109 protein-coding genes and 1 riboswitch (2 of these 110 running past the window's edge) are annotated in these 108700 nt (G+C 68.8%); of the genes, 61 read left to right on the top strand and 48 right to left on the bottom strand.

Features of this window, described 5'->3' with window-relative positions:
- Window positions 1-172, bottom strand: partial view of a DUF6880 family protein gene (locus ACP7CK_RS09215; protein ID WP_426025804.1) — the start only. It extends 1034 nt beyond the left edge of the window; only the first 172 of its 1206 coding nucleotides appear in the window; the start codon lies at window positions 170-172; its stop codon lies beyond the left edge, outside the window.
- Between the two features lie 119 nt (window positions 173-291).
- On the opposite strand from ACP7CK_RS09215, the gene ACP7CK_RS09210 reads away from it, so the two are divergent.
- A complete protein-coding gene (locus tag ACP7CK_RS09210; protein ID WP_292148382.1) occupies window positions 292-543 on the top strand; it encodes a hypothetical protein in 252 nt (83 codons plus the stop codon).
- A 3-nt stretch (window positions 544-546) separates the two neighbouring features.
- On the opposite strand, the gene ACP7CK_RS09205 is transcribed toward ACP7CK_RS09210, so the two are convergent.
- The 3 genes from ACP7CK_RS09205 to ACP7CK_RS09195 form a co-directional block, all read right to left on the bottom strand.
- Entirely contained in the window at window positions 547-1284 is a 738-nt protein-coding gene (locus tag ACP7CK_RS09205; RefSeq protein ID WP_426025803.1) for a HesA/MoeB/ThiF family protein, read from the bottom strand.
- Between the two features lie 38 nt (window positions 1285-1322).
- The gene (locus tag ACP7CK_RS09200) at window positions 1323-1733 is read right to left on the bottom strand and encodes a BLUF domain-containing protein (RefSeq protein ID WP_426025802.1); all 411 of its coding nucleotides are present in this window, start codon (window positions 1731-1733) and stop codon (window positions 1323-1325) included.
- 82 nt (window positions 1734-1815) lie between these two features.
- On the bottom strand, window positions 1816-2349 hold the full coding sequence (locus ACP7CK_RS09195) for a BLUF domain-containing protein (protein ID WP_426025801.1): 534 nt from the start codon (window positions 2347-2349) through the stop codon (window positions 1816-1818).
- A 9-nt stretch (window positions 2350-2358) separates the two neighbouring features.
- Here ACP7CK_RS09195 and hslV point away from each other — a divergent pair, with 9 nt between their 5' ends.
- Window positions 2359-2913, top strand: coding sequence for an ATP-dependent protease subunit HslV (gene hslV / locus ACP7CK_RS09190; protein ID WP_008259677.1), 555 nt, complete (start codon window positions 2359-2361; stop codon window positions 2911-2913).
- A 21-nt stretch (window positions 2914-2934) separates the two neighbouring features.
- Here hslV and ACP7CK_RS09185 read toward each other — a convergent pair whose 3' ends face one another.
- A complete protein-coding gene (locus tag ACP7CK_RS09185; protein ID WP_426025800.1) occupies window positions 2935-3168 on the bottom strand; it encodes a hypothetical protein in 234 nt (77 codons plus the stop codon).
- Between the two features lie 155 nt (window positions 3169-3323).
- On the opposite strand from ACP7CK_RS09185, the gene hisS reads away from it, so the two are divergent.
- Window positions 3324-4814: a histidine--tRNA ligase gene (hisS, locus tag ACP7CK_RS09180; RefSeq protein ID WP_426025799.1), complete on the top strand. Its 1491-nt coding sequence runs from the start codon at window positions 3324-3326 to the stop codon at window positions 4812-4814.
- Between the two features lie 373 nt (window positions 4815-5187).
- On the opposite strand, the gene ACP7CK_RS09175 is transcribed toward hisS, so the two are convergent.
- Complete coding sequence (locus ACP7CK_RS09175) at window positions 5188-7308, bottom strand: M13 family metallopeptidase (protein WP_426025798.1); 2121 nt, start codon at window positions 7306-7308, stop codon at window positions 5188-5190.
- Between the two features lie 155 nt (window positions 7309-7463).
- Between ACP7CK_RS09175 and ACP7CK_RS09170 the strand changes: the two genes are divergently transcribed.
- Together ACP7CK_RS09170 and ACP7CK_RS09165 are read left to right on the top strand one after the other, a co-directional pair.
- The gene (locus tag ACP7CK_RS09170) at window positions 7464-9299 is read left to right on the top strand and encodes a cation:proton antiporter (RefSeq protein WP_035310010.1); all 1836 of its coding nucleotides are present in this window, start codon (window positions 7464-7466) and stop codon (window positions 9297-9299) included.
- Between the two features lie 200 nt (window positions 9300-9499).
- On the top strand, window positions 9500-10141 hold the full coding sequence (locus ACP7CK_RS09165) for a TetR/AcrR family transcriptional regulator (RefSeq protein WP_008261977.1): 642 nt from the start codon (window positions 9500-9502) through the stop codon (window positions 10139-10141).
- A gap of 72 nt (window positions 10142-10213) precedes the next feature.
- Here ACP7CK_RS09165 and ACP7CK_RS09160 read toward each other — a convergent pair whose 3' ends face one another.
- Genes ACP7CK_RS09160 through ACP7CK_RS09150 form a run of 3 tightly spaced genes read right to left on the bottom strand, consistent with a single transcriptional unit; the run spans window position 10214 to window position 11729 of the window.
- A complete protein-coding gene (locus ACP7CK_RS09160) occupies window positions 10214-10813 on the bottom strand; it encodes a Smr/MutS family protein (RefSeq protein WP_008262312.1) in 600 nt (199 codons plus the stop codon).
- Complete coding sequence (locus tag ACP7CK_RS09155; RefSeq protein ID WP_008258757.1) at window positions 10810-11049, bottom strand: helix-turn-helix domain-containing protein; 240 nt, start codon at window positions 11047-11049, stop codon at window positions 10810-10812. The genes ACP7CK_RS09160 and ACP7CK_RS09155 overlap by 4 nt, the downstream gene beginning before the upstream one ends.
- Window positions 11050-11072: 23 nt before the next feature.
- Window positions 11073-11729 carry a DUF2975 domain-containing protein gene (locus ACP7CK_RS09150; RefSeq protein ID WP_426025797.1) on the bottom strand — a complete coding sequence of 219 codons (657 nt, stop codon included), beginning with the start codon at window positions 11727-11729 and terminating at the stop codon, window positions 11073-11075.
- Window positions 11730-12189: 460 nt separating this feature from the next.
- Here ACP7CK_RS09150 and rdgB point away from each other — a divergent pair, with 460 nt between their 5' ends.
- Together rdgB and hemW are read left to right on the top strand one after the other, a co-directional pair.
- Entirely contained in the window at window positions 12190-12792 is a 603-nt protein-coding gene (gene rdgB, locus ACP7CK_RS09145) for an RdgB/HAM1 family non-canonical purine NTP pyrophosphatase (RefSeq protein WP_426025796.1), read from the top strand.
- Window positions 12785-13945 (top strand): radical SAM family heme chaperone HemW, encoded by a 1161-nt coding sequence (gene hemW, locus ACP7CK_RS09140; protein WP_426025795.1) that lies wholly within the window; start codon window positions 12785-12787, stop codon window positions 13943-13945. The genes rdgB and hemW overlap by 8 nt, the downstream gene beginning before the upstream one ends.
- 59 nt (window positions 13946-14004) lie before the next feature.
- On the opposite strand, the gene secA is transcribed toward hemW, so the two are convergent.
- Window positions 14005-16854: a preprotein translocase subunit SecA gene (gene secA, locus ACP7CK_RS09135; RefSeq protein WP_426025794.1), complete on the bottom strand. Its 2850-nt coding sequence runs from the start codon at window positions 16852-16854 to the stop codon at window positions 14005-14007.
- 281 nt (window positions 16855-17135) lie between these two features.
- Between secA and ACP7CK_RS09130 the strand changes: the two genes are divergently transcribed.
- From ACP7CK_RS09130 to ACP7CK_RS09115, 4 genes are read left to right on the top strand one after another with little or no spacing between them, the layout of a single operon-like run.
- Window positions 17136-18065 (top strand): peptidylprolyl isomerase, encoded by a 930-nt coding sequence (locus ACP7CK_RS09130; RefSeq protein WP_426025793.1) that lies wholly within the window; start codon window positions 17136-17138, stop codon window positions 18063-18065.
- A 1-nt stretch (window position 18066) separates the two neighbouring features.
- Window positions 18067-19461 carry a bifunctional glutamate N-acetyltransferase/amino-acid acetyltransferase ArgJ gene (gene argJ, locus ACP7CK_RS09125; protein WP_008260229.1) on the top strand — a complete coding sequence of 465 codons (1395 nt, stop codon included), beginning with the start codon at window positions 18067-18069 and terminating at the stop codon, window positions 19459-19461.
- Window positions 19458-19871, top strand: a complete 414-nt coding sequence (locus tag ACP7CK_RS09120; RefSeq protein WP_426025792.1) for a (deoxy)nucleoside triphosphate pyrophosphohydrolase — start codon at window positions 19458-19460, stop codon at window positions 19869-19871. Before argJ ends, ACP7CK_RS09120 begins: the two co-directional genes overlap by 4 nt.
- A 24-nt stretch (window positions 19872-19895) precedes the next feature.
- Window positions 19896-20075 carry a Flp family type IVb pilin gene (locus ACP7CK_RS09115; protein ID WP_008263592.1) on the top strand — a complete coding sequence of 60 codons (180 nt, stop codon included), beginning with the start codon at window positions 19896-19898 and terminating at the stop codon, window positions 20073-20075.
- A 20-nt stretch (window positions 20076-20095) separates the two neighbouring features.
- On the opposite strand, the gene ACP7CK_RS09110 is transcribed toward ACP7CK_RS09115, so the two are convergent.
- Window positions 20096-21010, bottom strand: a complete 915-nt coding sequence (locus ACP7CK_RS09110) for a methyltransferase domain-containing protein (RefSeq protein ID WP_426025791.1) — start codon at window positions 21008-21010, stop codon at window positions 20096-20098.
- On the opposite strand from ACP7CK_RS09110, the gene ACP7CK_RS09105 reads away from it, so the two are divergent.
- From ACP7CK_RS09105 to ACP7CK_RS09085, 5 genes are all read left to right on the top strand, one after another.
- Window positions 21009-21803, top strand: coding sequence for a phosphoribosyltransferase family protein (locus tag ACP7CK_RS09105; RefSeq protein WP_426025790.1), 795 nt, complete (start codon window positions 21009-21011; stop codon window positions 21801-21803). The genes ACP7CK_RS09110 and ACP7CK_RS09105 overlap by 2 nt on opposite strands.
- Before the next feature lie 62 nt (window positions 21804-21865).
- Window positions 21866-22123, top strand: coding sequence for a glutaredoxin 3 (grxC, locus tag ACP7CK_RS09100; RefSeq protein WP_008262738.1), 258 nt, complete (start codon window positions 21866-21868; stop codon window positions 22121-22123).
- 4 nt (window positions 22124-22127) lie between these two features.
- Window positions 22128-22967 carry a carbon-nitrogen hydrolase family protein gene (locus tag ACP7CK_RS09095; RefSeq protein WP_426025789.1) on the top strand — a complete coding sequence of 280 codons (840 nt, stop codon included), beginning with the start codon at window positions 22128-22130 and terminating at the stop codon, window positions 22965-22967.
- On the top strand, window positions 22964-23398 hold the full coding sequence (locus ACP7CK_RS09090) for a DUF1178 family protein (RefSeq protein ID WP_292150196.1): 435 nt from the start codon (window positions 22964-22966) through the stop codon (window positions 23396-23398). The genes ACP7CK_RS09095 and ACP7CK_RS09090 overlap by 4 nt, the downstream gene beginning before the upstream one ends.
- Window positions 23398-23895 carry a GNAT family N-acetyltransferase gene (locus ACP7CK_RS09085; protein WP_426025788.1) on the top strand — a complete coding sequence of 166 codons (498 nt, stop codon included), beginning with the start codon at window positions 23398-23400 and terminating at the stop codon, window positions 23893-23895. Before ACP7CK_RS09090 ends, ACP7CK_RS09085 begins: the two co-directional genes overlap by 1 nt.
- Here ACP7CK_RS09085 and ACP7CK_RS09080 read toward each other — a convergent pair.
- Window positions 23892-24197, bottom strand: a complete 306-nt coding sequence (locus tag ACP7CK_RS09080; RefSeq protein WP_040349854.1) for a UrcA family protein — start codon at window positions 24195-24197, stop codon at window positions 23892-23894. The two genes, ACP7CK_RS09085 and ACP7CK_RS09080, sit on opposite strands and share 4 nt — an antisense overlap.
- Window positions 24198-24422: 225 nt before the next feature.
- On the opposite strand from ACP7CK_RS09080, the gene typA reads away from it, so the two are divergent.
- From typA to ACP7CK_RS09050, 6 genes are all read left to right on the top strand, one after another.
- Window positions 24423-26255 carry a translational GTPase TypA gene (gene typA / locus ACP7CK_RS09075; RefSeq protein WP_271165616.1) on the top strand — a complete coding sequence of 611 codons (1833 nt, stop codon included), beginning with the start codon at window positions 24423-24425 and terminating at the stop codon, window positions 26253-26255.
- A gap of 47 nt (window positions 26256-26302) precedes the next feature.
- Window positions 26303-29005: a [protein-PII] uridylyltransferase gene (gene glnD, locus ACP7CK_RS09070; protein WP_426025787.1), complete on the top strand. Its 2703-nt coding sequence runs from the start codon at window positions 26303-26305 to the stop codon at window positions 29003-29005.
- 36 nt (window positions 29006-29041) lie between these two features.
- The gene (murJ, locus tag ACP7CK_RS09065) at window positions 29042-30637 is read left to right on the top strand and encodes a murein biosynthesis integral membrane protein MurJ (protein WP_008259524.1); all 1596 of its coding nucleotides are present in this window, start codon (window positions 29042-29044) and stop codon (window positions 30635-30637) included.
- A gap of 135 nt (window positions 30638-30772) precedes the next feature.
- Window positions 30773-31813: a tryptophan--tRNA ligase gene (trpS, locus tag ACP7CK_RS09060; RefSeq protein WP_426025786.1), complete on the top strand. Its 1041-nt coding sequence runs from the start codon at window positions 30773-30775 to the stop codon at window positions 31811-31813.
- Window positions 31814-31888: 75 nt separating this feature from the next.
- Window positions 31889-32596, top strand: coding sequence for a GNAT family N-acetyltransferase (locus ACP7CK_RS09055; protein WP_035308042.1), 708 nt, complete (start codon window positions 31889-31891; stop codon window positions 32594-32596).
- Between the two features lie 14 nt (window positions 32597-32610).
- Window positions 32611-33075, top strand: coding sequence for an OsmC family protein (locus tag ACP7CK_RS09050; RefSeq protein ID WP_292150210.1), 465 nt, complete (start codon window positions 32611-32613; stop codon window positions 33073-33075).
- Here ACP7CK_RS09050 and ACP7CK_RS09045 read toward each other — a convergent pair.
- From ACP7CK_RS09045 to ACP7CK_RS09035, 3 genes are read right to left on the bottom strand one after another with little or no spacing between them, the layout of a single operon-like run.
- Window positions 33072-34019, bottom strand: a complete 948-nt coding sequence (locus ACP7CK_RS09045) for an NAD(P)/FAD-dependent oxidoreductase (protein WP_426025785.1) — start codon at window positions 34017-34019, stop codon at window positions 33072-33074. The genes ACP7CK_RS09050 and ACP7CK_RS09045 overlap by 4 nt on opposite strands.
- A complete protein-coding gene (locus ACP7CK_RS09040; RefSeq protein WP_426025784.1) occupies window positions 33988-34476 on the bottom strand; it encodes an Rrf2 family transcriptional regulator in 489 nt (162 codons plus the stop codon). The genes ACP7CK_RS09045 and ACP7CK_RS09040 overlap by 32 nt, the downstream gene beginning before the upstream one ends.
- A 56-nt stretch (window positions 34477-34532) precedes the next feature.
- Window positions 34533-35282: a dienelactone hydrolase family protein gene (locus ACP7CK_RS09035; protein ID WP_426025783.1), complete on the bottom strand. Its 750-nt coding sequence runs from the start codon at window positions 35280-35282 to the stop codon at window positions 34533-34535.
- 108 nt (window positions 35283-35390) lie between these two features.
- Between ACP7CK_RS09035 and ACP7CK_RS09030 the strand changes: the two genes are divergently transcribed.
- Both ACP7CK_RS09030 and ACP7CK_RS09025 read left to right on the top strand, forming a co-directional pair.
- On the top strand, window positions 35391-36044 hold the full coding sequence (locus ACP7CK_RS09030) for a PadR family transcriptional regulator (RefSeq protein ID WP_426025782.1): 654 nt from the start codon (window positions 35391-35393) through the stop codon (window positions 36042-36044).
- A complete protein-coding gene (locus ACP7CK_RS09025; RefSeq protein ID WP_426025781.1) occupies window positions 36041-36850 on the top strand; it encodes a siderophore-interacting protein in 810 nt (269 codons plus the stop codon). Before ACP7CK_RS09030 ends, ACP7CK_RS09025 begins: the two co-directional genes overlap by 4 nt.
- Here ACP7CK_RS09025 and ACP7CK_RS09020 read toward each other — a convergent pair.
- Window positions 36837-37466: an alpha-ketoglutarate-dependent dioxygenase AlkB gene (locus tag ACP7CK_RS09020; RefSeq protein WP_426025780.1), complete on the bottom strand. Its 630-nt coding sequence runs from the start codon at window positions 37464-37466 to the stop codon at window positions 36837-36839. The two genes, ACP7CK_RS09025 and ACP7CK_RS09020, sit on opposite strands and share 14 nt — an antisense overlap.
- A gap of 221 nt (window positions 37467-37687) precedes the next feature.
- Between ACP7CK_RS09020 and dnaK the strand changes: the two genes are divergently transcribed.
- The 3 genes from dnaK (at window position 37688) to dapB (ending at window position 41711) form a co-directional block, all read left to right on the top strand.
- Window positions 37688-39589, top strand: coding sequence for a molecular chaperone DnaK (dnaK, locus tag ACP7CK_RS09015; RefSeq protein ID WP_035308051.1), 1902 nt, complete (start codon window positions 37688-37690; stop codon window positions 39587-39589).
- Between the two features lie 173 nt (window positions 39590-39762).
- A complete protein-coding gene (gene dnaJ, locus ACP7CK_RS09010; protein WP_035308053.1) occupies window positions 39763-40965 on the top strand; it encodes a molecular chaperone DnaJ in 1203 nt (400 codons plus the stop codon).
- On the top strand, window positions 40962-41711 hold the full coding sequence (gene dapB, locus ACP7CK_RS09005; RefSeq protein ID WP_426025779.1) for a 4-hydroxy-tetrahydrodipicolinate reductase: 750 nt from the start codon (window positions 40962-40964) through the stop codon (window positions 41709-41711). Before dnaJ ends, dapB begins: the two co-directional genes overlap by 4 nt.
- 116 nt (window positions 41712-41827) lie before the next feature.
- Here dapB and ACP7CK_RS09000 read toward each other — a convergent pair whose 3' ends face one another.
- Entirely contained in the window at window positions 41828-42196 is a 369-nt protein-coding gene (locus tag ACP7CK_RS09000) for a hypothetical protein (RefSeq protein WP_292150368.1), read from the bottom strand.
- Between the two features lie 152 nt (window positions 42197-42348).
- Between ACP7CK_RS09000 and ACP7CK_RS08995 the strand changes: the two genes are divergently transcribed.
- Window positions 42349-43284: a DMT family transporter gene (locus ACP7CK_RS08995; protein ID WP_008263122.1), complete on the top strand. Its 936-nt coding sequence runs from the start codon at window positions 42349-42351 to the stop codon at window positions 43282-43284.
- A 10-nt stretch (window positions 43285-43294) separates the two neighbouring features.
- Here ACP7CK_RS08995 and dut read toward each other — a convergent pair whose 3' ends face one another.
- The gene (dut, locus tag ACP7CK_RS08990) at window positions 43295-43753 is read right to left on the bottom strand and encodes a dUTP diphosphatase (RefSeq protein WP_292150365.1); all 459 of its coding nucleotides are present in this window, start codon (window positions 43751-43753) and stop codon (window positions 43295-43297) included.
- Complete coding sequence (coaBC, locus tag ACP7CK_RS08985; RefSeq protein ID WP_426025778.1) at window positions 43750-44979, bottom strand: bifunctional phosphopantothenoylcysteine decarboxylase/phosphopantothenate--cysteine ligase CoaBC; 1230 nt, start codon at window positions 44977-44979, stop codon at window positions 43750-43752. The genes dut and coaBC overlap by 4 nt, the downstream gene beginning before the upstream one ends.
- Window positions 44980-45094: 115 nt before the next feature.
- On the opposite strand from coaBC, the gene ACP7CK_RS08980 reads away from it, so the two are divergent.
- Both ACP7CK_RS08980 and ACP7CK_RS08975 read left to right on the top strand, forming a co-directional pair.
- Complete coding sequence (locus ACP7CK_RS08980) at window positions 45095-45628, top strand: S-type pyocin family protein (RefSeq protein ID WP_292150362.1); 534 nt, start codon at window positions 45095-45097, stop codon at window positions 45626-45628.
- Between the two features lie 41 nt (window positions 45629-45669).
- On the top strand, window positions 45670-46533 hold the full coding sequence (locus ACP7CK_RS08975; RefSeq protein ID WP_035310513.1) for an HAD family hydrolase: 864 nt from the start codon (window positions 45670-45672) through the stop codon (window positions 46531-46533).
- 6 nt (window positions 46534-46539) lie between these two features.
- Here the strand turns inward: ACP7CK_RS08975 and ACP7CK_RS08970 are convergent, their stop codons facing one another.
- Window positions 46540-46887: a PilZ domain-containing protein gene (locus ACP7CK_RS08970; RefSeq protein ID WP_372704961.1), complete on the bottom strand. Its 348-nt coding sequence runs from the start codon at window positions 46885-46887 to the stop codon at window positions 46540-46542.
- 130 nt (window positions 46888-47017) lie between these two features.
- Entirely contained in the window at window positions 47018-47545 is a 528-nt protein-coding gene (locus ACP7CK_RS08965; protein ID WP_426025777.1) for a prolyl-tRNA synthetase associated domain-containing protein, read from the bottom strand.
- Window positions 47546-47583: 38 nt separating this feature from the next.
- On the opposite strand from ACP7CK_RS08965, the gene ACP7CK_RS08960 reads away from it, so the two are divergent.
- Entirely contained in the window at window positions 47584-48351 is a 768-nt protein-coding gene (locus ACP7CK_RS08960; RefSeq protein ID WP_008263111.1) for a DUF6065 family protein, read from the top strand.
- Window positions 48352-48368: 17 nt separating this feature from the next.
- Here the strand turns inward: ACP7CK_RS08960 and ACP7CK_RS08955 are convergent, their stop codons facing one another.
- The gene (locus ACP7CK_RS08955) at window positions 48369-48770 is read right to left on the bottom strand and encodes a Tat pathway signal sequence domain protein (protein ID WP_008259905.1); all 402 of its coding nucleotides are present in this window, start codon (window positions 48768-48770) and stop codon (window positions 48369-48371) included.
- Between the two features lie 146 nt (window positions 48771-48916).
- Between ACP7CK_RS08955 and ahcY the strand changes: the two genes are divergently transcribed.
- The 3 genes from ahcY (at window position 48917) to ACP7CK_RS08940 (ending at window position 52147) form a co-directional block, all read left to right on the top strand.
- On the top strand, window positions 48917-50308 hold the full coding sequence (gene ahcY / locus ACP7CK_RS08950) for an adenosylhomocysteinase (protein WP_008261797.1): 1392 nt from the start codon (window positions 48917-48919) through the stop codon (window positions 50306-50308).
- A gap of 33 nt (window positions 50309-50341) precedes the next feature.
- Window positions 50342-51550 (top strand): NAD(P)/FAD-dependent oxidoreductase, encoded by a 1209-nt coding sequence (locus tag ACP7CK_RS08945; RefSeq protein ID WP_426025776.1) that lies wholly within the window; start codon window positions 50342-50344, stop codon window positions 51548-51550.
- Window positions 51551-51784: 234 nt separating this feature from the next.
- On the top strand, window positions 51785-52147 hold the full coding sequence (locus tag ACP7CK_RS08940; RefSeq protein WP_426025775.1) for a zf-TFIIB domain-containing protein: 363 nt from the start codon (window positions 51785-51787) through the stop codon (window positions 52145-52147).
- A 3-nt stretch (window positions 52148-52150) separates the two neighbouring features.
- Here the strand turns inward: ACP7CK_RS08940 and ACP7CK_RS08935 are convergent, their stop codons facing one another.
- Window positions 52151-53869: a hypothetical protein gene (locus ACP7CK_RS08935; RefSeq protein WP_292150591.1), complete on the bottom strand. Its 1719-nt coding sequence runs from the start codon at window positions 53867-53869 to the stop codon at window positions 52151-52153.
- Between the two features lie 200 nt (window positions 53870-54069).
- On the opposite strand from ACP7CK_RS08935, the gene ACP7CK_RS08930 reads away from it, so the two are divergent.
- The 5 genes from ACP7CK_RS08930 (at window position 54070) to ACP7CK_RS08910 (ending at window position 57601) form a co-directional block, all read left to right on the top strand.
- Window positions 54070-54774 (top strand): response regulator transcription factor, encoded by a 705-nt coding sequence (locus ACP7CK_RS08930; protein ID WP_008261186.1) that lies wholly within the window; start codon window positions 54070-54072, stop codon window positions 54772-54774.
- A complete protein-coding gene (locus ACP7CK_RS08925) occupies window positions 54743-56383 on the top strand; it encodes a stimulus-sensing domain-containing protein (protein WP_292150593.1) in 1641 nt (546 codons plus the stop codon). Before ACP7CK_RS08930 ends, ACP7CK_RS08925 begins: the two co-directional genes overlap by 32 nt.
- Entirely contained in the window at window positions 56380-56808 is a 429-nt protein-coding gene (locus tag ACP7CK_RS08920) for an HPr kinase/phosphorylase (protein ID WP_008258830.1), read from the top strand. The genes ACP7CK_RS08925 and ACP7CK_RS08920 overlap by 4 nt, the downstream gene beginning before the upstream one ends.
- A 119-nt stretch (window positions 56809-56927) precedes the next feature.
- Window positions 56928-57332 carry a PTS sugar transporter subunit IIA gene (locus ACP7CK_RS08915; protein ID WP_008262883.1) on the top strand — a complete coding sequence of 135 codons (405 nt, stop codon included), beginning with the start codon at window positions 56928-56930 and terminating at the stop codon, window positions 57330-57332.
- On the top strand, window positions 57329-57601 hold the full coding sequence (locus tag ACP7CK_RS08910; protein ID WP_008262858.1) for an HPr family phosphocarrier protein: 273 nt from the start codon (window positions 57329-57331) through the stop codon (window positions 57599-57601). The genes ACP7CK_RS08915 and ACP7CK_RS08910 overlap by 4 nt, the downstream gene beginning before the upstream one ends.
- A gap of 18 nt (window positions 57602-57619) precedes the next feature.
- Here ACP7CK_RS08910 and ACP7CK_RS08905 read toward each other — a convergent pair whose 3' ends face one another.
- Window positions 57620-58726, bottom strand: a complete 1107-nt coding sequence (locus ACP7CK_RS08905) for a phytase (protein WP_426025774.1) — start codon at window positions 58724-58726, stop codon at window positions 57620-57622.
- Window positions 58727-58965: 239 nt separating this feature from the next.
- On the opposite strand from ACP7CK_RS08905, the gene ACP7CK_RS08900 reads away from it, so the two are divergent.
- The 3 genes from ACP7CK_RS08900 to lpdA all read left to right on the top strand — a co-directional run bounded on the left by ACP7CK_RS08900 (window position 58966) and on the right by lpdA (window position 64956).
- Complete coding sequence (locus ACP7CK_RS08900) at window positions 58966-61311, top strand: TonB-dependent receptor plug domain-containing protein (protein ID WP_426025773.1); 2346 nt, start codon at window positions 58966-58968, stop codon at window positions 61309-61311.
- Window positions 61312-61518: 207 nt separating this feature from the next.
- Window positions 61519-63411, top strand: a complete 1893-nt coding sequence (locus ACP7CK_RS08895; RefSeq protein WP_426025772.1) for a PAS domain-containing protein — start codon at window positions 61519-61521, stop codon at window positions 63409-63411.
- Window positions 63412-63534: 123 nt separating this feature from the next.
- The gene (gene lpdA / locus ACP7CK_RS08890) at window positions 63535-64956 is read left to right on the top strand and encodes a dihydrolipoyl dehydrogenase (RefSeq protein WP_426025771.1); all 1422 of its coding nucleotides are present in this window, start codon (window positions 63535-63537) and stop codon (window positions 64954-64956) included.
- A gap of 89 nt (window positions 64957-65045) precedes the next feature.
- Here the strand turns inward: lpdA and ACP7CK_RS08885 are convergent, their stop codons facing one another.
- Entirely contained in the window at window positions 65046-66872 is a 1827-nt protein-coding gene (locus ACP7CK_RS08885; RefSeq protein ID WP_426025770.1) for a methyl-accepting chemotaxis protein, read from the bottom strand.
- Between the two features lie 89 nt (window positions 66873-66961).
- Window positions 66962-69664 (bottom strand): DNA mismatch repair protein MutS, encoded by a 2703-nt coding sequence (gene mutS, locus ACP7CK_RS08880; protein ID WP_426025769.1) that lies wholly within the window; start codon window positions 69662-69664, stop codon window positions 66962-66964.
- Between the two features lie 74 nt (window positions 69665-69738).
- Window positions 69739-69922, top strand: a riboswitch (cobalamin riboswitch).
- A 151-nt stretch (window positions 69923-70073) separates the two neighbouring features.
- Between mutS and ACP7CK_RS08875 the strand changes: the two genes are divergently transcribed.
- Window positions 70074-71900: a TonB-dependent receptor plug domain-containing protein gene (locus ACP7CK_RS08875; RefSeq protein WP_426025768.1), complete on the top strand. Its 1827-nt coding sequence runs from the start codon at window positions 70074-70076 to the stop codon at window positions 71898-71900.
- Here the strand turns inward: ACP7CK_RS08875 and ACP7CK_RS08870 are convergent.
- The 3 genes from ACP7CK_RS08870 to ACP7CK_RS08860 all read right to left on the bottom strand — a co-directional run bounded on the left by ACP7CK_RS08870 (window position 71884) and on the right by ACP7CK_RS08860 (window position 74177).
- On the bottom strand, window positions 71884-72804 hold the full coding sequence (locus ACP7CK_RS08870) for an aldo/keto reductase (protein WP_035308685.1): 921 nt from the start codon (window positions 72802-72804) through the stop codon (window positions 71884-71886). The two genes, ACP7CK_RS08875 and ACP7CK_RS08870, sit on opposite strands and share 17 nt — an antisense overlap.
- Before the next feature lie 84 nt (window positions 72805-72888).
- Window positions 72889-73524, bottom strand: coding sequence for a maleylacetoacetate isomerase (gene maiA, locus ACP7CK_RS08865; RefSeq protein ID WP_426025767.1), 636 nt, complete (start codon window positions 73522-73524; stop codon window positions 72889-72891).
- The gene (locus ACP7CK_RS08860) at window positions 73524-74177 is read right to left on the bottom strand and encodes a fumarylacetoacetate hydrolase family protein (protein ID WP_426025766.1); all 654 of its coding nucleotides are present in this window, start codon (window positions 74175-74177) and stop codon (window positions 73524-73526) included. The genes maiA and ACP7CK_RS08860 overlap by 1 nt, the downstream gene beginning before the upstream one ends.
- Window positions 74178-74314: 137 nt before the next feature.
- Here ACP7CK_RS08860 and ACP7CK_RS08855 point away from each other — a divergent pair, with 137 nt between their 5' ends.
- From ACP7CK_RS08855 to ACP7CK_RS08845, 3 genes are all read left to right on the top strand, one after another.
- Window positions 74315-74659: a glycine zipper domain-containing protein gene (locus tag ACP7CK_RS08855; RefSeq protein ID WP_008260669.1), complete on the top strand. Its 345-nt coding sequence runs from the start codon at window positions 74315-74317 to the stop codon at window positions 74657-74659.
- On the top strand, window positions 74659-75072 hold the full coding sequence (locus ACP7CK_RS08850) for a hypothetical protein (protein ID WP_008262661.1): 414 nt from the start codon (window positions 74659-74661) through the stop codon (window positions 75070-75072). The genes ACP7CK_RS08855 and ACP7CK_RS08850 overlap by 1 nt, the downstream gene beginning before the upstream one ends.
- 110 nt (window positions 75073-75182) lie before the next feature.
- Entirely contained in the window at window positions 75183-75362 is a 180-nt protein-coding gene (locus tag ACP7CK_RS08845; RefSeq protein ID WP_008262305.1) for a DUF1328 domain-containing protein, read from the top strand.
- A 94-nt stretch (window positions 75363-75456) separates the two neighbouring features.
- On the opposite strand, the gene ACP7CK_RS08840 is transcribed toward ACP7CK_RS08845, so the two are convergent.
- The 3 genes from ACP7CK_RS08840 to ACP7CK_RS08830 are packed head-to-tail and all read right to left on the bottom strand — an operon-like array spanning window position 75457 to window position 77666.
- Complete coding sequence (locus ACP7CK_RS08840; RefSeq protein WP_292150606.1) at window positions 75457-76308, bottom strand: metallophosphoesterase family protein; 852 nt, start codon at window positions 76306-76308, stop codon at window positions 75457-75459.
- Window positions 76308-77270, bottom strand: a complete 963-nt coding sequence (locus ACP7CK_RS08835) for a diacylglycerol/lipid kinase family protein (protein WP_426025765.1) — start codon at window positions 77268-77270, stop codon at window positions 76308-76310. The genes ACP7CK_RS08840 and ACP7CK_RS08835 overlap by 1 nt, the downstream gene beginning before the upstream one ends.
- 45 nt (window positions 77271-77315) lie before the next feature.
- Window positions 77316-77666: a hypothetical protein gene (locus tag ACP7CK_RS08830; protein WP_426025764.1), complete on the bottom strand. Its 351-nt coding sequence runs from the start codon at window positions 77664-77666 to the stop codon at window positions 77316-77318.
- A 140-nt stretch (window positions 77667-77806) separates the two neighbouring features.
- Here ACP7CK_RS08830 and ACP7CK_RS08825 point away from each other — a divergent pair, with 140 nt between their 5' ends.
- The 3 genes from ACP7CK_RS08825 (at window position 77807) to ACP7CK_RS08815 (ending at window position 80986) form a co-directional block, all read left to right on the top strand.
- Window positions 77807-78148, top strand: a complete 342-nt coding sequence (locus tag ACP7CK_RS08825; RefSeq protein WP_008263428.1) for a YMGG-like glycine zipper-containing protein — start codon at window positions 77807-77809, stop codon at window positions 78146-78148.
- A 123-nt stretch (window positions 78149-78271) separates the two neighbouring features.
- Window positions 78272-78718, top strand: a complete 447-nt coding sequence (locus ACP7CK_RS08820; RefSeq protein ID WP_426025763.1) for an OmpA family protein — start codon at window positions 78272-78274, stop codon at window positions 78716-78718.
- 54 nt (window positions 78719-78772) lie between these two features.
- Window positions 78773-80986 (top strand): protein-disulfide reductase DsbD family protein, encoded by a 2214-nt coding sequence (locus ACP7CK_RS08815; protein ID WP_426025762.1) that lies wholly within the window; start codon window positions 78773-78775, stop codon window positions 80984-80986.
- A gap of 26 nt (window positions 80987-81012) precedes the next feature.
- On the opposite strand, the gene ACP7CK_RS08810 is transcribed toward ACP7CK_RS08815, so the two are convergent.
- Window positions 81013-81489 carry a hypothetical protein gene (locus tag ACP7CK_RS08810; RefSeq protein ID WP_426025761.1) on the bottom strand — a complete coding sequence of 159 codons (477 nt, stop codon included), beginning with the start codon at window positions 81487-81489 and terminating at the stop codon, window positions 81013-81015.
- A 101-nt stretch (window positions 81490-81590) separates the two neighbouring features.
- Between ACP7CK_RS08810 and pgi the strand changes: the two genes are divergently transcribed.
- Window positions 81591-83198, top strand: a complete 1608-nt coding sequence (gene pgi / locus ACP7CK_RS08805; protein ID WP_426025760.1) for a glucose-6-phosphate isomerase — start codon at window positions 81591-81593, stop codon at window positions 83196-83198.
- Between the two features lie 60 nt (window positions 83199-83258).
- Here the strand turns inward: pgi and ACP7CK_RS08800 are convergent, their stop codons facing one another.
- Window positions 83259-83693 (bottom strand): hypothetical protein, encoded by a 435-nt coding sequence (locus ACP7CK_RS08800; RefSeq protein ID WP_008261117.1) that lies wholly within the window; start codon window positions 83691-83693, stop codon window positions 83259-83261.
- Between the two features lie 303 nt (window positions 83694-83996).
- Between ACP7CK_RS08800 and groES the strand changes: the two genes are divergently transcribed.
- The gene (gene groES, locus ACP7CK_RS08795; protein ID WP_123288102.1) at window positions 83997-84284 is read left to right on the top strand and encodes a co-chaperone GroES; all 288 of its coding nucleotides are present in this window, start codon (window positions 83997-83999) and stop codon (window positions 84282-84284) included.
- A gap of 115 nt (window positions 84285-84399) precedes the next feature.
- Complete coding sequence (groL, locus tag ACP7CK_RS08790) at window positions 84400-86046, top strand: chaperonin GroEL (protein WP_426025759.1); 1647 nt, start codon at window positions 84400-84402, stop codon at window positions 86044-86046.
- 701 nt (window positions 86047-86747) lie between these two features.
- On the opposite strand, the gene ACP7CK_RS08785 is transcribed toward groL, so the two are convergent.
- Window positions 86748-87485, bottom strand: coding sequence for a glycosyltransferase family 2 protein (locus tag ACP7CK_RS08785; RefSeq protein WP_426025758.1), 738 nt, complete (start codon window positions 87483-87485; stop codon window positions 86748-86750).
- 76 nt (window positions 87486-87561) lie between these two features.
- Here ACP7CK_RS08785 and ACP7CK_RS08780 point away from each other — a divergent pair, with 76 nt between their 5' ends.
- The 3 genes from ACP7CK_RS08780 to ACP7CK_RS08770 all read left to right on the top strand — a co-directional run bounded on the left by ACP7CK_RS08780 (window position 87562) and on the right by ACP7CK_RS08770 (window position 90684).
- Window positions 87562-89262, top strand: coding sequence for an ArnT family glycosyltransferase (locus ACP7CK_RS08780; RefSeq protein ID WP_426025757.1), 1701 nt, complete (start codon window positions 87562-87564; stop codon window positions 89260-89262).
- Window positions 89259-90173, top strand: coding sequence for a hydroxymethylglutaryl-CoA lyase (locus tag ACP7CK_RS08775; RefSeq protein ID WP_426025756.1), 915 nt, complete (start codon window positions 89259-89261; stop codon window positions 90171-90173). Before ACP7CK_RS08780 ends, ACP7CK_RS08775 begins: the two co-directional genes overlap by 4 nt.
- Before the next feature lie 88 nt (window positions 90174-90261).
- Entirely contained in the window at window positions 90262-90684 is a 423-nt protein-coding gene (locus ACP7CK_RS08770; RefSeq protein WP_008259054.1) for a hypothetical protein, read from the top strand.
- A 224-nt stretch (window positions 90685-90908) separates the two neighbouring features.
- Here the strand turns inward: ACP7CK_RS08770 and ACP7CK_RS08765 are convergent, their stop codons facing one another.
- The 3 genes from ACP7CK_RS08765 to trhA form a co-directional block, all read right to left on the bottom strand.
- Window positions 90909-91268 carry a hypothetical protein gene (locus ACP7CK_RS08765; RefSeq protein ID WP_292147637.1) on the bottom strand — a complete coding sequence of 120 codons (360 nt, stop codon included), beginning with the start codon at window positions 91266-91268 and terminating at the stop codon, window positions 90909-90911.
- Entirely contained in the window at window positions 91265-91900 is a 636-nt protein-coding gene (gene phaR, locus ACP7CK_RS08760; RefSeq protein WP_426025755.1) for a polyhydroxyalkanoate synthesis repressor PhaR, read from the bottom strand. The genes ACP7CK_RS08765 and phaR overlap by 4 nt, the downstream gene beginning before the upstream one ends.
- A 103-nt stretch (window positions 91901-92003) precedes the next feature.
- Window positions 92004-92717 (bottom strand): PAQR family membrane homeostasis protein TrhA, encoded by a 714-nt coding sequence (gene trhA, locus ACP7CK_RS08755; protein ID WP_426025754.1) that lies wholly within the window; start codon window positions 92715-92717, stop codon window positions 92004-92006.
- 157 nt (window positions 92718-92874) lie between these two features.
- Between trhA and ACP7CK_RS08750 the strand changes: the two genes are divergently transcribed.
- Window positions 92875-94050, top strand: a complete 1176-nt coding sequence (locus ACP7CK_RS08750) for an acetyl-CoA C-acetyltransferase (protein WP_426025753.1) — start codon at window positions 92875-92877, stop codon at window positions 94048-94050.
- 50 nt (window positions 94051-94100) lie between these two features.
- On the opposite strand, the gene ACP7CK_RS08745 is transcribed toward ACP7CK_RS08750, so the two are convergent.
- Both ACP7CK_RS08745 and htpX read right to left on the bottom strand, forming a co-directional pair.
- A complete protein-coding gene (locus ACP7CK_RS08745) occupies window positions 94101-95705 on the bottom strand; it encodes a M20/M25/M40 family metallo-hydrolase (protein WP_426025752.1) in 1605 nt (534 codons plus the stop codon).
- An 84-nt stretch (window positions 95706-95789) separates the two neighbouring features.
- Window positions 95790-96761 (bottom strand): zinc metalloprotease HtpX, encoded by a 972-nt coding sequence (gene htpX, locus ACP7CK_RS08740; protein WP_426025751.1) that lies wholly within the window; start codon window positions 96759-96761, stop codon window positions 95790-95792.
- Window positions 96762-96855: 94 nt separating this feature from the next.
- Between htpX and ACP7CK_RS08735 the strand changes: the two genes are divergently transcribed.
- Both ACP7CK_RS08735 and ACP7CK_RS08730 read left to right on the top strand, forming a co-directional pair.
- Window positions 96856-97113, top strand: a complete 258-nt coding sequence (locus ACP7CK_RS08735; protein WP_008263466.1) for a DUF1674 domain-containing protein — start codon at window positions 96856-96858, stop codon at window positions 97111-97113.
- A 64-nt stretch (window positions 97114-97177) separates the two neighbouring features.
- Window positions 97178-98086, top strand: a complete 909-nt coding sequence (locus ACP7CK_RS08730) for a hypothetical protein (RefSeq protein WP_426025750.1) — start codon at window positions 97178-97180, stop codon at window positions 98084-98086.
- On the opposite strand, the gene pyrF is transcribed toward ACP7CK_RS08730, so the two are convergent.
- A complete protein-coding gene (gene pyrF / locus ACP7CK_RS08725; RefSeq protein WP_426025749.1) occupies window positions 98087-98818 on the bottom strand; it encodes an orotidine-5'-phosphate decarboxylase in 732 nt (243 codons plus the stop codon).
- An 88-nt stretch (window positions 98819-98906) separates the two neighbouring features.
- Between pyrF and ACP7CK_RS08720 the strand changes: the two genes are divergently transcribed.
- Window positions 98907-99602 carry a MarC family protein gene (locus ACP7CK_RS08720; RefSeq protein WP_035310495.1) on the top strand — a complete coding sequence of 232 codons (696 nt, stop codon included), beginning with the start codon at window positions 98907-98909 and terminating at the stop codon, window positions 99600-99602.
- A 4-nt stretch (window positions 99603-99606) separates the two neighbouring features.
- Here ACP7CK_RS08720 and ACP7CK_RS08715 read toward each other — a convergent pair whose 3' ends face one another.
- The gene (locus ACP7CK_RS08715) at window positions 99607-100017 is read right to left on the bottom strand and encodes a metallopeptidase family protein (protein ID WP_008263498.1); all 411 of its coding nucleotides are present in this window, start codon (window positions 100015-100017) and stop codon (window positions 99607-99609) included.
- Window positions 100018-100144: 127 nt separating this feature from the next.
- Here ACP7CK_RS08715 and ACP7CK_RS08710 point away from each other — a divergent pair, with 127 nt between their 5' ends.
- Entirely contained in the window at window positions 100145-102493 is a 2349-nt protein-coding gene (locus ACP7CK_RS08710) for an ATP-binding protein (protein WP_426025748.1), read from the top strand.
- On the opposite strand, the gene ACP7CK_RS08705 is transcribed toward ACP7CK_RS08710, so the two are convergent.
- Entirely contained in the window at window positions 102490-104139 is a 1650-nt protein-coding gene (locus ACP7CK_RS08705) for a M28 family metallopeptidase (RefSeq protein ID WP_426025747.1), read from the bottom strand. The genes ACP7CK_RS08710 and ACP7CK_RS08705 overlap by 4 nt on opposite strands.
- Before the next feature lie 38 nt (window positions 104140-104177).
- Window positions 104178-105392, bottom strand: coding sequence for a TIGR03862 family flavoprotein (locus ACP7CK_RS08700; protein ID WP_426025746.1), 1215 nt, complete (start codon window positions 105390-105392; stop codon window positions 104178-104180).
- A 63-nt stretch (window positions 105393-105455) separates the two neighbouring features.
- Here ACP7CK_RS08700 and greA point away from each other — a divergent pair, with 63 nt between their 5' ends.
- Window positions 105456-105935: a transcription elongation factor GreA gene (gene greA, locus ACP7CK_RS08695; RefSeq protein ID WP_426025745.1), complete on the top strand. Its 480-nt coding sequence runs from the start codon at window positions 105456-105458 to the stop codon at window positions 105933-105935.
- 6 nt (window positions 105936-105941) lie between these two features.
- On the opposite strand, the gene ACP7CK_RS08690 is transcribed toward greA, so the two are convergent.
- The 4 genes in view from ACP7CK_RS08690 to ACP7CK_RS08675 are tightly spaced (at most 20 nt apart) and all read right to left on the bottom strand, a layout consistent with a single transcriptional unit that may run on beyond the window.
- Window positions 105942-106355 (bottom strand): helix-turn-helix domain-containing protein, encoded by a 414-nt coding sequence (locus ACP7CK_RS08690; protein ID WP_035310355.1) that lies wholly within the window; start codon window positions 106353-106355, stop codon window positions 105942-105944.
- A 20-nt stretch (window positions 106356-106375) separates the two neighbouring features.
- On the bottom strand, window positions 106376-108007 hold the full coding sequence (gene lnt / locus ACP7CK_RS08685; RefSeq protein WP_291754819.1) for an apolipoprotein N-acyltransferase: 1632 nt from the start codon (window positions 108005-108007) through the stop codon (window positions 106376-106378).
- A gap of 2 nt (window positions 108008-108009) precedes the next feature.
- Entirely contained in the window at window positions 108010-108474 is a 465-nt protein-coding gene (gene ybeY / locus ACP7CK_RS08680) for an rRNA maturation RNase YbeY (RefSeq protein ID WP_426025744.1), read from the bottom strand.
- On the bottom strand, window positions 108471-108700 hold the end of the coding sequence (locus ACP7CK_RS08675) for a PhoH family protein (RefSeq protein ID WP_008264329.1). 757 nt of this gene lie beyond the right edge of the window; only the last 230 of its 987 coding nucleotides appear in the window; its start codon lies beyond the right edge, outside the window; the stop codon is at window positions 108471-108473. Before ACP7CK_RS08675 ends, ybeY begins: the two co-directional genes overlap by 4 nt.

The following is a 108700-nucleotide window of genomic DNA, read 5'->3' as shown; positions in this document are numbered from 1 at the left end:
CAACCGTCAGGGGCTCGACCCCCGCCTCGGCCGCCAGCACCAGCCGCAGCCGCCGCTTCAGCAAGGCGTCGCCGTCCGCCGCCTGCATCAACAGCTCGCCCAGCCGATCCGCCCCCAGGGACGCCAGACTGGCGGCGTTCAGACGTTTGGGCGAAGCGGGACGTCGGGCCATCGGGTCTCCTTTTCACAAGTCTGTCGAACCGGACTCACACGGCTGTCGAAAACCACGGGCAGGGGAGGAACCGCCGCGAGCGAGCTTCGTTTCCGGCGACCAGTCTGAGGAAGCGTGCGTTGGACTCCTACTATTGTATCGTCAACCTGCCGGGCGTTCCGGTGCGTGACATCTGTGTTCTGGGCGCGAGCGACGACACGGCGGCGAATCAGGCTCTGGCCGAGCTCGCCCGGACCTGGGTCGGGTTCGAGACCCTTTATCTGTATTGCGGCGAGCGGCTGGTGACGGTGCTCAGCAACCCCGCCCTGGGCTTCGCCCCGCCCATCCCGGATCTGGATCTGGCGGACGTCCGTTTCGCCACGGCCGCCTGAGGCTCAGCCGCCGCAAACCGGGCAATGGGGGTCGGCCGTCACCCGCACCGTCCGCGCCGTTCCCGCCAGGCCGTCATACAGCATCAGCCGCCCGGCCAGGGCCTCGCCCGCCCCGGTGATCAGCTTGATGGTCTCCAGCGCCGCCATCGATCCGACCACGCCCGCCAGGGCGCCGACCACGCCGACACGGGCGCAGGTCTCGGCGTCCGGCGGGATCTCGGGCACCAGGCACTGGTAACAGGGCCGACCGGCGAACACCCCCACCTGGCCGCTCCATCTCCCCAGCGCGCCCGAGACCAGAGGCTTGTCGGCCGCCACGCAGGCGGCGTTGACGATCAGCCGGGTCTCGAAATCATCGGTCCCGTCCAGCACGATGTCGAAACCGTCGATCCGATCGGCGGCGTTGTCCGGCGTCAGCCGTTCGGCGAAGGTCTGGGTCGTCACATGCGGGTTCAGCCCGCCCAGGCGTTCGGCGGCCGCTTCGACCTTGGGCCGGCCCACCTCGGGCGTGGAAAAGGCGATCTGGCGCTGCAGGTTCGACAAACCCACCACGTCGTCGTCGATCAGACCCAACGTCCCGACGCCGGCTGCGGCCAGATAGAGGGCCGCCGGCGCGCCCACGCCGCCGGCCCCGACGATCAGCACCCGCGCGCGCTTCAGGGCCTGCTGGCCCGGCCCCCCGATCTCGGACAGGACCAGATGGCGGGCGTAGCGTTCGACTTCGTCTTCAGAGAAAACCATGCCCTTCTCTAGCGAGCGGCAGGCTTGGGCGCGAGGCCTCAGGAGACGGCGGCCAGGCTCCGGCTCGCCTCCGACACGATCCTGTCGGCGCTCGCGCTCACGCTCGGATGATCCAGCCCCTCGGCCAGCAGGCGCTCCAGCCCCGGCGACGCGTCCGTCTGGGCCATGGCCCAACCCGGGAACAGGCGCTGATCGATCACAAGCTCGGCGAGGATGCGGATATTGGTGTGGCGTCGATCGGCGCGCAGCCGGCCCATCAACCGATCCAGGTCGACCCGCGCGCCCTCAATGGCCTGAAAGAACCGGCCGTCGTGGCGCATCAGCACCCCGGTCACATGATCCCGGCGATTGTTCCGGTCCGACGCGCCGATGATGTCGATCAGGGGCAGCAGGCCCACGCCCGCGTCGCCCACGGCGTCGCTGACATAGACAACACGGAACAAACTCATTGATTACTCTTACGCTTTTACAATTTACAGCCACAAGGACCGAAGTAAGGCCATAGAGTTAACGAAACACGCAGGAAAGGCGTCAGACCGCACAGCTCGAGACACGCAATCCGTCGCAGGACAACAGCCGCTCCAGCACCGAGGCGGCGAGCTGGTCCAGTCGGCGACCGCCCAGATATTCGCCCGCCTGATGAGGCGACATGGCGTTGAGCTTGACCGGCTCGGCCACACGACGGTGCACGATGGGGCGATCCTCGACGATCTTGAGATTTCGGTGACGACCGTCCGAAAGAAGGCGCGCGATCAACCGATCGAGGTCCGCGCGCATGCCTTCCAGCATCATGGCGGCCTGACCCTCATGAAACATCATGGCGCTGCCGATCATGTCGCGACGGTTGTTGCGTTCAGACGCGCCGAGAATGTCAGCCAGCATCGAGGGCGAGCGTTCAACCGCCGCGACTGTTTCACTCACGAGAAGCACACGATAGAGCAATTTTCGATCTCCCATGTCGGATCTTCCGGTCAAGGATGGCGCGTTATAAGAGAAACATGGGTATAAATATGACTGCGTTATCCAGCGTCGCGCGCTCTTGATCGATGAGGCCCGTCGCGCCATCTGCGGATCATGACTCAATCGAATTTTCCCGACTGGCACGGCACCACCATTCTGGCGGTGCGCAAGAACGGCCGCACCGTCATCGCGGGCGACGGTCAGGTCTCCATGGGGCCCACCATCGTCAAGGGCGCGGCGCGCAAGGTGCGGACCCTGGCGGGCGGCAAGGTGCTGGCCGGCTTCGCGGGCGCCACAGCCGACGCCTTCACCCTGATCGAACGGCTGGAGGCCAAGCTGGAGCAGTATCCGGACCAGTTGGCGCGGGCCTGCGTCGACCTGGCCAAGGACTGGCGCACCGACCGCTATCTGCGCCGGCTGGAGGCCATGCTTCTGGTCGCGGACAAGTCGTCGATCTTCACCGTCACCGGCGTCGGCGACGTGCTGGAGCCTGAACACGGGGTCGCCGCCGTCGGCTCGGGCGGCAACTACGCCCTGTCGGCCGCCCGCGCCCTGATCGAGGAGACCGACCTCGACGCAGAGGCCGTCGCCCGCAAGGCCATGAAGATCGCCGCCGAGATCTGCGTCTATACGAACGGCAATCTGACGGTGGAGACGCTGGAGCCCTGATCGGCCCGCGACGGGCTCAGATCACGTCGGCGACGAGGCCCAAGGCCTTGACGTCCGCGCCCCGGGTAAAGACGCCTCCTCGACCGGATAGCCCTGGGACGACGCCCAGGACCGGGCTTCGCCGATGGAGAAGAAGGCCTGTTCGCGGATGCGTCGGGCGCCGTCTTCATCGACCAATTCGCATTCCCACCACCGGATGGTCCGGCGATCGGAGGTGATGCAGGTCTTGGAGACGAGGACGGCGTGTGGGGTCATGGCGCGAAACAACGGACAGCGTTTCGCCTTTGTTCCTTCGCGATCCGGTTTTCTTTGCAGGAACAACAGACTGCCTGCGATTCACAGGCGTATGCGCCCTGCATGGCCGCCAGCGATACGTTGCGATCATCTCCCCCTTGGCTTAAGCGCGCGCCATGACCGATGACGCCCCCCTTCGACCCCTCGCCCGAAATCCGCGCGGTTTCGCCGACAAGCGCGGCCGCGACCTGATCGCAGAGCGCCGCATCGTCGCGCGCGTGTCCGAGGTCTATGAGCGCTGGGGCTTCGAGCCGCTGGAGACCCCGGCCTTCGAATACGCCGACGCCCTGGGCAAATTCCTGCCCGACGCCGACCGGCCGAACGAGGGGGTCTTCGCGCTCCAGGACGACGCCGGCTCGGACGAGCCGGGCGAGTGGATGGCGCTGCGCTACGACCACACCGCCCCTCTGGCCCGGTTCGCGGCCCAGACCTGGGAGACCCTGCCCAAGCCGTTCCGCCGCTACGCCTATGGGCCGGTGTGGCGCAACGAAAAGCCCGGCCCCGGCCGGTTCCGCGAGTTCTGGCAGTGCGACGCCGACACCGTGGGTTCGGACCGGCCCGAGGCCGACGCCGAGATCATCGCCATGGCCTGCGAGGGTCTGGGCGCCGCCGGCCTTGATGCGGGCCAGGCCCAGATCCGCGTCTCGAACCGCAAGCTGTTCGACGGTCTGTTCGACGCCGGCGGCGTGACCGAGGCGGGCCAGCGGCTGACGGCCCTGCGCGCCATCGACAAGTTCGACCGGCTGGGCTGGGACGGCGTGGTCCAACTGTTGGGCGAAGGCCGGCTGGACGATTCCGGCGACTACACCAAGGGCGCAAGCCTGCCGGCCAGGGTGACGGGCGCCATTGAGGCCTTCCTGGCCTCGGCCAATACGCCGGGTCTGTCACGGGCCGAGACCCTGGACGCCGTCGCCCGTTCGGGCGACCTGGGCGCGGCGGGCGAGGCGGCGCTGAACGAACTGGCCGCCATCGACCGGGCGCTGGGCGCCATGCGGGTCGGCCAGGAGGCGGTGAAGTTCGATCCCACCATCGTGCGTGGGCTGGAATATTACACCGGCGCCGTGTTCGAGGCCGAACTGCTGCTGGAGACCACGGACGACAAGGGCCGTCCGGTCCGGTTCGGCTCCATCGGCGGCGGCGGGCGGTATGACGATCTGGTCGCCCGCTTCACCGGCCAGAGCGTGCCCGCCACCGGCTTCTCCTTCGGCGTCTCGCGCCTGGCCTCGGCCCTGCGCGCCGCCGGCCGCGGGGCGGAAGACGCCGTGCGCGGCCCCGTCGTCGTCATCGTCTTTTCCGACGACGATATGGCTCATTATCTGGCCGCAGTCGCCGAACTGCGCGCCGCCGGGATCGCCGCCGAGCTCTATCTGGGCCGTGCGGGCATGAAGGCCCAGATGAAATACGCCGACCGTCGCGGCTCTCCGGCCGTCGTCATCCTGGGCGGCGATGAGATTGCGGCGGGCGAGGTCACCATCAAGGACCTGGACGCCGGCCGCGCCGCCGCCGCCGGCATCACCGACAACGACGCCTGGAAGGCCGAACGTCCGGGCCAGATGAAGATTCCTCGGGAGGGCCTGATCGCTGCGATCAAAGCCATTATCGAATAAGCTTCGATAATATCTTGCGCGAAATATGACTTATCAATGATAAGTCGAAGAAAGTTCGACTCCGCCCGATACGTGCGTTGACGCCGCAGGGTCCGATAGGCCAAATGAACTCACTCGAGGGCAAGCGTTGCTCAAGCGCGCAGCACTCGAAGGCGTTTCGGGGAGGAAACGTCCGCTCTTCAAAGAGCGCGAAAGCCCGCTGCGATGTATCCCCCGCAGCGGGCTTTTTCGCGCCTGGAGCCGCCCGCGTCATGGACAATATGTAGACAATTTCGATGTGGTCTCGAGGTTTCCGGGGCGATTTGTCGAGGCGTCCGCCCATGAAAAAGGCCGGGGCGAACCCCGGCCTTTTCCGTTCTCGAATGGGCGCCGCCTACCAGATGCGGACGCGCTCTTCCGGCGTCAGATAGTATTTGGTCCCCGGCTCGACGTCGAAGGCGTCGTACCAGGCGTCGACGTTGCGCAGCGGGCCGATGACCCGGAACTGGGCGGCCGAGTGCGGATCGGTGGCGACCTGCTGCTTCAGGGCCTCGTCGCGATATTTCGACTGCCAGACCTGGGCCCAGCCGTAGAAGAAGCGCTGGTCGCCGGTCGTTCCATCCAGCACCGGGGCGGGCTTTCCGGCCAGCGACAGATGATAGGCCTCAAGACCCACGGCCACGCCCGAGGCGTCGCCGATGTTCTCGCCCATCGTCAGACCGGGGTTGATGGTGTAGCCGGCGATCGGTTCGTAGGTGGCGTATTGCGCGCCCAGACGGGCGGTCAGGGCCTCGAAATTGGCCTTGTCCGCAGGCGTCCACCAGTTGCGAAGCACGCCGTCGCCGTCGGACTTGGAGCCCTGGTCGTCGAAGCCGTGGCCGATCTCGTGGCCGATCACGCCGCCGATGCCGCCGTAGTTGACCGCCGGGTCGCCGTTCGGATCGAAGAAGGGCGGTTGCAGGATGGCGGCCGGGAAGACGATCTCGTTATTGGCCGAGTTGTAATAGGCGTTCACCGTCTGCGGCGTCATGCCCCATTCGGTCTTGTCGACCGGGTCGTTCAGACGGGCGAGGTCGTAGTTCCACTCGAACAGACCGCGCCGCTCGGCGTTGCCGACCAGGTCGTCTGCACGGATCTCAAGGCCGGAATAGTCGCGCCACTTGTCCGGATAGCCGATCTTGACGGTGAATTTCCGCAGCTTCTCCTGGGCCGCCGCCTTGGTCTCGTCGCCCATCCAGCTGAGGTTGTCGATGCGGTGCGACAGGGCGGTGCGCAGATTGGCGACCAGGTCTTCCATCTTGGCCTTGGACTCGGCCGGGAAATACTGGGCGACATAGAGCCGGCCCGTCGCCTCGCCCAGCGAACCCTCGGCGAAGGAGATGGCGCGCTTCTCGCGGGTGCGCTGTTCCGGCTGGCCCGACAGGTCACGCGAGCGGAAGCCCCACTGGGCGTCCGAGAACCGTTGCGACAGCAGGGGGGCCATGTCGTCGGCGGTGTGGAAGGCTTCCCACGCCTGGAGCAGTTCGATCGGCGTCTCGGCGTAAAGGGCCGCGATCTTGGGCATGGCCGTGTCCTGACGCACGATCAGGCGGGGCACGCCGCCCAGTTCGGCCGCATCATAATAGGCCTGCCAATCGAAGCCGGGCGCATCCTGGGTCAGTTTTGCGATGGTGACCTCGTTATAGGTCTTGTCGCGGTTGCGGTTCTCGACCGGCGTCCAGTGCGCCCCGGCGATCTTGGTCTCCAGAGCGACGATCTGGGCGGCGGTCTCGACCGGGTTCGCCCAGCCGATCATGCCCAGCATGTCGGCGACATAGGCCTGATACTTCTCTTTCTTGTCGGCGTAGCGGGCGTCCAGATAATAGTCGCGGTTGGGCAGGCCGATGCCCGACTGACCGGTCGAGACGACGTAGCGGGTCGGTTGTTTCGCGTCGATGGTGATGCCGGTGCCGAAGAAGGAGCCGCCGAAACGGCCGACCGTCTGGCCCATGTAGACGGCCATCTTCTCATGGCTGTCGGCGGCGCGGATGGCGGCCAGATAGGGCTGCAGCGGCTGGGCGTCCAGCTGATCGATGCGCGCCTGGTCGATATAGGACCGATAGGCGTCGGCCACCTTGGCCTCATCCGAGCCGGGCGTCAGGTCGGTGCGTGCGGCCAGACCCGTGACCAGTTCCTTCATCCGGTTGTCCGACAGTTCACGCAGCAGGGCGAAGGAGCCGTAGCTGGTGCGGTCCGAAGGGATGACCAGCTTGTCGAAGGCCGCGCCGTTGGCGTAGCGGAAGAAGTCGTCGCCCGGCTTCACCGAGGTGTCGCGGCCGTTCAGATCGAAGCCCCAGGTTCCGTAGCGGGGGGCGTCCACGCCCTGCCAGCCGGCTGCGGTCTCCTCGCCCGAGAACAGCGAGACGATCGAGCAGGTCTCGTCGATACAGGCGTGGTCGTGGTCGATGTCCTGGGCGAAGGCGGCGGCAGGCGCCAAAAGGGCGCCGACAGCGGCGCCGATAAGCAGTCTTTTCATCACTGTATCCTAGATTCCACCCCTGAAGCGGGCGGGTTGGAGCGGACCCTAGGCCCGAGACCGAGGCTGTCGCCTTAAAAAAAGTTCATGAAACGGTCGCGACGTCTCGCCAGGGACGGCGGTTCCGGGTCACATGCCGGGGATACGGAGGGCGAATGCAGGGGCACGGCGCAGACTATAAGGATCTGGTGGTCTTCCTGGCGGCGGCGGGGGTGATCGTGCCCCTGGTCAATCGGCTGAAGATCAGTCCGGTTCTGGGCTTTCTGGCCGCCGGGGTGGTGTTGGGCCCCAGCGGGCTGGCGCGGTTTTCGGACACGCTTCCCTGGCTCTCCTATTTCACCATCAGCGATCCGGTTCAGCTTGCGCAGTTGTCGGAACTGGGCGTCGCCTTCCTGCTGTTCATGATCGGGCTGGAGCTGTCGTGGGAGCGGCTGCGCGCCATGCGGCGGCTGGTCTTCGGCCTGGGGCTGATGCAGGTCGTCGTCTGCACCCTGGTGCTGGCGGGCCTGTTCGTGCTGCTGGGCCAGAGCCTGGTCAGCGCCGCGGTGCTGGGCATGGGCCTGGCCCTGTCCTCGACGGCGGTCGTCATGCCGGTCCTGGCCGAAAGCGGGCGACTGAAGGGTACGGTCGGTCGGTCGACCTTCGCCATTCTGCTGGCCCAGGATCTGTCGGTCGCGCCCATCCTGATCACCGTCAGCGTGATGGCCGCGGTCGCCCAGGCGGGCGGGTCGCTGGATCCGGCGGTTCTGGGACGGTCGCTGTTCACCCTGGTGCCGGCCGCCATCGGCCTGGGCCTGCTGGTTCTTATGGGTCGTGTGGTGCTGCGGCCGATGTTCCGCTCGGTGGCCCAGGCGCGCAAGTCGGCGCAGGGCGGCGAGCTGTTCGTCGCCGCCAGCCTGCTGGTCGTGGTGGTCGCCGGACTGGCGGCCCAGGCCAGCGGCCTGTCGATGAGCATCGGCGCCCTGGTCGCCGGGGTGCTTCTGGCCGAGACCGAGTTCAGGCGCGAGGTCGAGGTCTCCATCGAACCGTTCAAGGGTCTTTTGCTGGGGGTCTTCTTCGTCGGGGTCGGCCTGGGCCTGGACCTGGGCGCGGTCGCGGCCAATCCGGTCCTGCTGTTCGGCCTGGCCCTGGCCATCACCGTGGTCAAGACCGGCGTCATCTTCGGCCTGGCGCGCCTGTGGGGCCTGGGCGCGCGCCCGGCGCTGGAGACCGCCCTGGTCCTGGCGCCGGCGGGCGAGTTCGCCTTCGTGGTCTTCGCCACCGGCATGGTCGAGGGGATCGCCCCGCCGGCCCTGACCAGCACCGTGGCCCTGTCGGCGACCCTGAGCATCTTCTCCATTCCCCTCCTGGCCCTGCTGGGCCAGAGGCTGTCGCGCGAAAAGGCGCCGGCCCTGCCGACCACGCCCGAGGGCGCAGCCCCGCCGGAACAGGCCGACGGCGCCGTCATCATCGTCGGCTTCGGCCGGGTTGGACGACTGATCGGGGAGCTGCTGAAGGAACACGACCAGGCCTTCATCGCCCTGGACACCGACGCCGCCGCCGTGGCGGCGGGACGTCGCGACGGATTCGACGTCTTCTACGGCGACGCGGGTCGCGCCGAGATGCTGGCGCATTGCGGCGTCCTGTCCACCCGCGCCCTGATCGTCACCATGGACGCCCCGACCAAGGTGGACGAGGTGGTGACCACGGCTCGCGCCTTGCGCGACGACCTGATCATCATCGCCCGCGCCCGCGACGACCAACATGCGGCGCGCCTCTATGCCTTGGGCGTCACCGACGCGGTGCCCGAAACGACCGAGGCCAGCCTGCAGCTGGCGGAGAACACCCTGGTCGATCTGGGCGTGCCCATGGGCCTGGTGCTGGCCTCGATCCACGAGAAGCGGGATCAGTTTCGCCGGACCTTCCAGGCCGCCATACCCGCCGGAGGACGCAGTAGAACCACCCGCGCGTTGAGAATGCCTCAGATGGGGACAGGTAACCATAACAGTTAAGCTTAGAAATCGAGCTGTTAACCGCGACATTAGCTTTTGCGACCCATTTTCGTCATGGTTCCGTGATGCAAGCCCTGCTTCAGCATCGCGCGGTTGGCGGGCGAAGCAACATAACGTCTCGCCTCGCGGTCTAAGCGACTGACCCAGTCAACTTCGGGCCGTCAGGGCTTCCGAAATGCGTAGAGTAAAAGCCTGATTTCATGACCGATACCGTTCTCTCGACCGAAGCCGCTCCCCGCCTGAACCGCCGTCAGGCCGCCAAGGTCCGGACTCGCCAGAAGGTTCTGGACGCCGCCCGCTCCCTGTTCGCCGAGCGCGGCTATGAGCCGGCCACGATCCGCGACATCGCCAAGGGCGCCGGCATGTCCACCGGGGCGGTCTTCGCCAACTTCCAGGACAAGGCCGAACTGTTCGAAGCCGTCCTGACCGAGGACATGACCCGCCTGGCCGAGGTGGTCGAGGCGGGCGCGCCCCAGGGCGAACCCGTTCGCCAGCGACTGCTGGGCGCCCTCAGCGCCGGCTATCACTCCTCGCTGGACCAGTTGCCCTTGTTCCAGGCCATCGTCGCCCGGTCGTGGTTCCAGCCCCTGGCCGCCGAGATGCGCGCCCGCGCCGCGACCAAGAACCTGCTGCTGGCGATCGGCGGCATCCTCCAGGAAGCCGTCGCCAAGGGCGAAGTGAACAAGGACGCCGACATCCGCCTGTTGGTCGAGCTGATCTGGGACGCCTATCTGTCGAACTACCGCCGCGCCGCCTATGACGAATGGGACGCTCAGGCTCTGTCCGACCATATGGGCAAGCAGATCGACGTGATCCTGGCCGGCGCGCTGTCCGCCAAATAATCCAATCAAAGCGCCTGAAAAGGTCGGGGCCGCCGCGCGGTCCCGGCCTTTTTCATGCCCGGCGTTCCGCGTTCAGGCCTTACGCTTCAGGGTGACGTAGAAGGCGCCGTTGCCGCCGTGCCTCTGGTGGGCGACGGTGAAGCCGGACACGACGCCGCGCAGGCCCGGCGACTGCATCCATTCCCCGAACGAGGCGCGGATCACCCCGCCGCCCAGCCGTCCCTGGCCGGTGATGACCAGGACCGCCCGCATGCCCCGCGCCTGGCACGACGTCAGAAAGGCCTGCAGCTGATCCTCGGCCTCGAACCGGCCGAAGCCGTGCAGGTCGATGCGCGCCTCGATGGGGTCCCGCTCGCGCGACAGCCGGTGTTTGCGGCGCGGCTCCAGATCCTCGGGCGCGGAGCGGACACGCGAGGCGGCGGCGCGGGACGCCGGGGGGCGAGAGTCGACCGGCGGGGCGGTCGGGAGGTTGCGTTGCGGCGAGACCTTGGGCAGGCGGCGCGGATGCTCCGGCGGGGCGACCACGACATGGGCCGGAGCCTCGGCGCCGGGGGTGACGCGGGCGGCCTTGCGGCTGCGCGGGGCGGCGACCGTGCCGGTGATGCGGCTCCAGATGCGACGGTCCTCGGGCGTCAGCCCGTTCTCGTCACGGCCGGGGCCCTTGCGCTTCATGCCTCGGCGTCGTCGTCGAAGGCGTCGCCCGGACCGGGTTCGTGAACCAGCAGATCGCCGGGCTGACAGTCCAGTTCGCGGCACAGGGCGTCGAGGGTCGAGAACCGCACGGCGCGCGCCTTGCCCGTCTTCAGGATCGACAGGTTCGCCACCGTCACCCCGACCCGGTCGGCGAGTTCGGTCAGCGACATGCGGCGTTCGACGAGGACGCGATCAAGCTGGACGCGGATGGCCATGGGGAAGTCCTACTGGAAACGGCTCAGATCGTCAGTTCGGATTCGCGGCGCAGGCGCGCCCCCTCGCGGAAAACCTCCGCCAGGACGAAGACGATCAGGACGGAGAAGATCGGGGTCAGCAGTTCACCCAGCCCCTGGGGGTCCATGACGCCCGGCGCCAGGCGCGCGGCCACGAAGCCCTGGGCCAGCCAGACGCCGCCGGTCACGACCGCCAGGGTCAGACCGATCTGGCGCAGACGGCGGACATTGTCGGGATGGAAGGGGTCGCCCATGGTCAAGGTGCGGAAGATCCGACGCAGGCTGCGCAGGATCAGCATGAAGCCGCCGAAATAGGCGGTGGCCGCCCCAAGGCCGAACAGCAGAAGCATACGGGTCAGCGGCAGCTGTCGCCCGCCGGACTCGCCGCTGACGGTGATGTTCACATTGTCCAGGGGAATGAAGACGGCGGCGACCAGCAGCAACAACAGCAGGCCGGTGATGAGCCAGAGCAGGATATAGGCGACGTCCAGCGCCACCTTCAGCACGCTGGAGACCGAACCCGGGCCCAGGGCGCGGAACGGGGCCTTCAGCGGCGCGGTCATGGTGCGCAGCCAGCGAGGAGCGGGCCATTTCGGGGTCAGCCATTTTGGACTCAGCGCCTCGCCTCGCTTCAGCGGATGTCGCGGCGGGAGCAGGCGCATGGTCGGTCTCAGGCCGGAGGGAAGGGCGCGACGGCTGCGCGGGGTCCGGCGAACCCGCGCGCAGCTCTATACATCGCGGTCTTCGTCAAGGTCGTCAAAGCTCTCGTGATCGATACAGGGCTGGACTTGGGCGCGATCAGAGGGCTTGAACCAGAATGGCGACCAGGGCGGTCGGCAGGGCGGCGATCAGGACCGTGTTGACGAAAGCGGCGCAGACCTTGTCCAGCCAGAGCGACATGTTCATCGTATGCATCAGGGTTCTCCGTTGTTCCTGTTTGGGTGATAATCACCCGTTTGATTTATTATCCGCATGATCGTTCCAGATTTACCGGAAGTCCTGAACGGTGCGGCCCCGTTCCTGACGATCAATAGATAGGCCGTGCGCTGCTAAAAAGCACGTTACATATCGTTTAACGATATTAAACTTTGGCAATAGACTGTTTCAGGGCCGTGACAATCGATGACTCTCAAGCTTTTCAAAGGGATGCGGATCGTCGCCGCCACCCACAACCCCGGCAAGGTTCCGGAGATCGCCGCCCTGCTGGGTGAAGATTACGAGATCCTCACCGCCGGCCAGTTGAATCTGTCCGAGCCGGACGAGACCGAGACCACCTTCGCCGGCAACGCCATGCTGAAGGCTCGTCATGCGGCCGCCTTGTCAGGCGAGGTCGCCCTGGCCGACGACTCGGGAATGTCGGTGGCGGCCCTGGACGGGGCGCCGGGCATATTCTCCGCCCGCTGGGCCGGACCGGGCAAGGATTTCGCTGTGGCCATGAAGAAGGTCGAAGACCGGCTGGAGGAGATCGGGGCGACGGACCGCGCCGCCTGGTTCACCTCGGCCCTGGCCGTGGCCTGGCCGGACGGGCCGTGCGTGGTGGTGGAGGGCGAGGTGCACGGCCGTCTGACCTTCCCGCCGCGCGGCGACCGGGGCTTCGGCTATGATCCGATCTTCATTCCCGAGGGCGGCGCGCTGACCTTCGGCGAGATGGAGCCGGCGGCCAAGGAGGCGATCAGCCACCGCACCCGCGCCTTCGCCAAGCTGCGGGCCGCCTTGATTGACTGATTTCCTCGCCCCAGGAACGGACGTCGGCCTCTATGTCCACTGGCCCTATTGTTCGCGCATCTGCCCCTATTGCGACTTCAACGTCGTGCGCGACCGGGGGCGGGTCGAGGAACAGGCGGCGCTGGTCGAGGCGATCCTGGCCGACATGCGGGCGCAGCGGGCCCTGACGGGGTCGCGCCGGCTGGCCTCGATCTTCTTCGGCGGGGGCACGCCGTCGCTGATGGCGCCCGAGGCCGCAGCCCGGATCATCGCCCAGGCGTACGATCTGTTCCCCCCGGCGGGTGCGATCGAGATTTCGCTGGAGGCCAATCCGACCGACGCCGAGGCGGCCCGGTTCGCCGCCCTGGCGGGGGCGGGGGTCAACCGGCTGTCGATGGGGGTGCAGGCGTTGGACGACGCCGCGCTGCGGTTCTTGGGGCGGGATCATTCGGCGGCCGAGGCGCGGCGCGCGGTCGCTCTGGCCGGGCGGGCGTTTTCGCGCCTGTCCATCGACCTGATCTACGCCCGGCCGGGCCAGACCCCGGCCGACTGGGCGACGGAGCTGGGCGCGGCCCTGGACATGGGGTTTGAGCACGTCTCGCCCTATCAGCTGACCCTGGAGCCGACGACCGCCTTTGGCCGAGCCTTGGCGCGCGGAACCCTGATCCCGCCCGATGAAGACCAGGCCGCAGCCCTGTACGAGACCACCCAGACCGTGCTGGAGGCCGCCGGGTTCGACGCCTATGAGGTGTCCAATCATGCGCGGGGCGTGTCGGCGCGGTCGAAGCACAATCTGCACGTCTGGCGCGGCGGCGACTATCTGGGCCTGGGCCCCGGCGCCCACGGGCGGCTGACGCTGGACGGGACCCGCACCGCCACTGTCGCCCATCGCCGGATCGCCGACTATGTGGCCGGGGTCGGGGCGGGATCACCCTGGATGGAGACGGAACGGCTGGACGCCGCCGGGGCGGCCGAAGAAAAGCTGCTGCTGGGCCTGCGCACAGTCGAGGGCGCGCCGGTCGGGCTGCTGGCGGACCTGGGGTTGGACGCGGACGCGGCGCCGACAGCCGACCTGATCACCGACGGATTTCTGAGGCTCAGCGCCGGCCGACTGGTGGCGACGCCGCGCGGTCGGCCGGTGCTGGACGGAGTGCTGAAGGCTTTGCTGACCTAAACAAAACGGCCCCGGATCGAAATCCGGGGCCGCTCTGGCGTCACATCGGGACGGTGCGCTTAGACCAGCGCCCCGTGGCAGTGTTTGAACTTGCGGCCCGAGCCGCAGGGGCAGGGGGAGTTACGGCCGGTCATTTCCCAGCCGGGCGGCAGGGCCTCGACCGGAAGCTTGGAGCGGTCGTCGCCGATCAACTGGCCTTCCGGATTTTGCGCGGCCGGATTGACCATCTCGTTCTCGCCGGTGCCGGGGTTCAGGTGGATTTCCTGGAACTCGGGCATTTCCGGCGGCGCCTGGAAGCGGAACTCGACCGTCATCAGCCAGCGGGTGACGTTGTGGCGCAGGTCGTACAGCAGGTTCTCGAACAAGGCGAAGGCCTCGGTCTTGTATTCGTTCAGCGGATCGCGCTGGCCGTAGCCGCGCAGGCCGATCACGCCGCGCAGATGATCCAGATGGACCAGGTGCTCGCGCCACTGCATGTCGATCATCTGCAGCATGAACTGTTTCTCCAGACCGCGCGTCTGGTCGGCGCCGATCTGTTCCAGCCGTTCGGCGGCGCGGGCGTCGGCGGCGGCCAGAAGCCGCTCCTCGATCTCCTCGTTCGACACGCCTTCCTCGGCCGCCCAGTCGTGCAGCGGCAGCTCCAGGCCCAGGGTCGTGCGGACCTTTTCGTCCAGACCGTCGATGTCCCACTGTTCGGCATAGGCCTTGGGCGGCATGTAGCGTTCGACCAGGTCGGAGACCACGTCGCGGCGGAAGTCGCCGACCAGTTCCGACAGGTCCTCGGAGTCCATGAACTCCTGGCGCTGCTCGAACACGGCCTTGCGCTGGTCGTTCACGACGTCGTCGTATTTCAGCAGATTCTTGCGGATGTCGTAGTTGCGGGTCTCGACCCGCTTCTGGGCGGTCTCGATGGCGCGGTTCAGCCAGGGGTGGGTGATGGCCTCGCCCTCGGCCACGCCAAAGGTCTTCATGATCGAGTCCAGACGGTCGCCGGCGAAGATGCGCAGCAGGTCGTCCTCGCAGGACAGGTAGAATTTCGAGGTGCCGGGGTCGCCCTGACGGCCGGTGCGGCCGCGCAGCTGGTTGTCGATCCGGCGGCTCTCGTGGCGTTCGGTGCCCAGGACGAACAGACCGCCGGCGGCGAGCGCGATCTCGCGCTGGACGGCGATGTCGGCCTTGTACTGGGCCTCCTGCGCCTTCTCCATCTCGGGCGTGACCTCGACGGCCATGTTGCGCTGTTCCAGCAGCCACTTCTGCATCTTCATCTCGAGGTTGCCCCCGAGCTGGATGTCGGTGCCGCGGCCGGCCATGTTGGTGGCGATGGTCACCACGCCCGGCAGACCGGCGTCGGCGACGATATAGGCCTCCTGCTCGTGCTGGCGCGCGTTCAGGACGGAGTGCGGGATGCCGCGCAGCTTGGTCTCGTAGGTGATGTCATAGGCGGCGTCGCCGATCTTCTCGGCTTCCTTGGCCTTGCCCTCGTACTGGGGCTTCAGCTTGCGCGAGACCTCGACCTTGTATTCGAACTTGCTCAGCAGATCCGACAGCTGTTCCGAACGCTCGATCGATACGGTGCCGACCAGGATGGGCTGACCCGCCAGGTGGCATTCGGCGATCTGTTTGGCGATGGCCTGGTTCTTCTCGGCGTGGGTCCGATAGACCTCGTCGTCATAGTCCTTGCGCTGAATCGGCCGGTTGGTCGGCACCTCCAGCACGTCCATCTTGTAGATGTCGCCGAACTCCTGGGCCTCGGTCGCGGCGGTGCCGGTCATGCCCGACAGCTTCTGGTACAGGCGGAAATAGTTCTGGATCGTGACCGAGGCCAGGGTCTGGTTCTCGGGCTGGATCTTGACGTCTTCCTTGGCCTCGATGGCCTGGTGGAGGCCTTCCGACAGGCGGCGGCCGGTCATCATCCGGCCGGTGAATTCGTCGATCAGGACGATCTCGCCGCCCTTGATGATATAGTCCTTGTCGCGCTGATACAGGGTGTTGGCGCGCAGGGCCTGGTTGGTGTGGTGGACCAGGCTGATGTTGGCGGCGTCGTACAGGCCGGTGGTGTCGGCGGCGAAGTGGCCGCCGCTTTCCAGCGCCTCTTCCATCCGCTCCGAGCCCAGTTCGGTCAGCAGGACCTGTTTCTGCTTCTCGTCGAGCTCGAAGGTGTCCTTGTCCTTGATCAGCTCCTTCACCAGGCCGTCGAGGATCTTGTACAGGTCCGAACGGTCCTCGGTCGGGCCCGAGATGATCAGAGGCGTGCGCGCTTCGTCGATCAGGATGGAATCGACTTCATCGACAATGGCGAAATTGTGCGGGCGCTGCACCATCTCGCGCCGGTCATAGACCAGGTTGTCGCGCAGATAGTCGAAGCCGAACTCGTTGTTGGTGCCGTAGGTGACGTCGGCGGCGTAGGCCGCCTGGCGCTGGCCCTGGCTCAGGCCGTTGACGATGACCCCGACCTCAAGACCCAGGAAGCGATAGACCTTGCCCATGGTCTCGGCGTCGCGGCGGGCCAGGTAGTCGTTGACGGTGATGACGTGGACGCCCTTGCCCGGCAGGGCGTTCAGATAGACGGGCGCCACGGCGACCAGGGTCTTGCCCTCGCCGGTCCGCATCTCGGCGATGCCGCCTTCGTGCAGGATCATGCCGCCGGCCAGCTGGACGTCGTACTGACGCTGGCCCAGCACCCGCTTGGACGCCTCGCGCACCACGGCGAAGGCCTCGGGCAGGATCTTGTCCAGGGTCTCGCCATTGGCCAGGCGGTCCCGGAAGGCGTCGGTCATCATCCGCAGATCGTCGTCGGACAGGGCGGCGAACTTGGGCTCCAGCGCATTGATGCGCTGGGCGTGGTCCTGGAAGGCCTTGACCTTGCGGTCGTTGGAAGAGCCGAAAAGTTTCTTGGCGAAGCCGAGCATATTGGATCCGGTAAGCGGTCGAGCGTCTGCGAGCTGAGCGGCTCTGGAAATCCCGTGAGGGGCGGCGATACGGACGCCGCGAGAGGGGCCCGAACCGGTGGCGACCCCGATGCGCCGGAACTGGCGCGCGCGAAGGGCCGCGCAGACGATCAAAACCCCTCGACTTGGGCGCAGGCGGGACTTAAGCACCGGCCTAACCCCTGTCAACGCGAGGGGCTTTCGGCCGCCTTCTACGGAGCGCCCTCTTGACCCCATTTCGGCGACCTTTCGGCCTGTTTTCCATGGCGCTTCTGGCTGCGGTCCTGACGGTCGCCGCCTGTTCGCGCGGCGGCGGGGACGACAAGGCCCCGGAGCCGGGCGACCGGCCGGTGGCCCGGGTCCAGGACGAGACCGTCTGGGCCTCGGACGTCAAGCGCGAGGCGGTGGCCCAAGGGCTGGTGGGCGAGGGCGAGCCGCTGGACGTGACCTCGGACCTGTTCCGGCGCGTGCTGGACGAGGTGATCGATCAGAAACTGCTCGCCAGGGAGGCCGAGCGCCGTCGCCTGGACGCCTCGCCCCTGGCCCAGCGTCGCCTCGAGGCGACCCGCGAACGAATCCTGGGCGACATGCTGGTGGAGAGCGTGGTCAACGGCGCCATTTCCGACCAGGCGGTCCAGACCCTGTACAATGAGCAATTGCGGCTGGCGAAGACGTCGGAGGAGATCCGCGTCCGCCTGATCCTGTCGCGCACCAAGCCGGAGGCCGAGGCGGTCATCGGCATCCTGGGCCAGGGCGCCAGTTTCGAGGCCGTGGCCATGGAGCGGTCGGTGGACGAGGCGACGCGCTTTTCAGGCGGCGACCTGGGCTATTCGACCCTGGACGTCATGCCCCAGGCCTATGCCGGCGCCCTGCGCGACAAACCGGCAGGGTCCACCGTCGGTCCGTTCCAGACCGAAGGCGGCTGGGCCGTGCTGCGGGTCGAGGACCGGCGCAAGGAAAGCCCGCCGACCCTGGAGCAGGCCCGGCCCCAGATCGTCCGCTACCTGACCTATGAGGGCGTGCGGCAGTTGCTGGAGCAGTTGCGTGGCAAGGCCAAGGTCGACGTCCTGCTGGCGGGCGAAGCCGCCGGGCGCAACGAGGAGCCGGCCTCCGCCCCGCCGCCCGCCGCTCCCAGCGCTCCTCCGCCCGCCGACGCCCCCTCCCCGACTTCCGCCCCCGCCCCGGCCGCCTGACATGAACAAGCCCCCCTCGACCACCGGCCAGAAGATCGAACAGGCGTTCGAAAAAGCCCTGGATCCGTTCGCCACGGCCCTGAAACGCGCCACCCGCCCGGCCGAGCCCGCCTCAGCCCCCGCGCCCGCCGCCGGAAAGCCAGGTCTGGCCGTGTCGCCCCTGGCCGTGCCCTTCCCCACCATCCCGCCCATCGGCGGGGTCGAGATCGCCACCGCCCGAGCCGGCTTCTACAAGCATGAACGCGACGACCTGGTGGTGTTCCGGTTCGCGCGGGGCACCAGCTGCGCCGGCGTCTTCACCCGCCACAAGATCGGCTCGGCCCCGGTCGACTGGTGCAAGAAGGCGCTGGGCGGGGCGGACGGCGGCAAGGACGTGCGCGCCCTGGTGGTCAACGCCGGTTGCGCCAACGCCTTCACCGGCAAGGCCGGCGCCGACGCCGCCCGCCGCACCGCCTCGGAGGTCGCCAAACGGTTCGGCTGTCGCCAGCGCGACGTCATGCTGGCCTCGACCGGGGTCATCGGCGTGGTGCTGGACGAAAAGAAGATCGTCTCCAAACTGCCCGACATCGAAAGCCGCCTGGACGCCGACATCCACCCGTCCGAACAATGGGCGCGGGCCGGGCGCGGCGTCATGACCACGGACACCTTCCCCAAGGGCTCCTACGCCGAGGCCGAAATCGAGGGCTACAAGGTCCGGATCGCGGGGATCGCCAAGGGGTCGGGCATGATCGCGCCGGACATGGCGACCATGCTGGCCTTCATCGTCACCGACGCCGACATCCATCCGAACGTGCTTCAGGCCCTGCTGGGCCTGCATGTCCGCACCACCTTCAACAGCGTGACGGTGGACGGCGACACCTCGACCAACGACACCGCCCTGCTGTTCGCCACCGGAACCTCGGGCGCCCCGCGCATCGGGCGGGTCGGCGACCGTAGGCTGAAAAGCTTCTCGGTCGCCCTGGACAAGGTGATGCTGGATCTGGCGCACCAGCTGGTGCGCGACGGCGAAGGCGCGACCAAGTTCGTCAAGGTGACGGTGGACGGCGCCGCCAGCCCCGCGTCAGCCCGCAAACTGGCCAAGTCCATCGCCGACAGCCCCCTGGTCAAGACCGCCATCGCCGGTCAGGACGCCAACTGGGGCCGGGTGGTCATGGCCGTGGGCAAGACCGAGGAGCCGGTGGACCGCGACCGGCTGGGCATCCGGTTCGGCCCCAATGTCGCCGCCGTCGACGGCGCCCCGTCCCCGACCTACGACGAGGCCAAGATGACCGCCTATATGAAGAACCCCGAGATCGACATCACCGTCGACGTGGGCGCGGGCCGCGCCTCGGCCACGGTTTGGACCTGCGACCTGACCAAGGGCTATATCGAGATCAACGGCGATTATCGTTCGTGACCGAGACGCCGCTTCCCACCGTCCTCGTCGTCGCCGTCGCCCTGATCGATGTCGATGGGCGGGTGCTGATCGCCAAACGGCCGCAGGGCAAGTCCCTGGCGGGTCTGTGGGAGTTTCCCGGCGGCAAGGTCGAGCCGGGCGAGCGGCCCGAGGCGGCCCTGATCCGCGAGCTGCGCGAGGAGTTGGGCATAGAGGTCAGCGAATCCTGCCTGGCGCCCTTCGTCTTCGCCAGCCACGCTTACGATTCCTTTCACCTGTTGATGCCACTGTATCTGTGCCGCCGCTGGGACGGCGTGGTCGCCGCGCGCGAACACGACGCCCTGGCCTGGGTGAAGCCGAACAAGCTGTCGGCCTATCCCATGCCGCCGGCGGACGAACCTCTGGTCGCCTGGTTGCGCGACCTGCTCTGATCACCGCCGACCAGGAGGCCGGCCATGCGACGTTTCACCGCCCGGTTCCTGAATGACGACAGGGGCGCGACCGCCATCGAATACGGCCTCATCTGCGGCCTGATCTTCGTCGCCATTCTCGGCGGGCTGAATGCGCTGGGCGCATCGAACGGCGGTCTCTATAATCAGACCATGCAAAAGATCGCCGACGCCCTGAACCGCTGAAGCAAACCCGGAGACGTTCGTCAGTCGATCTCGTCGCCGGTCATCTCCTTCACGCCCAGCGCATCCGCCAGCCGGACCTTGGCGGAGCCGCGCGCCAGCGGCTTCTGCTGGCTCTCGTGGGGCTTCCAGCCGGCCAGATGGATGATCTCGAAGGTGGCGGGGATGCGGCCATCGGCGTCGCCGTGGCGTTCGGCGTACAGGGACGCGGCGCGGGCGATCACGGCGCGGCTGAGCGGACGGATCGGCCCGTCCAGCACATTGGTCTCGCCCATGGCCCGCAGGTCGCGGACCAGGGCGAACAGGTCGGGATAGCGGACGGTGAACCGATCCACGTCCGAGACCGGCAGGGCGAAGCCGGCGCGCTGCAACAGGGCGGCGCCGTCATAGCCGTCGGCGAAGGGCGAGACCCGCGCCTGGGCCCCGCCGCGCTCGGCCAGCTCCGCCTCGGTCAGGACAGACCGCAACTCCTTCAAAGTCCCTGCCCCGAACAGAGTGCCGATGAACAGGCCGTCCGGCTTCAGGGCCTTGCGGATCTGGGCCAGGGCGCCGGGCAGGTCGTTGGCCCAGTGCAGGCTGAGCAGGGAGACGATCAGATCGGTCGATCCCTCGTCCAGCGGCAGGGCGGCGGCGCCCGGCGCGGCCCGCTCGGCGCGCGACGTGGGGCTGGCGACGACGCCCACCCGGCCGGCGGCGTCGCTGGCGGCCAGGGCCTGGCCGAACGGGCCGGAATGGGCCGAGAGATCGACGGCGACCGGAAAGTCGCGCAGGATGGCCTCCAGGCTGCCCGCCGCATTCTCGGCCGCCCGGACGTGCAGGAAGTCGGCCTGGCCCAGTCGATGGGCCGCACGGGCCAGACGGGCCTCGCGTCGCCGGGCGTCGAAGATGCGGGGCGGGGCGCTGGAGGAGGCGGACGTTGCTTCGGGGGAGGCGGTCATGATGATGCAGGATGGGGGCTGGCGCCGCGCCTGGGAAGGGGCGGGGCGTCAGTTGCGCGACGTGGGGCGGGGTTTGGCGGATCTCGTCCTGCCGCCCCTGGCTCACGACAGCCGCGAGGCGACGGCGGCGGCCGGCCTGACGCCCGACGCCTGGAGCCGGATCAAATTCCTCGACGCGCCGGTGTGCGACGGCTGCGGCGCGGCCTTCGAATTCGACGGCGGCGCCTTCGCCGAAACCCGCTGCGCCGCCTGCATCGCCCAGCCCTATGTCTTCGCGCGGGCTAGGGCGGCCTGTGTCTATGACGACCATTCGCGGGGTCTGATCCTGCGCTACAAACACGGCGACCAGCAGCAGTTCGCCCCGTTGTTCGCGCGCTGGATCGGCCGGGCCGCCGTTGATCTGATCCAGGAGGCTGACGCGGTCGTCCCCGTGCCGCTGCACCGGTTTCGCCTGTTGTCGCGGCGGTTCAACCAGGCGGCGGAGATCGCCCGCCCCCTGGCCGCCCACGCCCGGCTCGACTATCTGCCCGACGCCCTGATCCGCACGACCCACACGACCAGCCAGGGCGGCAAGAGCCGGCGCGGACGGCGGCTGAACGTCAAGAAGGCGTTCGTCGTCAGCGAGATCGGCCGACGACGGATCAAGGGGCGGCGCATCCTTCTGATCGACGACGTGTTGACCACGGGCGCGACCGGCGAGGCCTGCGCCCGCGCCCTGATCGACGCCGGGGCCAGGGCGGTGGATCTCGCCGTCATCGCCCGGGTGCGAAACGCCCGTGAACTGACTATGTAGACCTCAAATACGGGCGGCGCGGCCGCCCGACGCCCCTTGGCGCATCATTCTGGAGATCCGAATTGGCCGACGTCGTCATCTACACCAAACCCGGTTGCCCCTATTGCTACAGCGCGATGGCGCTGCTGAAGAAGAAGGGCGCCGACTATACCGAGATCGTCGCTTCCAACGACCCGGCCAAGAAGGCCGAGATGGTCGAGAAGTCCGGCGGCCGCATGACCTTCCCGCAGATCTTCATCGCCGGGAACCACGTCGGCGGATCCGACGACATCCACGCCCTGGACCGCGAGGGCAAGCTCGACCCGCTTCTGGCGGCCTGATCCCATGAGCGGCGGGCTCGACATCGCCCTGATCCAGACCCGCACGCCGGCGACGGCGCCGGCGGCCCTGGCCCATGTCGAGCCCCTGATCCGCGAGGCGGCGGCCGGCGGGGCGAAATTCATCCTGACGCCCGAAGGGACCAATGTCCTGGAGCAGCGCCGCGACCGCCGCGACGCCGTCGTCACGGACGAGGACGCCGACCCGGTCGTCCTGGGCCTGCGTCGTCTGGCGGCGGAGCTGGGCGTCTGGCTGCTGATCGGCTCGGCCATCGTCCGCTCCGGCCATGTCGGCGACAGCCGCGCCGCCAACCGGTCGCTGCTGATCGACGCGGCCGGCGGGATCGTCGCCCGCTATGACAAGCTGCATGTCTTCGACGTCGATCTGCCGAACGGCGAGCGCTACCGCGAAAGCGCGACGGTGCGGCCCGGCGATGCGGCGGCGGTCGCCGACACCCCCTGGGGTCGGCTGGGCCTGAGCATCTGCTATGACATCCGCTTTCCTTACCTGTATCGTCACCTGGCCAAGGCCGGAGCGGCGATGATCGCAGTCCCGGCCGCCTTCACGGCGCCGACGGGCCAGGCGCACTGGGAGACCCTGTTGCGCGCCCGCGCCATCGAGACCGGCGCCTTCGTCCTGGCCCCGGCCCAGGGCGGCCTGCATGAGGACGGGCGTCGCACCTGGGGGCGGTCGACCGTGATCGGACCCTGGGGCGAGATCCTGGCCCAGGCGGATCACGACGACCCTTGCATACTGACGGCGAAACTGGACATGGAGGCGGTGGCCAAGGCCCGCGCGGCGGTGCCCGCCCTGACCCATGACCGCGACTTCCAGCCCGCCCAATGATCCGATACGCCCTGAAATGCGACCAGACCCATGGGTTCGAGGCCTGGTTCGGCTCCTCGGCCGACTATGACGACCAGGCGGCACGCGGCCTGGTGGAATGCCCGTTCTGCGGCTCCAACAGGGTGGAGAAGGCCGTCATGGCCCCCGCCGTCGGCGGCGCACGCCAGGCCGATCCGGCCTCGGACATGGCCGTCAGGATGCAGACCGTCATGATGGCCGCCGCCCGTGAAGTCCGCGCCCACGTCGAGGCCAACTTCGACTATGTCGGCGACGCCTTCGCCCGCGAAGCCCGCGACATCCATGAAGGCCGGTCCGAGAAGCGCGAAATCTACGGCGAGGCCACCCCCGCCGAGGTCAAGAAGCTGAAGGAGGACGGCGTACCCGTCTCGGCCCTGCCCGACGCCCCGCCGGATCCGTCCAAGGTGAACTGATGACCCTGCAATGGCGGCCCATGCGGCCGACCGACATCGACGCCGTGGTCGAGGTCGCCCGCCTGTCCTTCCCGGACCATTTCGAGGACCGGGCCTGTTTCCAGAACAGGCTGGCGCTTTATCCGCGCGGCTGTTTCGTGCTGGCGGACGGCGAGGCGCCGGGCCAAGGCTATCTGATCGCCTATCCGTGGCGGGCCGACAATGCGCCGCCGCTGAACACGGTGATCGAGGGCCTGCCGGCGGAACCGGCCCTGATCTATCTGCACGACCTGGCCCTGCACCCCCAGGCGCGCGGCGGCGGGGTTACCGGGGCCATCGTCGAGCGGCTGGCGGAACAGGCGGCCGGGGACGGCTGGCCCGCCATAGCCCTGGTCGCCGTCAATGACGCCGTGAATTTCTGGCGTCGCCACGGGTTTGAGGCGCAGGCGGCGCCGGGCATGGCGGCCAAGCTGGCCAGCTATGGCGCCGACGCCCGCTACATGGTCCGCCGCCTCTAGGGCCGGTTCAGGGTCCGCCGTCCCCCTGCCTGTACGAAGAGGCGACGCTGGGCCCGGGGCAGCTGATAGAAGGCGCGACGCTTCATTTCATGCTCGCAGACGCTGGGCATGCCCACGTCGTTCGGCGTCAGAAGGCTGCGATAGCGGGCGCACCAGCTTCGGCTCGCCGCCTGAATACGCTCAGCCAGGACCGCAGCGTCGCCCGGGCGGGCCATGGCGAGATCGCCGGCGTCCACCCGCATATCCGGCGCAGTCCCTGTCGCCAGCAGACCCGCCATCATCATTCCCATCAAGGCCGACATCGTCTTCTCCATTCCCGAACGGTCATGCCGTCACAGGAGTAGAGGGGGCCGCCACCCCCTGCGGATGCGGCGGCGGGAATGAAATATCGGTAAGGCGGCGACGGGCGGTGAAACGCCTGCTCTGGTCTTTCGGTCCACATGCCTGTAAGAGGCGCGCGCTCCCTGCATGCCTTTTCATGACCAGCGGCCGCCTGCATCCCGGCCGCGCCTTTTCGCGATTATCAAATGAACCTGCGCAACGTCGCCATCATCGCCCACGTCGACCACGGGAAGACGACCCTGGTGGACCAACTGCTGGCCCAGTCCGGCGTCTTCCGAGCCAATGAGGCGACGACAGAGCGCGCCATGGACTCGAACGACCAGGAAAAGGAACGCGGCATCACCATCCTGGCCAAGTGCACCTCGGTGCTCTGGAACGGCAAGGCCGGCGAAACCCGCATCAACATCATCGACACCCCCGGCCACGCCGACTTCGGCGGCGAGGTCGAGCGCATCCTCGGCATGGTGGACGGCTGCGTCATCCTGGTGGACGCCGAAGAGGGCGTCATGCCCCAGACCAAGTTTGTCCTGACCAAGGCCCTGAAGATGGGCCTGCGCCCGATCCTGTGCATCAACAAGGTCGACCGCGCCCACGCCGATCCGGACCGCGTCCACAACGAGACCTTCGACCTGTTCGCCGCCATCGGCGCGACGGACGAGCAGCTGGACTTCCCGCACATCTACGCCTCGGGCCGCAACGGCTGGGCGACGATGGATCTGAACCAGCCCAACGACAACCTGGCCCCCCTGTTCGACCTGATCGTCGATCACGTCCCGCCGCCCAAGGTTCAGGAGAACAAGGACAAGCCGTTCCAGATGCTGAACGTGCTGATCGAGTCCGACCCGTTCCTGGGCCGGATCCTGACCGGCCGGATCGAGAGCGGCAAGGCCGTCCCCGGCATGGCGATCCACGCCCTGGACCGCGAAGGCAAGGAAATCGAGCGCGGCCGGATCACCAAGGTCCTGGCCTTCCGCGGCCTGAAGCGTCAGGCCCTGGACGAAGGTTCGGAAGCGGGCGACATCGTCGCCATCGCCGGCATGTCCAAGGCGACCGTGGCCGACACCCTGTGCGCCATGGAAGTCGTCGACGCGCTTCCCGCTCAACCCATCGATCCGCCGACCATCTCCATGACCGTCTCGGTCAACGACAGCCCGCTGGCCGGTCGCGAAGGCGACAAGGTTCAGTCGCGCGTCATCCGCGACCGTCTGCTGAAGGAAGCCGAAGCCAACGTCGCCATCCGCGTGACCACGACCGAAGGCGGCGACGCCTATGAGGTCGCCGGCCGCGGCGAACTGCAGCTGGGCGTTCTGATCGAGAACATGCGTCGCGAAGGCTTCGAGGTCTCGATCTCGCGTCCGCGCGTGGTCTTCCAGGAAGGCCCCAACGGCGAGAAGATGGAGCCCATCGAAGACGTCATGATCGACGTGGACGACGAGTTCTCGGGCATCGTCATCGAGAAGCTGTCGGCCCGTAAGGCCGAAATGACCGACATGGGTCCGTCGGGCGCCGGCAAGACCCGCATCAGCCTGAAATGCCCGTCGCGCTCGCTGATCGGCTATCAGGGCGAGTTCCTGACCGACACGCGCGGTTCGGGCGTGCTGAACCGGGTCTTCAGCCACTACGAAGAATACAAGGGCGCGATCGCCGGTCGTCTGAAGGGCGTGCTGATCTCGAACTCGGACGGCGACACGGCGGCCTTCGCCCTGTGGAACCTGGAAGATCGCGGCGTCATGTTCGTCGGCGCCGGCGAAAAGACCTATCAGGGCATGATCATCGGCGAGAACGCGCGCTGGGATGACCTGGACGTCAACCCGATCAAGGGCAAGCAACTGACCAACGTCCGCGCCTCCGGCAAGGACGAGGCCGTGCGCCTGACCCCGCCGCGCCAGATGTCGCTGGAACAGGCCATCGCCTATATCGACGACGACGAACTGGTCGAGGTGACGCCCAAGTCCATCCGCCTGCGCAAGCAGACGCTGAACCCGTCGTTCCGCAAGAAGCGCGTTCGCCCGGAGTAATATCCTCCACTGACGCGAGGGGGGGATGCGGCCTATAGGTGGCTGACATGACCGCTTCGCCCAGTCTGGATGACCGCCTTGACGAGGCCGCCCGCGCGGGAGATCCGCGCGCGGCGGTCGCGTCCGTTCTGAGGGACAGTTACGACGCCGCCCGCGCCCGCGCCGAACGCAAGCTGGACGGGGGGCTGAACGGGCGCGAGGTCGCCCGCCTGTACGCCACGGCCGCCGACGACATGCTGGCGGCCCTGTGGCGGGTGGCGACCCAGACCCTTCATCCCGTATCGCCCGTGGAATGCGAACGCCTGTCGCTGGTGGCGGTGGGCGGTTACGGCCGCGGCGTCCTGGCGCCCTATTCCGACCTGGACCTGCTGTTCCTGCGGCCCGGCAAGCCGACGCCGCGCGGCGAGCGGGTGATCGAGTTCATCCTCTATGTCCTGTGGGATCTGGGGGCGAAGGTGGGGCCTTCGGTGCGGTCGGTCGAAGACTGTCTGGCCCTGTCGCGCACCGACATGACGGTGCGCACCGCCTTGCTGGAGGCCCGGCCGCTGGCCGGGGACGCCCGGCTTTCGGACCTGATGATCGGCCGTTTCCGCGACATGGTGGCCAAGTCCGACCCCCGCCCCTTCATCGCCGCAAAACTGGAGGAGCGCGCCCTCCGTCACCAGAAGGCGGGCGTGACCCGCTACAAGGTCGAGCCCAACGTCAAGGACGGCAAGGGGGGGCTGCGCGACCTGAACACCCTGTACTGGATCGCCCGCTCCCTGGCGCCGGAAAGCCGGCTGGGCGCGACGGTGATGGACGAGATGTTCACCCCGCGCGAACGCCGCACCTCGGACGAGGCCTTCGATTTTCTGTGGCGGGTGCGGATTCATCTGCATCTGGTCGCGGGGCGAGCCGAGGAGAAGCTGACCTTCGACATGCAGCCCGAGGTGGCCCGGCGGATGGGGTGGCGCGGGCGTGGCGACGAGCCGGCGGTGGAACGGTTCATGCGCCGCTATTTCCTGGTCGCCCGCGACGTCGGCGCCCTGACCCGCGCCATGTCGGCCAAGCTGGAGGCCCGCCACCAGAAGCCCACCCAGGGCCTGTCGCGCCTGATGACCCCGTTCCGGCCCAACCGCCGCAAGCTGGAGGTCGAGGGCTTCTGGGTCGATCAGGGGCGTCTGTCGGTCGAGGGGCCCGAGGTCTTCACCGCCGATCCGGTCAAGCTTCTGAACCTGTTCGTCTGCGCCGACCGCCACGACCTGGACCTGCACCCCGACGCCTTCTCGGCCGTCAGCCGGAGCCTGTCGCTGGTGACGCCCAGACTGCGTCGTGATCCGGAGGCGACGCGCGCCTTCCTGAACGTCCTGACGCACGGCCAGCGGCCGTATCGCACCCTGACCATCATGAACGAGACGGGCCTCCTGGGCCGGTTCCTGCCCGAATGGGGGCGGATCGTCGGCCAGACCCAGTTCAACATGTACCACGCCTATACGGTGGACGAGCACACGCTGCAGGCCATCGGCATCATCAACGACATCGCCCGCGGCAAGCTGAAGGCCGACCATCCGATGGCGACCGAGATCGTGCATCTGATCTCGGACATGGAGGCCCTGATGCTGGGCATGCTGCTGCACGACGTCGGCAAGGGCGGCGAGCGGGGCCAGCTGGAGGACGGGGCCATCGCCGCGCGCCGCGCCTGCGAACGCCTGGGTGTCGATCCGCGCCGGATCGAACTGGTGGTCTGGCTGGTGCGCAGCCATCTGGCCCTGTCCGACTACGCCCAGAAGCGCGACCTGTCCGATCCGGCCACGATCCGCGCCTTCGCCGAACTGGTCGGCGACCCCGAGCGGCTGCGCATGCTGCTGGTCCTGACCGTGGCCGACATCCGCGCCGTGGGGCCGGGCGTCTGGAACGGCTGGAAGGGGCAGCTGATGCGCACCCTCTATGATCAGGTCGCCGCCCTGTTCCGGGGCGAGGACGTGGCGCGCGAGGATCCGCTGGCGGCGCATCCGGCCCTGGTGCAGCGGGCCCGCCAGACCGGCGCCGCCGCCCAGGCCGCGCCCCTGACCCCGGTCGAGGGCCTGCCGGTCCAGGCCACGGAGATCTCCATCGCCGCCGCCGACCGGCCCGGCCTGTTCGCCGACCTGGCCCAGACCATGGCCGCCCTGGGCGCCGACGTCACCGACGCCCGGGTGGCGACGACCAGCGAGGGCGTGGTCCTGGACGTCTTCCGGGTTCAGGACGGGGCGGGCCTGCCTTACGGCCAGGCTGAACCGCGCCGGCTCAAGGCCCTGGTGGACGCCCTGGAGAAGGCGGCGCGCGGCGAGGGCCGCATCAGCAAGGCGCCCGCCCCCGCCGGCAACGCCAGAAAGGCCGCCTTCGAGGTCCGGCCCGTGGTCATGGTCGATCACCACGCCAGCGAGACGGCCACGGTGGTCGAGGTTTCGGGGGCCGACCGTCCGGGCCTGCTGGCGGCGCTTTCGCGGGTCTTCAGCGACGAGGGACTGAACATCCGCTCGGCCCATGTCGCCAGCTATGGCGAACGGGCGGTGGACAGCTTCTATGTGGTCGATGGCAAGGGGCGCAAGATCACGTCCGAACAGCGGATCGCCGAGCTGCGCACCGCCCTGGAGGCCGTGCTGGACAGCCGCGCCCCGGCCCCCGAGGGCCGCAAGGTCGCCTCGGCCCGCGCCAGCGCGCGCGACGTCTCGGACCTGGGCCGCCGGACCCGCGCCAAGCCCGTATCGCCGCCGTCGGAAGCGCGCTAAGCGAAGACCATCCGTCGCTCCTCGCCGAATGTCCGCATGAGTCTCGCCCGCAACACCCTGGTGCAAGCCACCTTGACCCTGGGAAGCCGCATACTGGGTTTCGCCCGCGACCTGTTCCTGTCGGCGCGGTTCGGTCAGGGCCCGATGATGGACGCCTTCACCACCGCGCTGATGCTGCCCAACATGTTCCGCCGCCTGTTCGCCGAGGGCGCCTTCGCCCAGGCCTTCGTGCCGATCTACGGCGGCGTGCGGGCGCGCGAAGGGGAGGCGGCGGCGGCCGTCACGGCGTCAGAGGCGCTGAGCTTCATCTTCGCCGTGGTGGCGGCCTTCTGCATCCTGTTGCAGGTCGCCATGCCATGGATCATGCCGTGGCTGCTGTCGGCCTGGCGCGACGACGACGCGGTGATGCGCGCCGCAGTGACGGCGGCGCAGCTGACCATGCCGTACTTGGCCTGCATGACCATAGCGTCGCTGCTGTCGGGCGTGCTGAACACCGGGGGCCGGTTCGCCCTGTCGGCGGGCGTGCCGGTGTTCCTGAACCTGTGCACCCTGGTCCCGCTGATGGCGCCCAGCGTCGTGCCGATGGCCCAGCCCCAGATCCTGATCGCCGTCAGCGCGGCGGTGACCGTGTCCGGGGTTATCCAGGCGGCGCTGCTGTGGTGGGGCGTGCGACGTCTCGGGGTGGGAATCAGCCTGTCGTGGCCGCGCCTGACGACCGGGGTCAGAAAGACGCTGGCCCTGGCCATTCCCGGCGTGCTGGCCGGGGGCGCCTTCCAGATCAACTCCCTGGTCAGCCAGTTTCTGGCCGGATCGAACGAAGGGGCGCGGTCGGTGCTGTACAACGCCGACAGGCTGTACCAGCTGCCGCTGGGCCTGGTCGGGGTGGCGTTGGGCCTCGCTCTGGTGCCCCGCCTGACGCGCGCCTTCGTCTCGGGCGACCACGAGGGCGGACGGCGGACGATGGACGACGGACTGGGCCTCGCCCTGGCCTTCGCCCTGCCGGCGGGCGTGGCCCTGTTCGTCATTCCCTTCTTCATCATCGACGCCACGGTGACGCGCGCCGCCTTCACCTCGGCCGATGCGGCGCGGACCGCCGACGTGCTGCGCCAGTTCGCCTGGGGCGTGCCGGCCTTCGTCCTGGTCAAGGTCCTGACCCCGCCGTTCTTTGCGCGTCAGGATACGCGAAGGCCGATGATCTTCGCCGTGACCTCGGTGATCCTGACCGTGGTGCTGGGATCGGCCCTGTTCTTCTGGTTCGGATCGCAGGGCTGGGACGGGGTGCTGGGCCTGGCCATCGCCACCAGCATTTCCGCCTGGGTGAACGTCGCGCTTCTGGCCGGGACGCTGATCCGCGAGGACAGCTGGCGGCCGTCTGCGGCCTTCCTGTCGCGCCTGTCGCGCATCTTCGCCGCCAGCCTGATCATGGCGGGCCTGCTGTTCGCCGCCAGCCTCGGCTATCCGGTTCTCAGCCGCCTGTTCCTGGCCAAGGAGGCGGCGGTGCTGATCGTCTGCGCGGCCGGCGCGGCGGCCTACGGCGTCTGTCTTCTGCTGTTCCGCGCCGTCACCCTGTCGGAGCTCAAGGGGACGTTGCGGCGCGAGCCGGGCGCGGGCCCCGTATCCGGCCTGGATTGAGGTCTGGACGGCTGGACCGCGAGGCGATAAGCGCGAGCCATGATCCTTTCGGGCCTGATCTCCACCTGGCGATGGCGCGGCTGAACCGCCGCACCCTTCGCCACGCCTGACCCTGCCTTTTCGAGACCCGAATCCATGACCGACCAAACTCCCCCGGCCCTCTACACCGGCCCGCGCCGCATCCTGTCCGGCATCCAGGCCTCCGGCGCGCTTCACCTGGGCAACTATCTCGGCGCCCTGAAGCGGTTCGTCGAACTGCAGGACCAGGGCGCGCCCGTCTTCGTCTTCGTCGCCGACATGCACGCCATCACCGTCTGGCAGGAGCCGGACAAGCTGGCCGCCCAGACGCGCGAGATCGCCGCCGCCTATCTGGCCTCGGGCCTGGACCCGAAGAAGTCGATCATCTTCCCGCAATCCGCCGTGCGCGCCCACGCCGAACTGGCCTGGATCTTCAACTGCGTCGCCCGCCTGGGCTGGCTGGACCGGATGACCCAGTTCAAGGAGAAGTCGGGCAAGCACAAGGAGCGGGCCTCGGTCGGCCTCTACACCTATCCCGTGCTCCAGGCCGCCGACATCCTGCTGTACAAGGCGACCGAGGTGCCGGTCGGCGAGGACCAGAAACAGCATCTGGAGCTGACCCGCGACATCGCCGCCAAGTTCAACAACGACTTCGGCGTTCCCGGCTATTTCCCGGTGCCCGAGCCGATCATCCAGGGGCCGGCGACGCGCGTCATGTCCCTGCGCGACGGGGCGGCCAAGATGTCCAAGTCGGACCCGTCCGACAACAGCCGCATCAATCTGACCGACGACGCCGACACGATCGCGTCCAAGATCCGCAAGGCCAAGACCGACCCCGAGCCTCTGCCGGAAAGCCTGGACGGGCTGAACGACCGGCCCGAGGCCAAGAACCTGGTCGCCATCTACGCCGCCCTGGCCGGCCTGACCCGCGAACAGGTGATCGAACAGTTCGGCGGCCAGGGCTTCGGCGCCTTCAAGCCCGCCCTGGCGGACCTGGCGGTGGCCTCCCTGGCCCCTGTCACGGCCGAAATGCGCCGCCTGATGGACGATCCGGCCGAGATCGACCGCGTGCTGAAGGACGGCGCCGAACGCGCCGCCGAGGTCGCCGACCCGGTGGTGGACGAGGTCAAGACGATCGTCGGCTTCTGGCGGGGGTAGGTCGCCGGCGGTTTCCGGACGCGGCGTCGCGGCGACCGGTTCCACCGCAGCGCCGCCGGGGCTAGAAGCGCGACCATGAACCATCCCCTCGACCGCGCCGTCTGGAACGCCCTGACCACCCGCCTGTCATCCTTCACGACGCCGGAGTCCGACGCCCACGCCGTGCGCATCGACCCCGAGATCGGGGTCTTCCTGTCGGCCGCCGACGCCTCGCCCCAGAGCCGCGCCCGCCTGACCGCGCTGGCGCGTCTCCATCCAGGCGCGGGAATGGTCGAGCATTCCGACGGCCCGATGGCCGACGTCCTGCCGGACGGGGTCCCCGTGGATCGCCGCATCGCCCTGGTGCAGATGACCTGCGCCGCCCTGACTCCGGCCAGGACCTCGGCCAGGGCGCCCGATATCGCCTTCGAGACCCTGACCGAGGCCGACGCCCCGGCCATGCTGGCTCTGGCGACCCTGACCCGGCCCGGCCCCTTCCGCTCGAGAACGCGCGAACTCGGCCCCTTCGTCGGGATCAAGCACGACGGCGAACTGGTCGCCATGGCCGGGCGGCGGCTGCGGGTCGACGGTTTCACCGAGCTTAGCGGGGTCTGCACCCACCCCGACCACCGGGGAAAGGGCTATGCCGCCGCCCTTTCGCGGGCGGTGGTCGGCGAAATTCACGCCTCGGGCGAGGCCGCCTTCCTGCACGCCTTCGCCGATCATGAGGCGACCATCGCCTTTTACCGGTCCCTGGGCTTCGAGGTTCGGGCGCCGATGGTCTATACGATCCTGGCCGACTGACAGGGAGACGGGCCATGAGCGCGCACGGGGCGACCATCGAGTGGATGCGGGGCGATCAGCCCTTCACCGACAAGCGCTACAGCCGCGCCCACAGCTGGACCTTCGACGGCGGGGCGGTGGTCCCCGGGTCGTCGTCGCCCGCCGGCGTGCCCGTGCCCCTGTCGGACGCCTCGGCGGTGGATCCGGAGGAGGCGATGGTCGCCTCCCTGTCCAGCTGCCACATGCTGTGGTTCCTGGCCTTCGCCGCCAACGCCGGTCTGGTGGTCGATTCCTATCGCGACGCGGCCTCCGGCGAACTGGACAAGAACGCGGCGGGCCAAAGATACCTGGCCCGCGTCGCCCTTCGCCCGGTCACCGCCTTCTCCGGCCGCCAGCCGGACCAGGCCGAGCTGGACGCCCTGCACCATTCCGCCCACGAACACTGCGAAATGGCCCATTCGGTCCGCGCCGAAATCACCATCGAGGCGACCATCGGCTAGGCGGGGGCCGTCTCCTCCTCGACCAGCGAGCGGAACAGGCCGTGGGCGGCGACCATGCCGTCCGAGGTCGCCAGGGTGATGTTGGAGGCGGCTCGCGCCAGGTCGCCGGCGGCGAACACGCCCGGCTGGGTCGTCGCCTGCATGGCGTCCACCTTGATCACCCGGCCCATCGGGGTGTCGGTCATCTCGCAGCCCAGCCGCTCGGCGAAGGGACTGGCGACGCGGACGCTGGCGCCGACGAAGATGGCCTTCAGGTCCACGAAGCGGCCGTCGGTCAGTCGGGCGCCCGTCAAGGTCGGCGCCTCGCCTTCAAGCCGGGCGATGGGCGTCGTCTCGATGGTCACGCCGCGCCGGTACAGCAGATGGGCGTCCTCCGGCGACAGCCCGACGTCCAACCCCATGAACAGGGTGACCTGGCCCCACTCCGCCACGGTGGCGGCGTACTGGACCGCATGGTCGCCGCGCCCCAGCACGCCGATGGGACCGCCGCCGATCTCATAGCCGTGGCACCAGGGGCAGTGCAGCGCGGTGCGGCCCCAGCGTTCCTTGACGCCCGGAATATCGGGCAGCACATCCTCGACCCCGTGCGACAGCAGAAGGCGGCGCCCCCGCGTCCGCGTGCCGTCGGCGAAGGCGACCGAGAAGCCGCCGTCGATCCGCTCGATCGTGATCGCCTCGGCCATGCGGAAGGCGGCGGTGGGATAGGCGGCGACCTGAGACCGGGCCGTCGCCGCGATCTCGGCTCCCGGTCGGCCGTCGTTGGTCAGAAAGCCGTGGGCGCGGGCGGCGAAACGGTTGCGGGGCCTGCCGTCGTCGATGACCAGGACCCTGCGCCGGGCGCGAACCAGCTGCTGGGCGGCGGACAGGCCGGCGTAGGAGCCGCCGATGATCAGGGCGTCGTGCGGCATGGGTTCACTCGGGGCGATGGGCGTTGAGACGGGCATTCAGCAGATCCCTTTTCGGATGTTCGGCCATCCGGCGCGCGAAGTCCGCCGCCAGATCGGCCAGGGTGATCTCGTTCAGCCGCGCGACCAGCAGGGTGCGGGCGGCGGCATAGGTTCCGGCCAGGGCGTCGTTGACCGCCGCCTCGACCAGACAGCCGACGGCCTCGACCGGCGGGGCTTCGGGAAACAGGCCGGGCTCGCCCAGAGCCGTGTTGACCTGGCCCAGGGTCACCTGGTCCAGCGGCCGGGCCAGCCGCCAGCCGCCGCCATGCCCCTTTTCCGAAGCCACCAGCCCCTGTTCGCGCAGGCCCGCCATGGTCCGGCGCACCACGACCGGATTTGTCGACAGGCAGACGGCCAGCTGGTCCGAGGTCATGGGCGCGCCGGTTCGCGCCTCATGCTCTGCCATGTGCAGCAGGGCGTGAAGGATGTTCGAGAGGCGGGAGTCTCTTTTCATGTAACTTCAATTGTTACGTGATGAGCCCGACGTCAAGACGGGGGCTGGGATTCTTTTCAGACGTGGGGCGCGACGTCCGTCAGGAAGGCCCTGAACCGCCGCAGGGAGTCCTCGGTCAGGTCCGGGTCATGCCGCATCGGGCCGTTGTTGGTCGGTTCGTCGAAGGCGTGGGTGCCGGCGGCGACCCAGCTTTCGACCTCGGCGCCGCAGTCGCGGATCATGGCGTTGATCATTTCGGCGTTGCGCACCGTGGTCAGGTGGTCGCGCCTGCAGGTCACGGCCAGCACCTTGGGACAGTGCCGCCAGGGCTTCATCCGGTTGAAGGCGAACGGGCCGATATAGGGATAGGCCAGCCAGACGGCCCGCACGCCCGACAGGTCGGCCGCACCGGGATCGGCCACGCCCAGGGTGTTGGGCGCGGGATCGGCGCTCATCATCTCCATGATCGACCAGCCGCCGTGGCTCCATCCGGCCAGGGTCAGCCGGGTCGCGTCCACGTCCGGTCGGGCCGAAACCCCCTGGATCGCCGCCAGGACGTCGCCGGCCCGTTCATACCCCCGAAAGGCCAGGCCGGTGCAGACCGCCGTCAGGGTGAAGGCCCGGCCCCAGCCGCGCGGGCCGTAGGAATCGACGATGAAGGCGCGCCAGCCCGCCGCCTTCGCCGCCTCGGCGTACCGGGGCAGGTGATCGCGCAGACCGCCGCAGCCGTGGAACAGCAGCACCGCCGGCCGGGGCCGGTCGTCGTCGGGCCCGACAATGGAGAGATGGGGTTCGAGGCGGGCCCAGCGGCGCTTCAGGTCGTCCATCCGCGATCTACGCCGCAGCTTTCGCCCGAACGCCAGCCCCTCTTGCGTATTTCGTCATTCAGATATATCTAACCACTCACAAATAGATATATCGAAAAGGAATCGATCATGAGATCCAAGGGGATTTTCCAAGGCCGCAGCAACGGATGCGGCGAAAAACACGGTCGTCCCGGCGGGTTCGGCTTCGGGCATGGGTTCGGTCACGCCTTCGGGCGCGGGATGCGCGGCGGACGCGGCGCGGACTTCGGTCCTGGCTGGGACGGCGGCGAGGCGCGCGGACGTGGTCACGGCCATGGCCGGCGCGGCGGCGGCCGCCTGTTCGACCACGGCACCTTGCGCTGGGTCCTGCTGTCGCTGATCGCTGAGAAACCCAGCCACGGCTACGAGCTGATCAAGGCGGTCGAGACCCGGCTGGGCGGCGCCTATTCGCCCAGCCCCGGCGTCATCTACCCCAGCCTGACCCTGCTTGAGGAGATGGGCGCGCTGGAGTCCCAGACCGAAGGCGGCAAGAAACTGTATTCGATCACAGAGGCCGGCCGCGCCCTGCTGGCCGAGAACGAGGCGATCCTGCGCGCCGCCGAGGCGACGATGGACAAGTTCGCCGCCCGCGCCCTGCGGCCGACCGCCATCCAGGACGCCATCGGCCGCCTGCGCCACACGATCCACAACCGTCTGACGGGCGAGACCGCCCTGACCGAGGCCCAGGTCCAGGCCATCGCCGCCATCCTGGTCGAGGCCGCCGACAGGGTGGAACAGGCATGACCGGGCTCCTGCGCATCCCCCGGCGCGTGCGGCACGAGCTGAAGTTCCGCACCCTGACCGTGGCCTCGGTCCAGGACCTGACGCCGGCCTATCGCCGCATCGTTCTGGAAGGCGCGGACCTGGAGGGCTTCGTCTCCCTGGGCTTCGACGACCATGTGAAGATCTTCCCGGTCGCCGAGGGCCAGGCGCCGGTCATGCCGACGCTGGGGCCCGACGGTCCGGTCTTCCCAGATCCCCGCCCCGTGGCGCGCGACTACACGCCCCGCGCCTATGACGCCGCTGCGCGTCGGCTGACGCTGGATTTCATCACCGGCCACGGCGGTCCGGCGACCGAATGGGCCATGGCGGCCAAGGTCGGCACGGTCTTGGGCGTCGGGGGTCCGCGCGGGTCGTTCATCGTCCCCACGGCCTTCGCCGACCATGTGCTGATCGGCGACGAGACCGCCCTGCCGGCCATCGCCCGCCGTCTGGAGGAACTGCCCGCCCGCGTCCGCGCCCATGTGGTGGTCGAGGTCGCGGACCTGGACTCGACATGGACCTTCGACAGCGCCGCCGAGGTCGCCGTCACCTGGGCCGTCCGCGACGGCGCCCCGCGCGGCGGGACCGAGACCCTGCTGGCGGCGCTCGACACGGCCCTGACCGGGGTCAGCCCGAAAGACGCCTATGTCTGGATCGCCGCCGAATCCGCCGTGGCCAAGGCCCTGCGGACAAAGACGCTAGGACTTGGCTTCTCGCCCAAGGCGATGAAAGCCGCCGGCTACTGGCGCCTCGGCGACCCGGGCGCCCACGAGGTCATCGAAGGCTGACCCCCGCTGCGCGCAGCGTCAGGTTCAGCCGCCCGCCGCCGGGGATCAGGCGCGACGACCCCTCCAGCACGCGGTCGATCCCGTGCCGGGCCAGTCGCGCCGGTCCCGTCAGGGCGCAGACGTCGCCGCTGTCCAGCCGCAGCGTCGTGGTGCGCCCGCCCTCGGCGGCGCCGATACGGAACATGGCCGCATCGCCCAGCGACACCGACAGGACGGGCGCGCCCAGGTCGGCCTCGTCCTTATCCTGGTGCAGGCCCATCTTGGCCCCCTCGCGATACAGATTGACCAGACAGGCGTCCGGCCGCCGGGGCCCGCCGACCGTCGCCTCCCACAGGTCCAGCAGCACCGGCGGAATATCCGGCCAGGCCCGCCCCGTCTCCGGGTGGGTCGCCTGATAGCGATAGCCGCCCCGGTCCGAGACCCAGCCCAGCGGCCCGAAATTGCTCATCCGCACCGAGAACGGCCGTCCGCCCGGCGTCTGCGGCCGGTACAGGGGCGCTGGTTCCAGCCGCGTGAACACCGCATCGACCAGATCGGCCTGGGCCTGGACGTCCAGGGCGGCGGGCCACAGGCGAAAGCCCTCGACGGCGGTTTTGACCTCTAAAATCGCGGACATGGCCTCATCCTGCGCGAAAACCGGTTCCGCCGCATCGCTGAATCGCAGAACGCCCTTGCAGCCGTATGGGACTTTCCCATATCGGGGCCAGCTTCGGAGAAACCCCGCGAAGTTTGGGGCTATCCGACACCAACCACGCCAACCCACAGGGGGCGGTCACGCGCGGCGCTTCGTCGAAGGCCGCCGCATCGCCCGCCGATACGGAGAGAAATAGAACGCCCATGGCCAAGATCATCGGCATCGACCTCGGCACCACCAACTCGTGCGTGGCCGTCATGGACGGCAAGAACCCCAAGGTCATCGAAAACGCCGAAGGCGCCCGCACCACCCCCTCGGTGGTCGCCCTTCAGGACGGCGGCGAGACCCTGGTGGGTCAGCCCGCCAAGCGTCAGGCCGTCACCAACCCCGCCAACACCTTCTTCGCCATCAAGCGCCTGATCGGCCGCAACTTCGACGATCCCGTCGTGGCGAAGGACAAGGGCATGGTGCCCTATGAGATCGTCAAGGGCCCGAACGGCGACGCCTGGGTCCGCGCCCACGGCAAGGACTATTCGCCGCAACAAATCTCGGCCTTCACCCTCATCAAGATGAAGGAAGCCGCCGAGGCCTATCTGGGCGAGAAGGTGACGCAAGCCGTCATCACCGTCCCGGCCTATTTCAACGACAGCCAGCGCCAGGCCACCAAGGACGCCGGCAAGATCGCCGGCCTGGAAGTCCTGCGAATCATCAATGAGCCGACCGCGGCCGCCCTCGCCTATGGCCTGGAAAAGAACGACGGCCAGAAGATCGCCGTCTATGACCTGGGCGGCGGCACCTTCGACGTCTCGATCCTGGAGATCGGCGACGGCGTCTTCGAGGTGAAGTCGACCAACGGCGACACCTTCCTGGGCGGCGAGGACTTCGACGTGCGCCTGGCCGACTATCTGGCCGACGAGTTCAAGAAGGAACAGGGCGTCGACCTGCGTCAGGACAAGCTGGCCCTGCAGCGCCTGCGCGAAGAAGCCGAAAAGGCCAAGAAGGAGCTCAGCTCCACGACCCAGTACGAGGTCAATCTGCCGTTCATCACCATGAACGCCTCGGGCCCGCTGCACCTGAACATCAAGCTGTCGCGCGCCAAGCTGGAGGCCCTGGTCGACGACCTGGTCGCCCGCACCATCGAGCCGTGCAAGAAGGCCCTGGCCGACGCCGGCCTGAAGGCCTCGGACATCGACGAAGTCGTCCTGGTCGGCGGCATGACCCGCATGCCCAAGGTGCAGGAGGCCGTGAAGGCCTTCTTCGGCAAGGAGCCGCACAAGGGCGTCAACCCTGACGAAGTCGTGGCCCTGGGCGCCGCGGTTCAGGCCGGGGTTCTGCAAGGCGACGTCAAGGACGTGCTGCTGCTGGACGTGACGCCCCTGACCCTGGGCATCGAGACCCTGGGCGGCGTCTTCACGCCCCTGATCGAGCGCAACACGACCATCCCGACCAAGAAGAGCCAGACCTTCTCCACCGCCGACGACAACCAGTCGGCCGTGACGATCCGGGTCTTCCAGGGCGAGCGTCCGATGGCGTCGGACAACAAGATGCTGGGTCAGTTCGACCTGATGGGCATCCCGCCGGCGCCGCGCGGCATGCCGCAGATCGAGGTCGCCTTCGACATCGACGCCAACGGCATCGTCAACGTCTCGGCCAAGGACAAGGCGACCAACAAGGAACAGTCGATCCGCATCCAGGCCAACGGCGGCCTGTCGGACGCCGACATCGACAAGATGGTCAAGGAAGCCGAGGCCAACGCCGCCGCCGACAAGGTCCGCAAGGATCTGGTCGAGGCCCAGAACGCCGCCGACAGCCTGATCAACTCGACCGAGAAGGCCCTGGCCGAACACGGCGACAAGGTCGAGGCCGACGTCAAGACGGCGATCGAGACCGGTCTGGCCGAGCTGAAGACCGCCCGTGAAGGCACGGACGCCGAAGACATCCGCACCAAGACCAACAGCCTGGTCCAGGCCTCGATGAAGCTGGGCGAGGCCATGTACGCCCAGCAGCAGGGCGCCGGCGAAGGCGATGCGGCCCCGGCCGACGACGGCGTGGTCGACGCCGAGTTCGAGGACGTCTCGGACACGGACGAGAAGAAGAGCGCCTGATCGGCAACAGGTCGGCGAAATGATAAGGCCCCGCTTGTCTTGCGATAGGCGGGGCCTTTTCATGAAACTTGCATCAGTCGTTCCGGCCCCCATGTCAGCCGGGACACCACAGCTTCGCTGACGCCCGCAGAGGCGTGACGGAGCCGCAGGGGAAGTATGAGGACCAACGCCCTATGGCGCGTGACTATTATGAGGTTTTGGGCGTCGAACGGACAATCGACGCACCCGGTCTGAAATCGGCCTATCGCAAGCTGGCCATGATCCATCACCCGGATCGCAACGGCGGCTCGGAAGAGTCGATGGCCCAGTTCAAGGAAATCTCCGAGGCCTATACGGTCCTTTCGGACGATCAGAAGCGCGCGGCCTACGACCGGTTCGGCCACGCCGGCGTGAACGGCGGCGGGGGCGGCGGCTTCGGCCAGGGCCAGCAGGGCTTCTCCGACATCAACGACATCTTCTCCCAGGTCTTCGGCGACGCCTTCGGGGACGCCTTCGGCGGTCGCCAGGCCGGCCGGGGCCAGCAGGGCGGACCGCGTCGCGGCTCGGACCTGCGCTATGATCTCGAGATCAGCCTGGAACAGGCCTACAAGGGCGCCGAGGTCGAGATCGACATCCCCGCCACCATGACCTGCGAGACCTGCGAAGGTTCGGGGGCCAAGCCCGGCACCAAGCCCGTCACCTGCACCACCTGCAACGGCGCCGGCCGCGTGCGCCAGGCCAACGGCTTCTTCCAGGTCGAGCGGACCTGCCCCCGCTGCCACGGCGCCGGCCAGATGATCGCCGACCCCTGCACGACCTGTCACGGCCACGGTCAGGTCCGCAAGACCCGCACCCTGAATCTGAAGATCCCCGCCGGCGTCGACGACGGCTCGCGCATCCGCCTGTCGGGCGAGGGCGACGCCGGTCAGCGTGGCGGCCCGCGCGGCGACCTGTACGTCTTCCTGTCGGTGACGCCGCACGACCTGTTCGAGCGCGACAACCTGGACCTGCTGGTCACGGTGCCGGTTCCCATGACCGTTGCGGCCCTGGGCGGCGAGATCGACGCCCCCTGCCTGGTGTCCGACGCCTGCGACGGCAAGTGCAAGGCCGCCGTCGCCGTGCCGGCCGGGGCCCAGACCGGCAAGACCGTCCGGATCAAGGGCAAGGGCATGCCCCATCTGAACGGCCGCGCCCGCGGCGACCTGGTGGTCGAACTGTTCGTCGAGACCCCCACAGACCTGACCGCCCGCCAGAAGGAACTGCTGCAAGAGCTTGCCCTGTCGTTCGGAGAGGGGCAGAACCCCCGCAACTCCAGCTTCGCGGGCAAGGCGAAGCGCTTCTGGGCCGACATCCTGGGCAATCAGGATGCGGACGGGTCGAAAGAAAACGTGGTTTGAGCGCAATCTTCCACGCCGGCATTTCCGGCTATCGCGGCCGGATGGGTCGCGCCGTGTCCCAGGTTCTCGATGCGCGCGAGGACGTGGTCGTCGCCGCCCGGTTCGACTGGGGCGAAACCGCCGACATCTCCCTGTGCGACGTGATCATCGACTTTTCGACTCCGGACGCCTCGGTCGCCCTGGCGCAGAGTGCGGCCGAGCGCGGCGGCCCCAGCCTGGTCATCGGCTCCACCGGCTTCACCCCGGAGCAGGAGGCCGAGCTGATGAAGGCTGCCGAGAAGATCGCCATCGTCAAGAGCGGCAACTTCTCCCTGGGCGTGAACATCCTGATCGGCCTGGTCCAGCACGCAGCCCAGCGGCTGGACGCCCAGGACTGGGACATCGAGATCACCGAGGCCCACCACCGCCGCAAAGTCGATTCCCCGTCCGGCACCGCCCTGATGCTGGGCGAGGCCGCGGCCGAGGGCCGGTTCACCGACCTGGCCGATATCCGCTCCGCCCCCTATGACGGCGTCCAGGGCGAGCGCGAGAGCGGCAAGATCGGCTTCTCCTCGATCCGCGCCGGCGGCATCATCGGCGAACACACGGTCCTGTTCGCCTCGGAAGACGAGGTCCTGACCCTCAGCCACTCGGCCATCGACCGGTCCCTGTTCGCCAAGGGCGCGGTCGCCGCCGCCGCCTGGGTCCGCACCCGCGGACCCGGCCTGTACGACATGCAGGACGTGCTTGGCTTTCGCCAAGCCTGACGTCTAGGGCGCGTCGTGCCGCGCTACGCGCGCGACGCGGTCGCTCACGGCTTGAGCGCGGAAGCCATTACCCAGTCAGAGGGTGACGAAACCTGGGGGTGGCAGGCCCGCAAAAATCAGTGCACGACCCTGCGCCGCCCACGGAACGCGGTCCCGGTCAGCAGGGTCTTGATGAAGAAGAAGATGGCGATGACGATGGCGTAGCCCAGGAACAGGGCCAGGGCCGTCATCCAGAAGCCGACGGTCAGAAGCGCCGGCAGGACGAATTCGCCGCCGTTCAGCACCGGCAAGACCGCCAGCACGATCAGATGCACCAGGGTCGCGCCCAGGGCGGTCGAGGCCAGCGACCGCCAGTCCACCATCAGCAGGGCGGCGATGATGGCGATGATCAGCCCCATCACCTGGTTGACGCCGTCGAAGCCGGCGCTGGCCAGACCCGCGATTCCACTCAGGAAATCGCCGATCTGATCGATCAGATTTTCCACGTCGTCTCTCCTGAAAGGTCAAAAACAATAAGGCGCCGGTCAAGCTTGGCCGGTTCGACACGGTTAACGCCGCTCGCGCGGAAAGGCTCCCTCGGGGGTGGGCGTGAAGGCGACGCGGGCCTATGAGTGCGCCGCAACATCGAAAGGACGTCATGACGGGACGGATCGGCGGCGAGGACATCGCCCGCGGCATCGCGCTCAGGATCGCGGCGGCAGGCGCCTTTTCCGTCATGTCGGCGGTGCTGAAACTGGCCTCTCTGGACGGCGTGGTCGCCCCCGAGATGCTGTTCTACCGCGCCTTCTTCGGCCTGCCCGTGGTCCTAGCCTGGGTGCTCACCCAGCCGGGCGGCCTCGCCGGTCTGACCACGCGCCGGCCCTGGGCCCATGCGGGACGCAGCGCCCTGGGCGTCGTCTCCATCCTGTGCCTCTTCCAGACCCTGACCCTGCTGCCCCTGGCCGACGCCACCACCCTCAGCTTCACCGCCCCCATCTTCGCCACCATCCTGTCCTTCTTCATCCTGAAGGAGGCGGTGGGGCCGCGCCGCTGGGCCGCCGTGGCGGTGGGCTTCATCGGCGTCGTCATCGTCATGCGTCCCCTTTCGTTCGTCTCGGGGGGCGGTCACGCCATGCCGCTCGAGGGCATAGGTTTCGGCCTGATGGCGGCCCTGCTGACGGCCAGCGTCACCATCACCCTGCGCCAGTTGCGCGACACCGAGCATGTCGCCGCCATCGTCTTCTGGTTCTTCGTCGGTTCATCCGGGGTGGGGGCGATCCTGCTGCCCTTCGTCGGCCATTGGCACTCGCCCCTGACCTTCGCCCTGCTGATCAGCTCAGGCGTCGCCGGCGGCCTGGCCCAATTGTTCATGACCGCCTCGCTGCAAAAGGCCCCGGTCGCCGTGGTCGCGCCCTTCGACTATCTCCAGATCGTCGGCGCTGTAATCTTCGGCTGGTGGCTGATGCACGCCACGCCCACCGCAAACACCCTGGCCGGCGGCGCCCTGATCGCCGCCAGCGGCCTCTACACCGCCTGGCGCGAACACGTCCGCCGCAAGGCCGCCCTGATCCAGACGACCGCGCCGCCGGTTTAGGCGCGTCTTTCTACCGCCCCGTCGAGCCGAACCCGCCGGCCCCGCGTGCAGTCTCGTCCAGCGTCTCGACCTCGACCCAGTCCGCACGCTCATGCTTGGCGATCACCAGCTGGGCGATCCGCTCCCCGCGACGGATGACGAAGGGCTCCGCGCCGATATTGGCCAGGATCACGCCGCACTCGCCGCGATAGTCGCTGTCGATCGTGCCCGGCGCATTGGGGCAGATGATGCCGTGTTTCAACGCCAGACCCGAGCGCGCCCGCACCTGGGCCTCGAACCCCAGCGGCAGGGCGATCTTCAGCCCTGTGGGCACCAGGGCGCGCTGGCCGGGCGCCAGGGTCATCGGCTGGTCCTCGGGCACGGCGGCGCGCAGGTCCATCCCGGCCGATCCCGCCGTCTCATAGGCCGGCAGGGGCAGGCCCTCGGCATGGGGCAGGCGCAGGATCTGGACGGCGACGGGCTGGGTCATTGGACGCTCTTGAAATGGTCGGCGATACGGGCGGCGACCGCCCGGGCGATGGCGGATTTGGACTGGCGCGGCCAGGTTTCGGTCCTGTCGGCGGTGACCAGCAGGACGGCGTTGCCGTCCGAGCCGAAGACGTCGTCGGACACGTCGTTGCCGATGATCCAGTCACAGCCCTTGCGCGACAGCTTGGCGCGGGCGTTGGCCTCCAGGTCCGTGGTCTCGGCGGCGAAGCCGATCACCAGGGCCGGCCGGTTCGGACCCGGCGCGGCGATCCCGGCCAGGATATCGGGGTTCTCGATCAGGGCCAGGGTCGGCGGGCCGCCCGGCCCCTTCTTGATCTTGCCCCCGGCGATGGTGTCCACGCGCCAGTCGGCCACGGCGGCCGACAGCACGGCGATGTCGGCGGGCAGGGCGTTTTGCGTCGCCGCCTGCATCTCCAGCGCGCTCTCCACGTCGATCCGCGTCACCCCGACAGGCGCGCCCAGGGCGGTCGGGCCCGACACCAGGGTCACCTCCGCCCCCAGTTCGACCAGGGCGGCGGCGATGGCGTAGCCCTGTTTGCCGCTGGAGCGGTTGGTCAGACCCCGCACCGGATCGATCGGCTCGAAGGTCGGCCCGGCCGTAACCACCGCCTTGCGACCCGCAAGGGGCCGCCCGGCCGCGCCCGCCAGCAGGCCCTGGATCGCGTCCAGGATCGCCGCCGGCTCGGCCATCCGGCCGGGTCCGTATTCGCCACAGGCCATCTCGCCGTCGTCCGGCCCCACCACGGCCACGCCGTGGAAGCCCGGGAAGGCCTTCAGCCGCTCCATATTGGCCTGGACCGCCGGATGCTCCCACATCCGCACATTCATGGCCGGCGCCAGCAGCACCCGTTTGTCCGTGGCGATCAAGGTGGTCGAGGCCAGGTCGTCGGCTAAACCGTTGGCCGCCTTGGCGATCAGCCCCGCCGTCGCCGGCGCCACGACCACCAGATCGGCCCAGCGCGACAGCTCGATATGGCCCATGCTGGTCTCGTCGTCGGGGTGGAACAGGCCCGAGCGCACCGGATGGCCGCTCAGCGCCGCCAGCGACAGGGGCGTCACGAACTCGGCCCCGGATTCGGTCAGGATCACCCGCGTCTGGCCCCCCGCCTTGGCGATCAGCCGCACCAGCTCCAGCGCCTTGTAGGCCGCTATGCCGCCGCCGACGATCAGCAGGATTTTGCGATTTGCGAGAGGGCGGCTGTCCATGGCCTTCGTCTAGCCGCCCAAGGCGACGCCGTCGAGACGGCCGAAAAGAACATTGCAGGAACACGAAGGTTGTGCTTATCTCGCGGCGAGCGGGTGTCCGAAGGGGGAGGCGAGGATGACGTCTGACAAGCGACAGGGTGCGGCCACAGGACTGGGGCTGATGATGGTCGGTTTGGCGGTGATGGCCCTGGCGGGGTGCGACAACGCCTCGGCGGTGCAGACGCGCGACCGAACGGCCGAGGCGACGCCGCTGGCCCTGGCGGCGACCGGGACGGGCGGCGACGACGCCCCCGCCGCCGCCCAGCCCAAGCCGGTGCTGACGGCCAGCCGTCGCGAGACGGTGGATGACAAGATCGCCCGCCTGTACCAGCGCAACGGCGCCGACTTCGGCGCGGGGTCGGTCGAAGACTATCTGGACAAGGTCACCGCCTTTACGGCCAAGCCCCCGCGCGACGCCGAGACGGTGAAACGGCCCAATGGCGACACCCTGATCTATCAGGCCTCGACCAACACCTTCGCCGTGGTGGCGCGCGACGGCACGCCCCGCACCATGTTCAAGCCGACCACGGGCGCCGACTACTGGGCCGAGCAGAAGACGGCGGCGCCCCGCTTCGGCCAGAGGCGACAATCGACGCCGACGGCGGGCTGATATAGAGGGCGGGGTCCGACCGACGCTCTGGAGCCCGCCCGATGTCCGACGCCCCTTCCGGCGACAAGCCCTTGCTGAAGACCGCCCTGATCTATGATTTCGACGGCACCCTGGCGCGCGGCAACATGCAGGAGGTCAGCTTCATCCCGTCCGTGGGCATGGGGATCGGCGCCTTCTGGGAAGAGGCCGAGCGCCTGACCAAGGAGGCCGACGGCGACGGCATCCTGATGTACATGCAGCTGATGCTGCATCATGCGCGCCAGAACGGTTCGCCGGTGACGCGCGAGACCCTGCGCCGGCACGGCGAGGCGGTGGCCCTGTTCGAAGGTCTGAAGGACCTCAGCTGGTTCGACCGGATGAACGCCTTCGGCGCGCGCTACGGGCTTGAGATCGAACACTATATCGTCTCGGCCGGGCTGGAGGAGATGATCGACGGCACGCCGATCCGCCCCGCCCTGACCCATGTCTTCGCCTCCCACTATGTCTATGACGACAAGGGCGAGGCGGCCTGGCCCGCGGTCGGCGTCAACTACACCACCAAGACCCAGTATCTGTTCCGCATCAACAAGGGGGTGAAGAACCACTGGGAGCACGAGCGGATCAACCACTTCATCCCCGACGACCAGCGGCCGGTGCCGTTCGAGCGGATGATCTTCATCGGCGACGGCGACACCGACGTGCCGACCATGAAGATGATGCACACCAAGGGCGGCTTCTCGATCGCCGTCTATGACCCCCGCTCGAACGAGAAGGACCAGAAGAAGGTCTATTCCCTGATTTCCGAGGACCGGGTCAATTTCGTCGCCGCCGCCGATTATAGCGAGGGTTCGGCCCTGGACCTGATCGTCAAGGGCCTGGTCGGCCGCATCGCCATCAACGCCGGCTCCATGCCGGCGGGTCTGTAGCGATCCTCAGCGCCCGCCGGCCCTGATCCAGGCGTCGCGCGCCCCGATCAGCCGCGCGGGGGCCAGGCCGCGCAGGGACTTGGCGCCGGTCCGCCTCAGCCCCGCCTCCTGCCCCTTCTGCCAGACCACCGTCGCCGGATAGGCCACCGCCTCCGCAATATCCACCACCACCACCTCGGGCGGCAGGGCCGCGCCCCGGTCGAGCCTGAGCTTCAGGCCGCCGTCCGACAGATCGACGATCACGCAGGCCGTCTCCACACCCGGCGCACAGACGACGCCCCGCGCATTGACCGCCCGACGCGGTTCGCCGCGTCGGTCCGGCTGAGAAACGGGCTTGGGTCCAAACATACGCATGCCTCAGGACGCACAGTATCGCGTGCGATCCTCTGTGCCGGTAGCGGACTTCGAGCCGGTCAGGAAGAGAGACGGGTCATCGAACGTCGGTTCCCGCCTTTCGACGCACGCTCCGCCCCGGAACCGGCCTTCAACCCGCCAGGGCGCCGAAATCCACCACGATCGGCTCTCGCTCCCAGACCGCCAGCACCCGGCGGAAGGCCGCCTGTTCCAGAGACGTGGTCGCCGTATTGGTCAGGGGGTGGAAGTTGACGATGTCGGCGTCCCACAGCCGCCGGTCCAGGACGAAGGTCACGCGGCGCTCGACGTCGTTGATCAGACCCAGGGCCGTGACCGAACCCGGGCGGACGCCCAGCGTCTCCCACATCAGGGCCTCATTGCCGAACGACAGCCGGCCCGCCCCCGTCGCGGCCGCGGCGCGCTTCAGGTCGATGACCGTGTCCTGGCGGGCCGAGATCAGCCAGAGCCGGCCTTTGTGATCCTTGAGAAACAGGTTCTTGGTGTGGGCGCCGGGCAGGCCGGCCTTGAGGTCCAGGCCTTCCTCGACGCGGAAGACGGCCGGGTGGTCGTGGGTCGTGTAGGCCACGCCGTGTTCGGCCAGCCAGGCGGTCAGGGTCTCGCGGTCGAAAGCGGGTTCAGGCGCAAGGTCTGGGGTCATGGTTGAGCAGTCGCGTTTGCGGCGGTAGGAACGGTTCCATGGTCGATACCGTGCAGACGCGCCCGCTGGAACTGGAATGCTATCCGATGACGGCCCGGCCGCCGGACCTGGTGCCCGGCCGCCAGTCGCGCAATTGGATGGACGCCTTCATCAGCCGCCACCCCTATCGCTGCCTGCCGCTGAACATGGCCAACACCACGGGGTGGGAGATCCTGTGCCCGTTCGGCTTCACGGCCGAGTGGAACGGCGGGCCGCGCCAGGAAGACATCGTCATCACCCCCGACCGGCCCCAGCATGACCTGGACCATTTCGTCACCTCGCACTTTTCGCGCGGGGTCCTGACCATGCACCCGCAGTATCTGTTCCGCACGCCGCCGGGCTGGGGGATGATGTGCTCCGGTTCGCCCAACCACCTGAAGGACGGGATCCAGCCCCTGGTCGGCCTGATCGAGACCGACTGGCTGCCCTTCCCCTTCACCATGAACTGGATCTTCACGCGGCCGGGCCGGGTGAAGTTCGAGAAGGGCGAGCCCTTCTGCTTCATCAATCTGATCGAGCACAAGAAGGTGGAACAGTTCCAGCCGGTGATCCGGACGCTGGAATCCAATCCGGTCATGAAGGGCCAGTTCGAGGCCTGGAACCGCGCCCGCACCGACTTCAACCAGCGTCTGGCCGGCGGCGACCCCGACGCGGCCAAGGAGGCCTGGCAGCGCTACTATTTCAAGGGCGAGGTGCCCGAGGATCTGGGCGCGGCGCCGCCGACCCATTCGAACAAGCGCCGCCTGAAGTCGCCGCGCGTCGGCTGAGGCCGGTCGGCCGCGGCCTAGAGCGCCATCACCGTGCCGAGCAGGACCCGGGCCCCGGCGCGGCCCAGAGTGGCGTTGGTTGCGGCCTGCAGATCTGCGGCCAGCTGGTCGATGTTCGGCGCGGCGCCCGGACGCAGGCCGGTGGCGAACCGCTGGACGGCGGTGTTGTAGGCGGCGCGCAGACGCGGCGCCGACTGCTGGGCCCGGGTGCGCAGGGCCGCGTCGGGCACATCCACGCCGACTTCGACCGACAGGACGCCGCGCCGGCCGCCGGGACGCGGGATCGAGCCCGTGACCACCGGCAGGCGGAAATAGGTGTCGGCCGACGGAGCGGCGCCGCCGCTCGATGAGGCGCGGGCGGGGGTCGAGGCGGCGGCCGTCGCGACGAGGGCGAGACCGAGAAGGGCGCGGCGTTCCATTCCGCCCTGCCTAACGGGGATGGCTTAAGAAACTGCTGAGCCCGACATCGGTCATAGTGCATATAAGGATATCCTTATGTGTTTATTGCTCCTTCATGCTCCACAGGCTATGAGGGCTGGAAAATCCCCTGCGGCCAGGAGCCCCCATGACCGACTACATCATCCGCGACATTTCTCTGGCCGATTGGGGCAAGAAGGAAATCGCGATCGCCGAAACGGAAATGCCGGGCCTGATGGCCCTGCGCGAAGAGTTCGGCGCCAGCCAGCCGCTGAAGGGCGCCCGGATCGCCGGCAGCCTGCACATGACCATCCAGACGGCCGTTCTGATCCAGACGCTGGAAGCCCTGGGCGCCGAAGTCCGCTGGGCCTCGTGCAACATCTTCTCGACCCAGGACCACGCCGCCGCCGCCATCGCCGCCTCGGGCACGCCGGTGTTCGCCACCAAGGGCGAGACCCTGGAGGAATACTGGGACTACGCGCACAAGATCTTCGAATGGGCTGACGGCGGCTATCCGAACCTGATCCTCGACGACGGCGGCGACGCGACCCTGCTGTGCGTGCTCGGCCCCAAGGCCGAGAAGGACATCTCGGTCCTGGCCAATCCCCAGAACGAAGAGGAAGAAGCCCTCTTCAAGGTGATGAAACGCTACATCGCCGAAAAGCCCGGCTTCTACTCGGCCATCCGCGACGCCATCGGCGGCGTTTCGGAAGAGACGACCACGGGCGTTCACCGCCTGTATCAGATGGCCGAAAAGGGCGAGCTGCCCTTCCCCGCCATCAACGTCAACGACAGCGTCACCAAGTCCAAGTTCGACAACCTGTACGGCTGCCGTGAATCCCTGGTCGACGCCATCCGTCGCGGCACCGACGTCATGCTGTCGGGCAAGGTCGCCGTGGTCTGCGGCTACGGCGACGTGGGCAAGGGCTCGGCCGCCTCGCTGCGCCAGGGCGGCGCCCGCGTGATCGTGACCGAGATCGACCCGATCTGCGCGCTTCAGGCCGCGATGGAAGGCTATGAGGTCCAGACCCTGGACGACAGCGCCGGCCGCGCCGACATCTATGTGACGACGACCGGCAACAAGGACGTCATCACGGTCGAACACATGCGGCAGATGAAGAACAACGCCATCGTCTGCAACATCGGCCACTTCGACTCGGAGATTCAGGTCGCCGGCCTGAAGAACTTCAAGTGGGACGAGATCAAGCCTCAGGTCCACCACATCGAATTCCCGGACGGCAAGAAGATCATCCTGCTGTCGGAAGGCCGTCTGGTGAACCTGGGCAACGCCACGGGCCACCCGTCCTTCGTGATGTCGGCCTCCTTCACCAACCAGACCCTGGCCCAGATCGAGCTGTGGACCAACGCCAAGTCCTATCAGAACCAGGTCTACACCCTGCCCAAGCACCTGGATGAAAAGGTCGCCCTGCTGCACCTGGCCAAGCTGGGCGCCAAGCTGACCGTCCTGACCCAGGACCAGGCCGACTATATCAACGTGCCGGTCGAAGGCCCGTTCAAGGCGGACCACTACCGTTACTAAGCTCTCCCCGAGGCCGGAACCGCGAGGTTCCAAGTGACGAGGGCGTCTTATGACGTCCTCGTCGTCGGGGCCGGCGCGGCCGGGATGACGGCCGCGATCGAGGCCGGGCGTCGCGGACGTCGGGTGCTGGTGGTCGATCACGCCGCCAACCCCGGCGAGAAGATCCGCATCTCCGGCGGCGGGCGCTGCAACTTCACCAATCTGGGCTGCGGCCCGGCGAATTTCCTGGGTGAGAACCCCCGGTTCGCCACCTCGGCCCTGCGTCGCTACACCCAGCACGACTTCGTCAAGCGCGTGGACCGGGCCGGCGTCGCCTGGCACGAGAAGACGCTGGGCCAGCTGTTCTGCGACGACAGCGCCAAACAGATCGTCCGCATGCTCACCGACGACATGGCGGCGGCGGGCGTGACCCTGAAGATGAAGACGGGCGTGGACCGCCTGGACCGGTCCGGCGACGGCTGGCGCGTCGTCCTGTCCGACGGAACCCAGGTCACGGCGACCGCCCTGGTCGTGGCGACGGGCGGTAAATCCATCCCCAAGATGGGCGCCACCGGCTGGGCCTACGAGGTCGCGCGCCAGTTCGACATTCGCGTCACCGAAACCCGACCGGCCCTGGTCCCCCTGACGTTCGAGGCCGGCCTGCTCGAAACCCTGATCCCGCTGGCGGGCGTGGCGGTGGACGCCACTGTGGCCTCGGTGCCCGAAGGGGCCAAGGCGCGCAAGGTCCGTTTCAGCGAGGCCATGCTGTTCACCCATCGCGGCCTCAGCGGACCGGCCATCCTGCAGATCAGCTCCTACTGGCGCGAAGGCGAGGCCATCGTCGCCGCCATGGCGCCGGGCCGTAATGTCTTCGACGAGCTGAAGGCCGCCAAGGCCGCCAACGGCCGCCAGGCCGTGCACACGGCCCTGGGCCATATCGTGCCGCGGCGGCTGGCGGAAAGCCTGTGCGAGCGGGAGGGCGCGGCGGGCAATCTGGCCGATCTGTCGGATGCGACGCTGCGGCGGCTGGATCAGGCGGTCAACGCCTGGAGCGTCAAGCCGGTCGGGTCCGAAGGCTATCGCACCGCCGAGGTGACCCTGGGCGGGATCGACACCGCCGCCCTGGACCAGCAGACCCTGGCCACCAAAACGGTTCCCGGCCTCTATTTCATCGGCGAGGCGGTCGATGTCACCGGCTGGCTGGGCGGCTATAATTTCCAGTGGGCCTGGTCCTCCGGCTGGGCCGCCGGTCAGGTCTGCTGAGCGGGGAACGGCCTGTGGCGCCACGACGCATGGCGGCGAGCCGGCCGGGCGCCTAGCTTGGATCCTGCGGAACGGGCCCCTCTGGCGTCTTCGCGATCCGGCGTATCCCTTCGCCGCATCGTATCGACGCGATGTCGGACCGCACGGATGCGTCGGCGCGACAGGTCTGTCCCCCTCCCGGCCGGTCGCGCCGACGCCCGAACCGACCCGATTCCTGACTGATCTGGAGCCCCGATGCCTCTTCTGATGTGCCCGAACGACAATTCCGCCATGCAGACGCTGGATCGGGACGGCGTGCAGTTCGACATGTGCCCCGCCTGCCGGGGCGTCTGGCTGGACCGCGGCGAACTGGAGAAGCTGATGGCTTCGGCGGCCGAGGACGGTCGCGCCTCTGCGACGCCCGCCGCGCCCCCGTCTCAGTCCCAGCCCCAGCCCCAGCCCCATTCTCAGCCCCAGTCCCAACCCTGGGGCGGAGGGCGTCCCTATGCCGACGACCGGGGCTACAGGGACGACCGGCGCGGCGATGATCGCCATCGGGACGACGACTATCGCTACAAGAAGAAGAAGCGCGACAGCATCTTCGACATCTTCGACTGAGGCTCAGACCTTCAGCCGGGCCGCCTGCATCAGGCTCTGCAGCGCCGCAGACGCTTCGGTATCGGCGTCCGCCGCCTGGCGGACTTCGGGGATCCGCAGCATCTTGACCGCTTCGGCGCGGGCGCGATCCGCGGCCGGCCCCAGGGGCGCGGTCTCGCCATTGGTCATCTTCATCAGGGCCGTCAGCTTCTGAACCGGCGTGGCCTGGGCCCGGCCGATCTGGGCCAGCAGTCCGGCGTCCGCCTCCAGGGTTCCGCCCAGGGCGCCGATGGCCGTCGAAATCTGTCTTTCATCCAGTTCGCCCAGCTGTACGGCCCGCACCGACCGCTGCAGTCGCGCCAGGACCAGCAGCTTCTGCGACACGCTGGGGCCGCCCGGCGCCGACTGGCGCATCTCGCTTTCCAGCCGGACGGAGGCCACGCAGGCGCTGAGCCAGCGCGCCGCCGCCCGCTTGTTGGCCCCTCCGGTGACGTTCTCGCACAGCCGCGTCAGCAGTTCGGCCTCGGACAGGGCGGTCGGGCATTGGCGGACATAGGCGCCGACGAAATCGGGCGTGACCAGGCTCTTGGATCGGTCGACGAAGGCGTTCTGCACCTCTTCCAGGGTCAGAAGCCGGCCCGCCGCCGCCGTCAGGGCCATGGCGAGGGTGCGCAGGATGTCGATCTCCCCCACCGGGTCATTGGGCCGCAGCCGCCGCGGGCTGGCCAGTTCGCGCGTCACCATCCGCGCCAGGGACGCCGACAGCTGCGGGAACTCGCCCCCCGCCAGACGCGCGCCCAGTCGCGCGGCGGGACCTTCGACCGCCGGCGTCATCAGGGCCATGCGGGAATCCAGACCGATCAGCCGTTCGACCTCTCGGGGGGCCACCATGCGCACCACTGCGGCCAGGCTGGCGCCGTGGTCCAGAGACGGGCCCAGGATTTCCGCCAGGTTCGCGCGCACCGCCAGCATTTCCGCCGCGATCTGTTCGACGGCGCCCACGACGAGCCCGCGCGCCGGCCCGGCCGGCGGCGCGGCGTCGATCATGTCCATCAGGCCGTCCAGCCGGTCCCGCGCCCCCTTGCGGTCGGCCAGGGCCTGGGCGACGACGCCGCCCATGACGAAGGCGCGGTCCGCCGACCCGCTCAACCCCTGCGCCAGCTCGGCGATCGACCGTTTTTCCAGCGACGGAAACAGGCCCGAGCGGCCCGCCTTCAGCAACCGTGCGACCGCATCCTCCGACAGCCGCTGGTAGTGGCGCACGACGCTGTGCAGGTCCTGGCCGCTGGCCTGGCTCTCCGGCACGGCGACCTTCTGGACGGCGTGCTGAAGCTCCACGCCGGAGGCGTCGAGTCGCTCGGCCAGGTCTGGCCGGTGCAGGAGTTCGAACGCCGTCGCCCCTTGGCGCTTCAGCCAGTCCTCCAGAACACGGCCGATCAGGGCGCGGGCGTGGGGCGTATAGAGTTCGGCCGGGGCGCTGCACGCCGGGCGAGCAGCCTCGACAGTCCTGGGCTTCTTCTTCTCCTCGGGCGCGCCGATCGTCAGGATGTTGAGGCTGTTGAACTCCATCGTGTCCGGATCCAGCGTCTCCTTGGTGACGCGGGCGGCGGCGGCCAGCCGGTCGCGCAGCTGGTCCTCGGCCGTTTCCAGGGCGTGTTTGCGGTCCTCGGTGGCGATCAACAGGGTCCAGCCCGCCGGAGCGGTCTTTCGGACATAGACTTCGTAGTGGATCGGACCGGCCATCTGGGATCATTGAGGCCCAAGGCTTTAAAGGGGGGTTTTCACGACGAATTTTCATCGCGCCGTTGGAAACGAACCCGGCTATCGTTGAAACATCCGGGTTGGCGGCCCATTTGCCTTAGCCCTAATGTGACCGTGATCGAACGGTTACGCTTGCCGTGCGTTCTCGTTCGCGGGAACGGGAAGTTCAGGAGAAGACAACCTTGGCCAACATCACCCTGGTCGATGACGACGAGAACATCGTGGCGTCCGTCTCGCTGGCGCTGGAAAGCCATGGCCACAAGATCACGGCCTACCACGACGGAGCCTCGGGTCTCGCCGCGCTGGAAAGCGCGCCGCCCGACCTCGTCATCCTCGACGTGAAGATGCCGCGCATGGACGGGATGGAGGTGCTGCGCCGCCTGCGTCAGACCTCGCAGATTCCCGTCATCATGCTGACGTCCAAGGACGAGGAGATCGACGAAATCCTCGGCTTCAACCTCGGCGCCGACGACTATATCCACAAACCCTTCAGCCAGCGGCTGCTGATCGAGCGGGTCAAGGCCCTGCTGCGTCGCACCGGCGCCGACGGCGTCGACCCCGAACCCTCGGCCGAAGTTTCCGGCAAGGCGATCAAGCGCGGCAAGCTGAGCATGGACCCGGCCCGTCACGAATCCACCTGGGACGGCAAGCCGGTGAAGCTGACCGTCACCGAATTCCTGCTGCTCCAGGCCCTGGCCCAGCGCCCGGGCTTCGTGAAGAGCCGCGACAACCTGATGGACGCCGCCTACGACGACCAGGTCTATGTCGACGACCGCACCATCGACAGCCATGTGAAGCGGATGCGCAAGAAATTCCGCGCCGTGGACAATGAGTTCGACGCGATCGAGACCCTGTATGGCGTCGGCTACCGCTACCGCGAAAGCTGATCTTCCCGTCGGGCGCGAGCCCGACGAGGAACCTGTCCGCCGGCCGAGGTTCCGCTTCGGCGGCTCGCGGCTGGGCGGCTTCATCCTGGCGCTCAACCTTCTGAGCCTGCTGATCCTGTTCGGCGGGGCGCTCGTTCTGAACGAATGGCGTCAGGGGCTGATCCAGGCGCGTCAGGAATCGCTGACCGTCCAGGCCGAACTGCTGGGCAATGTCCTGGGCGAACTGGGCATCAGCAGGGGCGTGCCGACCCCGGAGCTGGACGTGGGCGAGGCGGCGAAATGGCTGCGCGACAATTTCGTCCCGAACGGCCAGCGGGTTCGCCTGTACGACATCAACGGCCTGCCGGTCATCGACAGCTACGAGGTGACCGAGAACATCCCTGGCCAGGTCCTGCCGCCTGCGCGTCCCGCCGGCACGCCCCCCTCCGGGGAGATCGCCCAGAAGACCCTTCGCGACGCCGAACACAAGAAGGCCGTCGAGGCCGAGGTCGCCGCCGAGGTCGAGCGCGCCCTGGCCGGAGAGCCGCAGACGACCGTCCGGCGCAACGAATCCGGCGACCGCGTCGTCTCGGTCTCCATCCCCATCCGGCATGTCCGCCAGGTGCTGGGCGTGCTGACCCTGGAAGCCGGCAATGTCGATGAGATCCTGGACGATCAGAGACGGGCCCTGGTGCCTTTCGCCCTGGTGGCCCTGGCCGTGAACCTGCTGGCCTCCCTCTTGCTGCATCTGTTCGTGGCGCGGCCGGTCTTGAGGTTGGCGGCGGCGGCGGACCAGGTCCGGCTTCAGCGCGCCCGCGCCATCTCCCTGCCCGACCTGGAGGAGCGCAAGGACGAGATCGGCGACCTGGCCCGGTCGCTGGAGTCGATGACCGACACCCTGTCCACACGGATGGACGCCATCGAACGGTTCGCCGCCGACGTGTCGCACGAGATCAAGAACCCCCTGACCTCGATCCGTTCGGCGCTGGAGACCCTGCCCCTGGTCAAGACCGACGCCCAGAGGGAGAAGCTGACCAGTCTGCTGCAACAGGACGTGCGCCGCCTGGACCGGCTGATCACCGACATCTCCAACGCCTCGCGTCTGGACGCCGAACTGTCGCGCGACCGGCCCCGCGCCATCGAACTGAACCGTTTGCTGGCCGATATCGTCGGCGTCTATGAGACCACCGCCCGGCCGGACGATATTCCCGTCCGGTTCGAACCTCCGCCCCAGGGCCTCCGGGTCGCCGGCCGCGACGGCCCCCTGGGACAGGTGTTCCGCAACCTGATCGACAACGCCCGCTCCTTCAGCCCCGCCGGCGGCGAGGTTCGGGTCGTGCTGGAAGAGGTCGAGGGCGACCTGCCCATCCGCATCCGCGTGGAGGACCAGGGGCCCGGGATTCCGCCCGAAAACCTGGAGACCGTGTTCGAGCGCTTCTACACCTCGCGGCCCAAGGGGGCGGCCTTCGGCTCCAACTCGGGCCTGGGCCTGTCCATCGTCCGCCAGATCGTCGAGGCGCATGGCGGCCGCGTCACGGCCGACAACCGGATCGGCGCAGACGGCCAGGTGATCGGCGCCCGGTTCGAGATCGGCCTGCCGTCCGCCGCGTCGCCCGGTCGTCGCTCATGACCGACCCGTCGCCCGTTCACGCCACCACGGTCGCCGTCCGCCGGGACGGGGCCTGGACGGCGGTGATGATCCTGGGTCCGTCGGGCGCCGGCAAGAGCGATCTGGCCCTGCGGCTGATCGGGCGGGGCTGGCGGCTGGTCAGCGACGACTATACCCGGGTCTGGGCGTCCGGCGGCGCGCTTCATGCGACCGCCCCGGCCGCCATCGCCGGCCGGATCGAGGCGCGCGGGGTCGGAATCGTGTCCGTCAGGACACGGCTGGTCGCCAGAGTCGTCCTGGCCGTCGCCTGTGTTCCCGAGGCGGTCGAACGGCTTCCGGAGCCGCAGACGCGGCGCTTCTGCGGGATCGACCTGCCCCTGCTGGCGCTGGACCCCCGCCCCGCCTCGGCCGTCGAGATGGTCGCAGTCGCGCTTCAGACGCTTTGAACCCGCGCATAACGGGTCTATGACACGCCTCTTGCGGTCCAAAACGGATGCGTCCGGCCTCCCTGGCGGGCGCGGGGAGGTCCGGGGACGGTTCAGGGCGGGATGCGAGTGAAGTTCTCATGATTGGCCTGGTTATCGTCACCCATGGGGGACTGGCCTCGGAGTTTCTTTCGGCGATGGAGCATGTGGTCGGGCCGCAGCGCGGCGTCGCGGCCATATGCATCGGGCCGGATGACGACATGGAGCGACGCCGTCGCGACATCGTCGACGCCGCCGCCGCCGTGAACGACGGCGACGGGGTGATCCTGTTGACCGACATGTTCGGCGGCACCCCCTCCAACCTGGCGATATCGGTGATGGAACAGACCCACGCCGAGGTCATCGCCGGCCTGAACCTGCCCATGCTGATCAAGCTGGCCAGCGTGCGCGGGCGCGAGACCCTGGAGGCCTGCGTGGCCCACGCCCAGGACGCCGGGCGCAAATACATCTCGGTGGCGTCCTGGGTGCTCGCGGGCGAAAAATGAGCGTGAAGACGACTCTCGACATCTGCAATACGCGCGGCCTGCACGCCCGCGCCTCGGCCAAGTTCGTCAAACTGGCCTCCAGTTTCGACAGCGAGATCCATGTCACCCGCGACGGCGTCTCGGTGGACGCCCGTTCGATCATGGGCCTGCTGATGCTGGGCGCCGGCATCGGCTGCAGCATCGAAGTCTCGGCCGAGGGCGCAGACGCCGAAGAGGCGATCGAGGCCCTGACGGACCTCGTCGCGCGCAAGTTCGACGAGGATCAGTAGGGGGCTTCCGCCCCCGGATTACAGGCCCAGGGCGCGGCGGATGTCGCGCCAGTCCACATATTTGAAGTTCTGGGTGCCCACATCGTTCACGTCGTCCTGGATGACGACCAGACCTTCGGGGAAGGGGCCGACCACGCCGCTGGCGGCGGCCAGGCCGTCCGTGCCGGTGACGCCGTCCACCACGCCGTCCACGATCTTGAACCGGCCCTCGTACTGCGGGGCGGCGCCGTCGATGCGCCAGACCGGGAAGGTCGAATCGCCCTGGCTGGACGCGATCAGATAGCGTTTGTCGCCGTCGGTCAGCGTGGTCAGCCCCTCGGCGTCGGCGACCAGGACGTCCCTGGCGATGGGCTGGACCAGGGTCCGCGCCGCGCCCGACGCCGGGTCGAGCCCATAGCGCCACAGGCCGACATTTTCCTCGTTGATATAGAGGGCGTCGGTGGCCTCGTCGGCGGCGCAGCCTTCGGAAATGGTTCCGATCTCGGCGCGATGCACCTCGCGCGAGACCGGCTGACCGGCCGCATCGACGCTCAGCACGAACTGCCGCAGCTCGCCCTCATGCCCCACCAGGACGGCGTGAACCTCGGCTCCCCGGCGCGCGAAACAGAAGCCGTAGGGTTCGATCACGTCGGTGGCGACAGCGCCCCAGGGGCGGACGGCGTTCTGGCCGGTCCCGGCCGGATCGAACAGATACAGCGAGATTCCCGTCTTGCCCGGCGTGCGGTCGCTGGCGCCCAGCACCAGCTGCGGCCGGCCGTCGATGTTCAATCCCTCGATCAGGTCGACATTGTTCAGCAGGCCTTCCGGCAGGAACTGCAGGATCCGGCCGTCGAAACCGTAGATGTAGAGGCCCGACTTCTTGTCCGTCCCGGCCACGAAGCCCTGAGTGGCCTGGCCCATCACCATGACCGGCGCAGCCGAGGCCCAGACGGCCGGATCGTCCGCCGCGTCCTGGCCGGCCGTGCCGACCGAGGGGGTTTCCAGCACGGCCTGGACCGGCGCGCCCGGCCCGACGAAGCCTTCGCCCTCGCCCTGGAAATCGACCTCGCGGGTTGCGCAGGCGGTCAGGGCCAGAAGGCAGACGGCGGCGGCCAGCGCGGCGCCGCGCTTGATCGACGAATTCATCGGATGCTCCTCCCAAGGGATGGGGCCGGAGACCATGAACCTCGGCTGCGGGTCAAGGTCGAAGACGCCGCAGGTCGGGCGCTCGGGAACGTCGTCGATCTGAATACGGATCAGTTGTCATGCTGGAGATTCAAAATCTCATGATGGACGTCGCGAAACCTTCGTGGACGCGTCGCCGCACATCTCTAAGCGCGGCTTTATCGTCGAAGGCCAAAGCCCGACGTTTGGGGAATTTCATCATGAGACTGCAACTGCTCGCGGGCGCGTCGCTCGCGTCTATGGCCTCGCTGGCGTTCGCCGGCGTCGTCCAAGCTCAAACCTCGCCCGCGACGCAGGCGCCGGTCACCGCGCTTGAAGAAATCGTCGTCACCGGCGAACCGGCGATGCGTAACCGCACCGACGACGTCGTGCCGACCCTGTCCTACGACCTCGACTATTTCCAGCGCTTCGAGCCGCTGACCGCCGGCGACGCCCTGAAGCGCGTGCCTTCGGTGACCTTCCTGTCGGACGTCCTGGAATCGGACGGCGTGCGCATGCGCGGCCTGGATTCGGCCTATACGCAGATCCTGATCAACGGCGAACGCGTGCCCGGCGCCGGCGTCGATCGCTCCTTCTTCGTCGACCGCATCCCCGCCGAACTGATCGAACGGGTCGAAGTCGTCCGCTCGTCCTCGGCCAATCGTTCGGGCGACGCGGTCGCCGGCGCGATCAACATCGTTCTGCGCGACGCCCTGTCGCTGGACGGCGGCTATGTCCGCCTCGGCGCCCTGCACTGGGAAGACAGTGAATACGGCCAGTGGGGCGGCGCTTACGGCGCCGTCTGGGGCGGTCAGGTCGGTCCCGGCCGTCTGCTCGTAGGCGGCAATATCCAGGATCGCCGCAATCCGAAGCAAAAATACAGCCAGCGTTTCGACGAGCCGAACGGCACGCTCGACAACACCGAAGTCCAGACCGATACGCGCGACGGCACCGATTACTCGTTCAACGGCTCCTATGACGTCGATGTCGCCGGCGGCCGCCTGGAGCTGTCCGGCGTGTTCGTTCGCACCGACCGCTATCAGGACGAGGATTCCATCGAATACGTCGATGGCGTTGAGACAGACGCGAACATCAGCACAATCAACGACAACGACGTCGATATCCGCACTGACAACCTGTCGCTGAACCTGCGTTATGCGCGTGAGATGCTGGGCGGCGAGACCAAGTTCAAGTTCGGCTACGCCTCCATCAAGGACGAACAGTACGAGTACGAATACGAGTCGGAATATCTGCGCGACAAGGTGGTCTATCCGGACGAAGATCGCTTCACCGCCGATGCGACCCAGACCGACATCGAAGACAAGGAACTGAGCGGCGCACTTGAGCACAAGCGCGCCTTGATCGGCGACACCGAACTCGAGTTCGGGGTCCAGTGGAACCAGAAAGACCGCGACACCTCGATCACCGAGCCCGACCGCGTGCGCTTCAACGTCGCCAATGGCTCGACCAATGGCGCGACCGCCTGGAGTTTCGGCGTCTTCAAACCGACCGACGGCGGCCTGAGCAAGATCGAGGAAACCCGCATCGACCCCTACGTCATGCTGTCGGGTGAGAACGGTCCCGCCAAATGGGAGGCCGGTCTGCGCTACGAAATGACCGACACCACCATCACCGACGAAACCGTGGCCGCCGCCGACCGCGTCAACGACCAGGACTACGCCATCCTGCTGCCGTCAGTGAGCGTGCGCTGGAGGCTGTCCGAGACCGACCGGATCACCGCATCGGCGGCCCGCACCGTGCGTCGCCCTGGGTTCGACTTCCTCTCTCCGGCCCTGTTGACCGGCGAATACGGGGACAACGACTTCCTGGGCAATCCGGACCTGGAACCTGAAAAGGCTTGGGGCGCGGACCTCGGCTTCGAGCGTCGCCTGGGGCGCCGCGGCGTCATCGGGATCAACGCCTTCTACCGCGACATCACCGACCTGATCGAAGTGACCAACACGGGCGCCTATTCCGAACAGGCGCAGGACGACTATGACGAGGCCATCGACGACGGCGACACGCCGGAAGAAGCGGCCGAAAAATTGGTCTCCTACGTCCTCACGGCGGAAAATGTCGGGGACGGACAGGTCTGGGGCGTCGAGTTCGACCTGTCGACGCCGCTGGACTTCATCGGCATGGAGCACACCGGCGTCTTCCTGAACTACTCGTGGCTGGACAGCTCGGTCGAAGACTTCATGGGCGACCGCCGCTTCAACTCCCAGTCCGACTATGTCTTCAACGTCGGCTTCACTCAGGACATCCCGTCCTGGGGCGCAGCCTTCGGCGCCACCTATCGCAAACAGGGCGACGCCAAGGAGCGGATCGTCGGGGAAGAAGTCGTCACCAGCTATGGCGGCGACCTCGAAATCTTCGTCGAGAAGCAGGTCGCCTCGAACGTGGTGCTTCGCCTGACCGGCTCGAACCTGCTCGACTCGTCCAAGGACGAGGTGTTCGACAAGTTCAACACCATCAAAGACCAGATGGCCCGCGACTACGACGAATACGAACTGGAGACCGAAAGCGCCGGTCCGTGGTTCCAGCTCGTCGCCCGGATGGCCTTCTAAGCGCCATCCAGGACACTGCAGAAAGGGCCGGACGGCGACGTCCGGCCCTTTTTCATGGGCGATGCGCGCCGCGCTTCCGGGCGGCTTGACGACGGGCCTCGTCATGAGGTCTGGGTATCGGAGACCACCCCCGCTCCGCTGGTTCGCCCCTTGCAGATCCTGGCGAACCTGGGCGGCGGACGCCCCAGATTGAAACGGATCGACCGAATGTTTCTCGAAGGCGAGGTCAACTGGACGCTGATCTTCGGCATCACGGCCGTCGTCGGCTACGCCCTCGCGGCCGTCGCCCTCTGGTTCGCCGTGACCCACGGCGCCCGCCACGCCAGCGCAAGCGACCAGCTCGACATCGTCCAGAAGGTGGCCGAATCCTCCGACAGACGCCTGTTCGAGACGATGAACGCCGTGCCCGTGGCCATGGTCGAGACCGACAGCACCGGCAAGTTCGTCTTCGCCAACCGCGCCGCCCATCAGCTGCTGGGCCGTCGCGACGCCGAACTGCTGGGCCTGCGCTTCCATTCTGCGACCTGGGGCATCACCTTCCCGGACGGCAAGCCGATCCCCGCCGACCTGCTGCCCAGCGCCCGGGCCCTGCGCGGCCAGACGGTGCGGGGCTTCCAGCATCTGATGATGAACGCCGCGACCCGCAAGAAGATGCTGGTTTCGGTCACGGCCATGCCGATCGAGAACGAACGGGGCCAGATCACCGGCTCCATCGCCGCCATCGTCGAGACCGACGTCCTGACCACCCCCGCCATCGAACCGCCGCCGCCCCCGCCGCCGCCCGCCGCCCGGCCCAGCCTGGCCGACCGGGTGTTCGACGCCGCCTCCGGCGCCCTGGTGGTGGTCGACGCCGACGGCCGCATCCGCCAGGCCAACCGCACCGCCCTGATCATGCTGGGGCGCGGCGAGGGGGTGACGGGTTCCGACTTCGCCGACCTGTTCCTGCCGCTCGACCGTCGCACCGAGGGCCGCCAGGCCTTGCGCGCCGCCCTGAACGCCGATGACGGCGAGGCTGCGCCGATCGAGACGGTGGACGCGGACGGCGCGGGGATCCGCTGGACCCTGACCCCCCTGGCCGACGAGGCGGATCGTCCGGACGCCGTCCTGCTGGCCGGCGCCCCCTTGGCCGACATCGCCCCGACGGAGACCGGCTCTGAAACCGCAGAACCGGCCCCTCTGTCCGATGCGCCGGAAGACGACGCCGGCCAGGACGATCCGCGCGATCCCGTCGCCGAGGCCCTTCAAACGGCGCAGGCGGACTTCTCGCGCCGCGAGAGCGAAATCCTGGCCGCCCATAATCAGGCCCTGCTGGACACGGTCGCCGAGGCCGCGCGCGCCGAACAGGCGGTTCGCGCCGAGCTGGAGGCCGAACGGCGCATGGCCAATGTCGGCCGTCTGGCCGGCGGCGTGACCCATGATTTCAACGCCCTTCTGGGGGTCATGACCTCGGCCCTGGACATGATGCTGCGCCATGCCGACGAGCCCGAGCGCATCCGCCGCCTGGGCCAGGCGGCCCTGGCCGCCGGTCAGCGCGGCGAACGCCTGACCCGCCGCCTCAGCGCCTTCTCGCAGGACGAGGACCGCACCAATCTTCAGCGGCTGGACGTCGGGATCTTCCTGGCGGGCCTGGAGACCAAGCTGCGTCTGCTGTCGGGGCCGTCGATCGATCTGATGATCGAAACCCCGGCCCAGCCGGCCTTCGCCCGGATCGATCCGGCGGCCTTCGAGGCGGCGGTGCTGGCCCTGACGCGAAACGCGGTCGAGGCGTCGAACGGCGTCGGGTCGGTCGCGGTGCGGCTGGCGGTGATGGCCGACGACAGCCTGAGACTGAGCGTGCGCGATTCCGGCCCCGGCATGGACGCCGACACCCTGCGCCGCGCGGCCGAGCCCTTCTTCACCACCCGGCCGGACGCGGCCGGCCTGGGCCTGTCGCAGGCCTTCGCCTTTGCGCGCCAGTCCTCGGGCGCCCTGGCGATCGACAGCACGCCGGGCGAAGGGGCGGAGGTCTCCGTCACCCTGCCCCGCGCGGAGCAGCAGGACGCGGACGCGAGCGAAAATACGGGCCAGACGGACGAACCGGCGCCTGAAATCGCCTCCTGACGGCTTCCTCCCCCTGCAAAGGTCGATTCCGGCGTCCCATATGTCGCCCGGCGGTTGACCCCTGCGGGGTCGGCGCTAGTGTCCGCCCGCCTGCCCCCACGCGCCAGAAGACCAGAGGATATCATGGCCGAAGCCCCCGTTCCCTACGACGTCGTCATCATCGGCGGAGGGCCCGGCGGCTATAACGCCGCGATCCGCGCCGGCCAGCTGGGCCTGAAGGTCGCCTGCGTCGAGATGCGCGCCACCCTGGGGGGCACCTGCCTGAACGTCGGCTGCATGCCGTCCAAGGCCCTGCTCCACGCCTCGGAAATGTTCGACGCCGCCAACAGCGAGTTCGCCAAGATCGGCATCGAGGTCCAGCCCAAGCTGAACCTGGGCCAGATGCACAAGGCCAAGGACGACAGCGTCACCGCCCTGACCAAGGGGATCGAGTTCCTGTTCAAGAAGAACAAGGCCGACTGGATCAAGGGCCGCGGCAAGATCGTCGCCAAAGGCAAGGTCGAGGTGACCGCCGCCGACGGTTCGGTCCAGGCGCTTGAGGCCCGGAACATCGTCATCGCCACCGGCTCGGAGCCCACCCCCCTGCCGGGCGTCGCCTTCGAGGCGGGCAAGGTGATCGATTCCACCGGCGCCCTGTCCCTTCCGGCCGTGCCGAAGAAGCTGATCGTCATCGGCGCCGGCATCATCGGCCTGGAGCTGGGGTCGGTCTGGCGCCGCCTGGGCGCCGAGGTGACGGTGGTCGAATTCCTGGACCGGATCACCCCCGGCATGGACACCGAGGTCGCCACCGCCTTCCAGCGCACCCTGACCAAACAGGGCATGGTCTTCAAACTGGGCGCCAAGGTCACGGGCGCCAAGCCGGTCAAGGACGGGGTCGAACTGACGGTCGAGCCCTCGGCCGGCGGCACCGCCGAAACCCTGAAGGGCGACGTCGTCCTGGTCGCCATCGGCCGTCGCCCCTATACGGACGGCCTGGGTCTGGAGACCATCGGCGTCACGCCGGACAAGCGCGGCTTCATCGACCATGATCACTTCAAGGTCGCCGGCCAAGTCAACGAGGGCGGCGTCTGGGTGATCGGCGACGTGACCCACGGCCCGATGCTGGCGCACAAGGCGGAGGAAGACGCGGTCGCCGTGATCGACACCATCGCCGGCAAATACGGCCACGTCGACTACGCCCTGGTCCCCAGCGTGGTCTACACCTTCCCCGAAGTGGCCTGGGTCGGTCAGACCGAGGATCAGCTGAAGGCCGCCGGCGTCGCCTACAAGAAGGGCAAATTCCCCTTCACCGCCAACAGCCGCGCCAAGATCAACCACGAGACCGACGGCTTCGTGAAGGTTCTGGCCGACGCCGCCACCGACAAGGTTCTGGGCGTCCACATCATGGGTCCGCAGGCCGGCGAGATGATCCACGAGGCCGCCATCACCATGAGCTTCGGCGGCGCCTCGGAAGACATCGCCCGCACCTGCCACGCCCACCCGACCCGTTCGGAAGCCGTCCGCCAGGCGGCCATGGACGTCGAAGGCTGGATGATGCAGGCCTGATCCGCCGCGTCCCCGACGGACGTCTGACATGAAAAAGGCCCGCTCGGCAGTCGCCGGGCGGGCCTTTTTTGATCTTGTCCGGCTTGGACTCAGGCGGCCCAGACGGTCCGGGCGTCCCGAGACTGGCTGTCCGCATCCGGCTCGCCGATGCGGAAGCGCGACACCAGCTCGGCCAGTTTTTCCGCCTCCTGGCTCAGCGCCTGGTTGGCGGCGGTGGTCTGTTCGACCATGGCGGCGTTCTGCTGGGTCGTCTGGTCCATCTGGTTCACGGCGACATTGATCTCGGCCAGACCCACGGCCTGTTCCTGGGCCGAGGCGGCGATTTCGCCCGCCAGCTGGTTGATCTCGGCCACCTGGTTGATCAGGGCGGTCAGGGCGCCGCCGGTCTGGGACACCAGCCGGGCGCCTTCGCCGACGCTGGCGCCCGAGGCGGCGATCAGGCCCTTGATCTCGCGCGCGGCGTCGGCGGAACGCTGGGCCAGGGCGCGCACTTCCGACGCCACCACGGCGAAGCCGCGGCCGGCCTCGCCGGCCCGCGCCGCCTCGACGCCCGCGTTCAGGGCCAGAAGATTGGTCTGGAAGGCGATCTCGTCGATGACGCCGATGATCTCGCCGATCCTGCCCGAGGTCGCCTCGATCTCGCCCATGGCGGCGGTGGTGTCGGCGATGATCCGCTCGCGCGTTCCGGCCCCGCCGCGCGCCTGGGCGGTGATCTCGGCGGCGGACCGGGCGCCCTCGGCCGTCTTGCGGACAGTGACGGTGATCTGATCCAGGGCGGCGGCGGTCTGTTCCAGGGCGGCGGCCTGGCGTTCGGTGCGGCGCGACAGGTCGTCGGTGGCCGTGGACACCTCGGCGGTTCCGGCGCGCATCGCCCCGACCAGATCGACGATATCGGCCATGGTGGCGGCCAGGGTGTCGGCGGCGGTGTTGTAGTCGTCCTTCAGCTTGCGGCTGCGCTCGGCGAAGCTGGCGGTGATGCGGTGGTTCAGGTCGCCGCGCGCCAGGGCCGCCAAACCCTGGCCTAGGGCCCCGACCACGACGGCGTCTTCCTCGGCCAGGCGTTCGCGCTCGGCCTCGCTGGCGGCGTGGGTGGCGCGGGCGGTTTCGCGCATCGCCTCGGCCTCGGTCTCGGTCGCCTTCTGGCGCACGGCGGCGTCGCGGAAGGCGATGACGGCGCGCGCGATCTGACCGATGTCGTCGCCGCGCGAGACCCAGGGGGCGTCGAAGTCGGTGCGGCCCTGACGCAGGGCCTCCATCCGCTCGCACAGGGCCTGCAGCGGCGAGAACATGCGGCGCGAGGCGACCAGACAGCCGCCCACCACCAGCAAGGTGACGACGACGCCGCAGATCAGCAGGCCGGCCATCATATGGTTCACCGAGGCCATGAAGTCGGCCTTGGGAATGCCGACATACAGCACGCCGATGGTCTGGCCGGCGGCGTTCTTGATCGGGTCGTAGGCGACGAAATAGGGCTTGCCCAGGATGTCGGCCTGACCACGATAGGGTTTGCCGGACTTCAGCACCGCGTCATAGACGGGGCCGGGCTTGAGTTTGGTGCCGACAGCGCGCGAACCGTCGTCCTTGACCACATTGGTCGTGACCCGCAGGTCGTCCATGAAGACCGTCGCCGTGCCCCCCACCAGGGCCTTGATCCGATCGACCGGTTCGACGAAGTCGTTCATCGGCGTGGAGCCGACATACAGTCGGCCGTCCCGCGCCGAAAACCCGTCGCCGTAGTCGGCCAGCACGTCCCAGGCGACGCGCATATTGGCCTCCTGGCGTTCGGCGGCGCTGGCCTCTGCATCCCGGGTCAGCAGCACCACGGCCACCGCCAGCAGGATCGCGGTAAGGGCGGCCAGGGCGCCGATCACCATGAGGGCGATCTTGGCCGAAAGGGAAAGCGCGCTGGGTTTCATCGCCGTATCCAGTGGAGGCTTCGGGTCTTCAGTCAAGCATCCCTGACATGAGCAAGGTTAAGAACCTTCCCCGACGGCAATACTCTCTCTCATCTCGATGTGAGCATTCCCTTGAGCCTGTAGAGGGCCTCCAGCGCCTCGCGCGGGGTCAGGGCGTCGGGGTCCACGGCCCCGAGCGCCGTCTCGACCGGCGAGGGCGCAAGGACCGGCGCCGGTTCCGCCAGGGCGAACAGCGGCAGGTCGTCCAGACGGGCGGTCGCCGCCTTCTCCCCTTCCAGCCGTTCGAGCACGGATCTCGCGCGGGCGACCACGGCGCCCGGCACGCCCGCCAGTTTGGCCACCTGCACCCCATAGGACCGGTCCGCCGCCCCCGGCGCCGCCTCGTGCAGGAAGACGAGATCGCCGTTCCACTCCTTGGCCACCATGGACAGGTTGCAGACATGGTCCAGCCGCGTCTCCAGCTGGGCCAGCTCGTGATAGTGGGTGGCGAACAGGGTGCGCGCCCTATTGGTCTCGTGCAGGGCCTCCGCCGTGGCCCAGGCGATGGCCAGGCCGTCATAGGTCGCCGTGCCGCGGCCGATCTCGTCCAGAACGACGAAACTGCGCGGCGTGGCCTGGGTCAGGATGGCGGCGGTCTCGACCATCTCCATCATGAAGGTGGACCGCCCCCGCGCCAGGTCGTCGCCCGCCCCGACCCGGCTGAACAGCCGGTCCACCACGCCCAGACGCATCGACCGCGCCGGCACGAAGGCCCCGGCCTGGGCCAGGATCACCAGCAGGGCGTTCTGGCGCAGGAAGGTGGATTTACCGGCCATGTTCGGCCCGGTGACGATGGCCAGACGGGCGCAATCCGCCCCGGAGCCGTCCAGCCGCGCATTGTTGGGCGTATAGGGATCGCCGGCCGCCTTGACCGCCGCCTCGACCACCGGATGCCGCCCGGCCTCGACGGAGAAGGCCAGGCTGTCGTCCACTACCGGCCGGGTCGCCCCGACCTCCTGCGCCCATTCCGCCAGGGCCGCGTGGGCGTCCAGTTCGGCCAGGGCCTCGGCGACCGCCTGCAGCGGTTGGGCCAGACGGGCGACCTCGCGCCGCCAGGTCTCGAAGGTCTCGGCCTCGATGGCCAGGGCGCGGTGGCCGGCCTGGCTGATCCTGGCGTCCAGTTCCGACAGTTCGACGGTGGTGAACCGCACCTGGCTGGCCAGGGTCTGGCGGTGGATGAAGGGGCTGTCCGGCCCGGCCCGCAGCAGGCCTTCCGCCGCCTTGGCCGAGGTCTCGAGGAAATAGCCCAGGACGGCGTTGTGCTTGACCTTGAAGGCCACGCCGGACTCGGCCACGGCGCGCGCCTCCAGATCCGCCACCACCCGGCGGCTGTCGTCGCGCAGGGTGCGGGCGGCGTCCAGTTCGGGACGATAGTCGGGGCGCACGAAACCGCCGTCGCGCGCCAGGTGGGACGGCTCGTCCACCAGGCCGTCGATCAGATCGGCCTTCAGCCGCGAGACCTCGGGCGACAGGCTCAGCCGGTCCAGGGCCAGCGCGATGCGGCGCGGCTGACCTGTGATCGGATCCACCTGGCCGATGAACAGGCCGGCCACGCCCTCCGCTATGGTCAGGCCGACCCGCACCGCCGCCAGATCGCGCGGACCGCCGCGTCCCAAGGCCAGCCGCCCGACCGCGCGGGCGATGTCCGAGGAGGCCTTCAGCCCCTCGCGCAGGTTGCGGCGCAGATCGCGCCGCTCCAGCAGCCATTCGACCGCGTCGAGCTGTTCGTTGATCGCCAGCGGATCGCGCAGCGGCCGGGCGATCCGTTCCGCCAGGGCCCGCGCCCCGCCCGAGGTGACGGTCCGGTCGATACAGGCCAGCAGCGAGCCTTCGCGCTCGCCCCGCTGGGTCCGGTCGATCTCCAGACTGGTCCGCGTCGCCGGGTCGATGGCCAGAAAACCGCTCTCGCCCAGCCGGCGCGGCGGGGCCAGGGCCGGGACCTTGCCGGCCTGGGTCGTCTCCAGATAGGCGGCGATCAGGCCCAGAGCCGATATCTCGGCCTCCTCGAAGGCGCCGAACCCGTCCAGGGCCGCCACCCCGTACAGCCGCTCGACCCGCGCCTGGGCCGCCTGGGGCTCGGCGATGGCGCTGGCCAGGGCCTGGACCACGCCGCCGGACCCATCCAGGGCGTCCCGCGTCGCCGGGTCCGAATAGATCCGGTCCGTGACCAGAACCTCGGACGGACGAAACGCCGCCAGGGCCGCGCCCAGGTCCTCCAGCGCACAGGCGACGCTGTCCACGGCCCCGGACGACAGCTCCACCACCGCCACCGCCGCCCGCCCCTTGCGCACCGCCACGGCCGCCAGACGATTGGCGCCCCGCGCATCCAGCAGACTGTCCTCGGTCAGGGTGCCCGGCGTCACCACCCGCACCACGCCGCGATGGACCACGGCCTTGCCGCCGCGCTTTTTGGCCTCAGCGGGATCTTCCAGCTGTTCGCAGATGGCGACCTTGTGGCCCAGGCGGATCAGCCGGGCCAGATAGCCCTCCATGGCGTGAACCGGCACCCCGGCCATGGGGATGTCCTCGCCCTGGTGCTTGCCCCGCTTGGTCAGGGTGATGCCCAGGGCGGCGGCCGCCACCTCGGCGTCCTTGAAGAACAGCTCGTAGAAATCCCCCATGCGGAAGAAGAGTATGGCGTCCGGCTGTCCGGCCTTGGCCGTCAGATACTGCGCCATGAAGGGCGTCGCCCCTTCCAGCGAGGCGGCGACTTCAGGCGAATGTTCGGGGGAGGGAAAAGCGGGCGCGTTCATGTGCCGTCAGGGTGACGGATCGCAGCCGACCGCTCAAGCCCGTTAACGGCTCTTGCACAGGCTTGTCACCCCTGCGATAGGCCGTGTCAGGCGGTTAAGGGAACACGGTGAGACACCGTGGCTGTGCCCGCAACTGTAGGCGGCGAGAGCGTCGTCCGTCCGGGGTCTCGACCCCGGCGCCACTGGGTGACTGGGAAGGCGAGGACGGCGGTTTATGACCCGCAAGCCAGGAGACCTGGCCGCCTGACGTCGCTCGTCCGCTGTCCGGGACCAGACAGAGGCGCGGGGACTATTCTCGTCGCAGCGACCCGATCTTGCGCCGTCCGGACCGTTCAGGCCCGGCGGATCGGCTCGCTCATACCGGTTCCTCGCGCGCACTCGCGGAGCCGACATCGGGGATTCTCGCTCAATGAAGCGCTCCATTCTTCTCTCCACGGCGGCCCTGTCCGCCGCCTTCGCCGCGCCCGCCTTCGCCTTTGACGAGGCGACCCAGCTGGACGACGTCGTCATCACCGCCACCCGCATCCCGGCCATCGTCGCCGATACGCCCGGCGCCCGCGTCATCGACGGCAAGACCATCGAACAGCGCGGCGCGATCTTCGCCGCCGACATCCTGTCGGACGTCCCCGGCCTGTCGGTGACCCGTTCCGGCGCCTTCGGCGGCGTGGCTCAGGTCCGCATGCGTGGTGCGACGCCCGGCAAGACCCTGGTCCTGGTCGACGGCGCGCCCGTCAACGATGCGGCCGAGCCCAACGGCGCTTATGATTTCTCCAGCTTCGAGCTGGCCGACATCGAGCGCATCGAAGTGCTCAGCGGCCCGCAGTCGTCGCTGTGGGGATCGGACGCCATCGGCGGCGTGATCGCCTTCACCACCAAGGAGATCAAGGGCCTGCGCGCCGAGGCCGAGGCCGGCAGTTTCGACACCGTGCGCGGCCGCCTGGCCGCCGGGGTCGCCAACGAGACCTATGCCGTCAGCGCCTATGTCTCGCACTTCGACACCGACGGGATCTCCGCCGCCGACGAGGCTGACGGCAATCCCGAAGCCGACGGTTTCCGCAGCACGACCCTGGGCGCCAAGGGCCGCTACGCCTTCTCGGACCTGGTCAAGGTCGACGGCTCGGTGCGCTGGAACAAGTCAAAGGCCGACCTGGACGGTTTCCCGGCGCCGAACTACGCGCTGGCCGACACCGACGATACGCAGGAAAGCGAGCAATGGTCGGGGTTTGGCCGGGCGGCCGCCAAGGCGTTCGGCCTGAACCATCAGTTCAGCGTCTCGGCGTCGGATCTGGATCGCAGCTCGGTCAGCGACGGCTTCGGCTCGACCTTCACCGGCGACCGCCAAGCCTATCGTTGGCAGGCCAATGGCGCGACACAGGATATCGACTATGCGTTCGGCGTCGAACGCAACGAGGCGTCGGCGGCCCTGTCGTCGGGCCTGTCGCGCGACCTGTCGATCACCTCCGTGTTCGGCGTGGCCCAGTATGACGTCGGCGCCCTGAACCTGACCGGGGGCCTGCGTTACGACGACACCGACGATTTCGGATCCAAGACGACGGGCCGGGTTTCGGCGGCCTATGATCTGGCCGGCGGCTTCATCCTGTCGGGCGCCTATGGCACGGGCTTCAAGGCGCCGACCGTCAGCCAGGCCCTCTGCGACTACTGCTACGCGCCCCTGCCCTGGCCGGAGCTGAAGCCGGAAACCGCCGACAGCGTCGAGATCGCCCTGGGCTGGGCCTCGGGCGATGGTCGGTTCGACGGTCGCGCGACCCTGTATCGCCTGAACGTCGAGGACCAGATCACCTATACGGCTGGTCGCTACATCAATGTGGCCAAGACCCGTTCGGACGGGGTCGAGCTGGAAGGCCGTGCGCTGTTGGGCGCCGGCTTCGACCTGACGCTGGCCTATGCCTGGACCGACGCCGAGGACCGCACGACGGGCGCCCGCCTGTTGCGTGTGCCCGAGCACGCCGGTTCGGCGACCCTGGGCTGGACGGGCGACCGGGTCTCGGGCGCGCTGACGGTGCGGGCGGAAGGCGACCAGGACGATTCCGGCGGCTTCTCGACCGTGGCCCGCGAGGGCTTCGTCACGGCCAATCTGAACGCCGCCTACGAATTGACGGACAAGGTCACGTTGACGGCACGAATCGAGAATCTGGCCGACGAACACTACCAGCAGGTGCTGGGCTATGGCGAACCCGGCCGCTCGGCCTATGTCGGGGTCAGGCTGCGCTACTGATCCGCGCGCGGGCGTCGGCGGTGAAGGCCGCCGGCGCCTCGAGCGCCAGTTCCGGCCAGCTCAGGTCAGGGCCGGGCGCGTGGGCGGCGGCCAGGATGGCGCGCAGTTCGGCCGCCGAGGCCACGCTGGCGACCACCCGGTCCACCGCCTTCAGCGAAAACGCATAGGCCAGGGCCGCCTGCATCGGATCGCAGCGCCGTTCGGCCAGACGCCGGCGCGTCCGCGACAGGGCCTGGGCGTAGTTGGCCAGATGGGGCGGCAGTTCATCGCCGACCGCGAACAGAAGTCCGCCGGCGAAGACCGAGGCCAGGTGCACCTCGGCGCCGCCGGCCTTGATCTCGTCCAGCACGCCCTCGGCGGCGGCCCGCTGGTCCAGCAGATTGCAGGAAATCTGAACCACGTCGGCCTCCAGCCGGCGCGCCAGCAGGGCCGGGCCGTCCTCGACCGTGGCGCAGAAGCCGATGCTGCGGAACAGGCCGCGGGTCTTCAGGGATTGCAGCCGGTCCCACAGGGCGCGGCCCTCGGCCCCGGCCAGGTCGGCGGCGTTATTGACCAACAGGGCCTCGCCGCGCGGCAGGCCCATGCGTTCCAGCGACCGGCGCGCCCGCGCCTCGACCCGATCCAGGCCTTCGCTCAGGGCCACGGTTTGAACCGTCACGCGGAAGGGCGAGGGGAAGGGCCAGGCCTGGCCCAGCAGCCGTTCGCCGTCGCCGCCCGGTTTGGTCGCGATCATCTTGACGCCGGCGTCCGCCCCCGTCTGCAACAGGAAGCGCATGGCGTCCTCGCGCGCGCCCGACGGCGCGGCCATGAACGGATTCAGGGCGCGTCCCGGCTCTGTCACCACGGCGAGAGCCAGGCGATCTATGGGCGAAGGCGCCGAAGGGGTGGCGGGGGAATGCGTCACATTCCCATCTTGCACCCCCAAAGCTTAAAGGAGGTTGAGCGAGACGTTACGCGAGTCTTACCTGGAGATCGTCGGTATGGCGGATCAGGCGTCGGCGTCGGGCTGCCGATCCGGGTGCGCCGCCCCGAAGGCGGGGTGGTCCAGCGCCCGCGTCTCCACCGCCAGAAGCCCCGGCCAGGCCTCGAGCGCCATGTTGAACCGCCGCGCGGAATAGAGCTGCGGCATCAGATAGCAGTCGACCAGGCCCGGCCGGTCGCCGAAACTCCACCCCTGGCCGTGGCGGCCCACCAGGATCTCCAGGGCGTCGAAGCCCGGCGCGATCCAGCGCGCGGCCCAGGCGTCAACGGCGGCCTGGTCCGCCCCGAAATCCTCGCGCAACGACCTGAGGACGCGCAGATTGTTCAGCGGATGAATGTCGCAGCCGATCAGGGCGGCCATGGCCCGGACACGGGCCCGGTCGGCCGGCCCCTTCGGCAACAGGGCCGGCTCGGGATGAACCTCGTCCAGCCATTCCAGAATGGCCGGGCTCTGGGTGACGACCTGGTCCCCGTCCTGCAGGGCCGGCACCATGCCCTGAGGGTTCAGGGCCAGATAACCGGCCGCCTTTTGCTCGCCCTTGCGCAGGTCATGCGTCGCCGTCTCATAGGCCAGGCCCTTGAGGCCCAGGGCGATGCGGACCCGGTAGCTGGCGCCCGAGCGCCAATAGCCGTGCAGGATCATCAGACGATCTTGAAGCTCAGGGGCGCCAGGCCGTCGATGGTCACGACCACCGCGTCGCCGCACGCCAGGGGTCCGACGCCCGACGGGGTGCCGGTGAAGATCAGGTCGCCCGCCTGTAGCGACCACAGTTTCCCGGCCGCCTCGACGATCTGATCGGGGTTCAGGATCATGTCGTCCAGGGTGCTGGACTGTTTCGTCTCGCCGTTGACGCTCAGGGCGATCACCCCCGCCGGGGCCGGAAGCGGTCCCAGGGTCAGGGCGCCGCAGGGCGCCGACTGGTCGAACCCCTTGGCTGCATCCCACGGCCGCCCGGCCGCCTTCGCCTCGGCCTGAAGATCGCGACGGGTCAGGTCGCAGCCGACCGCCCAGCCGATGATCCGCCCGCCCTCGCCGATGGCCGCCACCAGTTCGGCCTCGAAATGCAGATTGTCCGTCGCCGACGGATAGGCCGGGTCGGCCCCGTCCGACACCAGGGCGTCGCCGGGCTTGGAAAAGAAGAAGGGGGACTGCTTGTCCGGGTCCGACCCCATTTCGCGCGCATGGGCGGCGTAGTTCTGGCCCACGCACAGGATGCGGCGAACCGGGAAGCGCCGGGCGTCGCCGGTGATCGGCAGGGTCGGCAGGGGGCGGGGGGCGAACAGCAGGTCGGTCATCTCCCCTATCTAGAACGGCGAAACGCGCCTGACGAGGCCGGGGATCACGGGTGGGCGAAGGGAACCTCGCGCCGGGTGTAGCGTTCCGAAACGGGGTCCCCTATTCTATTGCCAAGCTTGAAACCGGAGCGCGCACCATGGCCACCACCAAGGCTAGAGAAGACATCAAGGCCGACCTGAAGACCCTCAAGGAGGATCTGAAGATCGGCGCCCGCGAAGAAACCCAGCGTCTGCGCGAAAAGGCCGAGGAGGCCGAGGCCAAGCTGCGGGCCAAGAGCGAGGAAGTGCGCGACCAGGCGCGCGGCTATTACGACACCGCCCGGGTGCGCGGCCGCGAATATTACGACGACGCCGCCGAACGCCTGGACGAGGCCCAGCGCTATATCGTCGAGCGGGTGCAGGAACGTCCGGTCCAGTCGACCGCCATCGCCCTCGGCGTCGGCGTGGTGCTCGGCCTGCTTCTGGCCGGCCGTCGCCGCTGATGTTCAAGGGCATCGTCAAACGCATCGTGGCGACCAGCGTGGCCGCCGCGAGCGTCTTTCTGGCCGTGGTGTTTCTCGGCGTCGCCATCTTCCACGCCATCAGCCTGGTCACGACGCCCCTGGGCGCCTCGGCCATCACCTTCGCCCTGTTCGCCCTGGTCGCCCTGGTCGTCGCACTCGTCTTCCTGAAGGGCGAAAGTCACGACGAGGAGGACGAGGAGGATGCGCCGGACGGTCTGATCGGCAAGCTGATCCACATCGTGCGCGAACGCCCGATCATCGGCGCGGTCGGCGGACTGGGCGCGGCCTTCCTGTTGCTGCGCAATCCGGCCCTGGCCGCGATCGTCGCCAGCATGGTGGCCGAGCGAAAGATGGATCAGGGCGGCTACGCCAAAAGGCGCCGTCGGCGCTGAGGATTTTGCGAAGGCCACGGAACGCCCTGCGTCCGGGACCGTTGATCTTCCGACGGGACGAACGGCTGCAAGGCCGCCGTCGGAAACATCAACGCAGGAGAGCTAAACCCATGATTCGCTGGGCAATTATCTTCCTGGTCGTGGCCTTGATCGCAGCCGTTCTCGGCTTCGGCGGCATCGCGAACTTCTCGTTCGAGATCGCCAAATTCATCGCCGTGATCGCCATCATCCTGTTCGTCATCGCCCTCGTGGCCGGCGGACTTCGCGGACGCGGCGCCCCTCGATTATAGGGCTCGCAGAACCGACAAAATTCAGAAGGGCCGGAACGCGAGTTCCGGCCCTTTTTCTATTGGCGGCGTCGCCCGGGAATAGAGACGCGACGGCTCAGACCGCCGCCTTCTCCAGTTCGCCCGGCCTGTTCGGGCTGGGCGCGGTCGCGGCCTTGCGGGTGTCCTGACGACGCGGCAGCCGCCAGACCTGATGCGGGCTGTAGTCCCGCCCGTCCCAGGCCAGGGCCGTGACCGTGATGGTCCTGGCGTCCCAGTCCACCTGATTGAAGCCCGGCGGCGAGCCCCGCTCGCGGTGCGACAGGGTCCCGCACCCGACGGCGTAGGAGCAGCGGTCCGCCAGATCGATGGGCAGGGCGAAGGGCACATGGACATGGCCCGTCATGATCAGATCCACCCCGGCCTCGGCGAAGATCAGGGCCGCCTCGTCGCCGCGCTTGACGTCGCCGGTCATCGGCGTGCCGATCATCTCGACCAGGGGATGATGACAGGCCAGGATGCGCAACGCCCCGATGGGCGCCTGACGCAGGGCCTCGGCCGCGCGCCGGGTCTGGTCCAGATCGATGACCCCCTTGGACCAGTTGGGCCGCGCCTGCCAGCCGCGCGCCGTGACGACGCCCCGCACCATAACCGTGTCATTGCAGAACTGACCGTCATGGGCGGGGAAACCCGTCGCCGTCTCGAAGGCGCGCCATGGATGAAACAGGCGGGCGACCGGGCTCCAGTAGGGGACGTCGTGATTGCCGACGATGACGAAGCGCGGCTCCGGCATGGCCCGCATCCATTCCCCCGCCGCCCGGAACTCGACCGGATAGCCCTTCTGGGTGATGTCGCCGGTGATCAGAACCAGATCATTGGGCGTGGCGTGGGCGTACTCCAGCGCCGCCGCCACCGCCCCCTTGTGCTCGCATCCGAAATGAACGTCCGAAAACTGGAGAACACGCCCCATCAGAGACTGTCCTCGGCCGCGGGGGGCCGGGGCGCAAGGGCGCGGAACGCCTTGGGAATGAATCGCACGGTGGCCTCGGATTTCAACAGGACGGGCTCTCCGTCTATCACGGCGGGAATCTTGGAGCGCGCCCGGACGTCGATCCGCTTGGCCGGGCGGGTCGAGACGGCGGGATCATGGCGCCAGTCGCTGAACAGGGCGTTGGCGGCCAGGCGGAAGGCCTGGCTGGCGTCGGACGGGTCCATCGCCGCGGCTTCCAGCCCGTCCGGCTCCTCCATGGCCTTGGAGATCATCGGGCTGATCAGCACCAGGGCCTCGGCCCGACGCCGGGGGCCGCCGTCCAGACTGAACCTCAACCGTCCGGTGAAGGCCCGCTTCAACGCCCGCCGCGCATAGGCCCAGGCCAGTCTCACCTTGCCGGTTCGCATCGCCTCGCGCGCCGGCGCCCACAGGGCCGGCGAGCCCAGGATGGCGGCGCAGTAGAAATATTCCCCCGACACCTCGCCGCCCGACACCGATTGGGGCTCGCCCTCCTCCAGGGCGCGGCGCAGGGCCAGCTTCCAGTCGGCCGTGCCGTACAGGGCCCTGGGCAGCATGTTCATCGTGCCGCCCGGCAGGGGGGCGATCATCGGACCATTGGGCCTAGCCTTCGCCGCCACCGACCGCGCCGTGCCGTCGCCGGCCAGGACGAAGATCACGTCCGGCGCGGCGGCGAAGGCGTCGGCGATGGCCTGGTCGAAATTGCCGGCTTCCAGCACCACGACCTGGGTTTGCAGGTCATAGTCCGCCAGGATCGCCTCGGCCTCGGCCTCGGCGCGCGGGCCGACGCTGCCGGACAAGGGATTGACCAGCATCACCGCCCGGCCCAGCGACGCATGGGGCGTGAGACGACGCGCGGCCTCGTCGCGCGGCTCGCCGGCGTCGGCGTCGGCGTCGGGTTCTGAACTCAGGGTGTCGGTCATGGCCGCCGAACGTTCAGGCGGCCCGCCCGTTCCCGACAAGCGTGACTATTGCTTCAGTTCGTCGCGGGCGGTCGAGGCGCCGGCCTTCAGGGCGTCGCCGGTCCTTTCGGTCGCCTGACCCGCCTTGTCGGCCGCGACCTCTGCGGCTTCGGGGGCGCGACCCGCCAGTCTCTGCGCCCCGGTCCAGCCGGTCATGATCCAGCCGTCCATCATCCGGCCCGCCGCCTGGACCGATCCTTCCTTGATGGACAAGACCAGGGTGAGGGCGCCGATCAGGGCCAGCAGGGTCACCAGCAGATTGACCAGCGGCGCGGCCGAGGCCTTGCGCTTCTTGCTGCGCGCCCAGATCGGGCCTTCAGCGCCGGCCGCGGCGCACGTCACATCAGAAAACCGCATCATTTCCCCCCAAGGACTGCGCAGGCTGACCCACGCCGGTTAAGCATAGTCGTTTCGACAGAACGACGATAGACAGGGGAACCGGAGCCGTACTCCAGCGTTATCGCCTTCGGGGCGAACCCAGGATAGAGGATTTCATCATGAACAAGGCCATCATCGCGATCGCCGGCGCCGGTCTTTTGGCTTCGGCCTGCGCGAGCGACCCTTACGGCAACTCGAACCAGACCGTGCGCCAGGGCGCCATCGGCGCCGGCCTCGGCGCTGTCGCCGGCGCCGTCATCGGCAACAATGTCGGCGGCGGCAACGCAGCCACCGGCGCCCTGATCGGCGGCGCCCTGGGCGGCGCAGCGGGCGCGATCCGCGGTTCGAGCCAGGACCGCAACAACCAGCAGCGCTACCGCGACAGCCAAGGCCGCACCTACTACTGCTACGACAACCGCCAGGACGAGTGCTACTGGGATAACGGCCAACGCCGTTATTGAGCCGTGACTTCGAACCGGGCCCTGGTCCGGTTCGAGACCGGTTTGAGTTTCGGGAAGGGCGGTTCGTCGTGGACGGGCCGCCTTTTTCGTGCGCAGGACGATGGTGTGACACAGGGGATAGTCATGAAAACGATAACAATTCTGGCTCTGGCTGGCGGAATGCTGGCGGTGGGGGCCTGTGCGACGCCGATGCGGCGGGATCAGATCGTGACCAGCGGTTCCCTGTGCATGCCGGTGCGGTTCGACATCTATTTCCGCGAGAACGAGGCGCGGCTGACCGACGCGGCCGATCAGGCCATCGATGCGGCGGCGGGCGTGCTGCGGACCTGCGACGTGCGCAGCATCCAGGTGGTGGGTCTGGCAGACGCGACCGGAGCGAGCGAGGCCAATCTGAGCCTGTCGCAGCGCCGCGCGCGGACCGTGGCCCAGGCCCTGAACGCGGCGGGCCTGCCGTCGCCGGTGTTCGACGTGGGCGCCGCAGGCGACGCGGGCGCGACCACGGCGGGCGGGACGGCCGAGCCCCTGCGCCGCCGCACCGAAGTGGTCGTGGACGCCCGCCCGCGCCGCTGAACGCGGCTGATCGGACACGCTGACAGAGCGGGTCGCAGGGCCTAGAAGCAGGTCATGCGCCCGACCGCCTTCCTGTACGCCCTGCTGTTTTGCCTCGGCCTGTCCGTCCTGCCGGGCGTTCCGTCCGTCGCCGAAGCCCAGCCGGTCAGCCGGCCGGCCGAGGCGGCGGCGGCCGTGCCGCCCGGTCCGCAACGGGCCGACAATATCGAGGCGGAACTGGTTCTCCTGTCGCGCTGGGCCGCGCCGGGGTCGACCGTCGTGTTGGCGGTGCATCAGACCATCGCGCCCGGCTGGCACACCTATTGGCGCAATCCCGGCGATTCCGGAGGGCCGACCACCCTGGACTGGCGTCTGCCGCCCGGGGTCAAGGCCGGCGAGATCGTCTGGCCCCTGCCCACGCGCCAGCGGCTGATGAGCCTGGTCAACTACGGCTATTCCGGCGACGTCTATCTGCCCGTCCCGATCGAGGTTCCGGCCTCGGCCCGGCCGGGAACCACCCTGCCCCTGACCGTCGACGCCCTGTTCCTGGTGTGCAGCGACCAGATGTGCGTGCCGGTGCAGATGAGCCTGCGTCTGGACCTGCCGATCCGCGAGGGCGCCCCGCCGCCGGACCCCGACCACGGCGCCGCCATCCAGGCCGTGCTGGAGGCCGCGCCGCGACCGGCGGGCCTGGACGCCCGCGCCACCCTGCAGAACGGCGTCCTGACCCTGTCGGCGACGGGCGGCCCCCTGGCGGACCTGACGGCCGGCGCGGGCCTGAGCCGGGCCTATTTCTATCCGTTCGAGGGCGGGATCATCGACCACGCCGCCCCCCAGTCGGGCCAGAGCGGCCCGAACGGGCTGAGCCTGACCCTGACCCCCGGCGGCGACCTGACGGCCAAGGGTCTGAACGGTCCGATCTCGGGCGTCCTGGCCACCGACGCCGGCGCCTGGGAGATCACGGCCCAGCCCGGCGCGGTCCTGGCCGGAACCACCGGCGGCAAGGCCCTGTCCGGCGATGTCGAGACCCCCAGCGCTGCGGCAACCGACCTGAACCTGGGCCTGATCCTGCAATCGGCCCTGTTCGCCCTGGTCGGCGGCCTGATCCTGAACCTGATGCCCTGCGTCTTTCCCATTCTGGCCATGAAGGCCGCCGCCCTGGCCGCCTCGGCCCATCAGCCGCGCGAGGCGCGACGCGACGGCCTGTTGTTCCTGGCCGGGGTTCTGGCGACCTTCCTGGTCCTGGCTGGCGGCCTGCTGGCCCTGCGCGCCGGGGGCGAGGCCGTCGGCTGGGGCTTCCAGCTTCAGTCGCCGGCGGTGATCGCGAGCCTGGCTCTGCTGATGCTGGCGGTGGGGCTGAACCTGTCGGGCGTCTTCCATGTCGGCGCCGGGCTCCAGGGCGCGGGTGCCGGTCCCCTGTCGCGCCTGCCGGGTGGAGCGGGCGCCTTCTTCACCGGGGTTCTGGCCGTGGTCGTCGCCGCCCCCTGCACCGCCCCCTTCATGGCCGCGGCCCTGGGCGCGGCCCTGCTCATGCCCTGGCCGGCGGCGTTGCTGATCTTCCTGATGCTGGGCCTGGGCCTGGGCCTGCCCTATCTGGCCGTCAGCCTGTCGCCCGGCCTGCTGCGGCGCCTGCCCCGGCCCGGCCCATGGATGGATCGGCTGAAGGGCCTGCTGGCCTTCCCCATGTACGGCGCGGCGCTCTGGCTGGTCTGGGTCTTCTCGCGTCAGACCGGCGCGGAGGGACTGGCCCTGCTGATGGCGGCCGCCCTGACCACCGCCTTCGCCCTGTGGCTGTTCGGCCTGACCCAGGCCCAGCGCGCCCTGGGCCGATCCGCCCGCCTGTCCGGCGGATCCAGCCTGATGGCGCTCGGGGCCGCCCTGGTCCTGGCCGTGATCGCCGGTCGCGCGCCGGTTCTGGGGGCGGCCTCGGTCGCCGAGTCCGGTCCCCTGGCCTCCGCGCCCTGGTCCGCCGAATCCGTCCGCGCCGCCCAGGCCGAGGGCCGTCCGGTCCTGGTCAATTTCACGGCTGACTGGTGCGTGACCTGCAAGATCAACGAGCGCGCCGCCCTGTCCTCGCCCCGAGTCGCCGAGGCCCTGAAGGCGACGAACGCCGTCTATCTGGTCGGCGACTGGACCCGCCGTGACGACGCCATCACCCGCGAACTGGAGCGTCACGGCCGCTCGGGCGTGCCCCTGTATCTGCTCTATCCGGCGAACGGCGGCGAGCCCCGCATCCTGCCGCAACTGTTGACCGAAGGCGTGGTCATCGAGGCTCTGAAGGGGGCGTGACGGCCTCCGCCGGGTGACGAGGAAGCCTAGACCTCCGGCTGCGGCGGGGCGGTGATGACCTCGACATTGTCGTTCAGCAGATAGGACAGGTCCGACAGGGCGACGGCGCGGTCGGCGGGCGTGGCCGCCGCCTGAACCGCCTGGACCTTCTTCGGCATGTCCTCGGAAATGCCGCGCAGGATGCATTTCAGATCGCCGTCCGTGCCGCGTTCCTTCAGGATCAGGTGGCCCTGCATGTCGAGCGCGGCCAGCTGTTCGGCCTGGGCCTTGAAGCCGGTGAAGGCCTGGCTGGTGAAGAAGTCCGCCTGATCCGCCGCCTTGGCCGCCGCCCAGCCGTCGACCAGAGCCTTCAGCGCGCCGGACCGGGCGACGATGTCGGCGAACAGGGGCTCGGCCGCCACGGACACGGGGGCGCCGACCGCCGCAGGGGGCTGTTCGGCCGCCAGGGCCACGGCGGGATTGGACAGGGCCAGGGCGATCGTGAGAGCAAGGCCGCAGGACATGAGGGTGACTTCCTGTTTCAGCGTCGGCTAGGACGTTGAACCGACATACGCCCGACCCGTAAACGAGTGTTTACCTTCTTCTCTCTCCCAGAGGACGACCGATGACCCGTGACGACGCCTGGACGACCTTCGACCGCACGGCCGCCGAGGCCGGCGCGACGCGTATCGACCAGCAGTTCGCCGCCGATCCCGACCGGCTGGCGCGGATGTCGGTCGAGGCGGCGGGGCTCTATCTGGACCTGTCGAAACAGAGCTGGACCCAGGCCGCCTTCGAGGCCTGTCTGGATCTGGCCCGCGCCTGCGACGTCGAGGGCCGCCGCGCCGCCCTGTTCGCCGGCGAGGCCGTCAATCTGACCGAGGGCCGGGCCGTGCTGCATCCCGCCCTGCGCGCCCCCGTCGGCGCCGACTTCAAGGCCCTGGGCGAACCGGTCTCGGCCGAGGTGGACGCCGTGCGGGCGGACATGAAGACCTACGCCGACGCCGTCCGCTCGGGCGCCGAGGCGGGGGCCACGGGCAAGAAGTTCGAGGCCATCGTCCATGTCGGCATCGGCGGGTCAGACCTGGGGCCCCGCGTCGTCTGGGACGCCCTGCGCCCGCTGGACCCGGCCATCGACCTGCGCTTCGTCGCCAATATCGATCCGCGCGACATGGCCGAGGCCCTGACCGGCCTGGATCCCGAGACCACCCTGGTCGTGGTCGTGTCCAAGACCTTCACCACCCAGGAAACCCTGGCCAACGCCGAGGCCGCCAAGGCCTGGCTGGCGGCGGCCCTGCCGGCCGAAGGCATGACGAAACACTTCATCGGCGTGACGGCGGCGCCGGACAAGGCGGCGGCCTTCGGCTGCGGCCGCACCTTCGCCTTCCGGGACTGGGTCGGCGGCCGCTATTCGCTGTGGTCGGCGGTCAGCCTGTCGTGCGGCATCGCCCTGGGCTGGGTCGTGTTCGAGGCCATGCTGGCCGGGGCTGCGGCCATGGACGACCATTTCGTCTCGGCCCCGCTGGAGCGGAACGCCCCGATCCTGCTGGCCCTGGCCCAGGTGTTCAATGTCGACGGCCTGAACCGGCCGGCCCGCACCGTGGCGCCCTACGCCCACGCCCTGCGCCGCCTGCCGTCCTTCCTGCAGCAGCTGGAGATGGAGTCGAACGGCAAGCGGGTCCATCGCGACGGAACCCCCGTCACGCGCCAGACCTGCCCGGTGGTGTTCGGCGAGCCCGGCACCAATGGCCAGCACGCCTTCTTCCAGCAGATCCACCAGGGGCCCCAGATCGTCCCGGCCGAGTTCGTGATCGTGGCGAAGACCCATGCCGACGCGCCGGAATCCCCGCTCTGGTCCAACGCCCTGGCCCAGGGCCAGGCCCTGATGCTGGGCAAGACGACCGAGGCGGCCAAGGCGGAAGGCCTGGCCCAGGGCCTGTCGGAGGATGAGGCGACCCGTCTGGCGCCTCACCGGACCTTCACCGGAAACCGCCCCTCGACCGCCATCCTGATGGACCGTCTGACGCCCGAGACCCTGGGCGCCCTGCTGGCCCTCTATGAGCACAAGACCTTCGTCGAGGGCGTGATCTGGGACATCAACAGCTTCGACCAGTGGGGCGTCGAACTGGGCAAGGTCCTGGCCAGGGCGATCCTGAAGGACGTGGACGCCGGCGGCCCCTCCGCCGATCTGGACCCGTCCACCGCGGCCCTGATGACCCGTCTGATGGGGTGACGCGCAGCAAAAAGGCCCGGCCTTGCGGCCGAGCCTATTTCTTGGAGCGACATCCCGCGCCTACCAGCGGCGGTCGTAGCGGTAGTCGCGGCGATCATCGCGGCGGTCATAACGCTGGTCCCGACGATAGTCGCGATAGTCGCGGCGCTGCTCCCAGCGCGGATCCCGGCTGTTGATGCCGTGTTCCCGCTCCCAGTGGCCCTGGTTCCGGTAGCATTGGCCGCCGCGATAATATTCGCAGCCCGAACCCCGGTTCGAGGAGGAGGCCACGGCGCCGATGGCCGCGCCGCCCAGGGCGCCGCCGGCGATATAACGACCGTCGCCGTTGCCGTAGATGGCGCCGGCCAGGCCCCCGACGGCCGCGCCGATCAGGGCGTTGCGGGCGGTGTCGTCGCGGTCGCGGTCACGGGATTGCGCCGAGGCCGGGGCGGCCATCAGGCCCATGGCGACGACAGGAGCGGCGACGGCGGCGGTGATCTTCAACATCTTGGACATGGTCGTCTCCTTTTATTTTCGGGCCGGGTCCGCGTTTCCGAGGAAGGAAATGCATCCAGCGTCGAGACGGTTCTGCCAGCCCCCGCTTGAACGTGCTCGGAGCCCGCCATTCATTTTCGGTTCACTTGTCGCGGAACTTTCGCAGACCGCCCCCGGCCGCCCCGCTTGACGCTGGCCCCTGCTCTGACTAACTCCCGATCGCGTTAGCACTCTCACCGGTCGGCTGCCAAAGCGGTGATCGAGGGGAGGCTGGCCCACCGTTTTCAAGTCGCCCCCGTCCGGGGGAACACAAGGAGAGAACCGATGGCGTTTCGTCCGCTCGGCGACCGCGTGCTGGTCAAGCGCGTTGAAGAAGAATCCAAGACCAAGGGCGGGATCATCATCCCCGACACCGCCAAGGAAAAGCCGCAGGAAGGCGAAGTCGTCTCCGTCGGCCCCGGCGCCCGCGACGACAGCGGCAAGGTCAATGCTCTGGAACTGAAGGCCGGCGACCGCATCCTGTTCGGCAAGTGGTCGGGCACGGAAGTGAAGATCGACGGCGAAGACCTGATCATCATGAAAGAGTCGGACGTCCTGGGCGTCCTCAGCTGAGCTCGTGAGTCGTGAGGCGTGACTCGTGAATGGCGCGACCCAAGGTCTGCCGCCGCTCCAGCCACCCATCACGATTCACTAATCACCCTTCACGCCTTTCAAAGGAGCTGCCCGCATGGCCGCTAAAATCGTACACTTCAACACCGACGCGCGCGACAAGATGCTGCGCGGCGTCAACGTGCTCGCCAACGCCGTCAAGGTGACGCTCGGTCCCAAGGGCCGCAACGTCGTGATCCAGAAGTCCTTCGGCGCCCCGCGCTCGACCAAGGACGGCGTGTCGGTCGCCAAAGAGATCGAGCTGGAAGACGCCTTCGAGAACATGGGCGCCCAGATGATCCGCGAAGTCGCGTCGAAGACGAACGACAAGGCGGGCGACGGCACCACCACCGCGACCGTCCTGGCTCAAGCCATCGTGCAAGAGGGCCTCAAGGCCGTCGCCGCCGGCATGAACCCGATGGATCTGAAGCGCGGCATCGACAAGGCCGTCGGCCTGGTGCTGGAAGAGATCAAGGCCAAGTCCAAGCCCGTCTCGAACAACTCGGAAATCGCCCAGGTCGGCACCATCTCGGCCAACGGCGACTCGGAAATCGGTGAACTGATCGCCCAGGCCATGGCCAAGGTCGGCAACGAAGGCGTCATCACCGTCGAAGAAGCCAAGACCGCCGACACCACCGTCGACGTCGTCGAAGGCATGCAGTTCGACCGCGGCTACCTGTCGCCCTACTTCATCACCAACGCCGACAAGATGGAGGTTCAACTCGAAGAGCCTCTGATCCTGCTGTTCGAGAAGAAGCTGACCTCGCTGCAGGCCATGCTGCCGATCCTGGAAGCCGTGGTGCAGTCGGGCCGTCCGCTGCTGATCATCGCCGAGGACATCGAAGGCGAAGCCCTGGCCACCCTGGTGGTCAACAAGCTGCGCGGCGGCCTGCGCGTCGCCGCCGTCAAGGCTCCGGGCTTCGGCGACCGCCGCAAGGCCATGCTGGAAGACATCGCCATCCTGACGGGCGGCCAGGTCATCTCGGAAGACCTGGGCATCAAGCTTGAGACCGTCACCCTCGACATGCTCGGCAAGGCCAAGAAGGTCTCGATCACCAAGGACGACACCACCATCGTCGAAGGCGTCGGCGAGAAGGACGCGATCGAAGCCCGCGTGGCCCAGATCAAGCGCCAGATCGAAGACACCACCTCCGACTACGACAAGGAAAAGCTGCAGGAACGTCTGGCCAAGCTGGCCGGCGGCGTCGCGGTTCTCCGCGTCGGCGGTTCGACCGAAGTCGAAGTGAAGGAAAAGAAGGACCGCGTCGACGACGCCCTGAACGCCACGCGCGCCGCGGCTGACGAAGGCATCGTTCCGGGCGGCGGCATCGCCCTGCTGAAGGCCTCCAAGATCCTGGCCGACGTCAAGGGCGACAACGCCGACCAGAACGCCGGCATCGCGATCATCCGTCGCGCCCTGCAGGCCCCGATCCGTCAGATCGCCGAAAACTCCGGCGTCGAAGGCTCGATCGTGGTCGGCAAGGTTCTGGAAAACGAAGACGCCTCGTTCGGCTTCAACGCCCAGACCGAAGAATACGGCGACCTGGTCAAGATGGGCGTCATCGACCCCGCCAAGGTCGTCCGCACGGCCCTGCAAGACGCCGCTTCGGTGGCCGGCATTCTGATCACCACGGAAGCCGCCGTCGCCGACGCCCCCAAGAAGTCGGGCGGCGCCGGCGCCCCCGACATGGGTGGAATGGGCGGCATGGGCGGCATGGACTTCTAAGTCCAAGCCACTCCAGGCTGAGAATGCAGAAGGGCGGGACCGCAAGGTCCCGCCCTTTTTGTTTGCGCCGGCGAGGGGTGACGCGCCCCCTCCGTCACGGCGCTCTGCGCCGCGCCACCTCCCCCAAGGGGGGGAGGAATGCGAACACCGAAATCCTCCCCCCTTGGGGGAGGTGGATCGCCGGCGAAGCCGGCGAGACGGAGGGGGCCCGAACGGCGCCAACTGTCACAATGACGCTGGTCCTGCCGTAATGATTCCAAGGGCTTGTCAGTTTCTCGCCCCGACTTCCCCGCCAGGGTTTCCCCGTCCCCTATAATCACGCCCGGTCTCGTCGCTTGGAGGGCTCGTAAGGCCTGCGACCTTGCGGCGGCGAGAGCGGATGGAACGGGAGCGGGGGTGCAACTCCTCCGCGCCGACGGCGTCTCAAAACGCCGGCGGAGGGTCGAGGGGGATACTCGGCCGCACTCGGGACGGGGTTTCGCAGACCCTGCCGACCCGTCGCAGGCTTATGGGGTTAGGCGATAAGACCGCCACCGCTCGGCGCCCCGAGCTTGCAGGCCAACCAACCGCGCGGGGCGTCAAACCTTCGTCGAAACGGTACTCAGAACACAAAACTCCGGGCGAAGGCCCGGCGCCCCGCCCAGCCCTCCGCTTCCAAAGGGCCTCCAAACTCCGCCGAACGGACGGAGCGTTTCGCCGTGTCAGAATTCCGAAATCGCGCCCGGACGGCGCGAGCGGGTCTTCAGCCACATGACGCCCAGCAGGTCCGAGAAGGAGGCCCGCAGACGGCCCCAGTTGGTGTATTTCGACTGGCCCGTCTCGCGGTGGCGGTGGTCGACGTCGAGATACTGGTTGCGGAAGCCTTCGCGGATCATCAGGGCCGGCAGATAGCGATGGATGTGATCGAAATAGGGAAGGCGCAGGAAGACGTCGCGGCGGAAGGCCTTCAGGCCGCAGCCGGTGTCGTCGGCGTCGTCGCCCAGCAGGCGGCGGCGGATGCGGTTGGCCCAGATCGAGGCCTGGCGCTTGGCCTGGCTGTCCTGGCGCTTGGCGCGGCGGCCGCCGACCAGGCCCACATCGGCCGGCGCGGCCAGCAGGGCGTCGACCAGGCGCGGGGCGTCGGCCGGCGGGTTCTGGCCGTCGCCGTCCATGGTGACGACCACGGGGGCGCGGGCGGCCAGCACCCCGGTGCGGACCGCCCGGCTCTGGCCCGCATTGGTCCCGTGGGACAGGACCCGCAGGGCCGGCAGTTCGGCCATGGCGGCCCTCAGCTCCGACAGGGTCGCGTCCCTGGAGGCGTCGTCGACGAAGATCATCTCATAGGATCGGCCGGCGAAGGCGTCCGCGATCTCGCGGGCCAGGGGGACGGCGGCGCCCGCCTCGTCATGGACAGGCACGACGACGGAGATCAGAGGCGCAGGATTGTGTTCGGCGGTCATGGCCGCTCCATAGACGAGATCGAGCGCTTAGGGGAGACGGCTGACGACGGGCCGGTCGCCGTGTAAGGAGTCTCTCATGAAGACTTTCGCTCTGGATCGCCGCATCGCCGGCTGGAAGGGTCCGCTCCTGGCGGCCCTGCTGACGCTGATCGCCGGCCTGCCCGGCCTGCTGCTGCTGCCGCCGCTGGACCGGGACGAGAGCCGCTTCGCCCAGGCCACGGCCCAGATGCTGGAGAGCGGCGACTATGTCGACATCCGCTTCCAGGACGAACCGCGCTGGAAGAAGCCGGTCGGCATCTACTGGATGCAGGCCGCCGCCGTCGCCCTGACCTCGGATGTCGAGGATCGCGACATCGCCCCTTACCGGATTCCGTCGCTGCTCGGCGCCATGCTGGCCGCCTGGGCCGTGGCCTGGGCCGGGTCGGCCCTGTTGGGCGCCCGCGTCGGCTTCTTCGGCGGCGCGATCATGGGGGCCACCTTCCTGCTGTCGACCGAGGCGGGCATCGCCAAGACCGACGCCATGCTGTGCGGCGCCACCACCCTGGCCATGGCGGCCCTGGCGCGGATCTATATGGCGACACGGGCCGGAGAACGGCCGATCCGGCCGCACAAGCTGCTGTTCTGGATCGGGGTCGGCCTGTCGATCCTGATCAAGGGACCGATCGGGCTTCTGGTCATCGCCCTGGCCGTGATCGCCCTGTCGATCTGGGACCGGAACATCAAATGGCTGGCGCGCCTCGGCTGGGGCTGGGGCCTGCCCCTGGTCGCCCTGATGGTCGGGCCCTGGGCCATCGCCATCACCATCGCCACCGACGGCGGCTTCTGGCGCGAAGCCATCGGCGGCGACCTGGCGCCCAAGATCGCCGGCGCCCACGAAAGCCATTCGGGCTTCCCCGGCCTGTATCTGCTGCTGGCGCCCCTGCTCTTCTTCCCCTCGACCCTGCTGCTGCCGGCGGCCGTCTCGACCGGCTGGAGCCGGCGGGCCGAGCCGGCCATCCGCTTCCTGGTCTGCTGGCTGGTTCCCGGCTGGCTGATGTTCGAACTGGCCCCGACCAAGCTGTGGCACTACACCCTGCCGACCTTCGGGGCGCTGGCCCTGCTGGCCGCCGCCGCCCTGGCGCGGCCCATCGGCAAGGTGTCGCGCATCACCGGCGCCGCCCTGGCCCTGTTCGCCGCCCTGCTGATCATCGGCGTCACCGTCTATGGGCTGACGGTCTATGGCACCTCGACGGCCCAGACCTGGGCGGCCCTGACCGTGGTCACCACCCTGGCCGCAGCCGCCGTGGGCGCCTTCCTGCTGCTGAACCGGGCCCCGGTCGCGGCCCTGGTCGCGTCCCTGGCCTTCGGCATCGTGGCCCACGGCGCCCTGGCCGGGACCATCCGCCAGCTGCGGCCCCTGGCCATCGCCCCCCAGCTGGAGAAGACGCTTGAGGCCGCCGACCTGCATCCGCGCCAGGGCCGCACGCCCGGCCCCGTCGCCATCACCACCTATCATGAGCCCAGCTTCGTCTTCCTGACCGGCCGGGACACGGACCTGACCGACGCCGAGGGCGCCGCCCGCGCCCTGGCCGAGGGCCGGCCCGCCATAGTCGAAGGGCGCGACGCCGACGCCTTCCGCGCCGCCGCCGGACGACTGGGCGTGTCGGGCCGGGCCGTCGGGGTGGTGCGGGGCTACAACTATTCGGGCGGGGACGAGATGACCCTGACCGTCTATGCGCCGCCGCCCCGGCCCGGAACAGGCGATGACGCAGGCGATGGCGCAGGCGAAGCCCCATGAGCCGGTTCATCCAGATCGTCGAGGTCGGCCCCCGCGACGGGCTGCAGAACGAGAAGGCCGTGCTGGAGCCCGCCGTCCGCGTCGATCTGGTGCGGCGGCTGGAAGCGGCCGGCGCGCGCCGGATCGAGGCCGTCTCCTTCGTCCATCCCAAATATGTGCCGCAGATGGCCGGTGCCGAAGAGGTGATGGCCGCCCTGCCGCACGCGGCGGGCCGAAGCCGCATCGGCCTGGTCCTGAACGGCAAGGGCTATGACCGGGCGCTGGCGACGGGGGTGGACGAGGTCAATGTCTCGGTGGCCGCCACCGACGGCTTCGGCCTGAAGAACCAGGGCCTGTCGGTCAAGGACCAGCTGGCCATGCTGGGCGAGATCGTCGCCCGCCGACACAATGCGGCGGCGTCGGACGGCGCCCCGTCCCTGTCGGCCATAATCTCGTGCGTCTGGGGCTGTCCGTTCGAGGGCGAGGTCTCGGTGGATCAGGTGACGGACATGGTCGGGGCCCTGGCGGACCTGGGCGTCGCAGAGATCGGCCTGGCCGACACCATCGGCGCCGGCGATCCCTGGGCCGTGACGCGCAAGGTCGAGGCCGCCCGCAAGGCCGCGCCCGACGCCGTGCTGCGCCTGCATTTCCACGACACCCGCAACACCGGCCTGGCCAACGCCTACGCCGGGGTCGAGGCCGGGATCGACGTTCTGGACGCCTCGGTCGGCGGCATCGGCGGCTGTCCCTTCGCCCCGGGCGCCACCGGCAATATCGCCACCGAGGACCTGGTCTATATGCTGGCGCGCGGCGGATTCGAGACCGGCTATGATCTGGACGCCCTGATCGCCACGGCCCGCTGGATCGGCGAGGCCCTCGGCCGCCCGGCCCCGTCCGCCCTCAGCCGCGCGGGCGGATTTCCCCGCGCCTGAGCACGCCGTCACCTCCGTCGTGGCGAAACGGGACAAATAGAGTTAATCAAGCTTAACAAGCGCAGCCGTTGCGCCGGGGAGGACCGCCATGCTGATCGCCATACCCCTGCTGCTGATCCCGGTGATCCTGTACAATATCGTCGTGCTGTTCGGCGCGCCGGGCGACATGGGCATGGCCCAGGCCGACGCCATTCTGCGCGATCCGATGTTCTCGATCCCGATGGCGTCCGGCGCCCAGTGGAATATCGGTTCGGGCGACCTGATCCTGTTCCTGGGCCTGATCCTGCTGTTCTTCGAGCTGATCAAATCGACCTCCAGCCAGAAGGTCGCCATCGTCAATCACGCCCTGTCGATGGTCCTGTTCATCGTCGTCCTGGTCGAATTCCTGCTGATCCGCGGCTTCGCCACCTCGACCTTCTTCCTGATCGTGGTGATGATCCTGCTGGACGTCCTGGCCGGCTTCATCGTCACCATCATCTCGTCCCGCAAGGACTTCGATCTCGGGAACTGACGGCTTGATCAGGCCTCAGGCCGCCCGACAGAGGGATGGACCCCGTGCGGCCTCAAGCAGCCCAACAGGGCGATAGGCCCCTAGGAAAAAGCCGTGAAGATCAGGGCGACGACGGCGACGTCGAAAACCTTGGCGGCGAGATGAAGGGCGGGCATGGGCTGGTCCGAAAAGAGGCGTTCTGGCCCCGCCCCAGCAAACCCCGTGCCGCTCAGCCCCGGCGGCGGTCAGATGTCGGTCTTGGCCGCCCGGCCCAAGGGAGGACGCCGCTCCGCCTCGCCTGAATATTCGGCGCCCATATAGGCGGCGCGGGCCGCGCCCAGCACGGGGGGGCCGCCGCGCAGACCGCGCTTCTGGCCACGCTGCCCCATCTGCTGGGCGACAAAGGCCGCCGCACCGGGGTCGGCCGCTACATGGACGGCAGGTCTTGCCGGGGCGGTTTCGGGCTTGAACTCGGGTTCGGCGGGTTCGACCGGAACCAGGGCGCGAGACCTCTCCTGATCGGCCCGGCGCTCGCGTTCCCGGCGCTCGCCTTCGCGGCGATCGATCCGCTCAGGCCCGCCGACCGCTCCTATGCGCTCGGTCATTTCGCCTTCGACCCGCCCGCCAGACGATCGATCTGGGCGCGCATCTCGTCCATCTGGCGACGCATCTCGTCCAGGGCGTCGGGCGCCGCCGGAGCCGCGTCCCCGGTTTCCGTCGGCGCCGCCTGAGACGCCGTTTGGGACTCGGTCCGGGAATAGCCGAAGGCGGGGAACATCTGCATGGCCCGTTCGAACATGGCCATGTTGGCCTTGGCCGCCTCCTCCATCAGGGTCGCGCCCGATCCCGTGCCGAAGGCCCGGCTCATCTGACTGGCGAACTGTTCCTGCTGGCGGCCGAAATTGGCCAGCGACATCTCCAGGTAGGAGGGCAGAACCCCCTGCATGGAGCCGCCGTAAAATCCGATCAGCTGACGCAGGAACTGCACCGGCAGCAGGGCTTCGCCCCGGCTTTCTTCCTCGAAGATGATCTGGGTCAGGATCTGGCGGGTCAGGTCGTCGTTGGTCTTGGCGTCATAGACGACGAACTCGGTCCCTTCGCGCACCATGGCGGCCAGGTCCTCCAGCGTCACATAGGCGCTGGTCCGCGTATTATAGAGTCTGCGGTTCGCATACTTCTTGATGACGACCTGGGCGCCGTCGCCGTGTTTTCCACCCTTGATCTTTTCGTCAGCCACGCTTGTTCTCGCGATGTTGCAACGCGTCACTATCCTCCGTTGCGACGCGATGCGCCAGAGGGGGGATTCGGCGGCCTGAACACGCAGGGATCGGACGGATATCCTAGTGGCTCATCGCGGGGGCCAGAACCACGCCCACCAGTACCGCCGTCCAGTGGACGGTCGCCCCGGTGACCACGAAACCGTGCCAGATGGCCCGGCGGAAACGCACCTTGGGGCTGATGAAGACCAGGACCCCGGCGGTGTAGATCAGACCGCCGATCACCAGCAGGGCCAGGGCGACCGGATGGACCGTCTCGACCATGGGCTTGAGGGCGGCCACGGCCAGCCAGCCGAACACCACATAGACGCCGCTCCAGAACTTGTCGGAAATGCGTGGCGCGAACAGTTTCACCCCGGCGCCCACGAAGGCCAGGGTCCAGATCAGGGCGGTGAAGCCGACCGACCACAGGCCTTCGAATCTCTGGGTGGTGAAGGGCGTATAACTGCCGGCGATCATCAGGAAGATGGCGGCCTCGTCGAGCCGTCGAAGCACAGGTCGCGCGGCGCAGGGCTTGGTCCAGTTGTAAATCGTCGAGGCGGTCAGCATGCCGACCAGACACAGGGCGTAGATGGCCGTGGCCATGACCCCGCCGATTCCGGCGTAGACTCCCGCCAGACCGGCCAGGATGACGCCCCCGACCGCCGCCAGCATCAGACCGATGACATGGACCCAGAGGTCCGCCAGTCTTTCGGCGCGCGTCTGGTAGTGCTCGATCATGTCCAGCTCGTCCGGCGTGCAGACGTGGGCGGCGAAGCGTTTCAGCGTGCGGAGCATGGCCAATCAAATCCAGGATCGTCCGTATCGTTCCTCCAGAATGCGCCGACAGGGTGACGAATGACTGAATCTGCGGCGGTCTGTTTCGGCCACAGGTGACGAAGCCGCCGGGATGCGGCAAAACGGCAACTCATTATTCCGCATCGAGTGAAATCCCATGACCGAGGTCGTCATCGTCTCCGCCGCCCGCACGCCCGTCGGGTCCTTCCTGGGGGCCCTGTCCGCGCTGCCGGCGTCGAAACTGGGCGAGGTCGCCATTCGGGCGGCGCTGGAACGGGCGGGCGTGTCGGGCGAAGAGGTCGATGAGGTGATCCTGGGCCATGTGCTGCAGGCCGCCGCCGGACAGGGCCCGGCCCGTCAGGCCGCCGTCGGCGCCGGGGTGCGCCAGGCGGCGCCGGCCTGGAGCCTGAACCAGATCTGCGGCTCGGGCCTGCGCGCCGTCGCCATCGCCGCCCAGCAGATCGCCCTGGGCGACGCGAAGATCGTCGTCGCCGGCGGACAGGAGAGCATGAGCCAGGCGCCGCACGCCCAGCAGCTGCGGGCCGGGCACAAGATGGGCGACGTCGCCCTGATCGACACCATGATCAAGGACGGGCTGTGGGACGCCTTCAACGGCTACCACATGGGCCAGACGGCCGAGAACATCGCCGACAAATGGGCCATCACCCGTGAGGCCCAGGACGAATTCGCCCTCGCCAGCCAGAACAAGGCCGAGGCGGCGCAAAACGCAGGTCGGTTCGACGCCGAGATCGTTCCGGTCGTCATTCCCGGCAAGAAGGGCGACGTCGTCGTCGACAAGGACGAATACATCCGCCACGGCGCGACCATCGAGCTGATGCAGAAACTGCGGCCGGCCTTCGCCAAGGAGGGCAGCGTCACGGCCGCCAACGCCTCGGGCCTGAACGACGGCGCCGCCGCCCTGGTGCTGATGAGCGCCGATGAGGCGAAGGCCCGCGGCCTGGAGCCCCTGGCCCGCATCGTCTCGTCCGCCACGGCCGGGGTCGATCCGGCGATCATGGGCACGGGGCCGATCCCCGCCTCGAAGAAGGCGCTGGAAAAGGCGGGCTGGACCGTCGCCGATCTGGATCTGGTGGAATCCAACGAGGCCTTCGCCGCCCAGAGCCTGTGCGTGGTCAAGGAGCTGGGTCTCGACCCGGCCAAGGTGAACGTCAACGGCGGCGCCATCGCCATCGGCCATCCCATCGGCGCCTCGGGCGCCCGCATCCTCACCACCCTGCTGTTCGAGATGAAGCGGTCGGGCGCGAAAAAGGGCCTGGCGACCCTGTGCATCGGCGGCGGCATGGGCGTGGCCATGTGCGTAGAGCGCGCCTGACCCCGTAAAAAGGGGCGGCGTTCCCGCCGCCCCTTCCTCAGGTGTCGATCTCAGTCCGCCGGATACTCGAACGGATCGCTGGGCGTCGGCTGGGTCGGCAGCGGCATGCGCGGCAGGGGCTCGTCGCGGTTGGCGGCGTTCAGCAGGAAGCTGGCCAGGATGACCGCCGCCTGGCGCATATCCTCGGCCTTCAGGTGATCATAGCTGTCGATGCTGGTGTGGTGGATGCGCGCGGAGTAGTCGAGCGGGTCCTGGATGAACTGGTAGCCCGGAATGCCCACCGTCTGCATATAGACGTGATCGGTGCCGCCGGACGGCCGCAGGGACACCGTCGTGGCGCCCATGCTCGCGAAGGGCGCCAGCCATTCCTGGAAGATCGGAGCGGCGGCGACATTGCCTTCGGCGTTGACGCCCCGGATCTTGCCCGAGCCGTTGTCGATGTTGAAATAGGCGACCAGATCGCCATAGCCGGCACGCGGCTGGACCGGCCAGCGGTTACGCCAGGTGCGATTGTTGGGCAGGGCCGCCAGGGCCGGATCCGTGGCGGGAGCCCGGGTCGCCAGGTGACGGTCCACATAGGCCAGAGAGCCCAGTATGCCCTGCTCCTCGCCGTTCCACAGGGCGAAGCGGATGGTGCGCTTGGGCCGGACGCCCAGCTGTTTCAGGATGCGCGCCGCCTCCATGACCACGGCGCTGCCCGCCGCATTGTCCTGCGCCCCGTCCGAGGCGACCCAGGAGTCCAGATGGGCGCCGGCCATCACATATTCGCGGCCGCCGCTGCTGCCCGGGATATCGGCCAGGATATTGTAGGCGTTGACGTCTTCGTCGTGGAAGCGAACTTCGCTGGTCAGCTCCAACGTCGGCGGCGCATCGGTCAGGGCCAGGCGCGCCAGACGGCGATAATCCTCGGCCGCCAGCTCCATGCCCGCCAGTTTCGGGGTGGCGCCGACCTGGTAGGTGTAGCCGGTGCCGTGCAGCAGCCCGCCGTCCCTTTGGGACATCCGGACCCAGGCCAGGGCGCCCTGTTCGACCAGGAAGGCGTCCAGCTTGGCCGCGAAATCAGCGGTCTTCAGCTGGCGTTCGATCGCCACTGGGGAATACTGGGGTTGGACGTAGGTGTTGCGGTCGCGGAGTTCGGCATCGGTCCAGCGACGAAACGCCGGTTCCGTCGGCTCCGAGCCGGTATCCGGGCGGCTGAGCATGACGATCCGGCCCGCCAGCTTGCCGCGCCACTTGTCGAAGTCCTCGACCTTGGAGATCGGGGCGACGATCACGCCGCCGCTGATGGTCCCATTGGTCGACGGGGTCCAGGCGACCGGGATAGCGCGCAGATCCAGCGGACGCGGGGCGGTCATGCGGGCGCTGGAGCGGACGATCGACCAGCCCCGGCCGAACTCGAAACCTTCGGCCCGGACATTGGACAGGCCCCAGTCGCGGAACTGTTGCTGCGACCAGCGTTCGGCCTCGCGCATCTGGGGCGAATTGGTCATCCGCCCGCCGATCCGGTCGGTCAGATAGGCGGCGGTCTGCATCACCTGGCTGTGGTTCAGTCCCTGGTCGATAATGCCGTTGACCGCGACCCGATCCACAGACTGGGCGGCGACGGGCGTGGCGAGCAGAGCGGCGACGGAAACAAAGGCGAGCAGACGCGACATGGAACCCCCTGATTGGTCAGGCGCCCATCTGAATTGATCCGCACGCCGAGCGCAAACGGCAAAAACGGGGTCAAGGCGCGGCGATCAGCCCCAGGGGCCGCGCGGTTCGCTAGGGGTGGCGGGCACGCCGGTGGTCGCGCGACGTGGCGTGACGGGAACCGCCGAGGCGGGCGGCGTCGCAGCCGCACGAGGACGCACCCCCATCATGGCGCCCAGCTCCGCCAGGGCGCGCACCCGGTTGACCGTGGCCGGATGGGTCGAGAACAGGTTGTCGGCGCCGCGTCCGGCCAGGGGGTTGATGATGAACATCTGGCCCGAGGCCGGATTGCGTTCGGCGGTCGGATTGTGGATCCGCTTGGCGTAGGCGTCGATCTTCTGCAGGGCCGAGGCCAGGGCCTGGGGGTCGCCGGCGATCTCGGCGCCGATACGGTCGGCCTCGTATTCGCGGCCGCGGCTGATCGCCATCTGCACCAGGCCGGCGGCCATGGGCGCCAAGATCATCAGGGCCAGGGTTCCGATGACGCCGCCCGGTCGCTCGCGGTCCTCGCCGCCGCCGAAAAACAGCGCGAAATTGGCCAGGGCGGCGATCGCGCCGGCGATGGTGGCGGTCACCGTCATGATCAGGGTGTCGCGGTTCTTCACATGGGCCAGTTCGTGCGCCATCACCCCGCGCACCTCCTCGCGCGTCAGCATGTCCAGCAGGCCGGTGGTGGCGCAGACGGCGGCCCGTTCCGGATTGCGGCCGGTGGCGAAGGCGTTGGGCTGGTCGCTGGGGATGATGGCGACCTGGGGCTGGGGCAGGCCGGCGTCGCGGGCCATCTGGCGCACGTCGGCGACATAGTTGCGCACCACCGCATTCGGATGTTGCTCGTCGACCGGCTGGGCCCGGTACATCTTCAGCACGATCTTGTCGGCGTTCCAGTAGCTGAACAGGTTCATCCCGCCGGCGAACACCAGGGCCACGGCCATGCCCGTCGCGCCGCCGATCAGATAACCCACACCCCCGAACAGGGCGGTCAAGGCGGCCAGAAGGATGAAGGTCTTCAGATGGTTCATCGTCGTTCCATCCGCGATCATCCGGTTTTTCTGGCGTCGCGGCTTCAATCGACTATTTGAGGCCATGAGACGCCGCCCTCAAGGGAGCCGACCTGTGACCGAACATCCCACCCCCGAGGGGGCCGCCCCCTCGCCCGACAATGAAAACGCGCCTGTTTTCAACGCCGAAATCCCCCATGCGACGCCGGAGAAGCCGCTGAGCGACGTCGCGCGCCGCGCCCTGCTGGAAGCGGCTGATCGTCGCGCGGCCGAACAGGTCGCCCAGACCGATCCGGAACACGGCGGGCCGAGCGGTCCCGAACCCACCCGTTACGGCGATTGGGAGAAGAAGGGCCTGGCCATCGACTTCTGACGCGGCGCAATTCCGCGGGGCGCGGGACTTGCCTGAACGGAGACAATTCAGAGGAGTCTGTCCCGTGACGATACAGTCCACGATCGCGGCCGCGTCGGCGGCCCTTCTGCTGTCCGCCGCTCCCGCCCTGGCCGGCGGCCCGTCGGGCGGCCATGGCGGGGGCTGTGGAAGCTGCGGCGGCGGACACGGGGGCGGGGGTCATTACGGCGGCGGGCACAACAGCAACGTCAATGTGAACGTGAATGCCGGGGCCAACGCCTCGGCCCATGCCGGCGCCGCTTCCTATTCCGCCGTCAACGCCCGCGCCTATTCCCATTCGTCCAGCTTCAGCCGCGGCGGCGGCGGCGTGACCTATGTCGGCGGGGGCGGTTACGCCGACGGCGGATACTCGGGCGGCTATATTCCCGGCCCGCCCGTGAACTTCGTCGGCCCGGCCCCGGTCAGCGCCCCGGTCGGCTATCCCACCTATGGCTTCGGGCGTGACTATATCGGCTGGCGCCCCTATCAGCCGCAACGCCCGGTCGATTGCGACTGCCGCCCCGCCCCGCGCCCGGCCTATCGCGAAGACCGGTACGAAGGCCGTTATCAGGAGCGGTACGAACACTATGAGCAGCGCGGCTACGAACAAGGCGGCTATTACGAGCAGCAGCGCGCCTATGTGCAGGCCCCGATCCAGGTTCAGGGGCCGCCCGTCTATGTCGCGCCGCAGCGGATCTATGTCGCCCCCTCTCCGGTGAACATCGCGCCGCCCGAGATCGTGACCGGCCCGCCGGTCTATATCGAACAGCCGCCTGTCTATGTGCAGGCGCCGCCGGTCGAAATCGCCCCGGCCCAGATCCATGTCGCGCCGCCCGAAGTTCACGCGCCGCCGCCCGTCCAGGACTATTACGGCGACCTGCCGCCCCCCGGCTATGTCGCGCCGCAAGCCCCGCCGCGCCAGCATTACGCCCAGGAACCGGGCGAGCGCGGCTGATCAGATCAGGGCGATGCTTTCGGCGACCGCCAGGGCGGCGGCCCGGGGATCGGCCGCCGCCGTGATCGGGCGGCCGATCACCAGATGGGTCGCCCCGGCCTGGAGCGCCGCTTCGGGCGTCGCGGCCCGGGCCTGATCGTCCAGGGCCGAGCCTGCGGGACGGACCCCTGGGGTCACGATCAAAAAGTCCGGACGGCCGGCCTCGACCGCGATCTCGCGCACCCGCGCCGCCTCATGGGGGCTGGAGACGACGCCGTCGATCCCCGCCTCCAGCGCCTGTCGGACCCGGCGCTCGACCAGGTCGGCCGGCGACAGGCTGTGATCGTCGGCGGCCAGATCCTCGGCCGTCAGACTGGTCAGGACCGTGACCCCCAGCACCTTCAAGCCCGACCCCGCCACGCCGCGCGCCGCCGCCGCCATCACCTGGGGCCGGGCGTGAACGGTCAGCAGGTCGCAGCCGGCGTCCGCCAGATTGGCCGCCGCCTTCTCGACCGTGGCGCCGATGTCGTGCAGCTTCCAGTCCAGAAAGACCTTGCGTCCCTCGGTCTTCAGGTCACGCGCCAGGTCCATGCCGCCCGCCGCGAACAGCTGCAGCCCGATCTTGTAAAAGCCCACCGCGTCCTGGATCCGCGCGACCAGGGCGGCCGCCTCGGCGATGGTCGGGACGTCCAGGGCGCAGATGATCCGTTCGTCTGGACCGCGATTGGGGGCCAAGGTTTCGGTCTGGGTCATCGACGGACTCGCGCTGAGCGGCTATGCGGGAACGCAAGGGGTGCGTCGGCGCGGCCGGCGTGTTGAATTTCAAGAGCGAGGCGAGGCGATGAACGCGGTCGATCTGGGTGTCAACCTGTTCGTGACCCTGTTCGCCCTGCTGGATCCCATCGGCAATCTGCCGATCTTCGCCGCCGCCACGGCCGGGGCGACCCTGCGCCAGCGGATTTCGGTCTCGGCCCTGATCTGCACCTTCGCCGCCGTCTTCCTGGCCTTCTTCCTGTTCACCGGCCTGGGCCTGCTGCAGTTCTTCGGCATTTCGCTGGCGGCCTTCCGGATCGCGGGGGGCATATTGCTGCTGCTCCTCGGCCTGGACATGGCGCGCGGCGACTTCCTGGCCCTGTTCGCGGACAAGGACGCCATCGCCGACAGCCAGGATGTGCGTGGCTACGCCCGTCGCCGGTTCCAGCGCCTGGTCGTGCCCTTCGCCATCCCGTTGATGATCGGCCCCGGCGCCATTTCGGCGGTCATCATCCAGGCGGGCGAGGCGGCCAAGCTGGGTTATGCCGGAACCATGGGATCGCTGGTCGCCATCGCGGCCGCCTGCGCCGTCTCCTTCGTCTGTTTCGCCATGACCGGATCGCTCAGCCGCCTGTTGGGCGAGGTGGGCATGGCCATCATCGTGCGCGTCCTGGGCCTGATCCTGTGCGCCCTGGCGATCCAGTTCATCCTGCTGGGTCTGGGCGAGGCCATCCCCGGCATGATCTCGGGGGCGGTGACGACCCCCTACCCGGCCACCAAATAAGGCTTCAGTCGGCGTCATCCTCGATGGCGTGGATATCGTCGTCGGACAGGCCGAAATGGTGGCCGATCTCGTGGATCAGGACGTGGGCGATCAGTTCGGCCAGGCCGACGTCGCCGCGCTCGCACCATTCGTCCAGGATCGGACGGCGATACAGGAAGACCCGCGACGGCTCCGCCGCCGGTCCCAGGCTGTCGCGTCGGCCGATGTCCACGCCATGATACAGGCCGGTCAGTTCGAACGGATCCTCGATCTCCAGATCCGCCAGGGTCTGTTCGTCGGCGAAATCGTCGATGCGGAACACCACCTCGCCCGCCGCCGCCCGGAACTCGGCCGGCAGGGCGTCGAACGCCTCGCGCGCCAGTCGGGCGAAATCGTCGAGGGAGGGGGCGAAGAGATCGGCGGTCGCGTCGGTCATGCCTCCGCTATCGCCGTCTGGGGCCCGCCATGCAACGGGGCGCGATGACGCGACGAAGACTGACTTTTTCTGGCCGGGTTTGCGGTATGGTGAACGCCGAATCAGGTCGCGGGACCCAGGGACAAGAATGGCCGAGGCCGACATCGCCTATGTCGCCACTGCGGGCGCAGCCGGGCTAGCCCTGGCGGTCAGCGCCTGGGCTCTGCGTCTGCGCGCCAGGCTGAACGCCGCCACGGCCCTGGCTGAGGGCGAGCGGGCGGCGGCCGTCGCCGATCTCAGCCGCCACGACAGCATGTTGCGCGCCTTCGACGACGTCAGCCTGGCCCTGACCCCCGAAGGCGAAGCCAGCGGCGCCCCCATCGGCCCGCCCGAACTGATCGATCGCCTGACCGAGGCCAGCGGCGATACGGCGGGACACGCCCTGCTGACCCGGCTGAAGACCTCCTATGTGGTGCTGATCGACGGTCTGGTGACGGCCGGCAAGGCGTTCGAAGGTCTGATCGAACTGGGCGACGTCGAACCCTGGCGGATCGAGGGACGGGTGGCCGGCGGCGGCGCCTGGCTGAGACTGTCACCGGCGTCGCGCGTCATGCTGACCGGGGCCGACGCGACCGAGAGCGGCCTGGCCCTGCTGGGCGACGCCTCGCCGTTCCCGACCTGGGTGGTGGACGGCGCCGGCAAACTGGCCTGGGCCAACCGGGTCTGGCTGCACGAGATCGGCGCCGACAGCGTCGAGACGGCGCGGAACAAGGGCCTGTCGTTCGACCGGGGCGCCGACGCCCTGGTCGCAGAAGCCGGGCGGCTGGGCGTGCGCCAGGAGGGCTTCCGCTGGACCACCGGCGGCGGCCATCGCCGCGCCTGGCGGATCATCGCCGAACCGGCCGGCGGCGGCGCCGTCACCGCCTTCGCCATCGAGGTGACCGAGGCGGAGGAGACGCGCGACACCCTGCGTCGCCACGTCGACGCCCATGACGAGACGCTGAACCATCTGGCTGACGCCGTGGCCATCTTCGGCCCGTCCAAGCGGCTGGCTTTCCACAACACCGCCTTCCAGACCCTGTTCGACATCGACCCCGCCTGGCTGGATGAACGCCCGACCCACGCCGAACTGCTGGACCGGCTGCGTCAGCGCCGCCGCCTGCCCGAGGTCATGGACTATGCGGGCTGGAAGGCGCGCGAACTGGAGTTCTATGGCGCCTCCCAGGCCTCGCCCGACGACAGCTGGTCGCTTCCGGACGGCCGCACCCTGCGGGTCGTGCGCCAGCCCCATCCGCTGGGCGGCATATTGCTGATCTTCTCGGACATCACCGACGAACTGAACCTGAGAAGCCGGTTCAACGCCCAGATCCAGGTCCAGACGGCGACCCTGGACAAGCTGAACGACGCCGTCGCGGTGTTCGGTTCGGACGGACGACTGCGGTTGCACAACGAGGCGTTCGAGACCTTCTGGAAACTGTCGGCGGAACAGATCGCCGGCTCGACCGACTTCGACGCCCTGGCCGAACTGTGCAAGGCCGTCCTGCCCGATCCTGCCCTGTGGCTGGGTCTGAAGGCCCGCGTCGCCGATCCCGATCCCGAAAGCCGGGTCGCCATATCGGGCGAAGGCCGCACCATCGACGGCCGGATCGCGGCCTGGCAGACGCGCCCTCTCCCCGACGGCGCCACCCTGGTCGCCTTCTCGGACATCACGGCCCGGCGCGGTCTGGAACAGGCCCTGGTTCAGCGGGAACAGGCTCTGGCCGAGAGCCAGGCGTTGAAACGCGAGTTCGTCGGCAGCGTCTCCTATGAGCTGCGCACCCCGCTGACGACCATCGTCGGCTATTCCGAGCTGCTGGAGACCATGGGCGACCTGCCGGAACGCGGCCGCCAGCACGCCGGCGCCATCCGCGTCGCCGCCAGCCAGTTGGCCCGATCCATCGACGACGTCCTGGACATGGCCCAGATCGACGCCGGCGAGATGGAGCTGTCGCTGGGCGACGTGCGCGTTCAGGATCTGCTGGAGCAGGCCGCCGAACGGGTGCGCGCCAAGGTCGAGGGCCGGGGCGCGACCCTGACCGTGACCTGCCCGCCTGGTCTGAAGCCGATCCGCGCGGACGACCACCGTATCGGCCAGGCCCTGAACCACCTGCTGGAGAACGCCGCCCGCGCCGTGTCCGAAGGCGGCGCCGTGACTCTGTCGGCCGAGATGGGTCCGTCGGAAATGCGGGTGACCGTGTCGGATTCGGGACGCGGCATCCCCTATCACCTGCAGGCCCACGTCTTCGACCGGTTCGTGCGGCGCGAGCGCGGCGGCCCCGGCGTCGGCCTGGCCCTGGTCAAGGCCCTGGTCGAGCTGCACGGCGGCTGGGCCGAGGTCGAGAGCGAGCCGGGCAAGGGCGCCGCCTTCATCCTGCACCTGCCGCTGGGCGCCGCGACCAGCGCCGCCGCGCCCGAGCTGCAGCTCGTCGTGCCCTCCTTCCAGACGGCGGCCTCTTAGGGCCGCAGAGCCTTGGACTGATCCCGCGCGGGGCCGAACTCGGCGCCGGGGTTCCATTCGGGCCAGACGTCGGACTGGGCCAGGTCGCGGCCGACGGCGTAGATCAGGGCCACGTCCGCAGCGGCGGCGTCCATGCGCCAGGTCGCATCCCATGCATCCGACGGCTGGTGATAGCGGTTCTGGACATAGTCGCGGCTGGCGGCGCTGGCGCCGGTGAAACCGGCGGCCGGGAACAGGGCCGGCACGCCCTTCAGGGCCAGGGGGAAGTGGTCCGAGCGATAGAAGGCGCCGGCCTGGGGCGCGGGATCGGCGATCAGGGTGCGGCCGGTTGCGGTCGCATGGCGGGCCAGAACCTCGTCCAGCTGGTTCTTGCCCTTGCCGATGACGACGACATTGGGGTCGATCTCCGTTCCCGGCAGCAGACTGTCGACATTGATGTTGGCCACGGTCGTCTCCAGCGGCCAGACCGGATTGGCGGCGTAATAGGTCGAACCCAGCAAGCCCGCCTCCTCGCCCGACCAGGCGGCGAAGACCACCGAACGTTTCGGACGCGGCGCATCGGCGAAGGCGTGGGCCAGCTCCAGCAGGGCCGCCACCCCGGTCGCATTGTCCACGGCCGCATTATAGATCGTGTCGCCCGAGGCGTCGGGCGTGCCCACGCCGTAACCGTCCCAGTGGGCGCCGTACATGACGGTCTCGTTGGGTCGTTCGGAGCCGGGTATGCGGGCGATGACGTTCCTGGTCTCCACCCGGTCGGCGATCTGTCCGAAATCGACGCTCATCGTCATCCCCGGCAGGACGACAGGTTTGAAGTCCGCGCTGCGGGCGCTGTCCTTCAGGGCGGCGAAGTCCAGGCCGGCGGCGGTGAACAGTTCTTCGGCCTTGGCGCGCTGGATCCAGCCCTGGAAGGGGGCGCGCTCGGCGTTCGGGTCGGCGCGGACGATGTCGAACTTGGGCGCGGCCGACGAGTTCTGCAGCACCGACCAGCCATAGCCGGCGCCGGCCGTCTCATGCACCACCAACACGCCCGCCGCGCCGCGACGGCCGGCTTCAAGGAATTTATAGGTCCAGCGGCCGTAGAAGGTCATGGCCTTGTCGTCGAACTTGCCCGCCACCGGTTCGCCCGCTGACGCCTCGAAATCGGGGTCGTTGACCAGGACGACGATGACCTTGCCGCGCACGTCCACGTCCTTGAAGTCATCCCACTGGCGCTCGGGCGCAGTGGCGCCATAGCCGACGAAGACGACGGGAGCGTCGGTCACGGCGATATGGTCGGTGGGACGGTCGCTGGAGACCAGGACGTCCGGCCCCCGCTCCAGTGCGATCGAGCGGCCCCCGACCTGGGCGGCGATGGTCGCAGGGCCGTCCTGGCGCGTGCGCGACAGATGGGCGACCTGGACGAAGGCCCCGTCCGGGCCGCCGCCCTCGGCCCCAGCGGCGCGGAATTGTTCGACCAGCCAGGCGACGGTCCTCTCCTCACCCGGCGACGCGGGGGCGCGACCTTGGAATTCATCCGAAGCCAGCACCCGCACCGCCTCGTTCATCCGGGCGGCGTCGATGTCGGGCGCGGCGGGATCGCCGGCCTGGGCCGAAGAACAGGCCACCATCAGGGCGAGGGCGGAAACGGCGGGCAGGGCGTGACGCATCGGGAACTCCTAACGGCGAGCCCTCGACCCTGCCCCTCTCAGCCCCGCCTGTCGAGCCAGGCCATAAGGCCGCGCGCCGCCTGGACGCCCGAGGCGAAGCTGGCCTGGAGCAGATAGCCGCCGGTCGGGGCCTCCCAGTCCAGCATCTCGCCGGCGACGAAAACGCCCGGCCGGGCGGTCAGCATCAGCCGTTCGTCCACCCCGTCCAGCGCCACCCCGCCAGCGGAAGAGATCGCGCGCTCCAAACCCTGTACGCCGGTCAAGGTCAGGGGCATGGCCTTGATCCGTTCGGCCAGGGCTCGGGGGGAAACAGGCAGGGGACCGGCTTCATACAGCAGGGCGACGGCGACCGGCTCCAGCCCCACAACCTTGCGCAGATGGTTGGACAGGCTGGCCTTGCCCCGGGGTTTCGACAGCCGGTCGGTCAGCTTGCCGACCGCAACGTCGGGCTTCAGATCGATCCGGACATCAGCCCGCCCGTCCGCCTCCACCGACGCCCGCAGCACGGCCGACAGGGCGTAGACAGCGCCCCCTTCGAGGCCGTAGCGGGCGATCATGGCCTCGCCGCGCGCTGTCCTGCTCCCGTGCGTCACAGCGACGCCCTTCAGCGGCTGACCGGCGAACCGGTCGCGGAACAGCGGGGACCAGGCGAAATCGAAGCCGACATTGGCGGGGCGGAAGGGCGCGACGGCGACCCCGGCGGACTCAAGCCCGGGCTTCCAGGCGCCGTCCGAACCCAGGCGCGGCCAGCTGGCTCCGCCCAGGGCCAGGACCACGGCGTCCGACCGTTCCAGCCGCTCTCCGTCCGGAGTCTCGAACACCAGAGCCCCGTCGCGCCAGCCGACCCAACGCGACCGGGTGCGGATCTCGACGCCCAGACCCTCCAGCCGCGCCAACCAGGCCCGCAGAAGGGGCGAGGCCTTCATTGCGCGGGGAAACACCCGCCCGCTGGACCCGACGAAGGTCGGCTGGCCCAAGCCCTCGACCCAGGCGGTGAGGTCGGCGGGCGTGAAGGCGTCGATCCAGCGCGCGACCGGCGCCTGGGCCGAGCCATAGCGGGTCAGGAACCGATCCAGCGGCTCCGAATGGGTCAGATTCAGTCCGCCGCGACCGGCCATCAAGAATTTGCGCGCGACGGACGGCATCCGCTCGTGAACCACGACGCTCAGACCCGCCTGGGCGAGGCGTTCAGCCGCCATCAGACCGGCGGGGCCGGCGCCGATGATATGGACTTGACGTTTGGATTGGGTCATCCCCCGCTTTGCCCGCTCGCGGCGACGCTGGCTATAGGGACCGGCGTCGCTATGTTCCGAACCATGAGCGTTGCATTCACCCGAGAAGAAGATCTGGAAGCCACCGCCGCCGACCTAGCGGACCGGCCGATCTCACCCCACCCCAATCTGGTCACGCCCGAAGGCCTGGCCCTGATCGAAGCCGAACTGGCCGCCGCCCGCGCCGCCTATTCCGCCGCCCAGGTGAAGGGCTCGATCGAAAGCGACCGCACCGCCATGGCGCGCGCGACGCGGGACCTGCGCTACTGGTCCGCCCGCCGCGCCTCCGCCCAACTGCAGGAGCCCACCGCAGACGACGGCGGAGTGCGCTTCGGCGGTTCAGTCTCCATCGAACGCGAGGACGGCCGGACCCAGACCTGGCGGATCGTCGGCGAGGACGAAGCGGATCCGGCCAAGGGCTCGGTCAGCCATGTCTCGCCGCTGGCCCGCGCCCTGCTGGGCAAGCGGGTCGGGGACGAGGCCGTGGTGGCGGGACAGTCGGTGGAGATCACCGCCGTCGGCTGATCGGGCTCAGCCCGGCTTGTCGGCGCCCTCGCCCAGCATTTCGCGCATCATGTCCAGGATCAGCTTCTGGTTCCGGGCCGGCAGGCGCGGGGCCAGGCGGGCGATCTCGACGCTGTGTTTCGTCGGCTTGTGCTCGTGGTCGAAGCCGGGCGCCTCTTCTTCCCCCACGCCCGGCTGGGCGTCGTGGAAACCCTGGAAGAAGAAGGGGATGTCCACCTTCATGAACTCGGCCATCTCGAACAGCTTCGAGGCCGAGACGCGGTTGGCGCCCTTCTCGTACTTCTGAACCTGCTGGAAGCTGACGCCGACCGCGCGGGCCAGGGCGGTCTGGGTCAGTCCCAGATCCAGGCGTTTTTCCTGAACGCGGCGGCCGACGTGGCGATCAACGGGATGCGGCTCCTCGAGCTTCTCACGCGCCATGCCGTCCCCGCCCACTCAAATCACTGACCGATTCGAGGAACCCTAGTTCTTAGAATCAGCGGCCACAAGCCGGCGAGCGCGGCGGCCAGCAGGGCCGCCAGAAAAGGCCAGTCGCCCAGTCGCCCATAGGGGGTGACGCCGGTCGGGCGCGGCAGGAGGGCGTCGATCACCCCCATGACGCCGGGGTCCAGACGCTGCCCCTCCACGATCCGGCCCCAGGGGTCGATCATGGCCGAAATTCCCGTCGGCGTCGCTCGGGCGATGGGCAGTCCGGTTTCTATGGCGCGATAGCTGGCCAGGTTCAGATGCTGGCGGGGACCCGAGGTCGCCCCGAACCAGGCGTCGTTGGAGGCGTTGACGATCCAGTCCGGCCGACCCGCCGCGCCGGGGGTGAAGCCGGGATAGAGGCTTTCATAGCAGATCAGGATCTGAGCGGGCGGCGCGCCTGGAATCTGGATCGGCGCCGGGGTCGGCCCGGCGGTGAAATCACTGGGCATATGCACCAGGCTGCGCAGGCCGATGGCGGTCATGACCGAACCCAGCGGCAGATATTCGCCGAACGGGACCAGCCGGTGCTTGTCATAGACGGCGGCTATCCGAAGACCGGGCCCGCCTTCATCGGCCAGGGCGAACAGACTGTTGTAATAGCGGCCGCCTCCCGGCGCCGTCAGATCCGCCTCGCCGCGCGCCAGCCCCATCAAAAGGGTCTGACCCGGCCGCAGGGCGCCGGCGATGGCCGTCGCATCTGTCGAGGCGAAAACCTCGTTGGCCGAGGCCGGCAGGGCGCCCTCGGGCCAGACCACCACATCCGGAACCCGGGCGCCGGGCTGGCCGGTCAGGGCCACATAGCGATCCACGATGGAGCGATAGGCCTCGGGCGACCATTTCGTCTCCTGTTTCACATCGGCCTGGACCAGGCGGACCAGGGTGTCGGTGAACTGCAGATCGGCCTGCGCCAGCCGCACAGCGCCGAAGACGCCGACCGAAACCAGGGCCAGGACGCCCAGTCCTGCCGAGATCAGACGGCTGCGCGGCGCGCCAGGGCCGACCAGAGGGGCCAGGGCGGCGGTGGCCGCGACCGTAACGAGGCTCAGTCCATAGACGCCGACGATCGAGGCGAATTGCGACATGCCGCCCCCTGCCCTCCAGGTCGCCCCGGCTGGGTTCCAGGGAAAACCGGTCAGGACATGGCCGCGCAGCCATTCGGCGGCGCAGAACAGGGCGGCGAACAGCAGGACCCGGACCACCCCGACGGGGGCGAGCCGGCGATAAAGGGCGCAGGCGGCCCCCCAGAACAGGCCGATCCCGGCGGGCAGCAGGCTGGCCGCGAAGGGCGCCATCCAGGCCTGCTCCGGATTGACGAAAAAGGCTTCCGCCACCCACCAGCAGCCGATGAAGAAATAGGCGAAGCCCGCCAGCCAACCCATCCAGAAGGCGCCGCGCGTCGTGTCCGACCGCTCGGACAGGATCATCAGCAGCGGATAGCCCAAGAGGCCGAACAGCAGGCCGAACGGCGGATGGGCCAGGGCTGTTCCCGCCCCGGCCACCAGGGCCAGGCCGATGCGGATCAACCGCCAGGTCAGGGCGCGCCGCCGCTCGGGCAGGACGCGGATACGGGCGGCGAACCGGTCCAGGGCGGCGTCGGGAAACATGATCAAACGTCCTGCCCAAGGTCAGCGGATTCGGCGGCATAGGGATCGGCGACGCCCAGTTCGGCCAGGATCTCGCGCTCCTCGGCCTCCATTTCCTCGGCCTCCGCATCGTCCTCGTGGTCACGCCCCAGAAGATGCAGGACGCCGTGGACGATCAGATGGCTCAGATGGTCTGACAGGGTCTTGCCCTGGGCCTGGGCTTCGGATGCACAGACGCCGTAGGCCAGGACGATGTCGCCCAGGTGCGGGGCGGCGCTTTCGGGCGCGGGAAAAGACAGGACATTGGTCGGCCGGTCCTTGTCCCGGAACCGGGCGTTCAGTTCCCGCACCGCCTCGTCATCGGTCAGAAGTACGACCACATCGCCCGCGACGGCGCCAAGCGCGGCCTCGGCCGCCTTCGTCACCACGGCCCCGGCTTCCGGCAGGGCGCCGGTCCAGGCCTCAGCCTCGATTTCAATCTCGATCATGCAGGATCTTCAAGGTCCGGGGTCGGACGCCCTTTTGCGGCGTCGGCGTCGTAGGCGCGCACGATCCGCTCGACCATGGCGTGGCGCACCACGTCCGAGGCCTCGAACTTCAGGATGCCGACCCCCTTGACCCCGTCCAGGATGCGCAGGGCGTGGGCCAGGCCGGAATCGCGGGGATTCAGCAGGTCGATCTGCGACGGGTCGCCCGTCACCACCATCCGCGCGC

The sequence above is a fragment of the Brevundimonas sp. TSRC1-1 genome (assembly GCF_049898245.1).
Taxonomy (GTDB): Bacteria; Pseudomonadota; Alphaproteobacteria; order Caulobacterales; family Caulobacteraceae; genus Brevundimonas; species Brevundimonas mediterranea_A.
The sequence above is the reverse complement of the archived record's forward strand: the minus strand, read 5'-3'. Positions and strand labels throughout refer to the sequence as shown.

Coding starts and splice junctions, on each gene's coding strand:
- ACP7CK_RS08885 (WP_426025770.1), bottom strand. CDS start 66,872: ATGAAACCCAGCGCGCTTTCCCTTTCGGCCAAGATCGCCCTCATGGTG.
- rdgB (WP_426025796.1), top strand. CDS start 12,190: ATGACTCTCAAGCTTTTCAAAGGGATGCGGATCGTCGCCGCCACCCAC.
- ACP7CK_RS09115 (WP_008263592.1), top strand. CDS start 19,896: ATGCGACGTTTCACCGCCCGGTTCCTGAATGACGACAGGGGCGCGACC.
- ACP7CK_RS09160 (WP_008262312.1), bottom strand. CDS start 10,813: ATGAAGCGCAAGGGCCCCGGCCGTGACGAGAACGGGCTGACGCCCGAG.
- ACP7CK_RS09095 (WP_426025789.1), top strand. CDS start 22,128: ATGAGCGGCGGGCTCGACATCGCCCTGATCCAGACCCGCACGCCGGCG.
- ACP7CK_RS09155 (WP_008258757.1), bottom strand. CDS start 11,049: ATGGCCATCCGCGTCCAGCTTGATCGCGTCCTCGTCGAACGCCGCATG.
- argJ (WP_008260229.1), top strand. CDS start 18,067: ATGAACAAGCCCCCCTCGACCACCGGCCAGAAGATCGAACAGGCGTTC.
- coaBC (WP_426025778.1), bottom strand. CDS start 44,979: ATGGACAGCCGCCCTCTCGCAAATCGCAAAATCCTGCTGATCGTCGGC.
- greA (WP_426025745.1), top strand. CDS start 105,456: ATGAGCGTTGCATTCACCCGAGAAGAAGATCTGGAAGCCACCGCCGCC.
- ACP7CK_RS08785 (WP_426025758.1), bottom strand. CDS start 87,485: ATGACCGCCGAACACAATCCTGCGCCTCTGATCTCCGTCGTCGTGCCT.
- ACP7CK_RS08800 (WP_008261117.1), bottom strand. CDS start 83,693: ATGTCCAAGATGTTGAAGATCACCGCCGCCGTCGCCGCTCCTGTCGTC.
- secA (WP_426025794.1), bottom strand. CDS start 16,854: ATGCTCGGCTTCGCCAAGAAACTTTTCGGCTCTTCCAACGACCGCAAG.
- ACP7CK_RS08875 (WP_426025768.1), top strand. CDS start 70,074: ATGAAGCGCTCCATTCTTCTCTCCACGGCGGCCCTGTCCGCCGCCTTC.
- ACP7CK_RS09055 (WP_035308042.1), top strand. CDS start 31,889: ATGAACCATCCCCTCGACCGCGCCGTCTGGAACGCCCTGACCACCCGC.
- ACP7CK_RS08690 (WP_035310355.1), bottom strand. CDS start 106,355: ATGGCGCGTGAGAAGCTCGAGGAGCCGCATCCCGTTGATCGCCACGTC.
- ACP7CK_RS09195 (WP_426025801.1), bottom strand. CDS start 2,349: ATGGCGCGACGGGCCTCATCGATCAAGAGCGCGCGACGCTGGATAACG.
- ACP7CK_RS08715 (WP_008263498.1), bottom strand. CDS start 100,017: ATGACCGACGCGACCGCCGATCTCTTCGCCCCCTCCCTCGACGATTTC.
- ACP7CK_RS08840 (WP_292150606.1), bottom strand. CDS start 76,308: ATGGGGCGTGTTCTCCAGTTTTCGGACGTTCATTTCGGATGCGAGCAC.
- ACP7CK_RS09200 (WP_426025802.1), bottom strand. CDS start 1,733: ATGAGTTTGTTCCGTGTTGTCTATGTCAGCGACGCCGTGGGCGACGCG.
- ACP7CK_RS09205 (WP_426025803.1), bottom strand. CDS start 1,284: ATGGTTTTCTCTGAAGACGAAGTCGAACGCTACGCCCGCCATCTGGTC.
- ACP7CK_RS08700 (WP_426025746.1), bottom strand. CDS start 105,392: ATGACCCAATCCAAACGTCAAGTCCATATCATCGGCGCCGGCCCCGCC.
- ACP7CK_RS08900 (WP_426025773.1), top strand. CDS start 58,966: ATGAGACTGCAACTGCTCGCGGGCGCGTCGCTCGCGTCTATGGCCTCG.
- ACP7CK_RS08995 (WP_008263122.1), top strand. CDS start 42,349: ATGACGGGACGGATCGGCGGCGAGGACATCGCCCGCGGCATCGCGCTC.
- ACP7CK_RS08710 (WP_426025748.1), top strand. CDS start 100,145: ATGGCCGAGGCCGACATCGCCTATGTCGCCACTGCGGGCGCAGCCGGG.
- ACP7CK_RS08970 (WP_372704961.1), bottom strand. CDS start 46,887: ATGCGTATGTTTGGACCCAAGCCCGTTTCTCAGCCGGACCGACGCGGC.
- pgi (WP_426025760.1), top strand. CDS start 81,591: ATGACCCGTGACGACGCCTGGACGACCTTCGACCGCACGGCCGCCGAG.
- hslV (WP_008259677.1), top strand. CDS start 2,359: ATGACTCAATCGAATTTTCCCGACTGGCACGGCACCACCATTCTGGCG.
- ACP7CK_RS08820 (WP_426025763.1), top strand. CDS start 78,272: ATGAAAACGATAACAATTCTGGCTCTGGCTGGCGGAATGCTGGCGGTG.
- ACP7CK_RS09030 (WP_426025782.1), top strand. CDS start 35,391: ATGAGATCCAAGGGGATTTTCCAAGGCCGCAGCAACGGATGCGGCGAA.
- ACP7CK_RS08825 (WP_008263428.1), top strand. CDS start 77,807: ATGAACAAGGCCATCATCGCGATCGCCGGCGCCGGTCTTTTGGCTTCG.
- ACP7CK_RS09045 (WP_426025785.1), bottom strand. CDS start 34,019: ATGCCCGTCTCAACGCCCATCGCCCCGAGTGAACCCATGCCGCACGAC.
- ACP7CK_RS09175 (WP_426025798.1), bottom strand. CDS start 7,308: ATGAAAAGACTGCTTATCGGCGCCGCTGTCGGCGCCCTTTTGGCGCCT.
- ACP7CK_RS08745 (WP_426025752.1), bottom strand. CDS start 95,705: ATGTCGCGTCTGCTCGCCTTTGTTTCCGTCGCCGCTCTGCTCGCCACG.
- dnaJ (WP_035308053.1), top strand. CDS start 39,763: ATGGCGCGTGACTATTATGAGGTTTTGGGCGTCGAACGGACAATCGAC.
- ACP7CK_RS08940 (WP_426025775.1), top strand. CDS start 51,785: ATGCCTCTTCTGATGTGCCCGAACGACAATTCCGCCATGCAGACGCTG.
- ACP7CK_RS09040 (WP_426025784.1), bottom strand. CDS start 34,476: ATGAAAAGAGACTCCCGCCTCTCGAACATCCTTCACGCCCTGCTGCAC.
- dut (WP_292150365.1), bottom strand. CDS start 43,753: ATGACCCAGCCCGTCGCCGTCCAGATCCTGCGCCTGCCCCATGCCGAG.
- ybeY (WP_426025744.1), bottom strand. CDS start 108,474: ATGATCGAGATTGAAATCGAGGCTGAGGCCTGGACCGGCGCCCTGCCG.
- lnt (WP_291754819.1), bottom strand. CDS start 108,007: ATGTTTCCCGACGCCGCCCTGGACCGGTTCGCCGCCCGTATCCGCGTC.
- murJ (WP_008259524.1), top strand. CDS start 29,042: ATGAGTCTCGCCCGCAACACCCTGGTGCAAGCCACCTTGACCCTGGGA.
- ACP7CK_RS09185 (WP_426025800.1), bottom strand. CDS start 3,168: ATGACCCCACACGCCGTCCTCGTCTCCAAGACCTGCATCACCTCCGAT.
- ACP7CK_RS08770 (WP_008259054.1), top strand. CDS start 90,262: ATGCTGATCGCCATACCCCTGCTGCTGATCCCGGTGATCCTGTACAAT.
- ACP7CK_RS08860 (WP_426025766.1), bottom strand. CDS start 74,177: ATGACCGACCTGCTGTTCGCCCCCCGCCCCCTGCCGACCCTGCCGATC.
- ACP7CK_RS09020 (WP_426025780.1), bottom strand. CDS start 37,466: ATGTCCGCGATTTTAGAGGTCAAAACCGCCGTCGAGGGCTTTCGCCTG.
- ACP7CK_RS09105 (WP_426025790.1), top strand. CDS start 21,009: ATGATGATGCAGGATGGGGGCTGGCGCCGCGCCTGGGAAGGGGCGGGG.
- ACP7CK_RS08780 (WP_426025757.1), top strand. CDS start 87,562: ATGAAGACTTTCGCTCTGGATCGCCGCATCGCCGGCTGGAAGGGTCCG.
- mutS (WP_426025769.1), bottom strand. CDS start 69,664: ATGAACGCGCCCGCTTTTCCCTCCCCCGAACATTCGCCTGAAGTCGCC.
- ACP7CK_RS09130 (WP_426025793.1), top strand. CDS start 17,136: ATGGCGCTTCTGGCTGCGGTCCTGACGGTCGCCGCCTGTTCGCGCGGC.
- ACP7CK_RS08810 (WP_426025761.1), bottom strand. CDS start 81,489: ATGTCCTGCGGCCTTGCTCTCACGATCGCCCTGGCCCTGTCCAATCCC.
- trhA (WP_426025754.1), bottom strand. CDS start 92,717: ATGCTCCGCACGCTGAAACGCTTCGCCGCCCACGTCTGCACGCCGGAC.
- ACP7CK_RS08855 (WP_008260669.1), top strand. CDS start 74,315: ATGGCCACCACCAAGGCTAGAGAAGACATCAAGGCCGACCTGAAGACC.
- ACP7CK_RS08830 (WP_426025764.1), bottom strand. CDS start 77,666: ATGCGGTTTTCTGATGTGACGTGCGCCGCGGCCGGCGCTGAAGGCCCG.
- ahcY (WP_008261797.1), top strand. CDS start 48,917: ATGACCGACTACATCATCCGCGACATTTCTCTGGCCGATTGGGGCAAG.
- ACP7CK_RS08920 (WP_008258830.1), top strand. CDS start 56,380: ATGACCGACCCGTCGCCCGTTCACGCCACCACGGTCGCCGTCCGCCGG.
- ACP7CK_RS08960 (WP_008263111.1), top strand. CDS start 47,584: ATGGTCGATACCGTGCAGACGCGCCCGCTGGAACTGGAATGCTATCCG.
- ACP7CK_RS08935 (WP_292150591.1), bottom strand. CDS start 53,869: ATGGCCGGTCCGATCCACTACGAAGTCTATGTCCGAAAGACCGCTCCG.
- ACP7CK_RS08895 (WP_426025772.1), top strand. CDS start 61,519: ATGTTTCTCGAAGGCGAGGTCAACTGGACGCTGATCTTCGGCATCACG.
- ACP7CK_RS08705 (WP_426025747.1), bottom strand. CDS start 104,139: ATGCGTCACGCCCTGCCCGCCGTTTCCGCCCTCGCCCTGATGGTGGCC.
- ACP7CK_RS09085 (WP_426025788.1), top strand. CDS start 23,398: ATGACCCTGCAATGGCGGCCCATGCGGCCGACCGACATCGACGCCGTG.
- hisS (WP_426025799.1), top strand. CDS start 3,324: ATGACCGATGACGCCCCCCTTCGACCCCTCGCCCGAAATCCGCGCGGT.
- ACP7CK_RS08965 (WP_426025777.1), bottom strand. CDS start 47,545: ATGACCCCAGACCTTGCGCCTGAACCCGCTTTCGACCGCGAGACCCTG.
- typA (WP_271165616.1), top strand. CDS start 24,423: ATGAACCTGCGCAACGTCGCCATCATCGCCCACGTCGACCACGGGAAG.
- ACP7CK_RS09025 (WP_426025781.1), top strand. CDS start 36,041: ATGACCGGGCTCCTGCGCATCCCCCGGCGCGTGCGGCACGAGCTGAAG.
- ACP7CK_RS09110 (WP_426025791.1), bottom strand. CDS start 21,010: ATGACCGCCTCCCCCGAAGCAACGTCCGCCTCCTCCAGCGCCCCGCCC.
- ACP7CK_RS08765 (WP_292147637.1), bottom strand. CDS start 91,268: ATGACCGAGCGCATAGGAGCGGTCGGCGGGCCTGAGCGGATCGATCGC.
- ACP7CK_RS09170 (WP_035310010.1), top strand. CDS start 7,464: ATGCAGGGGCACGGCGCAGACTATAAGGATCTGGTGGTCTTCCTGGCG.
- ACP7CK_RS08815 (WP_426025762.1), top strand. CDS start 78,773: ATGCGCCCGACCGCCTTCCTGTACGCCCTGCTGTTTTGCCTCGGCCTG.
- ACP7CK_RS08915 (WP_008262883.1), top strand. CDS start 56,928: ATGATTGGCCTGGTTATCGTCACCCATGGGGGACTGGCCTCGGAGTTT.
- pyrF (WP_426025749.1), bottom strand. CDS start 98,818: ATGACCCAGACCGAAACCTTGGCCCCCAATCGCGGTCCAGACGAACGG.
- ACP7CK_RS09080 (WP_040349854.1), bottom strand. CDS start 24,197: ATGTCGGCCTTGATGGGAATGATGATGGCGGGTCTGCTGGCGACAGGG.
- htpX (WP_426025751.1), bottom strand. CDS start 96,761: ATGAACCATCTGAAGACCTTCATCCTTCTGGCCGCCTTGACCGCCCTG.
- ACP7CK_RS09165 (WP_008261977.1), top strand. CDS start 9,500: ATGACCGATACCGTTCTCTCGACCGAAGCCGCTCCCCGCCTGAACCGC.
- ACP7CK_RS08910 (WP_008262858.1), top strand. CDS start 57,329: ATGAGCGTGAAGACGACTCTCGACATCTGCAATACGCGCGGCCTGCAC.
- lpdA (WP_426025771.1), top strand. CDS start 63,535: ATGGCCGAAGCCCCCGTTCCCTACGACGTCGTCATCATCGGCGGAGGG.
- ACP7CK_RS08980 (WP_292150362.1), top strand. CDS start 45,095: ATGACGTCTGACAAGCGACAGGGTGCGGCCACAGGACTGGGGCTGATG.
- ACP7CK_RS08955 (WP_008259905.1), bottom strand. CDS start 48,770: ATGGAACGCCGCGCCCTTCTCGGTCTCGCCCTCGTCGCGACGGCCGCC.
- maiA (WP_426025767.1), bottom strand. CDS start 73,524: ATGATCCTGCACGGCTATTGGCGCTCGGGCGCCAGCTACCGGGTCCGC.
- ACP7CK_RS09150 (WP_426025797.1), bottom strand. CDS start 11,729: ATGCGCCTGCTCCCGCCGCGACATCCGCTGAAGCGAGGCGAGGCGCTG.
- dnaK (WP_035308051.1), top strand. CDS start 37,688: ATGGCCAAGATCATCGGCATCGACCTCGGCACCACCAACTCGTGCGTG.
- ACP7CK_RS09035 (WP_426025783.1), bottom strand. CDS start 35,282: ATGGACGACCTGAAGCGCCGCTGGGCCCGCCTCGAACCCCATCTCTCC.
- ACP7CK_RS08925 (WP_292150593.1), top strand. CDS start 54,743: ATGGCGTCGGCTACCGCTACCGCGAAAGCTGATCTTCCCGTCGGGCGC.
- ACP7CK_RS09090 (WP_292150196.1), top strand. CDS start 22,964: ATGATCCGATACGCCCTGAAATGCGACCAGACCCATGGGTTCGAGGCC.
- ACP7CK_RS08775 (WP_426025756.1), top strand. CDS start 89,259: ATGAGCCGGTTCATCCAGATCGTCGAGGTCGGCCCCCGCGACGGGCTG.
- trpS (WP_426025786.1), top strand. CDS start 30,773: ATGACCGACCAAACTCCCCCGGCCCTCTACACCGGCCCGCGCCGCATC.
- ACP7CK_RS08975 (WP_035310513.1), top strand. CDS start 45,670: ATGTCCGACGCCCCTTCCGGCGACAAGCCCTTGCTGAAGACCGCCCTG.
- ACP7CK_RS08720 (WP_035310495.1), top strand. CDS start 98,907: ATGAACGCGGTCGATCTGGGTGTCAACCTGTTCGTGACCCTGTTCGCC.
- ACP7CK_RS08835 (WP_426025765.1), bottom strand. CDS start 77,270: ATGACCGACACCCTGAGTTCAGAACCCGACGCCGACGCCGACGCCGGC.
- ACP7CK_RS08905 (WP_426025774.1), bottom strand. CDS start 58,726: ATGAATTCGTCGATCAAGCGCGGCGCCGCGCTGGCCGCCGCCGTCTGC.
- glnD (WP_426025787.1), top strand. CDS start 26,303: ATGACCGCTTCGCCCAGTCTGGATGACCGCCTTGACGAGGCCGCCCGC.
- groES (WP_123288102.1), top strand. CDS start 83,997: ATGGCGTTTCGTCCGCTCGGCGACCGCGTGCTGGTCAAGCGCGTTGAA.
- ACP7CK_RS08845 (WP_008262305.1), top strand. CDS start 75,183: ATGATTCGCTGGGCAATTATCTTCCTGGTCGTGGCCTTGATCGCAGCC.
- ACP7CK_RS09050 (WP_292150210.1), top strand. CDS start 32,611: ATGAGCGCGCACGGGGCGACCATCGAGTGGATGCGGGGCGATCAGCCC.
- ACP7CK_RS08750 (WP_426025753.1), top strand. CDS start 92,875: ATGACCGAGGTCGTCATCGTCTCCGCCGCCCGCACGCCCGTCGGGTCC.
- groL (WP_426025759.1), top strand. CDS start 84,400: ATGGCCGCTAAAATCGTACACTTCAACACCGACGCGCGCGACAAGATG.
- ACP7CK_RS08850 (WP_008262661.1), top strand. CDS start 74,659: ATGTTCAAGGGCATCGTCAAACGCATCGTGGCGACCAGCGTGGCCGCC.